Raw genomic sequence first — 115343 nt, 5'->3', positions numbered from 1 at the left:
AGGTTCGCTTCGTTAAAGGCACCTACCGCGAGGATGAAGTCGCCGTCGTCGAACGCCAGCGCATGGCTGCCGAACTCGCGACGGAAATTCCCGGAGCGGTGTTCATGAACCAGTCTGACAATGCCGCGAATGCTGGCGGCTACAGCGACTTCGTCCGCGAAACCGTGGCCCAGGCCGAGGGCCTGATCGGTGCGTATGTCGGTTGTGTCGGCACGGGCGGTTCGATGACCGGCATTGCGCGCGGCCTGAAAGTACATAACCCCGACACCGTGACCGTCGGCGTCGAACCGGCCGGTTCGATTGTGTTCGGCCATCCCGGCTATCCCTACTACCAATCGGGCACCGGCACTCCGGCCGGCGACACCGTGGGCCTGGTCCTCGATTACAGCTGCATCGATCTGGGCGTGCAGGTCACCGACTCGCAAGCCTTCGAAACCGCACGCTATATCGCCCGCAACTTTGCCTTGCTGGTGGGCGGTTCGACCGGTGGGGCAATTTTCAAGGCGCTGGAGCTGATTCACAAAGGTGTGCTGCGCGGCAATGTCGTGGTGCCGATTGCCGATGGCGGTGAGAAATACCTGCACACCGTGTTCGACGATCAATGGCTGCAGGAGCGCGATCTGCTCGACCCGGGTATCGGCGCACAACTGGACATCTGGCTGGGCAAGACCCAATGGCTGGAATCCGTTTCCGCGCCGCTGCAACTGAGCGTCGCATGACCCACCCTTCACACAGGAACGCCTCTCGATGAATCTGTTGAAAGTCGCCATCTGTGGTGGCGGCAGGACCGGCCATCTCAACGCCATTCTGTTCAAGCAACTGGCCGATGTGCAGGTGTCGCTGCTCACCCACAACCCCGAGGTCATCGAACAGCACGCGCGGCAGACGCCGATGCAAGCGCTGTTGCCGGATGGCTCGTCCCTGAGCGCCCGTCTCGACCGGGTCACGGCGGATGCGCGTAGCGCGGTGGAAGATGCCGATCTGGTCATCATCACCGTGCCCGCTCACGTGCGCCAGCAAACCCTGCAAGCCATCGCGCCGCACCTGAGTGCGAGCAAACCGGTATACGTCGGCGCAATTCCGGGCTTCTGCGGTTTCGACTGGCTGGCCGAGGCGACGCTGCCCGAGCGGCCGAATGTAGTGATCTGGGGCATGAAGGATGTGCCGCACACCGCGTTCGAGCTGAGTCCGGGGCGCTCGATCAAAATGGGCGGTGGCAAAAGCCAGCTGTACGTGGCAACCCACGCCCGTGAATCGCAGGCGTCGCGTCATCAGCTTCAGGCCATTCTCACGCGTCTGTATGGCCCCTGCGTAACGCTGCTCGAGCACTATCTGGAAATCACCCTGACGCCGGGCAACCCGATCATGCACAGCTCGGTGATCTACGGTTTGATCGGCCCGTACGGCCAATGGCATCGCAAGATCTTCCCGCAACGCATGTGCTGGTGGACCGAATGCCCGGAGCTGGGCGCGTACTTTCTCGAGCGCATGGACGAGGAAAGCCAGGCGCTCTGCGCGGTGATCAGCCAGCGTCTGGGCATTGACCTGTCGTCGGTGAAATCGCTGAAACAGGAAATCGTCGAGGCCTACGGCGAGCAGATCCGCGACACCAGCAGCATGCTCTCGATCCTGCGCACCAATCAGGCCTACAACGACATTCTCGCGCCGATGGTGCCGGCCGCCGACAACCGCGCCGGCTACGTGATCGAACGCGAAAGCCGTGCCTTCAACGAAGATGTCGCCTACGGCCTGGTGCTGTTGGTGGAGATGGCCCGGCGCTTCGAAATCAAGGTGCCCCACATCGAGGAAGTCCTGCAGTGGAGCGTGGCTTATATGCACGGTCTGCGTGATTCGGCCCTCGACTATTTCCCACGCCAATGGCCACACACGGCCAGCGCTGCGGCATGACCTTTCCACTCATTTTTCGACGAGCAGACCGCTGATATGGATGACTTCAAGACACTGATCGCCTACTCCCGCCGCAACGCCATGCGCCGTCTGGTGCGCTGCCTGTTTGCGGAAAACATTCTCGACCGTGCCGCCCTGAGCTTTTCCGCTGGCGGCAATCAGGCCACTTACCCGCTCAAGGGCGGCCGCGCGCACCTGGCGTTCTCCGACATTGCCAAAGGCCCGGCCGACACCATAGTCAACGACGGTGAGGTGGTGCTGGTCACCGACGAAGGCGTCCGCCAGGCCATCACCAGCCATCAGGACATGCTCGATGTGCTGCGCGACAGCTTCGATTTCGCGCCGACCGACGAAGGCGTGGCCGGGCTCAAGTCCGACATGGAAAACAGCCTGACCAACGACGCTCACGCCCGTCAGCACCGTCAGCAGTGGAACGCGCGGTTGCATCAGGCCGCGAAGGATCACGGGCTCGACAGCCTCACCGATTACCTGCGCCAGCACGCGAGCACCAAAGACGCGGCGATCCTGCTCGACCAGTGGGGCTCGCTGGAAGGCCATCCGTATTACCCGACCTGGAAAGCCCGGCCGGGCCTGAGCGATGAGGAAGTCGCGCAACTGTCGCCCGAGTTCAACGCGCAAGTGCCGCTGCGCATCGCCGCGTTGCGCGCCGAACATGCGCAAAGCGAAAGCATGCCGCATGTGAGCAGCTACCACGACTGGTTCGCCGCCAACTTCCCCGGGCAATGGGAACAATGGAAAGCGGCGCTCAACCGCAAGGGTCTGGATGAACGCGAATGGCTGCCGCTGCCGATTCACGGCTGGCATTTGCAGGCCTACGTGCTGAAGACGTTCGCCGCAGAAATCGAAGCAGGGATTCTGATCACCGACGGCCCGGACCTTGTGACGCTGCCGACCATGTCCTATCGCACGATGATGCCGGTTCTGGACGTTTGCGCGCCGCTGATCAAACTGCCGATCGCCGTGTGGATGACCAGCGAACTGCGCAGCCTGCAAGCCAAATCGATTCACATGGGGCCGCGCATCAGCACGGTGATCAGCCAGATTCTGCAAGCCGAAAACGGCTTCGACCAACGCCTGGAAATCTTCCCGGAAGAGATCGGCGTGCGCTACAAGAACGCCGTCACCCAGGACGATCACCCCGGCCGGCATCTGTCCGTGGTCTATCGCGCCAGTGCCCCCGCGTTCGAACGCTCCGATGCTTGCCTGCCGATTACCGTGGCGTCGCTGTTCACCCGTTTGCCCGGCAACGGTCGCCCGCTGTTCACCGACCTGATCGAACGTGACGGCGTACGCGCCACTGCCACGCAGGTGGAAAACTGGTACCGCGAATATGCGAAAGTGGTCACCCGCCCGGTGGTGGCGATCTATCTGCTGTATGGCATCGGTCTGGAAGCGCATCAGCAAAACACCATGGTGCTGTTCTCTGCCGACGGCAAAGCACGTAGTCTGCTGATCCGCGATTTTGGCGATGGCCGCACCTATGCACCGTTGCTCGAAGGTCGCGGCTACAGCCTGCAACCGCATGTCCAGCCGGGTATCCTGCCAACGGTGTTCAGCGGCGACATCGAGCCGGTGCGCATGTTTGTCCTGGATGCGGCGTTCCTCACGCACCTGCATGAACTGGCCCTGTGGTTGACCAAGGAGTATGGCTTGAACGACACGCGACTCTGGCAAATCCTGCGCGAGGAAACCGACCTCGCCTTCGACGCGGTGCGCGAGCGCGTCGCGCCGCAAATCTGGGAAACCGAACACCGCGCGTTCGTCGAAGAGCCCTGGCCAACGCGTTCGTTGCTGCGCATGCACCTGATGCAGTACAGCAACTATCGTTTGCAACATACCCTGACCAACCCGCTCGCCAGCGTTTAACCGAGGCCGACTCATGTCCCATGCAGGTGCCATCCAGGGTTCACGTGTACGAATCCTGATTTATCTTCTGTTCGCGATCCAGCTGGTGTCGATGGGCGCGATGGAAATGAGCGGGCCGTTCTGGCCTGTCCACCTGCGTGGGCTGACCGACTCCGAAACGGTTTTCAGCTTCGCCAGCATCGCCGTGTATGTCGGGCCGATGCTGGGCATTATTCTGACCAGTGCCTTCTGGGGCCGGATCGGTGACCGCTACGGTCACAAGCTGATGATGATCCGCGCGCTCGCCGGGTTGTCGTTGACCCAGTTGGGGCTGGCCCTGTTCAGTGATATCTGGGCCATTCTGATTCTGCGTTTCCTGCAGGGCGCCTTCGCCGGTTACATCGCCCCGGCGCAGGCGTATGGCGTGAGTATCGAAGCGCCGTCGCGACGGGCGCGGCTGTTCGCGATCCTGCAGATCTCGACCAACGTCGGCTCGCTGCTCGGTGCCGTGGTCGGCGGGCTGATCCTCGATTACGCGACATTCTTCTGGATCAACATCATTGCCTCGGCACTTTGCGCGGTGTGTACGGTGATCGCCGCGATGACGCTGCCGGACGTGCCGCCAGTTAAGAAAGCCGTGGTCAGTGCAACCGCCACCCCCGCACGCCGCGCCAGTCTCTGGCAAGGCTCGCCGTTGCTGTCGCTGCTCGGCGTGATGGGCATTCTGCTGCTGGCGCGCATGCTCCCGCAGACGTCGTTTTCGCTGTACGTCAGCTCGGTGTTCGAGGTGAGCAATTCGGTGGTCGGCCTGTGTTACGGCTTGCTGGCGCTGGGCTTCATCCTGTCGGCGACGGCATGGTCGCGCTATTTCGAGCACCGCGGCCAGCAGGACACCCTGCAGCGCATGACCTACGTGGTGATCGGCTGCATCGCGCTGACCGCCGTCGCAGGCGTCACGCGTAATCCGATGGTCTTCGTCGTGGCTTATTTCATCTGGGGCGTACTGCTCGGCGCGACCACCCCGGTGCTGATGGCCCTGATCTCGAAAACCGCCGACAGCTCCCAGCAGGGTCATGTGCTGGGCATCGCTCAGGGCACCGCGCAGTTCGCCTCGATTGCCGGGATATCGGCTGGCGGCCTGCTCAGTCAGGTCTACGGTTTGCAGTACACCTACCTGTTCGTGTGCCTGGCCTATGGGGTCGCGCTGATCCCGATTGTCGCCCTGCGTTACTGGCCTGCGGCGATGCAACCGAGCGCCGCGCCCCCCGCGGACTGATCAAGGAGTGAGGTCTTGAACACTGAACAACTGCGCGCCGACACTCCCGCCGTCGCGCAACTGATCCATTTCAACAATGCCGGCGCGGCCCTGATGCCGACGCCGGTGATCGAGGCCGTGACCCGGCATATCCAGCTCGAAGCCAGCCTTGGCGGCTATGAAGCCGCCGGGCGCCAAGCGGCCGAAGTCGAGCAGGTCTACGGGTCGATCGGGCGCTTGCTCAACGCCGCACCGGATGAAATCGCGGTGATCGAGAACGCCACCCGTGCCTGGGACATGGCCTTCTATTCATTACCATTGCAACCCGGCGATGTGCTGCTGACGTCGGCCACCGAATACGCCGGCAACTACATACCTTATCTGCAACTGAAACAGCAACGCGGTATCGAGATTCGCATCATTGCCAACGATGAGCACGGTCGGGTCTCGTTGTCGGCATTGCAGCAGATGCTCGAGGATGACCGGGTGGCGCTGATCTCGCTGCCGGTGATCGCCACCAACGGCGGGCCGGTGCAGCCGATCGAACAGATCGGCGCCCTCGCCCGTGCGGCCGGCGTGCTGTATCTGCTCGATGCCTGCCAGGGCGTCGGGCAGATACCGCTGGATGTACAGAAGATCGGTTGTCACATGCTCACCGCCACCAGCCGCAAATACTTGCGCGGCCCTCGGGGCATGGGCTTTTTGTACATCGAAAAAGCGCTGTGCCAGAACCTTGAACCGGTGTTTCTCGATCTGCACGCGGCGTCGCTGCAAAGCGCCGACAGCTACACGGTCCGCGCTGATGCCCGACGGTTCGAAAACTGGGAATGCAACGTCGCGGCAAAACTCGGACTGGGTGCGGCGGTGGAGTACGCACTGGCGCAAGGCATTGAGCCGATGTGGCGGCGGATCCAGCAACTGGCCGATTATCTGCGCCAGTACCTGGGGCAGATCCCCGGTTTCACGCTGCAGGATCCGAGCGTGAACAGGTCCGGTATCGTCACCTTCAGTCACCGCCACCATAGCGCCGCGCAGGTGCAACAGTGGCTGGCCGGGCAGGACAAGCGCATCAACGTCAGCACTTCAACCTTTCGCTCGACCCTGCTGGACATGCAGCACAGGGACTTGCTGGAAGTCAGTCGCGCCTCGCTGCACGCCTACAACACCGAAGCGGAAATCGGCACGATGATTGCCGCGTTACGCGCTCTGCCGCGCCTTTGAAACGGCAGGCCAATCGGCGCTTGCATCGCACAGGCGTTGTAAACTAGCATTGGGAATACTTCTCAATTGCATGAAAATCTGCAGCCATGAGCGAAACCCTTCCCGCGAACAACGACAAGCATCTGCGCGCGATCGAAGCCCTGTACAGCGGCCATCACGGCTGGCTGTACGCGACGCTGAGAAAAAAACTGGGTAACGCCATGGATGCGGCGGATCTGGCGCAGGATACCTTCACCCGCATCCTCGCCTCGCAGGTCACGGTGATCGAGCAGCCGCGCGCCTACCTGAGCTGCGTGGCCAAGGGCATTCTGGTCAACTGGTATCAGCGCAAGGCGCTCGAACGCGCCTATCTGGATGCGCTCGCGCAGTTGCCTGCGCCCGAGGTGCCGTCGCCGGAATTGCGTTTCATGGTGCTGGAAACCCTGCATGAAATCGACGCAATGCTCGACGCCCTGCCACCGCTGGTCAAACGTGCGTTCCTGCTGTCGCAGATCAGCGGCTTGAAGTACGACGACATTGCCGAGCAATTGGGCGTATCGCTGATCACCGTCAAACGCTACATGAAGCAAGCCTTCGTGCAATGCCTGTTGCTGGTGGAGTGAATGCTCGCCCGGCGCAATGAAGCGCAACCCGCTCCTCAGGCATTGGAAGAAGCCGCTGACTGGCTGATGCGCATGAGCGAGCGCGAGCTGAGCGACCGCGAACGCGGCGAATGGGAATTGTGGAAAGCCAGCAGCCCCGAGCGCACGCGCGCCTGGGCCCGTGCGCAATTGTTGCAGGGCAAACTGGGCGGCCTGCCGCCGTCCTTGGCCATGTCGGCCCTCGATCGGCCGAGCAGCCCGGAACGCCGTGCGGCGATTGGCAAACTGGCGCTGCTGCTGGCGTTGGTCCCGGCCGGCTGGGGTGGCTGGAAGCTTTCGCAAACCCAGCAATGGTCGGCAGATTACCGAACGGCCGTCGGCGAACGACGCGAGCTGACCCTCGCCGATGGCTCAAAAATCACCCTCAATACCGACTCCGCCATCGACGTGCTGTTCGACGCCAGTCAGCGCCTGATCCACCTGCGCGAAGGCGAAATACTGGTGCAGACCGCAGCGGATATCTCACCGATGGCGCGGCCCTTCGTGGTCACGACCCGGCAGGGCCGGATGCAGGCGCTGGGCACGCGATTCACCGTGCGCGCGCTGCCTCCGCAAACCCACCTCGCGGTCCTGGAAGGCGCGGTAAAAGTCGAACTCGCGGACAATCGCCAGCACACGCCACTGATCGTCAACGCCGGACAGCGCACCGATTTCTCGTCTTCGACGTTTGGCGCGGTCAGTGCGACCGACCGTTACGCCGGTGCCTGGAGCCAAGGCATGCTGATGGCCGACAAGATGCGCCTTGCCGATTTCGTCGCGGAACTGACGCGCTATCGTCGCGGTTTCATCCGCCTCGATCCGGCGATTGCCGACTTGCGCATTTCTGGCGCCTACCCGATCAGCGACAGCCAGCGCACCTTGAACATGCTGGCGCAAACCTACCCGATTCTGGTCAGCGGCCACTTGAATGGCTACTGGGTCATGCTCTCCCGCGCCTGAGCGAAAAAATATTTGCCGCCGTGCTGATACTTTTTCCAATCTCGACTGGCTATGAGGGAGATGCATTTTTTCGTCCTGTTCATAGGCTCATCCATCCATGCCCGCTGCACGCCTCCTGCGCCCGGATCGTCCGTTCAAACCCGCTATTCGCAGTGCGTTGCTGAGCCTTGTCCTGATCGTTGTCGCCTGCCCGCTGGCCGTCGCCGGCGAGCCTGCGCAACTGGATACGCTCGCCCTGCGTGCCTACGACATTCCGGCCGGGCCGCTCGGTGCGACCCTGTCGAGTTTTGCCGTGGACGCCGGCATTGCCCTGTCGTTCCAGCCGGCGCTGACCGACGGCTTGAGCAGCCCGGCGCTGATCGGCCGCTACTCGACCCAGGAAGCGGTCAATCGCCTGTTGGCCGGCAGTGGTCTGGACATGGTGCGGCGCAGCGACGGCAGTTACACACTGATTGCGCGCCGGGTCACGCTGGATGAAACGGCGGTGCTCGGCATCGACCGGCGTAGCGATGCGCTGCCGGCGGTGTACGCCGGCGGCCAGGTCGCCAGCGGCGGACGTCTGGGCCTGCTCGGCAACACCGATGTGATGGACGCGCCGTTCAGCGTCAGCACCTACACCTCGGCGCTGATCAAGGATCAACAGGCTGTCACCGTCGGTGATGTGCTGGAACGCGATTCGTCGGTGCGCTCTACCGGGCAGACCGGCGGCATCGTCGATTCGTTTTTCATTCGTGGCTTTCCGGTGGGCGAAGGCAACCTCGGTGAACTGGCGTTCGATGGCGTCTACGGCGTCGCGCCGAACTACCGGGTCTTCACCGAGTACGCCGAGCGCATCGAACTGGTCAAAGGGCCCGGCGCCCTGCTCTACGGCATGTCCCCCAACAACGCGGTGGGTGGCGTGATCAACGTGGTGCCGAAACGTTCGCTGGACGAAGACCTGAGCCGTTTCACCGCCAGTTATGCGATGAATGCGCAGCTCGGCGGGCATGTCGATGTCAGTCGGCGTTTCGGTGAAGAACGCCGCTTCGGCGTACGCATCAATGGCAGCACGCAACTGGGCGACACGGCGATCGACAAGCAGTCGCGCCACGTCAACATCGGCGCGATCGCCCTCGATTATCAGGGCGAGCGGCTGCGCACCAGCTTCGACTGGTTGCGGCAGAAAGAACGCTTCGATGCCGCCTCGCGGCCGTTTCTGATTGCCCCGGGCGTGGACATTCCCTCCGCCGCCAACGGCCGAACCAGCGTGAGCCAGGACTGGGGCTGGTCGAAAACCCGTGATACCTCGGCGCTGCTCAGCGGCGAATACGACCTCAGCGATGCGCTGACGGTGTTCGCCCATGCCGGCGGCGGCAAATCGGCGGTGGCGCGCATGTCCGACCAGACACCGACCATCATCAACCCGGCTGGCGACACGTCTTCGACGCCCGGTTATTACAAATTCGAGGTCAAGCGCTACACCGTCGACACGGGGGCGCGGCTGCGCTTCGACACCGGGCCGGTCAGCCACCGCACCGCAGTGCAAGTCAGCCGTTATCGCGATGTGCTGTCACGGGGGATCATTTCCGCCGCGCCGATCCTGTCGAACATTTATCACCCCGTGGATCGCCCGGAACCTTACATTCCTGAGCCGGCGACGCCGAAAGTCTCCGAGAGCGAACTGACCGGCGTGGCACTCGCCGACACCCTGTCGATCCTCGACGACCGCGCGCAGATGACCCTCGGCGTGCGCCAGCAGAACATCAAATCGGGCAATTACAACCCCAGCGGCGTGGTCACTACGTCCTACGACCACAGCCGCACCACGCCGCTGTTCGGCGCGGTCATCAAGCCCTGGGATCACGTCGCGCTCTACTACAACTACATCGAAGGCCTGAGCAAGGGCGACATTGCGCCCTCCACCGCCAGCAATGCGGGGGAGATCTTCGCGCCGTACGTTTCGCGCCAGCATGAACTCGGCGTCAAGGCCGACTACGGCACCTTCACCTCGACCCTGAGCCTGTTCCAGATCACCAAGCCCAGCGGCGAACTGGCCGCCGGGGTGTTCTCGGTGCAAGGCGAGCAGCGCAACCGTGGCCTGGAGCTGAACGTGTTTGGCGAAGTGACGCCGGGCACGCGGTTGCTCGGTGGCGTGACCCTGCTGGACGCCGAACTGACGAAAACCGCCGTGGCCGGCAATCGCGGCAACAAGCCGGTCGGCGTGCCGTCGGTGCAGGCCAACCTCTGGGCCGAATGGGACACCTCGTGGGTCGAAGGGCTGACCCTGACTGGTGGCGCCATCCATACCGGCAGCCAGTACGTGAACCAGGCCAACACGCAAAAACTCGATGACTGGACCCGCTTCGATGTCGGTGCGCGCTACACCACGCGCATCGATGAGCGGCCGACCACGTTCCGCGCCACGGTGCAGAACGTGTTCGATCGAGAGTACTGGTCGGGCGTCGCCTCTTACGGCGCGTTCTCCCAGGGCTCACCGCGCACTTTATTACTGTCGGCGACTGTCGATTTCTGAAACGTTCAGCGTGGCGGCGGCAGGCGCCGTGGGCCGCGCTGACTTTGGCAAAGGTTGGACCATGGCGATTTTCGATCGACGCAGCCAGGCGGTTGCTGCGCTGTTACTGGCAGGCGTGCTGAGCCTGTTTTCCCTCGCGCCGCGCAGTGCTGACGCCGCTGACAGCGACGCTGCGCGCACCGAGGTGACCGACCTGCTGGGGCGCAAGGTCAAGGTGCATCTGCCGGTCAGGCGGGTGATCCTCGGTGAAGGCCGGCAGCTGTATCTGGTCGCCGCGCTCGATACACAGAACCCGATCGAACGCATCGTTGGCTGGCGCAAGGACCTGATCCAGTCCGATCCGGACACCTACACTGCGTACCTGCGCAAATTCCCCGCCATCGCGAAAATCCCCACGTTCGGTGGCTTTGAAGACGGCACCTTCGATATCGAGCAGGCCATCTCGCAACGCCCGGACGTGATCATCCTCAACATCGAGGCGCAGCACGCCACCGAGGATGCGCGTTACATCGAAAAGCTCGACGCCCTCGGCATCCCGGTGGTGTACGTCGACTTTCGCAACAACCCGATGCAGAACACCGAGCCGACCATGCGCCTGTTCGGCCAGTTGTTCGGCAAGGAGCAACGGGCCGCAGCGTTCATCGATTATCGCAACCAGCAGATCCATCGAGTCACCGACGTCATTGAAAAACAGCACCCGCCTCGCCCGAGCGTGTTCATCGAGCGCATCGGCGGCTACACGGATGATTGCTGCCTGAGTTTCGGCAATGAAAACTTCGGCCTGTTCGTCGACATGGCCGGCGGCAACAATGTCGCGCGCGGCATCATTCCGACTACTTTCGGCCAGTTGAATCCCGAGCAAGTCATCGTCGCCAATCCGGCGCATGTGGTGATCACCAGCGCCAACTGGGAAGCGTTTGCTCCCGGCGGTCATTGGGTCGGCGTCGGCCCCGGCGCAGACATGGCGCAGGCGCGGAAAAAACTTGCCTGGTACACCCAGCGCCCGGCCTACGCCGGCGTCAAGGCTCAGGAGCATCAAGCCTTCCACGCAATCTGGCACCAGTTCTACAACAGTCCCTACCAGTTCGTTGCCATCCAGCAATTGGCCAAATGGTTTCACCCGGAACTGTTCGCCGATCTCGACCCGGATGCGGCATTCCGCGAACTGCATGAGCGCTTCCTGCCGGTGCCGTACGAATCGGGCTATTTCGTCAGCCTGAGCGAAACCGAGGTCAAGCCATGAGCTCGATGACCGACACCGTGGTGGTCCAGCGCGAAACCTATCGCCGTCTGGTGCTGCGCAAGCGCCTGATCCTCGCGGGACTGGTGTTTTTACTGCTGTGCAGCGTGCTGCTCGATCTGGCGCTCGGCCCGGCCAGCTACAGCCTCAGCGAAGTGCTCGGCGCCCTGTTTTCACCGGACAGCGCTTCGCCGCAAGTGCGCGTGGTGATGTGGGACATTCGCCTGCCCGTGGCGCTGATGGCGGTGGCCGTCGGCGCGGCGTTGTCGCTGGCCGGCGCGCAGATGCAGACGATCCTCAACAACCCGCTGGCCAGCCCGTTCACCCTGGGCATTTCCGCCGCCGCCAGCTTCGGCGCCGCGCTGGGCCTGGCCTTCGGCGTCGCGTTGTTTCCGCTGGCCGCGCAATTCATGGTGCCGCTCAATGCGTTCATCATGGCCATGCTGTCGGCGCTGCTGATTCACTTTTTGAGCATGCGCCGCGGGGTTACCGCCGAGACCATTGTCCTGCTCGGCATTGCCCTGGTCTTCACCTTCAACGCGCTGCTGGCGCTGGTGCAGTTTTTTGCCACCGAGCAAGCCGTCGCCGCCGTAGTGTTCTGGACCATGGGCAGCCTGACCAAAGCCACCTGGCCAAAACTTGGCATCATCTGTCTGGTGATCCTCGTCACCCTGCCGATTTTCGCCCGCCGTGCCTGGGCCTTGACCGCCCTGCGCCTGGGCGATGACAAGGCGGCGAGTTTCGGCATCAACGTGCGCAGCCTGCGCTTTCAGACGCTGATCATGGTGAGCCTGCTCGCCTCGTTTCCCGTGGCGTTCGTCGGCACCATCGGCTTTATCGGCCTGGTCGGCCCGCATATCGCCCGCATGCTGATCGGCGAAGACCAACGCTTCTTCCTGCCGGCCTCGCTGCTGACAGGGGCGCTGATCCTGTCGGCCAGTTCGGTGGTCAGCAAAACCCTGATTCCCGGCGCGATCTTCCCGATCGGCGTGGTCACCTCGCTGATCGGCGTGCCGTTCTTCATTTCACTGATTCTCGGCGGGAAGAAAAACTCATGGTGAAGCTGCAACTGGACAATCTGGGCGCCCGCTATGGCCAGCGCGAGATCATCCGCGGCGTCTCCACCGCGCCGTTTCTGGGTGGTCAGGTGGTGGCCGTGGTCGGGCCGAATGCGGCCGGCAAATCGACGCTGTTCAAACGCATGGCCGGGCTGATCGACGGCCCCGGCCAAGTGATCCTGCAGGACTCGAAAAAAGGCCCGACGGGGATCAGCTACATGCCTCAGGGCCTGAACGCCAGCGCCCGCCTGACCGTGTACGAATCGGTGCTGCTGGCGCGCAAGCAACTGACCCCGGGCTGGGTCGTGCACGATGACGAGCTGAAACTGGTCGACGACATTCTCGCCGCACTGGGCATCACCGCCCTGTCGTTTCGCAACCTCGGTGAACTCAGTGGCGGGCAGCAGCAATTGGTGTCCATCGCACAGACGCTTGTGCGCGAACCGGAAATCCTGCTGATGGACGAACCGACCAGCGCACTCGATATGCATCGGCAAGTGCAGGTGCTGAACTTCATGCGTAGCCTGGCGCGGCAACGCGAGGTGATCGCGTTCATTGCGATTCATGATCTGAACCAGGCGCTGCGGTTTGCCGATCAGGTGCTGGTCATCGCCGACGGCACCACCCAGGGCAGCGGCCCGAGCAGTGAGGTGATCACCGAGCAGATGCTGCGCAGCGTGTACAAGGTTGAAGCGCGGATCGAACAGTGCAGCCGTGGGCTGCACCATATTCTGATCGACGATATCGTCTGAGGCGCAGCGCTCAGGGATCGACCTGAGCCATCAACTCCGGCACCGATTCCGGCCGGCGCGCATACCGCTGGGCCAGCACCGCGCAGACCATCAACTGGATCTGATGGAACAGCATCAGCGGCAGGATCAACACGCCAATGGTGCTGCCGGCGAACAACACCTGCGCCATCGGCACGCCGGTGGCCAGGCTCTTTTTCGAACCGCAGAACAAAATAGTGATGCGATCCTCCTGATTGAAGCCAAACGCCTTGCCGAGCAGGATCGACGCCATCAGCACCAGCGCCAGCAGGATGCAGCAGACCACGATCAGCCCGAGCAATTCGAACAGCGGAATCTGCTGCCAGATTCCCTCGTTGACTGCCTCGCTGAACGCGCCGTAGACCACCAACAGAATCGAGCCCTGATCGACGAACTTCAGCCAGTTTTTGTTGCGCCCGACCCAGGCGCCGATCCAGCGCCGAGCGATCTGCCCGGCAATGAATGGCAGCAGCAATTGCACACTGATTTTCACGATGGCATCGAGCGTCGAACCGCCGTCACCGTGGACGTTGAGCAACAGCGTGACGAGCAACGGCGTCAGGAAAATCCCGAACAGACTCGACGCCGCGGCGCTGCAGATCGCCGCCGGAATATTGCCGCGCGCCAGTGACGTGAAGGCAATCGCCGATTGCACCGTGGCAGGCAATGCGCACAGGTACAGCATGCCCATGTACAGCTTGTCGCCGATCAACGGTGACAGCACCGGTTTGAGCGCCAGCCCCAATAGCGGGAAAAGCACGAAGGTCAGGCCGAACACCAGCAGATGCAGGCGCCAGTGACCGGCGCCGGCGATGATAGATTCGCGGGACAGTTTGGCGCCGTGCAGGAAAAACAGCAGCGCGATGGCGAAGTTGGTCAGCCAGCCGAAGCCGACCGCGACCTGGCCGCTGGCCGGCAGAAAACTCGCCAACAGGACCACGCCGATCAGTGTCAGGGTGAAGTTGTCGGGCAAAAAACGGGGGCGCTTCATGATATTCATCCGGGGGTTGCCAGTGCTTGCCGACGACTCTAACGTGACTGGCAATTACCGACTAACGCCGAAGAGCCGCAAGATGCCGCCTAAAGGACAAACCAACAGCGTTCGCCGCAGCATTCCCGGGCTGCCCAGCTTGCCGCGCCCGCTGTACGGCAGAACCGAATCGCTGCCCAATCGCGCCCTGACCCGCCGCCATAGTCACCCGTGGGTGCAGTTGTCCTACGCGATCCAGGGCGTACTCGAGGTGCAGACCAGCGCCGGACGTTTCGTCGCCCCGCCCGAGCGCGCCGTGTGGATTCCCGCCGGTGTGCCGCATCGGGTCTTCAGCGCGCCGCACACGGAAATGCGCAGCCTGTACATCGATTGCAGCGTTTCAGCCTGGGCCGCCGGGCATTGTCACGTGTTGGCCGTCAGCGATCTGCTGCGCGAACTGATCCGAGCGTTCAGCCAGGTGCCGGTGGAATACGACGAGAACGGCGCGCACGGTCGCCTGGCGCAAGTCATCCTCGACCAGCTCGCCGAGGCCGCGCAGATCGACCTGATGCTGCCACTGCCGCAAGATCCGCGCTTGAAGCAGATCTACCAGAGCCTCGAACAACACCCTGAACAACAAACCACACTCAGCCACTGGAGCGAGCGGTTCGGCGTCACCGAAAAAACCCTTACCCGTCTGTTCCTGCGCGACACCGGCCTGACCTTCCGCGCCTGGCGCCAACGCCTGCGCCTGCTCGGCGCGCTGACGCCGCTTGAAAAAGGCGAACGGGTGACTGACGTGGCATTGGCGTGCGGGTATGACTCGACGTCGGCGTTCATTGCGGCGTTTCGGCAGCAGTTTGGGCAAACGCCGGGGGAGTTTTTTCGCTAGGAAAATCTCCGACACTTCGTTTTTCTCGAAGCATTGCCCAGAAATAAACGATTTTTCCTGCGCATAAATCCGTCGTTAGCATGGCCCTGTCTACCTCAAGCCCATCGACAGGGAGCGTGACATGCCAGCGACCAACCTCAATATCGGCGAACCGTGGATGTGGGGCGCCTTCATCGTTTTTGTGCTGGCGATGCTGGCCTTGGACCTGTTTGTCTTCGGCGGGCGCAAGGCGCATCGGGTGTCAGTGCGTGAAGCGCTGGCCTGGGTGATTGCCTGGTGTCTGCTCGCGCTGAGCTTCGCCGGTTTGCTCTGGTGGTATCTGCACGGCGAGTTCGGCGGCGAGATCTCCCGGCAGAAAACCCTAGAATTTCTCACCGGTTATTTGATCGAGCAATCGCTGTCGATCGATAACATGTTCGTCTTCGTGATGATTTTCAGCTACTTCGCCGTGCCACCGGAATTGCAGCGACGGGTGCTGTTGTACGGTGTCCTCGGGGCGATCGTGATGCGCGCGGTGATGATCTTTGCCGGGGTGTGGCTGGTGTCGCAGTTCGAGTGGCTGCTGTATGCGTTCGGGGTGTTCCTGATCATCACCGGGATCAAGATGCTGGTGTTTGCCGAGCAGCAACCGGACCTGGAAAAAAACCCGTTGCTGCGCTGGGTCCGCAACCACATGCGCATCACCAGTGGCTTTCACGGCGAGCGGTTTTTCATCGTGCAGAACGGTGTGCGCTGGGCGACGCCGATGTTTCTGGTGCTGGTGCTGATCGAGGCAAGCGACCTGATGTTCGCGGTCGACAGCATCCCGGCAATCTTCGCCGTGACCACCGACCCGTTCATTGTCTTCACCTCGAACATCTTCGCGATCATGGGCTTGCGCGCACTGTACTTTTTGCTTGCGGACATGGCTGACCGCTTTCATTTGCTCAAGTACGGATTGGCGATTGTGCTGGTGTTCATCGGCGGCAAGATGGTGCTGATGCCGTGGTTCCACATGCCGGTGGAATGGTCGTTGGCAGTAGTCGGCGCGGTGATTCTGGGCTCGGTATTGCTGAGCCTGGTGATGACGCGCGAGGGTGAACGCCGCACTGATTGACACAACACAAAAACCTTGTAGGAGTGAGCCTGCTCGCGATAGCGGTGGGTCAGGTGACTTGGATATTGGCTGACACACCGCTATCGCGAGCAGGCTCACTCCTACAGGGGATTCTGGGTTCGGTGTTGTTGCCTGGTCATGACGCGGGAGCGTGAACGCGGGACTGAATGACACAACATAAAACCTGTAGGAGTGAGCCTGCTCGCGATGGCGGTGGGTCAGGTGACTCAAATGTTGGCTGACACACCGCTATCGCGAGCAGGCTCACTCCTACAGGGGAACGCGCTTATTTATCGGACTTGATGCTGGTCCACACGCGGGTCCGTACGCGCTCGAGTTTCTGTGGCAACGGCTGAACCACGTAGAGTTTTTTCAGTGCTTCCGGGGTTGGCGTCAGGTTCGGGTTGTCGGTGATTTCCTTGTTGATCAGCGCCAGCGAATCCTTGTTCGCGTTCGGGTAACCGAGGAAATCACTGATCGGCGCGATGACTTTCGGGTCGAGCAAGTGGTTGAGGAATTCGTGGGCCTCGGTAACGTTTTTCGCGCTTTTCGGAATCGCGAAAGTATCGAACCAGATCGGCGCGCCTTCCTTCGGCAAGCGCCAGTCGACCACAACACCATTGCCCGCTTCTTTGGCGCGGTTGCCGAACTGGTAGAAGCTACCGGAGTAACCGATGGCCACGCAGATGTCGCCGTTGGCGATGTCGGTCATGTACTTGGCCGAGTTGAAATAGGTCACGTACGGGCGAACCTTGAGCATCAACGCTTTGGCTTTTTCATAATCGGCGGGGTTCTGGCTGTTCGGGTCGAGACCGAGATAGTGCAGCGCCAGCGGGAGGATTTCCGTCGGCGAATCGAGCATCGCCACGCCGCAGGATTTGAGCTTTTCCATGTTCTCCGGTTTGAACACCAGATCCCAGCTGTCCACCGGTGCGTTGTCGCCCAGCGCCGCTTTGACCTTGGCCGGGTTGAAACCGATCAACACGGTGCCGACCATGTAAGGCACGCCGTACTGGTTGCCCGGATCGTTCTTGCCCAACAGTTTCAATAGTTCCGGGTCCTGATGGCTCCAGTTCGGCAATTTCGACTTGTCGAGTTTCTGGAACACACCGGCCTTGATCTGCGTTTCGAGGAACTGGTTGGACGGCACCACCAAGTCGTAACCGGAGTTGCCAGTGAGCAACTTGGCTTCCAGCGATTCGTTGGTGTCGAAGGTGTCCCAGGTCACTTTGATGCCGGTTTGCGCGGCGAAATCCTTGGGCACGGCGGGCAGGATGTAATCAGCCCAGTTGTAGACGCGCAGCTCGCGTTGCTCGGCCTGGACGGCGCTGGCCAGCAGCGTCAGCCCACACACAGTGGCACCCAGAATACGTTTCATCGTGACCATGGTTGTTCCCCGAAAGCGGCGTGAGTTCGATGGTTTTTATGTTCTGTACACGGCAGTGGCCGAAATGGCGGCCAAGGGTAATAAGGTCGAGCGTGTCGTTGTGCCTTTGATTCTTGCCGAGAGCGCCAGGGGATCACAGTGGGGCATCGGCCAAAAGGGGATCGATATGGCCAATTTAGATGACCGCCAGGATGCGCAACGACAATGCCCGGCACAGGCCGGGCATTGATTGAACAGCGGAGCGACTCAGTCGGTATCCATCACCTTAGTCGGTATACCCCAACTTCGCCGCCCTGCTCTGTTGCGCCTGGCCACGGGTGGCCAGGCAGTAATACAGCGGCACGGTGACCACCAGGCCGACCAGCCACGACAGGTCGGCGCCTTCAACCAAATTGGCGTACGGTCCGACGTACAGCGAGGTGTTGGCGAACGGCAACTGCACGATGATGCCGATGAAGTAGGCAATGATTGCGTGCAGGTTGAAGCGTCCGTAGATTCCGCCATCGGCGCGGAAGATCGAGCTGATGTCGTAGCAGCCGCGCTTGATCAGATAGAAGTCGATCAGGTTGATCGACGCCCACGGCACCAGCACCAGCAACAACGCCAGAATCAAACCGATGAACTGCGAAATGAAATCCGCCGATGCGCCCAACGCGACCACGCAGCAACCGGCGAGCACTACGCTCGACAACACCACGCGCACCTTGATGCTTGGCGTCCACTGGCTGGCGAAGGTCTGGATCGAGGTGATGATCGACAGCACCGCGCCGTACAGATTCAGCGCGTTATGGCTGATGATGTTGAGCAGAAACAGCACCATCAGAATCGGCCCCAGCCAACCGGTCGACTGCTTGACCGCCGCCATCGCTTCGGTGCCCTCCGGGGTGGCCAGCACCGCAACGGCGCCGAAGGCAAACGACAGAATGGTCCCCAGCGTCGCGCCCAGATAGGTCGCCCAGAACGGCTTGGCGATGCCGATATCGGCCGGCAGGTAACGCGAATAATCGGACACGTACGGCGAGAAGCTGATCTGCCAGATGATCCCCAGCGACACCGTCGCCAGCCAGCCGGACAGATTGAAGCTGCCACGGGTGAAGAAGTCTGCGGGCAAGTCATTGGCGAAGATGTAAATGAAGCCGGCGAGCAACGCGCCGCCCATCACCCAGGTGCCGATGCGGTTCAGCGTGTGGATGAAGTTGTAGCCGATCACCCCGATCGCCGTGGCCGCCAATGCACCGATCAGAATGCTCAGTGGCGCCGGCACCGACGGCGCAATGCCGACGATCGATTTGCCCGCCAGGACAATGTTGGAAATGAAGAAACCGATGTAGATCAGTGCTGCAAAAAACACGATCAGCAGCGCGCCGTACCGGCCGAACTGACCGCGACTCTGGACCATTTGCGGAATGCCCATGCGCGGCCCCTGGGCCGACGCCAGCGCAATCACCACGCCGCCGATCATGTGCCCCAGCGCAATCGCCAGCAGCCCCCAGAACAAATCAAGATGGAACACCTGAACCACCATGGCGCCGGTGACGATGGGCAGTGGCGCAATGTTGGTGCTGAACCAAAGGGTGAACAGGTCGCGGGCCTTCCCGTGGCGTTCCGCGAGTGGGACGTAATCGACCGTGTGATTCTCGATCAACGGATCTTGCCGGGACATCTGGGACATATGCATGAACTCGAGTTTGTCTGTTCTTATCTTTGTATGAAGCCAAACCGGGGGGACGCTTTGGTCGCCCCTCAGATGCAGACCATATTATGGTATTCCAAACTTTTCACAAGACTGATCCGTGATTTACCGCGCCATCTGATACGCCATCCTCGCCCAAAGCGCTGCTGGCAAACCAGCCGAAGGCCCCGTAAATATTGAGTTTCCGACGAACGTGGGACGTTTATCGGTTCAGCTGGAAAGGCCTTGCAAACGCAAAATACTGGTATACCATCAGACCATCAAGCAAACAAAAACGCTGCACACCACCCGAGGAATGACCAATGATCGATGCTGCCATTTACAAACAAGTCATGGGCTCGTTCCCGTCCGGCGTCACCGTGATCACCACGCTCGACGATGACGGCCAGATCGTCGGCCTGACCGCCAGCGCGTTCAGCTCGCTGTCGATGGACCCGGCACTGGTGCTGTTCTGCCCCAACTACAGCGCTGACTCCTACCCCGTGCTGATCAAGAACAAGCGCTTCGCAATTCACGTTTTGTCTGGCGGCCAGCAAAGCGAAGCCTACGCCTTCGCCCGTAAAGGCAAGGACAAGGCGCAAGGCATCGAGTGGACATTGAGTGAACTGGGCAACCCGATCCTCGCCAATGCGACGGCAGTGATCGAGTGCGAACTGTGGCGCGAATACGAAGGTGGCGACCATGCAATCATGGTCGGCGCGGTGAAAAACCTGATCGTGCCCGAGCAAGTGGCCGGGCCGCTGGTGTATTGCCACGGCAAGATGGGGGCGTTGCCGGTGCTGGTTTGATGGCTCACCGCAACCAACTGTAGGAGTGAGCCTGCTCGCGATAGCGGTGTGTCAGTTGACTTATATCTTGGCTGATACACCGCTATCGCGAGCAGGCTCACTCCTACAGGGGTTCGGTGTTGTTTGAGCTACCGGTTACGTACGAAACCGGCTCACCAACTGATTCAACGTCTGCGACAGCGCCGTGAGATTCTGCGCATCCTGACGGGTCGAATCCGCCAGGCTCGCCACCAGCTGCGCATCACCATGAATCTGGCTGATGTGCCGATTGATATCCTCGGCCACCTGATGCTGCTCCTCGGCCGCCGTGGCGATCTGCGTGTTCATGTCGCGGATCACGTCAACCGACTCGCGAATCAATTCAAAACTCGCCCGCGCCTCGTTGATCGACACCACGGTTTCCTGCGACACCTCGAGGCTGGCATGCATCTGCTTGCCCATCTGATGAGTACGCCGGGCCAGATTGCCCAGTAGTGCATCGATCTCGCCGGTTGAATCCGAAGTGCGCTTGGCCAGTGCGCGAACCTCATCGGCAACTACCGCAAACCCACGGCCCTGCTCGCCTGCCCGCGCCGCTTCAATGGCGGCGTTGAGCGCGAGCAGGTTGGTCTGCTCGGCGATCGAGCGAATGGTGCCGAGGATCGACTGGATGTCGTTGCTGTCCTGCTCCAGTTGCTGCATCGATTCGGCGCTGTGACCGATTTCCTCGCTCAGACGGCCGACATTGCTCACCGCCGCATCGATCTGCTGCTGCCCGGTGTGGGCCTGACGCTGGCCGTTGTCAGCCGAGTCCGCAGCCTGGCTGCAAGAGCGCGCAACTTCATTGGAAGTAGCGACCATTTCATGGAACGCGGTCGAGACCATGTCCACCGCCTCACGCTGACGCGACGCGACATCAGCCATCTCTGCCGAAACTTCGGTGGCGCTGCCGGAGCTGCTGTGGATCTGCCCCGCCGCCTGGCCGATGCGCTGAATCAAGGTGCGGATCGCTTCGAGAAACTGGTTGAACCAGCCGGCCAGTTGCGCCGTTTCGTCCTGCCCGCGCACTTCCAGGCGCGCGGTCAGATCGCCTTCGCCCTGGGCAATGCCTTCCAGACCACTGGCGACGCCGCGAATCGGCTTGACCATCAACCCGGCAAACCACGCCCCGGCCATGGCAAACAGCAGCGCACAGACGACAGCGATAACGCCGATGATCCAGGTCAGCCGCGTGGCCCCGGCCATCACTTCACTGGCTTTGACCAGCCCGACAAACCGCCAGCCCAACGCCTCGGACGGCCACACCAGCGCCATGTAGCGCTCGCCGGCCAGCTCCACTTCAACCAGGCCTTTGCTCGCTTCGGCCAGTTGCCGATAGCCATCGCCCAGATCGGTGAGTTTCTTGAAGTTGTGCGCCGGATTGCTCGGATCGACCAACACGGTGTTGTTGGCCTCCATCAGCAGCAGATAACCGCTGTCGCCGAGGCGGATCTGCTTGACCAGATCGGTCAGTTGCTTGAGCGAAACGTCGATATTGACCACGCCGGCATTGCTGCCCAACTGGTTGTTGAAGCTGCGCACGGTGCTGACCAGCACCACATCATCGGCCGCCCAGTAATAGGCTTCGGTGCGCAGGGTTTTGCCTGGATTGGCCATTGCGGTTTTGTACCAGGGCCGCGTGCGTGGGTCGTAATTGGCCAGTTGCGCATCGCCCGGCCAGAACAGGTAACCGCCCTGCTCGGTGCCCAGCGATAGATAGGTGTACGCCGGATGCGCCTTGGCCAGCCCGGCGAACAGCTTGAACAACTGTTGATCCTGCGGCCCCATGGACACTTGCGCGGCACCGCTGCTCAGATAGCGTTTGAGGCTGGCGTCGATGCTCTGCAATTGCGGATGCTCGGCCAGATAAGCGACGTTCTGGCTGATCCCCTCAAAGAACAATTGCATCGCATTTTCGACCTGGCGCACTTCGCGTCCGGTGCTGTCGACGAAATTGTCCCGCGCCCCATCGCGGACATTGAGGATGATCAGTGCCGCCACCAGCAACACCGGCAGACTGGCGATCACGGCGAATGCCATGGTCAGTTTTTGTTTGATGTTCATCTGTTGCGCCTTCCTTGTTCGAAGTGTCGGTCAGAAATATTTTGCGGATATCCCGTATTATGGTATACCAATATTCATTCAACCGACCAGCCGTCCTCGAAGGCGTGCCTGAAGGGTGATAAAACTCGCGAGCGTTCAGCGCTCACGGCAGTTCGACAGGCCAGCACACGACCGGCCAATGACAAAAGACTCGAGGTAGCGTCATGAAATTTTCCTTGTTCATCCACATGGAACGCTGGGACGAAAGCGTCAGCCACCGCCAACTGTTCGAAGACCTCACCGAACTGACCCTGATGGCCGAGGCCGGCGGTTTCAGCACCGTGTGGATCGGCGAACACCACGCCATGGAATACACCATCTCGCCGAGCCCGATGCCGCTGCTGGCCTACCTCGCGGCGAAAACCACCACCATCCACCTCGGCGCCGGCACCATCATCGCGCCGTTCTGGCACCCGCTGCGCGTCGCCGGTGAATGCGCCCTGCTCGACGTGATCAGCAACGGCCGCATGGAAGTCGGCCTCGCCCGTGGCGCCTATCAAGTCGAATTTGACCGCATGGCCGGCGGCATGCCCGCCTCAAGCGGCGGCCAGGCCCTGCGCGAAATGGTCCCGGTGGTCCGTGCCCTCTGGCAAGGCGACTACGCCCACGACGGCGACATCTGGAAATTCCCCACCTCGACCAGCGTGCCGAAACCCATCCAGAAGCCCAACCCGCCGATGTGGATCGCCGCCCGCGACCCGGACTCGCACAACTTCGCCGTGGCCAACGGTTGCAACGTGATGGTCACGCCATTGATGAAGGGCGACGAAGAAGTCGTCGACCTGAAGAACAAATTCCAGACCGCACTCGACAACAACCCGGATGTGCCGCGCCCGCAACTGATGGTGCTGCGCCACACCCACGTGCACACCGCCGACGACCCGGACGGCTGGAAAGTCGGTGCCAAAGCCATCTCGCGTTTCTATCGCACCTTCGACGCGTGGTTCGGCAACAAGCAAACCCCGGTCAACGGCTTCCTCGCGCCGAGCCCGGAAGAAAAGTTTGCCGGTCGCCCGGAATTTGAACTGGAAAGCCTGCACAAGACCGCGATGATCGGCACTCCGGAAGAGATCATTCCTCGGATCAAGCACTATCAGGAACTAGGCATGGATGAGTTCAGTTTCTGGTGTGACAACAGCTTGCCGCATGCGGAGAAAAAGAAGTCGCTGGAGCTGTTTATCAAGCATGTGGTGCCGGCGTTTCGCTGACAGCACGATAGGCTGACACTCAATAAAAAAGGGGCGAATTCATCGATATGAATTCGCCCCTTTTTTGCTTAAGTCATCGTACAGAAACTAGCCCTGAAATGAGCCTTTCCGCGATCTGCGCAACTGCTTCAGGTTGAAACGCAACTTGCGCGTCCCGTGAGCAATGCGCGGAAACAGCAACGTCCAGCGAGGGTGCACGACCACACCGCAATCACGGCTGTCCTGACGTGTCATCGAGGATATTTGCGCTGGCAAAGGCACACTGTATTTGATGCATTTGGTGATCAGTGCATCGACATTGCGCTCCATGAACTTCAACGCAACATCGCGTCCGGCATTGAACGAGCCAATGTGTTTTTTCAACGCGGCCAAGGTGTCGCGATACGCCGCATAACTGCCCAGCACATACTCGACATCCTTATGGCTTTGCGTCAGTGAACCGCTGCGGACCCGTTGAAAGTAAAAGTCCGCCGCCGTCGCGAAAGTGGCCTGGCTGTGCAGATAAATGTTCATGCTGAACACGTGATCTTCATGGGCCCGCCCTTCCAGGCGCACCGCAAATCGCTCGCACACCGAACGCTTGAAAATGTACTGCCACGTCGCGGCGTGATATTTGCCGGACAAGATCAGATCTTCCAGCAAGTCGCGTCCGGCATCGAACCAGCCTTCGCGGCTGGCAGCGGTGTTGCGTCGCAACAGTTGCTTTTTGCCGTCCACTTCGGTGTAGGAACGCTTGGAGAAATAAAACAACTCCAGCGGAGCGTTGGCCTGGACCTGCTCCACCAGCGTCGAAAACAACTCAGGGCTGACCACATCGTCCGGGTCACAAAAGAACACGTAGTCGCCACTCGCCAAGGCCAGACCATTACGCCGGGCAGCGCCGACACCTTGATTGTCCTGGGTGACCACTTTGACTTCCGGGCGATGGCCAAAACCGGCTTCAATCACCGCCAGCGTGCCATCGGTCGAACCATCGTTGATCAAGATGATTTCATGCAGCGGCACGGGTTGATCGAGCAGCGAATCGAGGGTTTCGGCGATGTAGGACTCAACGTTGTACGTGGGGATGACGACGGAAATTTTCGGAACAGACACGGAGCTGAGTACCTGAAATGACGGAGTAAGCGAAGGCGTAGATTTGTGAGGCAGATTGGCGTGCGTAGAGCCTGTGAAGGCACGCGGACTCATGTGGCGAGCCACGAGGGTGATGCCAATATGATGGCCATTCTACTCAGTGTTGCTTGAAGCGTCAAAGCGGTTTGGCCGTGTCGAGATGACGCGAAGCGCCCCACACTTCATCGACTTGTACTGCGTACGGCACTGCGCCAAGGGCCGCAAACACCAACGCATTGCGGGGTCAATTGCCAAGAGTAAGCTCAGTCGACAGTCCGCAAGACGTGAGCGTGAACCGTGGTTGCTGGCCAGCAATTTAGTACAGGGCGAGCGAGAAAACGGGGACAGACCACGCTTTTGGAGTGCTTTCTAAACGTGATCTGTCGCCATTTATCCTTTTGTCGATATTTCTTGGCGCAGCCGCACACTATAAAAATCGAAGCTTCCAATAATCGTCACCGCACTCTACCCAGTACTTTTCGCTCGTAGGAATCAAAAAGCTGAAATCATAAAATTGAAAGACCCAATCAGAATGAACATAATTTTCATGGGATCGCCCATCATCCATATGCATGAAGATTTTACGATCAAAGTTTACATAAAATAAAGGAAGCCGAGACCTAATAACATTTGCACGCCTAAACAACTCAGAGTCCAAGCCATTGCCACTGAGAAAATAATCTTCGACTCGTGCAAAGATAGTCTTGTCTGCCCCCAAAAAGCCCTGCAACTCAGATGATGTTAGAAGCTTCGCACTTCCCCCGTTTAAACATGTGAGAAAATTTCCGGCTGTCAAAGTTAATACACCGCCTCTAAAGCTCAGGCATGACCGCTCATATTGCTCCTGAGTGATAGTGCCATTTTTTAGAGAGGCGCGCAGACTCAGCTCCACATCAATAGTAAAGTTACGCTTCTCATCAACAACCCAAAAACATATTCCAGAATGAACAAAAAAACCGACGCTTTTTTCCCCGCCCCATAAGTCATCAAATAACTCTTGATTCACTGTCATTTTTTGTATTCCTTAAAAAATTCTTCTTGTGTATAGACTCGAGCATTACTCGAATTACTTTCAAGCAGCGACTCCCATATCTTGGGCAACTCAACACGAAAACGGGGACAGACCACGCTTTTGCACGAAAACGGGGACAGACCACGCTTTTGGAGTGCTTTCTAAATGTGGTCCGCCCTCATTTATCCCACTTTTATTTTTTCACAAAATCTTGCAGAATTTTATCGTTCTCAGACAATAAGGCTCTGACAAAATCAGCATCAAACTCCATTATCAAACCAATGGCATCTTTGATTTTCCACCGATGAAGTTCGGGATGTTCAACTATTGCGATCAAATGCTGCTTCAACAGCGGGAGGTACTCTGAATACTTTTCACGATGCACAAAAGAATATATTTCCGATATTTCAAAAGGCCTCTCGTTGGCCAGAGCGATGATTTTTGAAAGCACATCATATACCTGACGCCTCGCTAATTCCTTTCCACTGACCTCAGCGGCATTCGCGAAATACATCGTTACTGCCATCAATATATGTCGATATGTATCATCGTACCCATGGAGTCTATGGGTATAAATACCCTGGATAATCTCTGGGCGCCGCATATATTCTTCCAGCACTATCAAGCCGTCATGGACGCCCCAGCTGGTGAGAAGTTTAGAAGCTTGAAAACGCTCCATTTCATTCTCACTGTTGAGCAGTTGTCTCACTGCGGCCATTCTTTCTTCTGAAATGTCCTCTCGGTCAAGGTCACCCGCCTCCACAGCGTAATCGGCGTGTTCCGGAATACCATTGAGCAGTTCGTATGTTTTGGGATCCATCGCTTTCACCTATTTTTTCACCGGTTTAATGTAGTCAGCCGGAACACAACCTTTGATCAAACATTTCCCATCCCTCACAGCGTTTGCCAAATCTGTTTCTGCTCTGTCTAATGAGGTTTGATTTTTTGGCGTGGGATTGTTTGTAAATTTATCACGTGCCGCATCGACTTTCGTCTGCAACTCCGTTGTTACTTCCTGATTTGTCAAAATTTAGTGTTAGGCAATAGACCGGAATCAATGTCCTGTTGCAATTTTTTTACGTCAATCTCAATTTTGTCCTTGCCGTAATCTTTTGGGTTTGACGTTGGGGGAAAACGGGGGAAAACGGGGACAGACCACGTTTTCCATTAAATGGTCGGTTTTTTCGGCCGTCCCGGGCTCCCTCGCTGCACACGACGACCGATCATTGCCTCGACATTAATAGCAAACTTTGAACTGCCAAAAACATTATTTCCATTGGTCGCTTCACGAATCTGGTCAACCAATTCTGACTCTAAGTCATTTTTGAACAGTTCGCGATAAGCATCTGCCGGTTGCCCGCCCTGCCCTCCAAGCGCCAAATACTGAGCATGAGGAGTAACAATGTGTGATCGCTCTGATTGTGCGTTAACACGGTAACTTGACCAGCGATACTCTGACGGATGATTTACCATTTTAGCTCTGACGGGATTCATTTCGATGTATCGATAACAGCACAATAAATATCGTTCATTCTCAACAAGGCATGAACGATACCGGCCTTCCCACAAACTTCCGCTGCGACTATACGTACGATTTATATATTGGGCATATCTTTGCCCGACACCTTTCATCAGCAGGCTTGCGCTGTTGGAATTATGAGGACTGACTAATAAACGTATGTGATTGGTCATTAAGCACCACGCATGAATATCACAATCATTTTTAGAAGCCTGCTCAACCAAAAGCTCCAGATAAAAAAGGTAATCTTCCTCGGTAAAGAAACAGACAGATCTATTGTTTCCTCGCTGAATCAAGTGGAGCGGTACGCCTGGCATCAACACTCGGGCTCTACGCGGCATCGATGAATCCTTCAATTGGTCGAACTGAAAGCTTAGCGGGCCGAAAGGTAAACATGACGGCAAATTTTTACTTATTGTTGCAGTCAATTACATTAAACGTGGTCTGTCCCCCTTTACATGTCCCCCTTTACACACTCCTTGGCAAGTTTTTGCAAAGAACGGGAACGGGGACATACCACGTTTTTGGAGTGCTTTCTAAACGTGGTCTGTCCCCATTTCTCCCCATTTCTCCACTACGCGGCATCGATGAATCCTTTCAATTGGTCGAACTGAAAGCTTAGCGGGCCGAAAGGTAAACATGACGGCAAATTTCTACGTATTGTTGCAGTCAATTACATTAAACGTGGTCTGTCCCCCGTTGCACATCAATAGTAAAGTTACGCTTTTCATCAACAACCCAAAAACATATTCCAGAATGAACAAAAAAAAAACCGATGCTTTTTTCCCCGCCCCATAAGTCATCGAACAACTCTTGATTCACTGTCATTTTTTGTATTCCTTGAAAAATTCTTCTTGTGTATAGACTCGAGCATTACTCGAATTACTTTCAAGTAGCGACTCCTATATCTTGTGCAACTCAAGGGAATAACGTGGCTGCCCTTCATCGACTCTCTGGGGAGGGTCCCGATTTCGTGGCCCATCCCCATGCTGAGGTATCACTTTATTGGCATCGGTATCAAAGACCACTACAGAGCCATCAAGGCGCTTGTTCGTCATGCAGAACGGGAACGGGAACAGACCACGTTTTTGAAGTGCTTTTTAAACGTGGTATGTCCCCATTTATCGCGTCCCATTTGCCCTCAGATAAAAGGGGACAGACCACGTTTTTGGAGTGTTTTCTAAACATGGTCTGTCCCCATTTTCCTTCTAAGTCATTTTTGAACAGCTCGCGATAAGCATCTGCCGGTTGCCCGCCCTGCCCTCCAGACGCCAAATACTGAGCATGAGGAGTAACAATGTGTGATCTCTCTGATTGTGCGTTAACACGGTAAACTTGACCAGCGATATTCTGACGGATGATTTACCATTTTAGCTCTGACGGGATTCATTTCGATGTATCGATAACAGCACAACAAATATCGTTCATTCTCAACAAGGCATGAACGATACCGGCCCTCCCATAAACTTCCGCTGCGACTATACGTACGATTTATATATTGAGCATATCTTTGCCCGACACCTTTCATCAGCAGGCCTGCGCTGTTGGCATTATGAGGACTGACTAATAAATGTATGTGATTGGTCATTAAGCACCACGCATGAATATCACAATCATTTTTAGAAGCCTGCTCGACCAAAAGCTCCAGATAAAAAAGATAATCTTGCTCGGCAAAGAAACAGACAGATCTATTGTTTCCTCGCTGAATCAAGTGGAGCGGTACACCTGGTATCAAAACTCGGGCTCTACGCGGCATCGATGAATCCTTTCAATTGGTCGAACTGAAAGCTTAGCGGGCCGAAAGCTAAACATGACGGCAAATTTTTACGTATTGTGGCAGTCAATTACATTAAACGTGGCCTGTTCCCCTTTTCACCCCTTTACACCTAATGACAAAAATGACTTTCTAACAGAGCCACCTCATTAGGCCGCAAGCACGAGATCCGAATCGATAACAACTCACCGCTTGAGGAAAACCCGAAGCTTACACATCCATTTTCTACTACCCTATCAATATCCTGGCGCTTACCTAGAAGAATGCAAGCTTCATCAACACCCACGACAAGCTCAAATTCAAGACTAAAATCATCGATATAGTTATCTGAGTAACTACCCCCTGCTCCCCAGCGTTCGAGTTTAAACGCCGGAATTCCAACATCCAATATGAAGCCGTCTACCCTTGCCTTCCAACCCTCCATTTTTACAGAGCCGGCGGCAACAACGGTCACATTTATAATTTGCCCTGTATATCTATTTAATCCAATTTCCAAAAGAGACGTTTTGCCATTCCCCGCACGCCAATATAATGGCAGAGAATCGCGACTCGACTCAAACCGAACTATCAATGGCACATACTCGTCGATTTCGACGATAGTACCTTCACATTCTAATATACTGTTAAGTCTCATTATGATTATTTATAAGGCGCATGTTTTAGAACTGGTAATGGATCTCCGGGACGCCCAGCGCTGATAATCAGTTCCCATCGACCGACTTGCATAATTTCCCCATACTTGATGCCCTGCGTAGCAGCACTATTAAGCGCATTCTGAAAACTGCCAAGCATCGCTTGACTGGCCATGGAAGATGTATGCGACAAACCATTTCGGGTCAAGAACTCTTCGATGTGCTTTGAAGAAAAAAGGGGACAGACCACGAGAAAAAAGGGGACAGACCACGTTTTTGGAGTGTTTTCTAAACGTGGTCTGTCCCCATTTATCCCATTTATCCCCCATTTCTCGCACAACGCGAATCAGCGAAGCTCTCTTTTGCGTACCGCTGATTTTTTATCTCAGAACAGAAAAAAAATAAGCAGGTACAAAAATAACGCCAACCCTGCCAGTACTGACCGGTGACAGGGATCCGCATCGGGTCCCATCCCGCCAGGCCCAATGGTGACCCATCCATCTCGCAAATAATTATAGACCGCTTGTCCAAACCATATTTGCCCCGAGAACATCGCGAAGAAACGTGCCCAGTCTCCGTTGAACCTTATGAAACTAGCGACCGTTGCAATTACCAACAAGCTCAGCCCAATGAAATGCTTGTACTTTTTGATTTCCGTCAGCATTTACTTGTCCTTGAATATCTCTAGAGATTCATCCGCAAGCTTATCCCATACACCAGTCGTACCTAAAGAATTCGAAGCCTTACTGGCTACCTCTTTTGAGAAACCACTAGCTACGACAAATTTCCCGAAACCGGCACTTAGCCCTGCACTAGTCACCGCTTTGGTGAAGTCTTCAGGCCCCTTCAGATAGCCAGCCAATAGCGCCGTCAGCGTCGACCCGTTGGCCAGCAAAGTGCCCGTGAGACCACTAGCCGGAACAGCCGCAGCCCCCATCAACCAACTTGGAGAAAACGGGGACAGACCACGTTTTCCACTAAATGCTAAATGGTCGATTTTTTCGGCCGTCCCGGGCTCCCTCGCTGCACTCGACGACCGATCATTGCCTCGACATCAGCAGCAAACTTTGAACCGCCAAAAACATTATTTCCATTGGTCGCATCACGAAGTTGGTCAACCAGTTCTAACTCTAAGTCATTTTTGAACAGTTCGCGGTAAGCATCTGCCGGTTGCCCGCCCTGCCCTCCAAGCGCCAAATACTGAGCATGAGGAGTAACAATGTGTGATCGCTCTGATTGTGCGTTAACACGGTAACTTGACCAGCGATACTCTGACGGATGATTTACCATTTTAGCTCTTACGGGATTCATTTCGATGTATCGATAACAGCACAATAAATATCGCTCATTCTCAACAAGGCATGAACGATACCGGCCTTCCCACAAACTTCCGCTGCGACTATACGTACGATTTATATATTGGGCATATCTTTGCCCGACACCTTTCATCAGCAGGCTTGCGCTGTTGGCATTGTGAGGACTGACTAACAAATGTATGTGATTGGTCATTAAGCACCACGCATGAATATCACAATCATTTTTAGAAGCCTGCTCGACCAAAAGCTCCAGATAAAAAAGGTAATCTTCCTCGGTAAAAAAATAGACAGATCTATTGTTTCCCCGCTGAATCAAGTGGAGCGGTACGCCTGGCATCAACACTCGGGCTCTACGCGGCATCGATGAATCCTTTCAATTGGTCGAACTGAAAGCTTAGCGGGCCGAAAGGTAAACATGACGGCAAATTTTTACTTATTGTTGCAGTCAATTACATTAAACGTGGTCTGTCCCCCTTTACACATTAAACGTGGTCTGTCCCCCTTTACACATTTCCTTTCTAAACGTGGTCTGTCCCCATTTCTCCACTGCCTATCGGCTGCCATCAAAACTCTCCCTTAGCCAATCTATCCTAAACCTTAAACTGTCCTAGGATAAAAGGGGACAGACCACGTTTTTGGAGTGCCTTCTAAACGTGACCTGTACCCATTTATCTACTTTTATCTATGGCTAGCTTGAGGCAAACCTTTTTGACAGGAATAGTTTGTAACCCGCAGGAGCAACTTCAATCAGAATTTCAGGTTTAACACCATGAGCGACCGAATGATCAACTATAGACTCTACAAAATAATAGCGCTCACTTGGATTGGCGCTGAGTGCCTCTTCATTAGCTACCAAAAACTCTTTAATAACCGTGCCTGAAACTTTCTCGACCAAGGCACACCCTATAATCTCGTACGCTGAGATATATAGCGAATTCGCCACTACTCCATTGGTCCCGCCCAAGGAAGCCAAAAGCTCCTCCACTTCATGGGCAGGAAAATATCCTGAGGACTCAAGCCAAGAAAGAAATCCATGAAAACCATTATTTATAGAGTGCACTTTCGATATCTCCACCAGCTCTTGGAAAACGAGGAGGCGGGAACGGGGATATACCACGTTTTTGGAACGCTTTCTAAACGTGGTCTGTCCCGATTTCTCGCTCCCTTAAGTACATACCCACCGGCAGCGGAAAGCATTAACGAGATAGCCATCTCGCCCCAATACCCTGGATCGGTCAGCATCATCTCGTAGCTTTCCATTGCCTTGCCCCCTTGCCCGTCATTTGCATAAAGGGGAAAACGGGGGGAAAACGGGGGAAAACGGGGACAGACCACGTTTTTGGAGTAGGTGCTATATAAACGTGGCCTGTCCCCATTTACCCATTTACCCCTCCTCATCAAATTACAACTGAGCCAATACAGGAATTTCTTCTGACAAACAGTAACCTTCGGCTACCACATGCAAACTTAGATTTTCCGACAAAAACTGAATAGCATAATGTTTTTGCTGCTCAGATCCGAAACTCCCTTTCCCCAGCATTAATAAGTCAGACGTTTTGAATTCAGTCAATCTCCCCAATTCAAGTCCAGTTGCATCGCCAACAAAATCAAACACAGCAGTTCCGGGGAAAGGGAGCTTTATAAAGCTACTTACGTTCTTGAAGCATAAGGTCCGTTTTGCCGAGGAAAATTCTTCAGCATCAGTTCCAACACGGTCATAAATTATTTCAACAACTATATCCAAGCCGTCAGAACAGAAAGTCACTTTCGACTCACCATAACCAGGTAGCCAGTCGTAAGGATTGAGCACTTGTAGGGGTTCACCAATCTTCATTTTCTCACCGATTTAAGCTCATTTGCGCCAGTAGGAGGAAGGCCATTATTTCTAAGTTGATCCTGCGCAAGATCATTGAATGTCTTACCGGGATATGCTTCAACTCCAGTTTGATTTCGCCCCACCCACTCGCTCCTTGGAATTCCCGCTTGTTCGAGCGCCGTAGATGATCGTGTGTTCAGGATCAGCCGAGTTCCATTCAGATCAACATAATCCAGAGGCAACTGACTCGGCTTGATGACACCGCTCCTCAATGCGCTGGCGAGGTCTTCAACTGTCTTGATCGGTACGCCGGCCATGGAGGAGTAAATCTTTTGTCCATCAAGACTGAATGTACGGTCGGCCCTAATCATATTTTGAGCAAAATTGGCATTCGTCAAAGAGCCTCTTTCAGTTGCGATGACACCTCGAAAAGCTCCTGCTCCACCTGCAGCTGAAAGCAATAGGGCTAGAGACATCTCGCCCCAATACTCTGGCTCGCTCAACATCATACCGTAGCTTTCGAAAGCTTTGTTTACTTCACCGTTGTTCGCATAAAGCAAGGTGGAGGACAAGTCGAGTTGCCACTGTGAAGCATTCTTGTAGGCGTCCTGCATCCCGAGCGGCAATGTCACATAAGCGTTGTACTCCGCGGGTTCCATGATCATCCATGGTTTTCCCGATTCATCAAGCAACGTATAGCTGACAGGTTTTGAGCCCGCATCCGTATTTAGAACTACATTGCCGAGATTCTGAGACTTGACTCCCGCCAGTTTGAGAATAGTTGAGCAACCCACGCCCGACGAATCGTTTTTGCACGCTTCATATTTTTCAAGGTATTCGTCATAGTGCCCTTGAAAGTTGTATTTGGTAGCATTGGCAGTGATCCAAGCTCCGTTCTCCAGTGTTTGCGCGTCAACGTTTCCTTGCGTCGACGCTGCGAGAACACCAACGATTTGAGAAGCCATCGAGAGCAGATCTTTGTTTCCCCCGACCATCTTGTTCAATTCGACTACAAGAGCCTCATTCGCCCCAGCCGCCAACGCGCCCGTGGCGAAATCCCCACCAGTCATTTCGGACAGCAGCCCACCGACCGCAGCGTGAATAATGACTTTCGTCGCAGAGCCATCATCCACAACACCCTTCGTCAGGTCACCGACCAGGTTGAAGCTGAACGCTGCGACGGTGTTGAAAAGTGCGGTTTGCAGCAAATTGCCAAGGTCAGCATCGCCTCCCACTGCCTTGGTGATCAACGCAGACGTACCACCTTGGATGACCTGACTGCCGGCAAACTTACTCACGCCCTCCCACGTGGCCAATGACGGTCCGGCGTATTTGCCATTGGGGTCAAATTTCACCCCAGTCAGCTTATTCAGATACTCCGACATCAAACCGGCCGTCAGCCCAGAAATCACATACCCCTGCAGCGCATCAGATGAAGTGACGTCCGCAAAAACAGCTCCGAGGTCCCCACCGTTATTGATAAAACTGGTCGTCGCATTTGTCGCTGCTCCGGTAGCCACAGCAGCATAAGTTGCCGCCCAGAACGTGCCCATCCCACTCATCGCCGTCAAAGCTGCCGGTCCAACAACCGCAGCCATCACGATCGCAATGATCATTTGGGACGCCGGGCCAAGGCCCGAATTGTTGTACTTGAACGATTCGTGAACTTCCTTCACAAGCCGCCAATCGACATCCCCACGGGCCTCGGCTTCTTTCAACCACGCCAGTTGCGGGTCAGCCTTGACCATGCTGTCGATGGTCTGGCTGACGGACTGCTGATTTACATCCTTGATGTCGATTTTCAAGCCATCGACGGCTTTGATAACGATGTTGCCCTTGGCAATCATCTGGGTCTGGCGAAGGGTTTCGTCAGTGTTGCCCTTGCCTTTGGAGGACACCCAAGCAGCGTTATTGTCGGTCTTGGTATGGCTTTCGTTGTGAAGGTCTTTTACCGCTTCAAAAGTGATCGAGCCACCGCTGTCCAGGGTGATGTTATTGCCACTTTCAAGCTTGGCCACCTGATAAAGCTGATCGCCGCCGCTCTTGAGGGTCAGATCGCCGCCAGACTTGATCTCGGAGCCGACATACTTGTTGTCGGTAACCTCGTCGTGCTGCATTTTCAGCTTGCCGAAGCCACCCTTTTTCTTCATGTCGTACAGCGAGTAATCGGTGTCCTGCAAAGCGAGAATCTGCAGGTTATCGCCCGCCACCAGATACGCCTCATCCCCCGCCGTCACCCGACTGGAAATCACACTCAGGTCCTTGCCCGCATCCAGCTTGACGTCGCCGCCTGCGGTAATACCAGACATCACCTGGGTAACATGGTCCTCCTGGCGCTTTTCGTTTTTGTTTTTCGAGTCCGAATGTTCCTCGTCCGCCGCCGAGGTAATCACCAGATTATCGGTCGCCTTCATCGACACATCACGCTTGGCATCGATCTCGCTGGCGATGACGTTGATGTCGCGTTTGGCGTCTGCCTTGAAATCTCGACCGGCGTCGATCTCGGCACCCAGTTGGGTGGTATCGCTGGCATTTGCCCGCGAGCCCAGTGACACGCTGTCATTGACTTGCACCGACGCCACATTCACATCACGCCCGGCATTCAGCGTCATGTCCTGCCCGCTTTTCAGAACGCCGCCAATGACGTTGATGTCCTTCGCCGCTTTGATGGTCAGGTCATTCACGGCTTCGATGCGTGCTGCGTTGTCGGCAAAATCCTGATGACGAGTGACGGAGCCGTACTGGTCGTCCATCGAAGTGATGGTCCGCTCGTTGATCACATCGCCGGTGCGGGTGGTCAGGCTGACGTCCTTGCCGGTGATGATGCCGCCGGCCTTGTTGATGATGTTGTTGGTTGCCAGCAGATCGAGGCGATTGCCCGCTTCGATCGAACCGCTGTTGATCAGATCCTTGCCGGCTGTCGCGGACAGGTTGTTGGTAGCTTTCAGCGTGCCGACGTTGTCGAGGTTTTCCCCGGCGATCAGCGTCACGTCATTACCGGCAATCAGTGCCCCGGTCGGGCCGAGGCGACCATTGGCTTGCGCCAGATACACCACGGGCACCAGCACTTTTTCGCCGTTCACTTCGTGCTCTTCGAGCCAGACGATATCGTGGGTCAGCGCGGCGACTTGCTGCGACGTCAGGCCAACACCGACCGACAGGTTGAGCGCGTCCTTGCTGGCGATGGCGTTGTTCATCAGGTACTTGAACATGCCCTCGTTGGAGGTCTGGCCGTCGAGGAACGCCTGGCCGGTGCGCGCGGTTACGGCTTGCTGGATCAGGCGTTGTTCATAGAGGCCATCGCCCAGGCGCTTGGCGCTCTGGTCGGGGTCGTAGCCAAGTTTGTCGAGCAGGTAATCGGAGCTCATGAACGACTTGAGGTCGGTGAGTGCCGGGTTGGTTTCGATCAGGTATTTGTGTGGGTTGGACGGTGCCTGGGTGTCCGGTAGGCCAGTCACGCGGGTGACCGGACGGGTGTCGATGGACTCCTTGGCGTCGTTGCCCCGGTCTTTCATGCCGGGGCCCGCCGAACTCTGCGGCAACTTGACGTCAATCTCGCTGGCAACGGCCTTGACCACGGTTGGCGTGCGGTGGAACGTATCGACGGCACGGGTGCTGTCGGAGACCGGAGCCGGGCCGTCGACGAACAGGTTGCGTGGACCGCCAGCAGTGCCGGCCACCAGGTGATCGAGAGCGTTTACTGATTCAGTAGCGACCGTCCATGTCGGCGCGGGCCCGATGTTGGCGGATGCAGTGCCGCTGCTGCCCTGCCCGCTCAAACGGAACAGACCGTTCTCGCCGGTCGGCAAGGAAAACCCAGGCAGACTCAGCGGATTGACCTGCTGTTGAGCCAGGTCCGGTGGCAATTGACTGTTGATGCGCACCACGGTGGTGTTGCCGTTGCCCACGCGGGTATCGGCGACTTTGTTGGTGCCGCCGCTGGCGCTGTAGTCCTGCTGGATAACGCTGTTTTCAATTTCTTTGGTGGCGTTGATCGAGACCTTGCCACCGGCCTGAATCACCGCGTTGCGTCCGGTGGTTGTGCCGGGCGCACCCGCGCCATCGACGCTCACTTCAACCGGATTGCCTTTCTGGAATTGCGTCAGTTCGGTCGGTATCGCCAGCAGATTGTTTGGGTCGTACAACGATGGCGTCGACGTTTCGAAGCCAGCGCTATAACCCGACATGGCCCGGCCATATTTGCTGTTACCGACGTTGGCACCGGTCTCGGCGTCAACGATGACAACGCTGCTGCCCACGGTTTTGGCGATCGCTTTACGGATCAGACCTTCCGGTGCGATCACGTAATACATGAACGGGAAATCAGGGTTGTTGCGCTGGTTGTACGGCATGATCACGTTGGCCATGAATTGCGCCGTGGTGCCCGTGCCCATTTCGAAGTTGTACTGACGGGTGACCTCGATGGTCCCGCTTTGGGTGCCGATGTTCTTCAGGCTGACCGCGGTGATGTCGATGCCGCCGCCCGCCGCGATGGTGCTTTTGCTGTTGAGGAACGTACCGCCATGGAAGACAAAGTCCTTGCCAACGTTGAGGACGGCAGACGCGCTGTTATCGGTGTCGATGAATTGGTACGTCTCGCGAGTCGCAAGGAAGTTGTTGAACGTACTGCCCACGCAGTCACCACAGGTGGCCGCGATAAAGCCTGAAATCAACTTGCGTTCAGCCGACGCCGTTGGCCCTTCGGTGCGGTTCTCGAACACGTCGGCATCCAGCGTGAACCCGCCGCCGCTCTCCATCGAACCGGAAATGTTGTATACCCCCGCCGCTCGCGTGCCGCCGCTATAGCCGGCGATCACCACGTTGCCCAGACCGTAGAAATCACCGCTCTGGTTGGTCAGCGTGCCGACGTTGAGGGTCATGTCGTTGCCGCTGAAAATCAGGCCGCGGTCGTTCAGCAAGACCGGCGCCTTGACGATCAGGTTTTGTGCCGCACCGAGGGTGCCATGGTTGACGAGGCTGCCAGCGTTGACAGTCAGGTCTTCGCCAGACGTGATGCGACCGGCATTGAGCAGTTGCCCGTCAATCTGGATCGTCGACGTCGCACCTGCAGCAAAACTGCCGGCCGCGCCAAGGTTCATCGAAGCCGCAGACAGATAGGTGTCGCGCAGGCTGGTCAAGCGCCCGTTGCCGCCATAGCTGCCGGACAAGCGCATGTCGATCGATCCGTCACTGGCGATCAAGCCATCGTTGGTCCAGTTGCCACCGCGGATCTGCAACGAATCCGAAGCCAGCAATTTGCCGCTGGCGGTCTGGCTGAACTCGCGAACGTTGACGTTCAGGCGACCGGCCTGAATGACGTTGGAGTTGCTCCAGGTATCGGCGTTGAGTTCCAGCAGGCCACCGGTGACGATGCTGCCGCCGGCGCCGATGACATTGGCGGTGGAAATGTCGAACTTGCCACGCCCGACGTGGTTGAGTTGCCCGCCGCCATTGAGGAAGCCGCCGAGTGCGAGGGTCATGTCGACGTTGGCGGTTTCCAGCACGCCGTTGCGGTTGTCGAGCAAACCGCCGATCTGGAACAGGGTCTTGCCGCTATTGCCCAGCGAACGCAGACGGCCGTTCTGGTTGTCGACGCTGGCAGCTTTGACGGACAGTTGAGTGGTGCTTTCGATGACGCCCGCGCCATTGCGCAGTGCGCCGCTGAGGCCGAAATCGATGCGGTTGGCGGCGATCTGGCCGCTGGCGTTTTCCAGGCTGGTGCCGCTGACGCTCAGCAGACCTTTCGAATAGAGCACGCCACTGCTGTTATCCAGCGCCGCCGTGGTCACGCCAAGGTCTGCCGCTTGTGCGGAAATCCGCCCGCCGTTGTTGTTCAGGCCGGCCAGCGCCGAGAGGATCAGGCTCTGCGCCTGAATGATCCCGCCCTGACGATTGTTATTGAGATCAAAACCGTTGCGTAGCACGCCCACCGTACGTGCTTCCAATGCGCCTTTGATACTCGACAGCGTGCCGCCACGGTTATCGATGTTGGCGGCTTTGACCAGGACATTGCCGTTCTGGGCGATGACCTTGCCGCTCTGGTTGTCGAAGTTGCCGCTGACGTCGAGGATCAGTGCGGTTTCACTCTGAATCGAGCCTTTGGCATTGCTCAGGCTGGCCGCGGTCAATTGCACATCGGCGTTCTTGCTGTAGATCAGACCGTCGCCACTGTTGTTGACGGCGCCCGTCGCGATGAGCTGCAACTGATCATTGGCAGCGATCGTGCCCTTGTTGCTGTTGTCCAGCGAACCGGTGCGCGCCTCCAGGCTTTTCTGACTGGCGATCTGGCCGTTCTGGTTGCGCAGATCGGTCACGCCCTTGATCAGCATCGGCCCTGCGGCGGCCAGTTTGCCGGCGGTGTTGTTCAGCTCACCGCTCAGGTTGAGGGTGATCGCCGCATTGCTGGCGATCTGTCCGCCCTGGTTGTCGAGGCGCGAAGCGGTGGCGTTGAACGCCTGCTCGGCATTGATGATTCCGCCGGCGTTGGTGAACGCCGTGCTGACGATATCCAGCGCCGCGCCACTGGAAATCAGGCCGCCGAGGTTATTGTTCAGCGCGCCGCCCAGCGTCAGGGTCTGCCCGGCTGCGCTACTGAGGTTGCCTTTGTCGCTGTTGTCGAGCGAACCGGCCTTGATGTTCAAATCGCCCTGCGCAACCACGGCGCCGGCGTTGCTGTTGAGCAGCGCGTCCTTGAGATCCACCGATACATCGGCGAACTTGCTCGAGAGCGTCCCGCCGTTGCGGTTGTCCAGGCTGTCGCCATTGACGGTGAGGCCTTGCCAGCCCGACAGCAGGCCTTTCTGGTTGATCAGAGTAGTGCCGCGCAACAGCAGTTTTTCGCCGCTGATGATTTTGCCCGACGTGTTGTTCACCGCTTGGGCGATGAGATCGAAACCGAGGTTGCTGGAGATTTCGCCGCTCTGGTTGCTCACGTCACGCAGACGCTTGAGGGTCAGCGGACCTTGGGCGGTGAGCAAGCCGTTCTGGTTATCGAGGTCGCCGTTGGCCAGGTCGAGGGTGACGGCTTTATCGCCGAGCAGGCGGCCGCCGTTCTGGGTCAGCGAGGTCAGGTGCAGATCGATGTCGCCACTGGCGGAGACTTCGCCGCCGTTGCTGGAGTCCAGATCGGTGGCAGTCAGCGTCAGCTGGCCCTGGCTGTTGATCAGCCCGTCGTCGCGGTTGTTCAACTCGCCACTGCTGATCCCAAGTGTTTGCGCGGCACTGATCAGCCCTTTGGCGTCGTTGCGCAGCAGGCCATCGACGCTCAGGTCGAGGTCGCCACGGCTGACCACGCTGCCACCGCTGTTGTTCAGGCTCGCGGCCTGCACATCGATGGCTGCGGCGCCGATCATGCCTTGCACGTTGTTCAGGGCTGCGGCGATACGCAGGGTCAGGCTCTGATTGCTCAGCAGCTTGCCGTTGCTGTCGTCGAGACTTTGCGCGGCAAGCGTAAAGGCTTCAGCGCTGGAGATCGTGCCGCCCTGGTTGTTGACGCCGTTGAGTTGCGTCAGCAGCAGCGTCCCAGGTGCGTTGATCAGACCACCGATGTTGTTCAACTGGCCGTGGTTCAGATCGAGGCTCAGGCTTGAGTTGCTGAACAGTTTGCCGCCGCGTTGATCGAAGCCGGTGACCGAGGCTGTCAGGGCATTCTGGCTGCCAATACTGCCGTCACCGCCGTTGGTGACCTGGCCGGCAGTCAGGTTCAGCGTGTCGGCGCTGCTGAGCCGACCAGTGCTGTTATCGAAGGCGCCCGTGCTGATGCTGACGGCGCCTTTAGCGCTGAGGGTGCCCTGCGAGCGGTTGTCGAGGCTGGCGCTGTCAAGCACCAGCGCGCCGTCGGTGACGATCTGGCCGCCCTGGTTGTCGACGCTACCGTCACTGTTGACGGTCAGATCGCCGGCGCTGGACAGGCTGCCGCCGCTGTTGGTCAGTTGCGCCGTTTTGACCGTCAGCGCCTGTTCGCTGCTGACCTTGCCCTGGCTGTTATCGAACGCGCCGCTGAGGGTCAATTGCAGATCGTGCTGACTGAGCAATGATCCGCCATTGACCAGCGTGCGTCCGCGTAGATCGAGCGATGTACCTGCGTCGATCAGGCCTTTGCTGCGGTTGATCACCTCATCGACGATCAGGGTCAGCGCCTTGCCGGTGAAGACCTTGCCGTCCTCGCTGTTGTTGAGTTTTGTGCCGCTGATGTGCAGATCAGCGTTGGTGCTGATTTCGCCGCCACGGTTGTCCAGATCAGCGACCGTCAGGCTCATGTCCTGGCTTGAACCGAGCAGGCCGTTCTGCCGGTTGTCGAGTTGATCGGCGTCCACTTTGAGTACGCCAGTGGCGATCAACTTACCTTTCTGGTTGTTGACGGTGCGCGCCCCGACATTCACGTCTGCTTTGCCGGCCATGCTGCCTTCGCCGTTGATCAGCTCATCGGCGGTAACCGTAAGTTGCCCGTCAGCGATGACCGTGCCGAGCTGGTTGTTCAAAGCGTTGTCGGCGTTCAAAAGCAAGGCGCCGCGGCTGCTGATCAAGCCCTGCCCGTTGTCGAGGCTGGCGCTGTGGCTGTCCAGCGAGGCGCCGGAAATCACGCCTTTTACGTTGTTCAAGGCCGCCGCAATGCGCAGGGTCAGGCCCTGTTGGCTGAGCAGTTTGCCGTTGCTGTTATCGAGGCTTTGTGCGGCGAGCGCAAAGGCTTGCTGGCTGGAGATTTCGCCGTTCTGGTTGTTCACGCCGTTGAGGTTTTTCAGCAGCAGCGTGCCCGGCGCGTTGATCAAGCCGTTCTGGTTATTCAGCAGGCCGTTGTGCAGATCCAGAGTCAGGTCGGACTTGCTGAACAGTTCGCCGCCCTGCTGATCCAGCCCGGTCAGCGAAACGTCCAGCGCCTGTTGGCTGGCGATGCGCCCGCTGGCGTTGTTGACCTGCCCGGCCTTGAGCGTCAGTGCCGCACCGCTGGTGAGCTTGCCGCCAGCGCTGTTGTCGAATGCGCCGGTTTCGACGCGGCTGATGCCCTGGCCGAAGATCACGCCTTTGTGGCTGTTATCCAGGCTGGCGCTGTTGAGGGTCAGCGCGGAGTCCGTGCTGATCGAACCGCCCGAATTGAGCAACGCGCCGGTGCTGGTCAGGCGCAGATGACCGGCGCTGCCGAGGCTGCCGTTGCGGTTGTCGATACGCGCGGCGTTGACGCTCAGCGCGCCTTCAGTGCTGATGATTCCGGCGTTGATCAGTGCATCGTCCAGGGTGATCACCAGGCCGTTGAGGCTGCCGAGCGTGCCGCCGCTGTTGTCCAGCGTCGTGCCAGTGACGGTCGCCGCGCCTTTGACGGCGGAGATCAAACCCTTGTTCTGGTTGATCAGTCTGGCGACGCTCAGACCGAGGTCGGTACCGGCGAGGATCTTGCCGCCATCGCTATTGTCCAGGCGCAGGCCTTTGACGTTCAGCAACAGGCTGCTGGAGATCTCGCCGCCGCGGTTATCGATGTCGTCAACGCTGAGTGTCAGCGCTTTGGTAGTGCCGACCAGACCACCGTTCCGGTTGTCGAGGGTTTTACCGCTGAGGTTCAGATTGCCCTGGGCGACCAGTTCGCCGCCCTGCTGTTGCAGCAGACCGATGGTCGCCAGCAGGTCGCCCTGACTGGAAATCCGCCCGGCGGCGTTTTGAATCTCGGCGGCCGTGAGATTGAAAGGCCCCGCTGCGCTGACCAGACCGCCGCTGTTGTCCAGACGGTTACCGACGTAAGTCAGGCCGGCCTTGGCGCTGATCACGCCTTTGTCGCGGTTATCCACTTGCGCGACATTCACGCTCAACTGCTGATCAGCCTGAATCACCCCGGCCCGGTTATCGGCCACATCGCCGCGCAACGCCAGGGTGCTTTTGCCGATGATTTTACCGTCGCGGTTATCCAGCGTACCGGCCTGCACATCGATGGCGCCTTTGGCCGAGATATCGCCTTTGTTGCGGTTGTCGAGCGTGCCGCTGATGCGTGTCGTCAGGCTGCCATCGCTGACCAGCGCACCACCCTGGCGGTTATCCAGACTCGCGGCTTTGACGAACACCGCAGCGCCCGAACCGAGCACACCGTCACGATTGTCCAGCGCACCGCGCAGATCGATCGACAGGCCCAGATCACCAAGCACCTGGCCGCTGAGATTGTTCAGCGCCCCGCCTGTGACGGTGATGTTTTTCGCGCTGAGCATGCCGCTCTGGTTGTTCAGGATTTGCGTGGCGTTGACGCTCAGGTTGCGGCTGGCGGCAACGCTTTTGCCGGCGTTATCAACGATCCCTGCGCTCAGGCTCAGATCGCCGCTGGCATTGCGGCTGCCGTCAGCATTGATGCCGGCCTCGATGGCGCCAGCGTTGGTCAACTGCCCGCCGACGCTGAGGGTGATGCTGTCGCGTGCGGCGAGGGTCTGGCGGTTGGTCAGGTTGCCCTGGGTTTGCACGTTCAGCGCAGTGCCGGCGTAGATCGGACTTTTTGCATCAAGGCTGGCGGCTTTGACGTTGACCGCGCCGGCCGCCGAGGTGTCGGCCAGGCTCAGTTGGCCGTTGGCGTCGAGCTGGATATCACCGCCGCTGGCAATCAGTTTGCCGTCGAGTTTCACCCCGACCCCGGCTTCGGTGCCGACCAGTTTGATCGCCCCGGCGTACATGCCGCCGAGCGCCGAGGAATCGATCGCCAGTTGCGGTTTGGCGCTGCCGTCATCGGCGCGGGCGGTGGCATTCAGGCTGTCGGCATTGACGTCGTTGCGACCGGCAACAATCGCCAGGTTCTGCGCCTGAATCTGTGCGTTGATTTTCGCGCTGCGGGTGATGATCTCGAAACGATCGACGTTGCTCGCGTTAATGCCCGCGCCTTCAATCGCTACCGTGCCTTGGTCGACCTGGAACCGGTCCAGTCGGCCGTTTTCGATCACCGGTTTACCGGTGGTGAGAGTGACGCGCGGCGAGTTGATGAAACCGCAACCGTTACAAGTGATGCCGTACGGGTTGGCGACGATCACCCGCGCCGACTGCCCCGCCACTTCGGTATAACCACGCAACTGGCTCGGGTTACCGCTGATGACTTCGTTGAGAATCGCTTGCGCTGAACCGCTGTTCCTCAGGTTCGGGTTGCCGATGACATGGCCGCCCAACTGCGTGTTCGATGTTTGCGTTGCGCCGTTGTTAAGGATGACACCCTGCGCACCGACGTTGTAATCGTGGAACTGATTGTGCGACAGACCGCTGGCATTGGGCGTGGCGATGTTGATGATCGGCACACCGTTGCCGGCCCGATCCAGCGTGGTGTTCGGGTTGGCGACGACGATGCCGTCAGCCTGCGCCCACAGCGGTTGCCAGAACATGACGTTCGCCAGCACAAAGGCCAGGCCGCGCTTGGGCATGCCAAGGAAAGTCTCCTGGTTGTTTGCGGCTGCGCGGGGCTGATCGGCGAGCGAGACGGGGTGACGAACGTCCATGTGGGCGGTTCTCTAGAAAGTCGTTATCAGATGAAAAAGTCGAGGCGGAAATAGATCGGTGCTTCGCGCTCGGGCAGCGCATCCGGTGGTTCCAGGGAATGGGCAAAGGTCACGCTGGCGGCGACGTGCTGGCCGCGGGCGAACAGCTCCAGCGAGTTGCTCGACATGCGCCCGTGCTGATCGCCGTTGTAGCGATCGTTGGCGATCACACCCTGGTCGTAACCGAGGCTGGCGCCGTACTCGGCGAACACCGGTTGCAGCCAGTCGGCGCTCACCGGCCGGCTCCAGCGCAGATCGTTGCGCCAGTAGCCACCGCTGTCGCCGGACAGCGACTGGTCCTTGTAGCCACGGATCGATGACGATCCGCCGAGGCTGGTGCGCTGCGAACTGAACAGCACGTCTTCGCTGCGCTGACCGGTCATCAGGCTGCTGAAGCTGAACGACTCGCCCCACAGCTTGAACGGCTGCAAGTAGCTCAGGGTTGCGCTGTATTTGCGGTAGCGCGCTTCGGGTTCACCGGGGCCCGGATCGTGGCTGCCCTGCGCATCGAAGGCGCCGATGCCTTCCTGCACGCCGGCGTCAAAGTTGACGAACGCACTGCCGATACGGCGGCCGTGGTTGAGGCCGAACTGCGCTTCGCTGATGCGGTTGCTGCTCAGCTTGAGCTTACTGTCTTCGATAAAGTTGTTGGTGCGCAGGTACGACACGCCGGCGCTGAGGGAAGTCTTGCTGACCGAGTCGCGATGAATCACCCGCTCGGCGCGCAGCTGATGGTTTTCGCTGTCGCCGGTCTGCTTGAAGTTGTAGCCATTGGCGGCGATCTGCGAACGGTATCCGCTCTGGCTGTAGGTGTAGCTGAACGTCCACCAGCCCCACGGCAGGTTGTAATTAAGCATGGCGTTGTTGGAGGTGTGCTGATGGTCGGTCATCGCATCGTGGCCGCCGCGCAAGCTCAACTGATCGGCCAGGCCGAGCGGGCTGTCCCAGTCGAACGAAGTGCCCCACTGCTGTTCGCCGGTGCTGCGCTGGCCGTCGTTGCTGCGCGACAGCCCGGCGCGCCATGGCTTCTGCGGCGTGTTGGTCACACGCACCTCACTGCCGCCGACATTCTGCCCGGGGGCCAGCTCCATTTTTGCCTGATTGGACGGCAGGCGATTGAGCTGATCGACCATCTGCTCGATCTCGCGCAGGTCGACCAGCTCTCCGGTTTTACCGGGAAAGGCCATGGCCAGCTCACGATCCGAGAGCCGACTGTTGTCGGTGCCCTTCATGCCTTCGAGCCGGCCTTCGACCACCAGCACTTGCAGATGCCCGCTGGACAGGTCCTGTTGCGGCAGATAGGCGCGACTGGTGACCAGCCCCTTCTCGATGTAGTGATCGGTGATGACTTTGAGCAGCTCATTGAGCTGGGGCACGCCGAGGCATGCGCCGATGTAAGGCTTGAGCAGGCGTGTCTTTTCGCCCTCGCTCAGGCTGTCTGCGCCTTTGAGTTCGATGTGCTCGATCGGGAAACAGCGGCTATCGGTGGGAGTTGCCGGTTGCGCTGGCTTGAGATCTTTGCCGGGCAAATCCTTGAGTTCTTCGAGACGGCGCTGCTGCTCTTCGAGCAGGCGATTCTGGCGGTCGCGGATAAGGTCGGTTTCACCGGGAGTGGGTGCAGCAACGGCGAAATGAAGCGGAGAAAGGCACAGCAACGCTACGCACAACCGCGCCACGAGGGCGGGTGAGGACATGTTCGATCCCTCGAGACGAAAGTGACATCAAAATAGTGGCGCGATATTAGATGGCCATCATTTTGACGTCAAACTTATGTTCTACCATTGGTCGGGCTCGAGGCGATGTTGCGCGGGTAAACCAGCACCTGCGTACAAGTGCAAAACCGTTGTTGCGCAGATAGTGAACGCTGCCCATTCGGCATTCAGTCATACTTACACACGATCACAAGGAGTTTTCATGAGCACCTTCAAGACCCAAGACGGCACCGAGATCTATTACAAGGACTGGGGCAGCGGCAAACCCGTGCTGTTCAGCCATGGCTGGCCACTGGATGCCGACATGTGGGAATACCAGATGGAATACCTGAGCAGCCGCGGCTACCGCACCATCGCCTTTGACCGTCGCGGGTTTGGCCGCTCTGATCAGCCGTGGACCGGTTATGACTACGACACTTTCGCCGATGACATCGCCGGTCTGATCAACCATCTGGACCTGCGCGACGTGACCCTGGTCGGTTTCTCCATGGGTGGCGGTGACGTCAGCCGCTACATTGCCCGGCACGGCAGCGAGCGTGTGGCTGGCCTGGTGTTGTTGGGTGCAGTAACGCCGCTGTTCGGCAAGAAGCCCGACTTCGCCCAAGGCGTCGACAAGTCGGTGTTCGACGGGATCAAGGCTGGCCTGCTGAAGGACCGCGCGCAGTTCATCGCCGATTTTGCCGCGCCGTTCTACGGCACCAATCAAGGCCAGACGGTTTCCGACGGCGTGCTCACGCAGACCCTGAACATCGCCCTGATGGCGTCCTTGAAAGGTACGGTGGATTGCGTCACCGCGTTTTCGGAAACCGACTTCCGCCCGGACATGACCAAGGTTGATGTGCCGACGCTGGTAATCCACGGTGACGGTGACCAGATCGTGCCGTTCGAAACCACCGGCAAACAGGCCGCTGCGCAGATCAAGGGCGCCGAGCTGAAAGTCTATGCGGGTGCGCCGCACGGTTTTGCCGTGACTCATGCACAGGCGTTGAATGAAGATTTGCTGGCGTTCCTGCAACGCTGATAAATCGACATGAACGAGAAGAGCCCGCCCGTGTGCGGGCCTTCTTTTTTCTGCTGTGCTATTTATTGGCTTGTATCGACTCTCGGGAAGGACAATCCATGTTGCGGATACTTGGAAGGGCTTCATCGATCAACGTGCGCAAGGTGCTGTGGACGTGTGCCGAATTGGGCATTCCGTTCGAGCGCGAAGACTGGGGATCGGGGCTTCAGTCGACGCATACAGCGGAGTTTCTCGCGCTCAATCCGTGCGCAATGGTGCCGGTGATTCAGGACGATGATTTCACCCTGTGGGAATCGAATACGATCATTCGTTATCTGGTGGCGCGTTATGGCGGCGCGGCGCTCTATCCCGTAGAAGCGCGGGCGCGGGCGCAAGTTGATCAGTGGATCGATTGGCAGGCTTCGGAGCTGAATCGGTCGTGGTCGTATCCGCTGATGGCGCTGGTGCGAAAGTCCCCGGATTATCAGGACAGCGCTGCGCTGGCCGCCGGTTGTCGGGACTGGGCGCGGAACATGGAGATTCTTGATCGCCAGTTGCAGAAGACCGGGGCTTACGTCAGCGGGGAGGCGTTTTCTCTGGCGGACATTCCGATCGGGCTGTCGGTGAATCGCTGGTTCAAAACGCCGCTGGCGCATCCTGATTTCCCTGCGGTCAGCGCTTATTACGAGCGGTTGAGTTTGCGTGAGGGGTATCGGTTGTATGGGCGTAATGGTACGCCGTGAGCCTTTGAATCTGGCCGCGATGCTCTTGAATCTGTGGGAGCCAGCCTGCTGGCGATGGCTTTCTTCCGGGCGGTGAGTTTTTTTGGTTTGGGGACATATCCGTTGCTGCGGGTGCTGTGGCTGGCGGTTTCGCCCTTACGGCGAGTCCCTTTTTCAAACGCCGGAGTGCCGGCCCAGCAAAAAGGAACCAAAAGGCTTTGCTCCTACGTACGGCCCTCGCAGGCTCGGGTCCCTTCGCTCCGGGATCGATCCGGGCGCAGCGGCTACGGTTTGCTTCGCTGCACCTCCTTCCGCTGTGTACGACTGCGTCGTACGGTCGCTGCGCTCCCACGCCCGGATCGATCCCTCCACTCAGCCTTCCGATGTCGCCGGTTAGGCAAGATCAAGATCAAGGGCACTCGAGCTTGCGCTCATTGTTGAGTGGTGAGAAGCGGGTGGTTGGCTTGGAATTGGTGGTGGGGCTGCCCCTCATCGGAACGCCGCCCGCCCAGCCCTCTCCCCCTGGAGAGGGAGCCGATTTTGATTGGATTTGAAATTTGTATTCGACTCGGTTTTTCATGTCGACGTAGCCCCCACATCCACCGCGATCAGTCCCCTCTCCCTACGGGCGGTCCGACGTTTCGGGAGGGATAGGGTGAGGGGCTTTTGATTCTGCCCTCAAGCGATGGCAGCGCGTCAGCCAAGCATTCTCTTTGCTGGTCCAACCAATCCAAACTGTGGGAGCCAGCCTGCTGGCGATAGTAACGGGTCGGATATCCCAACGGTGACTGACCCTCCGCCTTACCGAGCTGTCTCGCTCCTGCAAGGGTCGTTGTTTGCATGGCTATCTGTTTTTGAACGCCTCGCGCCGTGCCTGGCGTTCGGCGACGTAAGCCGCTTGCGGCTGGCTGATCAGATCTTCACGGCGCAATGGTTCGCCGCAATGCGCGCACACCGGCCCGAGGCCTGCGGGGTGGTTGCAGGGTTTGTGGGTGAAGACCACCGCCAGTTCTTCCTCGGGGGCTTTACACCAGGTTTCGCCCCAGGCGCGCAAGGCCAGGATCACTGGGTAGAAGGCTTCGCCTTTCGCGGTGAGGTGATATTCGTAGCGTTTCGGCCGTTCGTTGTACAAACGCCGCTCGACCAGTCCGTCCGCCTCCAGGCACTTGAGACGCGTGGCGACCATCTGTGGGGTGCCACCGGTCTGCGCCTGGATCTCGTCGTAGCGATGGTTGGCCATGAACAACTCGCGCAGAACCAGCACGGTCCAGCGATCACCGACGATGTTTTCGGCCAGTGAAATCGGGCACAGCGTGGCGGGTGCGCTATCGTCTTCAGCCATCGGAGCTTGCCTCTTTTGCGGTTACTATGATTATCATATCAACACGATGCCGGGACAAGCCCTGCGCACCGCTCTTTCCTTTTGCCGGAGCAAGCCGCCATGTCAAACCCTCTCTACCCGCTGGACCGCACTGCCTATCTGCTGGTCGATCCGTACAACGATTTCCTTTCCGAGGGTGGCAAGGTTTTCCCGCTGATCAAACCCATGGCCGAGCAGAACGGCCTGCTCGACAACCTGCGCAAACTCGACCGCGCGGTGCGTAGCCTGCGCATTCCGGTGGTGATCGTACCGCATCATCGTTGGGAAAAAGGCGATTACGAAAGCTGGGATCACCCCACGCCTACGCAGTGCAAGGTCATGCACATGCATCATTTCGCCCGCGGCGAATGGGGTGGCGAATGGCATCCGGATTTCACCCCGCAGGACGGCGACATTGTCGTTCAGGAACATTGGGGCTCAAGCGGTTTTGCCAACACCGACCTGGATTTTCGCCTGAAGCAGAAAGGTATCACCCACGTCATCATCGTCGGTCTGCTGGCCAATACCTGCATCGAAGCCACCGCCCGCTATGCAGCTGAACTCGGCTACCACGTCACGCTGGTCCGCGATGCGACCGCCGCGTTCAAAGAAGAGATGATGCACGCGGCCCACGAGCTCAACGGTCCGACCTTCGCCCATGTCATTACCGACACCGATGCGTTGATCGCCAGCCTCGAGTCGCAATAAGCCCATGCCTGACCGCGGCTGAGTTGCAGCCGCGGTCAGGCATCCGCCGGCACCACCCCACGCTCTTCGAGCAAGCGCACGAACATGCTCAAGCTGCGCGACACCGTGCCGCGACGCCAGACCAGCCACGTGGTCAGGTAACGAAAATCCGCAGTCAATGGCCAGACGCTGACGGTTGCGCTGCCGGGCATGCTTTGCAGCATTTTGCGCGGCATCAGCGCCAACCCGGCGCCGGCACTGACGCAGGCGAGCATGCCGTGGTAGGACTCCATTTCGAAGATCTTGCCCGGCACGGCGGCGTCGGTGCTGAACCATTTTTCGAAGTGATGGCGATAAGAGCAGTTGGAACGAAAGGCGTAGATGTTTTCGCCGTTCACATCTGCCGCACGCTGGACGGGCGCATGGTTGAGCGGCGCGATGATGACCATTTCTTCCTCGAAGGCCGGCACGCCTTCCAGGGCTGGATGCAGCACCGGGCCATCGACGAACGCCGCCGCGAGGCGCCCGGCCAGCACGCCGTCGATCATGGTCCCCGATGGACCGGTCGACAGGTCCAGATCGACTTTTGGATGCAGTTGGTTATACGCCGCCAGCAGTTCGGGTATGCGCACCGCCGCCGTGCTTTCCAGCGATCCCAAGGGAAACGCACCCTGCGGTTCTTCACCCGCCACCGTTGCCCGCGCCTCCTGCACCAGATCGAGAATTCGCCGCGCGTACTCGAGAAAACTCCACCCGGCCGGTGACAGGCGCAAACGGCTTTTCTCACGAATGAACAGATCGACGCCCAGGTCTTGCTCCAGTTGCTTGATCCGCGTGGTCAGGTTCGACGGCACGCGATGGATTTGCGCGGCCGCGGCGCTGATGCTGCCGTGCTCGGCCACGGCTTTGAAGATTTCCAGTTGCACCAGGTCCACAGACATTCTCCAATCGTGAAAGAAACGATCTTTATTATTCAGTTTCCAGAAAACAAACACCACCCTACTCTAGGCCAATCCACTGAACACGCAGGACGACGCCATGAGCCAGATTTCCAGCCAGACCCACGCCATTTCGATCAACCCAGCCACCGGTGAGCAGATCGGCCACTACGCCTTCGAATCCGCTGCCGCCCTTGATGATGCGCTGACTCGCACCGCTTACGGCTTCGGTAAGTGGAAGCGCAAGCCGTTGCAGGATCGCTCTCGCTTGCTGACTGCCCTCGCCGGCTCGCTGCGCGACACCGCCGACGCCATGGCGACCATGATCACCCTGGAAATGGGCAAGCCGATCGCCCAGGCTCGTGGCGAAATCGAAAAGTGCGCCAAGCTCTGCGAGTGGTACGCCGAACACGGCCCGGCCATGCTCGACGCCGAACCGACTCAGGTCGAGGGCGGCAAGGCGCGCATTGAATACCGCCCGCTCGGGCCGATTCTGGCGGTGATGCCGTGGAACTTCCCGATCTGGCAAGTGCTGCGCGGCGCCGTGCCGGCGCTGATCGCTGGCAACACTTATGTGCTCAAACATGCGCCGAACGTGATGGGCAGCGCTTACCTGCTGCGCGACGCGTTCACCCGCGCCGGTTTCGCCGATGGTGTGTTTGAAGTAATCAACGTCACGCCAGAAGGCGTATCGACCGCCATCGCCGACCCGCGCATTGCTGCGGTCACGCTGACCGGTAGCGTCCGCGCTGGTATGGCCATCGGTGCTCAGGCCGGTGCTGCCCTGAAAAAATGCGTGCTGGAGCTGGGCGGCTCCGACCCGTTCATCGTGCTCAACGATGCTGACATTGATGAAGCCGTGCAGGCTGCTGTCATCGGTCGCTATCAGAACTCCGGTCAGGTCTGTGCGGCGGCCAAGCGTCTGATCATCGAGGAAGGCGTGGTCGAGGAGTTCACGCGTAAATTCGTGGAAGCCACACGTCAGTTGAAGGTCGGCGATCCATTGGCTGCCGACACTTACGTCGGCCCGATGGCGCGTTTCGACCTGCGCGATGAACTCGACCAGCAAGTACGCGACACCCTGGAAGAAGGCGCGACGCTGCTGCTCGGCGGCGGCAAAGCGGCTGGCCCGGGCAACTACTACGAGCCTACCGTGCTGGCGGACGTCACCGACCGCATGACCTCGTTCAAACAGGAACTGTTCGGCCCGGTCGCCTCGATCATCACCGCCCGCGACTGCGCCCACGCCGTAGCGCTGGCCAACGACAGCGAATTCGGCCTGACCGCGACGATCTACACCGCCAACGTGCCACTGGCTCAGCAACTGACCAGCGAACTGGACACCGGCGGCGTGTTCATCAACGGCTACTCCGCCAGTGACCCGCGCGTGACCTTCGGTGGCGTAAAGAAAAGCGGTTTCGGCCGCGAGCTTTCACACTTCGGCGTCCGCGAATTCTGCAACGCGCAGACTGTGTGGCTGGATCGTAAATGACCCTGTAGTCAGCCTGCTGGCGGTTGCATCTGATCAGTTGAATCTTTTTTGGCTGACAGACCGCTATCGCGAGCAGGCTCACTCCTACAGGTCTGGGTTGCAGCTCCGTTGCGGGCACAACACAAAACACTGTGGGAGCCAGTCTGCTGGCGATGGCGGCGGTCAGTGCTTACAAATACTTCAACCAGGTCAGATCCCGACGGCGCGCTTTCAAGTCCGAAAACCAGCGCACGGCCGGGAACAGTGCAATCGCCAGAATGATTGCGGCCAGCCAGATTGCCGCCACCGACGAAAAGCCAAAATAGCTGCCCTGATTCAGCCCGAACAGCACTACGCCGATCAGGTACAGCACTTTCAAGGCATACAAGTGCAGCAGATAGAAAAACATCGGTGCCGAACCGAACACGGTCAGCCAGCGAATCCAGCGCCGCTCCTGCACGCGTTCGAACGCCAATAGCAGCAACAAGCCGATACTCACTGTCAATGCAATAAACAGCAGCGACGGCGGGTACTTGGTGATGTTGAAAAAGCTCATCAAAGTTTGCACCAGCGTGTCGCCTGCGGCCCATGGCTTTTCCCCGTAACCGTTGAGCAGCCGCAGCGCGACAAAGCCAAGCAGCCCTGCGCCACCGGCGATCAGCAGGCGCCGTTGCCGCACAACGGCGTCGACGCCGCGGGCAAACCACGGCCCCAAGGCGTAGCCCAGACCGATCACACCGATCCACGGCAACAACGGATAGGAGGTGCGCAGACGCAAGCTGTCGCTGACGTCGATCCAGCCGCGATCATGCAGGATCGCCCAAGGCACATGCAGCGCCGATTCCAACGGAAAATGCACACCGTCGAGCAGGTTGTGACCGGCGATGATCAGCACACTCAACGTCAGCAATAGCGGGCGCGGCAGCCAGACCAGTGCCGACAAGGCGATCATGCTCAAGCCGATCGCCCAGATCACTTGCAGATAAATCACGCTTGGCGGCAGCTGGAACGTCCAGGCAAAGTTGACCAAGGTGAATTCCAGCACCACCAGAAACAACCCACGCTTGAACAGAAACGCGCTGACATCCGCCTTGCCGGCATATTTCTCCCCGAACAGCCACGCCGACAACCCGGTCAGCAGCACGAACACCGGGGCGCACAGGTGCGCCAGGGTGCGACTGAGGAACAGCGCCGGCTCAGTGCTGGCAATGTCCATCGGATCGCTGACCTGACGGTGCAGCAGGAAGGTTTCACGCACATGGTCGAGCAACATGAACAGGATCACCAGCCCCCTGAGCGCATCGATGGACAACAGTCGGCCGGACGTAACCGGAGCAGATCGGGACAGCGCAATCGTCATGGATATTTCACACTCGAAGAAAAGACACCAGGCGGGAGCGACTGGCCGCCTGAAAAACTGCGTTACCTTATAACATCAAAAACGCAACATCCAAACCCGATCGAGAGTGATTCTCAGAAATTATCCATCGTATGCCCCGCTGCATTTGCCCAATCGCCTCAGACTTCTATAGTGATCAAGTCTCCCCTGCCCTTGCGGCTGATTGCCGAGCGTGGTCCATGGTCAACACCGAACACCTGATCATCTGCGAGCACTGCGACTGCGTTTATCAAAAAGTCGTCCTCGCCAAACACCAGAAAACTCTCTGCGTACGCTGCGGCGGCGTCTTGCAGCGCTACAACGGCCTGACCATCGAACAGCGCCTGGCACTGACCTTCACGGCTGCGATGCTGTGGCTGTTCGCCAATTTCTACCCGGTGATGAGCATCAGCCTCAAAGGCCTGAAGAACAGCGCCACGCTGTGGGATTCGGTGCTGGCGCTGAGTCAGGGGCCGATCACCTTCATCGCCATGGTCGCGGCAATCGCGATCATCATCGCCCCGGCCTTTCAATTGGTGTTGCTGATCTGGGTGCTGGGTTTTGCCCTGACGTCGCGACGGGCACCGGGCTTCAAGCTGTCGATGCGCTGGCTGGAGACCCTGCGTCCGTGGAGCATGCTTGAGGTGTGCCTGCTGGGTGCGATGGTCGCGGTGTTCAAGCTCGCCGGGCTGCTCGACGTGCTGCCGGGCATCGGCCTGTTCGCTCTGGCGGCGCTGAGCCTGATGATGATCCGCATTGCCGGGCGCGACATCCGTGAACTGTGGGATATTTTATGAAACGTCCACCGACCGCCGCCGAGCTCAACCTGTGCCTGTGTCACAGCTGCGGCCTGGCCTGCGATATGCGCGACGAACCGCATTATTGCCCGCGCTGCGATGCGCCACTGCACCGACGCAAGACCAATTCGCTGACGCGCACCTGGGCGTACATGCTTGCCGCGCTGGCGTTTTACGTGCCGGCCAATCTGCTGCCGGTGATGAATACGCTGATGCTCGGCAGCGGCGCCGACAGCACGATCATGAGCGGCGTGCTGGAATTCTGGGAAGCGGGTGCGTGGGACATTGCCCTGATCATTTTCATCGCCAGTATCGCCGTGCCGGGGATCAAGTTCGTCGCCCTGACCTTGCTGCTGATCACCGTGCAGCGCGACACCGCCTGGGCGCGCAAGGAGCGCTCGAAGCTGTACCGTTTCGTCGAGCTGATCGGTTATTGGTCGATGCTCGATGTGCTGGTGGTGGCGTTGGTCGCCGCGCTGGTGAAATTCCAGACGCTGGGCGACATCGAGCCACGACCGGGCATTCTGTTTTTCGGCCTGGTCGTGGTGTTCACCATGCTCGCGGCAATGAGCTTCGATCCGCGGCTGATCTGGGACAAGGACACCGACGACAGCGTCAGCGACGCTGAGCCGCCAGCAGCACCTGTAACGGATGACGCAACGCCTGATCCGACTGGCGCTTGACCTGGCTGCGGCACGAATAGCCGGTCGCCAGCGCTTCGCCCTGCTCCGCCGATGCGTCGACCTGGCGCGCCCAGGACTGCTCGTAAATCAGCGCCGAGGTCTGACGATTGCGCGCCTCGTGGCCGTAAGTGCCGGACATGCCGCAGCAGCCGGTGGCCTGGGTTGTCAGTTTCAATCCGGCACGCTCGAACACCTGCTCCCATTGGCGGGTCGCAGCGGGCGCATTGGTTTTCTCGGTGCAATGGGCGAGCAGACGGAATTTTGCTTCGCTGTGCGGCGGCACCTGCTCGGGCATCACCTTGAGCAACCACTCCTGTACCAGCTGAACTTCCGGGCAATCCTGCAGGCCGGGAACCTTGAGATATTCCTGGCGATACACCAGCGTCATGGCCGGGTCGAGGCCCAGCAACGGCACGCCGACATCCGCCAATTCACGCAACTGCCGCGCATTGCGCAGCGCCGCACGGTTGAACGCCGAAAGGAAGCCCTGCACATGCAACGGTTTGCCGTTGGCGCTGAACGGCGCCAGGTAAACCTGATAGCCCAGGCGCGAAATCAACTCGACCAGATCCGCCAGCAGCGGCGCTTCGAAATAGCGGGTGAACGCGTCCTGCACGATCACCACGCTGCGTTCACGCTGCGCCGGTTTCAGCGCCGACAGCGTCGCAACGGTTGCCGGCTGCACCTGCCAGCGGCGCATCGCGGCGTGAAAATCGAAACGGCTGAGCAACGGCACATCGACCATGCCACCGACTCGCTCGAGCACTCCGCGCACCCACGTCGCACCCATCAAGCCGTTGTACAGCGCCGGAATTCGCGCCATGTACGGAATGCTGTACTCCAGCGAAGCGATCAGATAATCCCGCGCCGGACGCAGATACCGTGTGTGATACAGCTCAAGAAAACGCGAACGAAAATCCGGCACGTTGACCTTGACCGGGCATTGCCCCGCGCAGGATTTACACGCCAGACAACCGGCCATGGCGTCATAGACCTCATGGGAAAAATCCGCCGACCGGGCCCGCGTGTTGCGCCAGCGCTGCCATAACGTTGCAAAAAACGCCGGTCGGCGAATCGCCCCGGACAACACGTCGACACCCGCCTCGCCCTGCAAGCGCAGCCACTCGCGGATCAACGAGGCGCGGCCCTTGGGCGATTGTGCGCGCTCGCGGGTGGCTTTCCACGACGGGCACATGGCGTCATCGGGATCGAAGTTGTAGCAGGCGCCGTTGCCGTTGCAATGCATCGCCGCGCCGTAGTCCTGCCAGACCTTCTCATCGATCTGTCGATCAAGTTCGCCGCGCAGGGTCACTTCATCGATTTTCAGCAATGCCGCATCGGTGTTGGCCGGCGTGGCGATCTTGCCGGGGTTGAACTGATTGAACGGGTCGAACGCGGCCTTCAGCGCTTGCAGCGCCGGGTACAACTCGCCGAAAAACGCCGGCGCGTATTCCGAGCGCAGGCCTTTGCCGTGCTCGCCCCAGAGCAGCCCGCCGTAACGTTGAGTCAGCGCGGCGACGCCATCGGACACCGGGCGCACCAGTGCCGCTTGCTGCGGGTCTTTCATGTCGAGAATCGGCCGCACGTGCAGCACGCCGGCATCGACGTGGCCGAACATGCCGTACTGCAAGCCGTGGCTGTCAAGCAGATCGCGCAGCTCGGCGATGTACTCGGCCAAGTGCTGCGGCGGTACCGCGGTGTCCTCAACAAACGGTTGCGGCCGCGCTTCGCCGGCGACGTTGCCGAGCAGGCCGACCGCGCGCTTGCGCATGCCGTAGACCTTGTTCACCGCCGCGTGACCGACTGCCAGAGTATGGCCCAAGCGTTCAACGGTTTGATCACTGCTCAAATGCTCGACAAACGCAGCGACGCGAGCTTGCAATTCATCCGGATCGTCACCGCAGAATTCGACCAGATTGATACCCAAAGTCGGCCGCTCGGCGCTGGCGGGGAAATACTCGGCGACGCCATGCCAGACAATGTCCTGCATCGCCAGCAGCAACACTTTCGAATCCACGGTTTCGATCGACAGCGGCTTGAGCGCCATCAACGCGCGCGCATCGCGCAGCGCGTCCATGAAACCGGCGTAGCGGATGTTCACCAGCATCGTCTGCCTGGGAATCGGCAGCACATTCAGCCGCGCCTCGACGACAAACCCTAGCGAACCTTCAGCGCCGCACAAAACGCTGTTCAGATTGAAGCGGTTATCTGCTTCACGCAGATGCGCGAGGTCATAACCGGTCAGGCAGCGGTTGAGATCTGGGAAGCGCTGTTTGATCAGTTCGCCCTGCTCATCGATGATCTGCCGCGCGCAGCGATAGACTTCACCGACCCGATCATCACGCACGCACTGCGCTTGCAGCTCGCTTTCGTCCAGCGCCTGAGCGCGCAAACGCTCGCCGCCACGCAAAATCATGTCGAGTTCCAGCACATGGTCGCGGGTCTTGCCGTAGGTGCAACTGCCCTGGCCGCTGGCATCGGTGTTGATCATGCCGCCGACGGTGGCGCGGTTGGACGTCGACAGTTCCGGGGCGAAAAACAGCCCGGCGGATTTCAGTGCGGCATTGAGCTGGTCCTTGACCACCCCGGCCTGCACCCGCACCCAGCGTTGCTCGACGTTGATTTCGAGAATGCGGTTCATGTGTCGCGACAGGTCGACGACGATGCCGTCAGTCAGCGACTGGCCATTGGTGCCGGTGCCGCCGCCGCGTGGCGTGATCACCACGTGCTGATGTGCCGGCTCGGCGATCAGCCTCGCCACCCTAGCGACGTCGTCGGCATCCATCGGGAACACCGCCGCCTGGGGCAGACGCTGATAGATTGAGTTATCGGTGGCCAGTACCACGCGACTGGCGTAATCGGCGCTGATTTCACCGCGAAAGCCGCTGGCCCTGAGGGCTTTGAGAAACGCCTGATAATCGGCAGTGAGGGTGCTTGCGGGCGACAGCTGGGCAATCATCGGTCAGGGTATCTCGGTCAAAATCGGGCCGTGTGGCGGTGAACAGTTGTACGCAACGAATGATTGCGTCAGGCTCCGCCATCTCAGGGTGCCCATGTTCATTGCTGAACGACTCAGGGACAACCGTAAATTCGACCCGTTATTGATGACTTTTGCGAATGAATCCGCGCACGCTCACGCCGTCCATGTCGTTATTGCTGGCTTTCGAGGCTGCCGCCCGTCACGAAAGCTACACCCGCGCCGCCCACGAACTGTCGCTGACGCAAAGTGCGGTCAGCCGTCAGGTGCAGATTCTGGAAAAAATGCTCGGCATGCGCCTGTTCACTCGCGAAGGCCGGCAAGTGGTGCTGACCGACGTCGGGCGCCTGTATCAGCGGGAGCTGGCCGAAGCGCTCGGTCAGATACGCAGCGCGACGCTGCAGGCGATGGCATTCGGGTCGGGCATTCACAGCCTGCGCCTGGCGACGCTGCCAACCTTCGGCTCGAAATGGTTGCTGCCGCGCCTCAAGGACTTCTACACCGCGCATCCTGGCATGACCGTGCATCTGCATTCACGCATCGAAGCGATCGATTTTGATACCAGCGAAATCGACGCGGCGATCTGCGTCGGTGGCGGCGACTGGCCGGGGCTGACCGCCCTGCCTTTGCACACCGAAGAACTGGTGGTGATCGCCAGCGCGCAATTGTCCGCTGTCGAGCGCGACGACGCCGAACGGCACATCGCCGGGCAACTGCTGCTCAACGTCAGCAGCAACGCTCAGGCATGGACGGAATGGTTCAGCCAGCGCGGCTTGCCCCATCGCAGCATGCGCATCGGGCCGAGCTTTGAAATGACCTCGCACCTGATCCAAGCGGTACGAGCCAATATTGGTGTGGGGCTGGTGCCGCGGATTCTGGTCGAGGATGAGTTGGTCAATGGCGAGCTGCTGCAACTGGGAGAGCCGATCACCAGTCGGCGCAGCTACTATCTGGTGTATCCGCCGCGTAATGAAAAGTTGCCGTCGCTGACGGCGTTTCGGGACTGGCTGATAAAAACGCTTTGACCGACAGGCCGCCATCGCGGGCAAGCCCGCTCCCACAGTATTCGGTATCGCTCACCAATCTTGCGTCTCATAACATACCTGTGGGAGCGGGCTTGCCCGCGATGGCGGCAGCATTGACTGCCTCAAAACCGCGGCTTGACCGCCCTCCAATCCGGTTTATACCGCTGCATCTGCCGCACATCGTCGCGCTGGCGAATCCCGCACGTCAGGTATTGATCATGCAGCTTGCCCAACTGCTCATGATCCAGCTCGAGCCCGAGCCCCGGCGCGCGGCTGATCTTCACGCAACCATCGACAATCGGCAGCTTGCCGCCCTTGATCACCTCCTCGTCCGGCTCCTGCCACGGGTAATGAGTGTCGCAGGCGTAATCCAGATTCGGCACGGCCGCCGCGACATGCGCCATGGCCATCAGGCTGATACCCAGATGCGAGTTGGAATGCATCGACACACCGAGGCCGAACACCTCGCACATTTTCGCCAGGGTCTGGGTGTCACGCAGGCCGCCCCAATAGTGGTGGTCGGCGAGCACGATCTGCACGCTGTTCTGCGCCACGCTGCGGCGAAACTCGTCGAAATCGGTGACCACCATATTGGTCGCCAGCGGCAGGCCAGTGCGTTTGTGCAGTTCCGCCATACCGTCGAGACCCGGCGTCGGGTCTTCGTAATATTGCAGATCATCACCGAGCAATTCAGCCATGCGAATCGAGGTTTTCAGTGACCAGTTGCCATTTGGATCGATGCGCAGCGGATAGCCGGGGAAGGCCTTTTTCAGCGCCTTGATGCAGGCCACTTCGTGCTCCGGCGGCAGCGTACCGGCCTTGAGCTTGATGCTCTTGAAACCGTACGCCTCGATCATCCGCGCCGCCTGCGCGACGATTTGTTGTTCGCTGAGCGCTTCGCCCCAGTCATCCGGTTTGTAAGGCGAATCGACGTGCTGCGCGTATTTGAAAAACAGGTAAGCGCTGAAAGGCACTTCTTCGCGGATTGCGCCGCCGAGCAAGTCCACCAGCGGTACGTTCAGGTAGTGCGCCTGAAGATCGAGAAACGCCACTTCGAATGCCGAGTACGCGTTGCTCACCGCTTTGCTGGCGTGGGAACCCGGCGCCAGCTCGGCTCCGGCCAGACTGACAGGCTTATGCGCCGCCACCGTCGCTTGCACGATCGCACGTAACTGGTTGAGGTTGAACGGGTCGAGGCCGATCAGTTGCGCCTGCACTTGTTGCTGGATCGCCAGCGCCGGGGCGTCGCCATAACTTTCGCCGAGGCCGATGTAGCCGTTGTCGCTTTCGATCTCGATGATCGAGCGCAGGGCATAAGGCTCGTGGATGCCACTGGCGTTGAGCAGCGGCGGATCACGAAAGGCAATCGGGGTGACCGTGACACGGGTGATTTTCAAGATGATGCTCCTGACAGATCAACAATCGATTCAGTGGCTCGCGGCCGGGCTGGCCGTCGCGACGACGGCGGTTTCGTCAGCGGGCTTTGCCGGGGTTTTGTCTTTGGCGCCCGGCGCCGTACGGGCGAAGAAAATCACCACCGCAGCGATCAGCGAAGTCGCCGCCAGGCCATACAGACCGCCCTCGATCGAGCCGGTGGTTTGCTCGAGAATGCCGAACGCCGTCGGCGCAACGAAGCCGCCGAGATTGCCGATGGAATTGATCAGCGCGATCACCGCCGCCGCGATGCGCGCATCGAGATAGCTCTGCGGGATCGGCCAAAAGAGCGCCGATGCGGCTTTGAAGCCAATCGCCGCAAAGCAGATGGCAACGAAGGCGAAGACCGGGCCGCCGATGGTCGACATGAACATGCCGATGGCGGCGATCACCAGGGTCAGAGCGACCCACGCCTGCTGGAATTTCCATTTGCCGGCCATCGCAGCAAAACCGTATATGGCGACAATCGAAATGATCCACGGAATCGAATTGAGCAGACCGACCTGGAAGTCGCCGAGATTGCCCATCTTCTTGATCATGCTCGGCAGCCAGAACGTCGCGCCGTAAATGGTCAGGGCAATCGAGAAGTAAATGAAGCAGAACAGCGCGATCTGCCGATCCGCCAGCAGCTTGAACATTGACGGCTTGCTCACCTGCACCGCTTCGCGGGCACGCTGCTCTTCGGCAATCGCTGCGACCAGCGCTTCACGCTCGTCTTCGCTCAGCCACCTGGCCTGACGCGGATGCGATTGCAGCCAGAACCAGACGAACGCGCACAGCACCACCGACGCGGCGCCCTCAATCAGAAACATCCACTGCCAGCCGTGCAAGCCCAGGCCACTGATGTGCAGCAACGCACCGGACACCGGGCCGGAGATCACCGAGGCAATCGCCGAGCCGCTGAGAAATACCGCCATGGTCTTGCCACGTTCGGAGGCTGGCAGCCATTGCGTGAAGTAATAAATGATCCCCGGAAAGAACCCCGCCTCGGCCGCGCCAAGAATGAAGCGCAGCACATAGAAGCTGGTTTCACCGCGCACGAACGCCATGGCCATGGCGGCCGCGCCCCAGGTGAACATGATCCGCGTCAGCCATACCCGTGCGCCGTATCGCTGCAGCAGCATGTTGGAAGGTACTTCGAACAATGCGTAGCCGATGAAGAACAGCCCGGCACCCAGGCCATAGGCCGCAGCCCCGATACCCAGATCGGTTTCCAGATGACTGCGAACAAAGCCGATGTTGACCCGATCGATGTAGTTGACGATGAACATCACCACGAACAGCGGCAGCACGTGGCGCTTTACCTTGGCGGCGGCGCGGGCGAGCACCGTGACGTCCGCTGGACTCTGCAGGGTTTTCAAGGGGCGACTCCCGATCTTGTTGTTTTTAGGAATGGCGTGAAGCGATGATCGATCATGGACGCCGCGTATTGATCCCGTCTAATCTAACTTGGCATTCGATTGATACCCGGATTAGATCAATGTTCGAACTGACTCAACTACGCTGCTTCACCACTGTCGCTACCGAACTGAATTTTCGCCGCGCCGCCGAACGGCTGAACATGACCCAACCGCCACTGAGCCGGCAGATCCAGCTGCTTGAGCATCATCTTGGCGTGGAGTTGTTTACCCGCAGCACCCGCAGCGTTGCGCTGACTGCCGCCGGGCGCGCATTTTTCATCGAAGCGCAGAATTTGCTCGAGCGCGCCCAGCAGGCAGCAATTACCGCACGGCGTTTTGCCGAGGGTGATATTGGTTCGGTAAACATCAGTTTCGTCGGCAGCGCGGTGTATGAGTTTTTGCCCAAGGTGATCGCCGAGGCACGGCTGAAACAGCCGCAGGTGAAAATCGATCTGAGCGAGATGAACACCTATCAGCAACACGAAGCCCTGCGCGCGCGGCGCATCGACCTGGGCATCGCCCGCGCGCCGCTACTGGAGCCGGGCTACGCCACCGAATGCCTGGTCCGCGAGCCGTTTGTGCTGGCCGTGCCGAGTGCGCATCCGTTGGCAACCGCCGCCGAAGTGCTGGTGAGCGATCTGGACCAACAACCGTTTCTGATGTACTCCCACGCGGCCTATCCACCGTTCAACGAACTGCTGACCGGCATGCTGCGCTCGGCGCGGGTCGCACCGGACTATGTGCAGTGGCTGGGTTCATCGCTGACGATTCTGGCGTTGGTCAACGCCGGCATGGGCCTGGCGCTGGTACCGCGTTGCGCGACCAGCGTGGTGTTCAAGAACGTGGTGTTTCGCGATATTGATCTGGGCGAAGGGGTGCAGAGCGAACTGCACCTGATCTGGCGGGAGAACAATGACAACCCGGCGTTTGCGATGCTGCTGGAAGCGATTCGCCGGGCTGTGGTGCAAGGTTGGGGTGGGTAAAAAAGCTTACTGGTTTTTAAGCGGTGGCGGACCACTGGGTGCCTTGGGCTGCGCATTCGCCACAGGCTTGCCATCTGGCGTGTAACGACGTGCCACCCACTCTGGCATTGGTTGCGGTGCTCTGGCTGTCATGACGACACCTCCGATTTCGGGCCGAATTCGACCCATTTGACTTTCCCGGAATCTATCAGCAAAAACTCGGCGCCAAAAGGCACCTCTTTCCCGTCGGCATCCAGCCAACACGGATTTTGCATCACGAACTGGCCATTGCTCGCCTCTGGTGGCCACTCTACAGGCCAGCCAAAAACGCGCCTTTCATCGTTCAAATGCAGTGTGATGAGCCGATGGTGCTGGGCAAAAATGCTGAACCATTCACTGGGGTAGGAAGATTGTTTCGTCACGTTTCGACTGCGTAACCAGCCATGCAATTTGTCATTGGTGGCCAGATAACAGGACAGCAGTCCAAGCGTCACCGACACAACGAATGCCCACATGGTTTCGGCTTTGGCATCCCAGCGCCCGATGAAAAAACCTTTCGAACCTACCCACAAACACAGAGAGCCAATCGCCCAGACCGCTCCCTGAACCACAAACGTAAAGATCAACGCCTGCACAATCTGCCCAAATGTATCAGGCCGCTTGAACGCCGTGAGCGAATAGAAAATCCACGCTGACAAAAAACCCGGAATCAGATACTGCAGCAACGGTATGACTTCTTTGACCAGATCATCCATGATCCGAGGCTCCCTTCGAGGTCTTGCCGACCGACATTCGAAAGCCTAGCGCACGCTGGCAAACCGTTCGCGTACAACTGTCACCGGGCGTTTCACGCCGTCGATGGCTACAGGCAATCACGCACCGATTGGCGCAAAGCTCCGGACTTGGCCCATGGCGGCCCCTGGTACAACGAGACGCGGCTGCCGTCCTTGTATTTGACGATGTCGAGGATCTCGTCCGCGGTGATGACGCTCGGCGCGGTGATGCGGTAGCCGTTGGAAATCGAGGTTTGCGAGGTCTTCGCCACATCCCGCTGCCACAACGGTAATACACACGCGGCATAGTCTTTGGGGGCCTTGCCGCTGGTCTTGCTGACATTCGGTTCACCCGGCACGAGTGACCTCGGCAACGAGCAACCCGCCAACAGGGCCAACGCCAACCCCCCGATCCATATCCGCATGGTGTTTTCCTGATCTGAAAAAAAGCGAATGTAACGCGTAACCGGGTGTACATCCATCCTGGCACGCCGCCCGTGGCGCAATCTGCACAACTTTTCACAAGCTGCACAGACAGACGAACGTGCTTTGCCCATCGGCGAATAATGCGACTACTCTTTTCTACCGAGAATGTTCTGGAGATGATCATGCGGCTCAATGAATATGAACACGAACTTCAGCGCGACCTGCAAAGCGTCGCATCGGACTTGAGATGGTCGGCCGTCGACTTGAAACGTATCGCCGACCAGCTGCGCAAATCCGGCAACGAAGCGGACGCGCAAGCGGTAATGAGGTCTTGTGAGGTACTGCAAAGCGACGAGGAGCGTTTGCAACTCTATGCCAAAGAGGTGAAAGCGCGTGCCATCAGCCGGATCAAGGTGCACTGAGGGCACCCTGCCCTGACCACTCAATAAAAAGCCCCGGCAAACATGTCGGGGCTGTTGTTATGGCCAATCAATGGGTTGTGTGACTTTTCGCCCGCGCCGAGCGTTTTTTGTAGCCAGGCAGTGCTGCGGCGTAAGCCAGCGCCTCCTCTTTGCTGGCAAACGATGCCAGCCGGTCACCCTGGGTACAGACCCGCCAGGGGCCATTGTTCACGCTAAGCACGTCATAGCCGTTCATGTGCATCTTGTTCAACATCGGCATACTCATGGACACCTCCATAGTTGCTTACGGTCAGTTCCAGCTTCACCGGTTTACCTTACACCCTGACTCGCTGAATTTGCCGACCGGATGTCGCAAGGTCCGGCCCGCAGAAATCTTGCACTTTTCGCCCCCACGCCCGCTCAAAATCTTATTGAAACCTTTACTCGAGGCCGCGGCTCAAATATTGCAGTTTGATGACAATTACGTGACAAGCCGTAAACAGGTAACAGATGAAAGTACGTGCAACCGTTATATGCGAACAGGATCGCCACATCCTCCTGGTCCGCAAACCGCGCAGCCACTGGACATTGCCCGGTGGCAAGGTCGAGCCCGGGGAAACCCGCGCGCAGGCGGCCGTGCGTGAATTGCAGGAAGAAACCGGGCTGAATGCCGACGATGTGTTGTATCTGATGGAAATGCAGAGCGGCAGCACCCGCCATCACGTTTACGAAGCGTCCGTGGCAGACCTGGAGCAAGTGCGACCGCAGAACGAAATCATCGATTGCATCTGGCATCCACTCGATGCGGTGCGCCATTTGAATACCAATGAAGCGACGCTGCGCATTGTTGAAGCGTTTCAACGGCGTTTATAAGGCTCAACCGGCAAACGCGCGGCGCCCGGCGCTCATCTCCGTGCGCAGTTCACCGATGAAATTTGATACGTCGCGGATCGTGACGAAATGTTCCGGCGATACGCCAGTAAGCAGCAGCACGACCTGGCCGTTTCCCGGCCGATAGACCTTGATCTGCAACAGCCCATGCGATGCGGGTGTGCATTCGCATTCAAACCCGGGAAAGCCTGATTCAACGATGCGGCAGATGTCGTCAAGAGCAAGCATGGTGGCACGCCTCGCAGGCGATGGGGCCGTTCAATCGGTAGAGCATAGATCAGCATGTTGCTCTGCGTTGTCGCGCAAATGTCTACTGGCTCACAAATCAATGCGAGTCATGGTCCCAGATCCAGTTCCACATTCCCGGCAGACTCACCGGCTCAGAACTTTTTTCAACGGTGCGCGCCAGCGCCGCTTTTTGCAGCGCTTCGTGATCATCATAAAAAGGCTTGCGGTCCAGCTTCACGCCCGTAGCGGCGGCGCTGTCGAGCAGAACCTGCAGATATTCGCGGGTATGCCGCGCGGTGTAGCGATTGAGGTCATGAAAGGTCACCACCACAGGTATCACTCCGTCCACCGTCGGCAACGCCCCCGCCGCTACGCGTTCACGCACTTCGGATAACTGCCGCAGCAGATTGGCGCGTCGGCGTGGGCTGGCATTGAAGCCCCAGATCTTGCCATCGTTGGCGCTGAGATCCGTCAGCAACACCCGCAAACCGTGCTGCTGATACACCGCGAAGGTGCGTTTGTCGAAATTCCAGAATGGCGGACGCAGCAATTTCGGCGGCGCCCCGGTGATGGCAGCGATATCGGCCGTGCCGTTACTTAGCGACGCTTCCAGTAGTTGTGGGTCGAGTGAACGATGGTTGGTGTGCCAATGGGTCGCCGTGTGAAATCCGAGGATGTGCCCCTCGTCGTGTTCTCTTCGCATGAGGCTGCGGCCGATCTCGCTGTTGCCCGCTCGCGGCGCCCGGGTCTGCACGAAGAACACCGCTTTGATATTCGCTTGCAGCGGATTGTCCTTGAGGCCGTCGAGGACCATCGCCGTCGGGTTCCACAAGCTCGAAGCACTGGGGCCGTCATCAAAGGTCAGTAGAAACCGCACCGGCGCCTGGCCCCGCAGCCGCGTTTCGGTTTGCGTGGTCATTTCTATCGGCGCGGCGATACAACCGGCCAGACCGAGCACCATGAGCGCAGCAGTAAAAAGCTTGAATCCGGATGTCATGTTTGCCTTGAGCGCGACCGCTGCCGTCATGTTGTCGTTTGGCAACTTCCCTCGCCCTTTCCATCCGTGCATCGCCCTTCGCGAGCGGAGGTTGGATAGGGTACACAGGCTTTGGTTCCGGCGCTCAATACCTCGGTTGTTTAATGAGCGATTCGACGCGGTGACCTCCACTCGGGACGTCAGCGACTAAGCTGAAATCTTCAACCGGAGATTCAGCCAATGTGCGGAAGACTCTCGCAATACCGCGGCATTCACGATTTCGTCGCCGCACTGAGCATTCCCGACGCCTTGATCAACCACGTCGGCGATGCAGCGCTGGCTCGCTACAACGCGGCGCCGACCACCGCGTTGGCAGTGCTTCATCAACACGGCCCACATCTTCAAGCCGACAATCTGCGCTGGGGCTGGCGGCCGCATTGGGCCAGGGATCGCCCCGCGCCAATCAATGCGCGCGTGGAAAAAGTCGCCCATGGTGCGTTTTTCCGCGCGATCTGGCGCCATCGCTTGATTGTCCCGGTCGACAACTGGTTCGAATGGGTCGATACGGGGGAAAAGACCCGACAGCCGTGGCTGATTCGTCGTGCAGACCAGAGCCCGGTTTTCTGTGCCGCCATCGGACAATTTCCCACAGCCGAAAGCGCGGTTCGAGACGACGATGGTTTTGTGATCATTACTGCCGAAGCGGTGGGCGGCTTACTGGACGTTCACGATCGTCGGCCGGTGGTTTTGTGCCCGAAACTGGCACGCGAGTGGCTCGATCCGGCGACCTCCATTGAGCGCGCCGAGCAGATGTTGCTGTTCGAAGGTGAAGGCAGCGAGTCGTTCGAGTGGCACAAAGTCGCAAGAGCCGTCGGAAACGTCCGTAACCAGAATGCTGAATTGATTCAGTCGGTTGAATGAGGGGCCAACGCCCTTTGAGCGAACCATTGACTCGGCGTCGTTACAACGGCTGTTTCACACGTGAAACACTGCGAATGTAACCGATACGCAAATAGACCAACCGCTTGTCAGACAACCCGACCATCGTACATACATTTCGCTGCACTACAGCTAGCATGCGCGCCGCATTTCCATTTGGTATACCAGTTGACCAAAGAGTCAACAAACCAGGATCCCAACAACATCTACAAGCCTTGCAGAGAACTAAGTTGCGCGACGATTTTGCAATCAAACAGGTCGGTGGCCTGGAGTGTATTCATCTGTCCACGACAGAGCGCTTTGAACTCGACTGTTTTATCGGCCACTACATCAAGACCCGAAACCTGAGTGCCGTTCCCGACATCGAACGCACCCTGCGCAGTACCCTCGAAAACTATCCCGGCCATGCGCCAGTGATGGTCAACGAGCTGAATGCCTGGATCGACAGGACACTGGGCTATCGGGCCTCACACCCGGACTTCACCCAGCTGGACGATCTTTGAGTCTGTAAAAAAGCCCCGCACTTGCGGGGCTCTTCGTATCGACTGCTTAGAACTTGCGGTCAGGTTCGGAAAGCTCCTGGCTATCGTCATGCTTCCAGGTTTTTTCCTTGCGCTTCTCGCGTTCTATTTCTTCTTCACTCGGTTCATCCGTTTCCATATCGTTTTCAGGCTGCTTTTGCTCATTCACCCTGCGCACCTCCTGCTATCGTCAACAGTCTTTCTTCAAGCGTAGATCAGGTTTCAGCCAAGGGCTCCATGCGTGGCGTCCGCCCTGAGCTTTAATCCCCGCACCGGCGTAACATGGCGACATTCACGATCGCGTCAGGGAGACGACATGCTGTACCGAATCGCAGCCGACGGGCTGGTGCTGTTTCATCTTTTGTTCATTCTGTTCGTGCTGTTTGGCGGGCTGCTGGTGCTCAAATGGCCACGGTTGCTGTGGCTGCATTTGCCAGCCGCCGCCTGGGGCGTGGCGGTCGAATTGCTGCACCTGACCTGCCCGCTGACCTACTGGGAAAACCTCATGCGCCACGCCGCCGGGCAGACCGAGTACGCCGGTGGCTTCATTGAGCATTACATCTGGCCGATCATCTACCCAGCCGGGCTGACCCCGCAGATTCAACTGACGCTTGGCAGCGTGGTACTGGCGGTCAACTTGTTGGTGTACGGGCGCTTGATCCGCTCGTGGCGTTTGAGCCGCGCCGCCGCTCAGCCCTGATCGACCTCGCACACGGTCTTGAAGCGCGCATCGAAATCCGCCGCCAGATCCGCCAACGTGATACTGCCCAGTCGAGACAGCAACAGCGCCTGCGCCTCATCGAAGCTGCGGGTCAGCGCCGCATTCACGGCCTGCTCGACCAGGCACTGCGGGTGGTCCGTCGACAAACCGATGGAAAAAATCGACTGCGTGCCCAATGCCTGGTGAATATCCAGCAACGTTATCTGCTTCAGCGGTTTGGCCAGCGCCCAACCGCCCTGATGGCCCTTCTCCGACGTCACGAAACCCTGCTCCTTGAGCAAACCCATGGTGCGCCGCACTACTACGGGATTGGTGCCAAGCATCCCGGCGATGGTTTCCGAAGTGGCGCGTTTTTCATGACGATCCATATGAATCAACACATGCAGCATGCGCGACAGGCGCGTGTCGTTTCTCACTTGAGCATTTCCAGACTGAACAAAGAATGCTCCGAGTATCGCTTGCAAGGTCTTAAGTTACGAGACTATTGACAGTCTTTTTTCACGTAACTTACGCTGTACGCTGAAAACCTCACAGCGGAGATCGGAATCATGTACGACGTCATCATTGTCGGGGGCAGCTATGCGGGGCTGTCCGCCGGCCTGCAATTGGCCCGGGCCCGGCGCAATGTGCTAGTGCTCGATTCAGGCCTGCGGCGCAATCGCTTCGCCGACACTTCCCACGGCTTTCTCGGACAGGACGGACGCGCGCCGGGCGACATTGCTGCCGAGGCGCGAGCGCAATTGATGGCCTACCCTACCGTGCAATGGCTGGCAGCTACGGCGGTAGAGGCGATGCAATTTGACGCTGGATTTGATTTGCGCACCCTTGCCGGCAAACAGCTCAGCGCCAGGCGCCTGATCCTCGCGTCGGGCGTGATCGACGAATTGCCGGACATCGAGGGACTCAAACCGCGCTGGGGCCGAAGCGTTTTTCATTGCCCTTACTGTCACGGCTATGAACTGAATCAGGGCGCAATCGGCGTACTGGCGACTTCGCCCTTGTCGATTCATCACGCCCTGATGCTGCCTGACTGGGGCCCGACGACATTCTTCATCAATGATGTTTTCGAACCAGATGCCGAGCAACGGGCGCAATTGGCTGCACGCGGTGTGAGGCTGGAAACCCGGCGCGTCAGGCGCATCGATGGCGCGCGTGCGGACGTAGTCCTCAGCGATGGCGAGATCATCGCGCTAGCCGGCCTGTTTGCCATGCCGCGAACAAGCATGGCAAGCCCGTTGGCTGAACAGTTGGGTTGTGCATTCGAAGAAGGGCCTATGGGGCCGTTTATTCAGACCGACGCGACACAGCAGACCAGCGTGCCTGGCGTCTTCGCGTGCGGTGATGCAGCATTGGCTGCCGGCTCCGTCGCGTTGGCGGTCGGCGATGGCGCCCGCGCCGGAGCAGGCACCCACCGCTCGCTGATTTTCGGCTGAATACGCTGACGCCTTAGCGCGGCGTCTGCTTCAACGCGTCCAGCCATGTCGGATCCAGGCGCGTCTGCTCGGTATCGAGCCCTTGCGCCTGCATGCGCTGTTTATGTTCTTCGACTTCCCGCCACAGCTGCCCCTGATCGCTGGAGTTGCCGTCCAGCTCGTGCATCTGCATCAGCCCCAGATGATAGAACCGCAGCACTTTCAACGCGGTCGGATCGTTTTGCGCGACGGCGGCGGTGAGGTGATGCATCACGTTGGTGATACTCATCAGGCTGCGCTTGAGCCGCCAGCTGTACACCGCCGGCGCCATCCAGCTCTGATGCCAGAAGCGCCCGCGCAGCAATGCGCCGGTCAGTAAAAAGGCCAGGAACACCCCGCCGACATTGAAGCGCAGGTTGTCGCCGTCAGGCTCGCCGAACAGCGCCACGGCCACGCTGGAAAACAGCATCGCCAATACCAGAAACAGCACGGCGATGATGATCGTGCTGCGCCGGGTCTGCTGGCGGAAAGTGGCGGCGTCCATCGGCTGAATCTCGAACATCACAAATGACTTCCTTGAGCGACAAGAGGGGTAACGGAAAAAACCAGCCGGCGCATTATCGCCTCTGGTGCGGATTTAGCTATGCTGGGGCTCCTTTTGATCTTTTCAGCGTCCAACGGGACATGGCGGTATAGCGCAGATCGTGCCATCTTCATTCATGGATACACATTATTCGGATGCCGTTCGCCTGAGCAGGGAATGACATCGTTTTAAGGATCATTGCATGACCCAACGACACGTAATCAACGCCTCGGTCAGCCCGAAAGGCAGCCTCGAAACCCTTTCTCAACGTGAAGTGCAACAACTGAGCGAAGCCGGCTCCGGCAGCACCTACACCCTCTTCCGCCAGTGCGCCCTGGCCATCCTCAACACCGGCGCCCACGTCGATAACGCCAAGACCATTCTCGAGGCCTACAAGGATTTCGAAATCCGCATTCACCAACAGGATCGCGGCGTGCGCCTGGAGCTGCTGAACGCGCCGGCCGACGCGTTCGTCGACGGCGAAATGATCGCCAGCACCCGTGAAATGCTGTTCAGCGCCCTGCGCGACATCGTCTACACCGAAAACGAACTGGACAGCCAGCGCATCGACCTGAGCAATTCGCAAGGCATCAGCGACTACGTGTTCCACCTGCTGCGCAACGCGCGCACCTTGCGTCCGGGTGTCGAACCGAAGATTGTCGTGTGCTGGGGCGGTCATTCGATCAATACCGAAGAATACAAATACACCAAGAAGGTCGGTCATGAGCTGGGCCTGCGCAGTCTCGACATCTGCACCGGTTGCGGTCCGGGCGTGATGAAAGGCCCGATGAAAGGCGCAACCATTGCCCACGCCAAACAGCGCATTCATGGCGGTCGCTACCTCGGCCTGACCGAGCCGGGCATCATCGCCGCCGAAGCGCCAAACCCGATCGTTAACGAACTGGTGATCCTGCCGGACATCGAAAAACGTCTGGAAGCGTTCGTGCGGGTCGGCCACGGCATCATCATCTTCCCGGGCGGCGCCGGTACGGCAGAAGAATTTCTCTACCTGCTCGGCATCCTGATGCACCCGGACAACAAGGGCCTGCCCTTCCCGGTGATCCTCACCGGGCCGAAAAATGCCGCGCCGTATCTCGAACAGCTCGATGCGTTCGTCACTGCAACTCTCGGCGAAGCGGCCCGTCAGCATTACGAAATCATCATCGATGACCCGGCCGAAGTGGCGCGGCAAATGACGCAAGGCTTGAAAGCCGTGAAGCAGTTCCGCCGCGAACGCAACGACGCTTTCCATTTCAACTGGCTATTGAAGATCGACGAAGGCTTCCAGCGCCCGTTCGATCCGACCCACGAAAACATGGCCAACCTGAAATTGCATCTTGACCAGCCCGCGCATGAACTGGCGGCGAATCTGCGTCGCGCGTTCTCGGGGATCGTCGCCGGCAACGTCAAGGACAAGGGCATTCGCCTGATCGAAGAACACGGGCCGTACCAGATCCGCGGTGACGCGGCGATAATGCAACCGCTCGATGCGCTGCTCAAAGCCTTCGTCGCCCAGCACCGGATGAAATTGCCGGGTGGCGCGGCGTATGTGCCGTGCTACCGCGTGGTGGCGTAACTTTAAAGCCATCTCAGCAATCGCGCGTGTGAGCTGGCAGGCCAGCGATAGCGGCAGATCAGACAGTTAAATGCTGACTGATCCTCCGCCATCGCCAGCAGGCTGGCTCCCCCAAGGGATCGAGTTGTGAGCAGATTTTTCGCCACACCGCTAAACCTGTGAGCCAGCCTGCTGGCGATGAGGCCCTGAAGAACAACCTCAGCTCACCAACCGCGCAGCCAGTGCCTTGGCCTGCAGCGCCACATCCGTCACCGCCGTACTCTCCCACCACATCCCGCGCAACGGCGGCCCCATGGCAAACAAACGCCTGGAAGCGTGCCCTTCGGCATCCAGCACTGCGCCGTCCGCCGCTGCGGCAATGCCCAGCGCCAACGGCCCCGGTTGCACCAGACCTCGCGCCAGCAACTGCTGCGGCAACGGCCGTGCCACGCGGCGCCAGTCGTACTCGATGCCGCTGGAGTTGATCAGCGCGTTGCCCGTTACCACGCGCGTTTCGGATTTTCCACGACGCCGAATGCGAATCCCGACTCCGTCCTCCGTACTCGGCTCGAGCCCCTTGAACGAGGCCGCATCAATCGTCAGCCGCCCTGCCCCGTGCAGTCTCTCAAGCAACTGAGCGCTCAACGGCGGCGAACGGTGATGATGACTTTCCCACCATGGCCGCACATGGCGTACGAATTGTCGCCGCTGTACGTCGCTCGCCTGACTCCACAAACGCGCGATGTGCACGCGAACCGTGTCCAGCGGTGCCTGCCAGTCGATACCTTTTGCCATGGCTTCCCGGCACTGCCGACGCAGTTCGCGCAACAACTGCCGTGGCGTGCGCAGGCTCTGATCGGCACCCAGAAAATCCACCCAGACCGGTGGTTGCCGGCGTACATGAGGCAGCAGGCCATGCCGGGAAAACACTCTGATCGGCCCGCGATGCCCGGCCTGCTCCAGCGACACCACCGCATCGACCATGGTCAGGCCGGAGCCGATGATCAGCACGGTCGATTGCGTATCGAGCAGGCGCATGGCGCCGACATCCCAGGGATCCAGCGCGGCGGTGTTGAGACCGCTGGAGGTTTTCTGCGGGGTTCGCGCGGCGGGGAACATGCCGGTCGCCAGTACCGCATAGGTCCCGCTCAGGGTTTGCCCGTCGCTCAAGCTCAGCTGTACCGAATCGGTAGCGGATACCAAGTCTGTGACTTCGGCGCAGATGTGTTCGACGCTCGAGCCGTGTTGCGCGCCGATTGCGCGGGCTTCAGCCAGACGCTGCTGGACATAGAGACCGAACAATCCGCGCGGCGGGAACAGTTCGCTGACTGGCACGCCCTGTTCGGCAGACTCCGGCCAGCCTCCGCCAGCGATGTGCTCGGTGAGCCATTGAGTCAGGTCATCAGCGTTATCCGGGTCGACGCTCATGCGCGCGGCGTTGCCATTGAGCGTATGGCCCGGTTCCACGGCGCTGTAGGCCTCGCCCCGGCCGAGTTCGGCGCGCGGTTCGATAATCACAATCTTGCGCTGCCCGGGCAGACGCAGCAATTGCACCGCCAGCATCGTGCCGCTGAGGCCGCCGCCGATGATCAGGACGTCTGCACAGCGCAAAGAAACGGGTGACTCCGTGTGGATTTGCTCACGCATCGCTTTTTTCTAGGAGGATTTATTTGGCTAACAATATGCTAAATCGCTTCTCTTATCGGCGGGTTTTTTGAGACTCGTTGGAGACCAAGCCAAAACAACCAATTGACAAAATTTTGAACATCGAAAAAACGGCAAAAAGCCCCCCTGGTAACCAAGGGGACTGCTCTACCTGAACTGAGCTATTTCTTACGATCAGGCCTTACGCGGGAACGATATCGTAAAAAGCTTTCTCCGAAGGGTAGCTATTTCCTCCCCCACCTGGAAAGAGTTCGTAGTGAAACGCAACTGCGTTGTTCCCTGAGTATTTTAACAAGACGCTTTTAGCGATCTTTAATTCGCCTTCATATCCCGGAGAGATCTTTACAGTCCCCAATTTATCCGGAGGTCCTTCCTTTCCGATGTATACGTCAGCTTCGTCACCGAGTTGAGGATTTTCTTGCACAGCAGGAATAATCGCTGTCGCGAATTCAACTATGTTTTGAAGGTTGATGACATCATTTACTGCCTCTTTAATACTGAGCGGCTTAAGCATTCTGTAACTCCTTTTTCAGATATCCAATGGCATTCACTGCTATCACATTGGAGTCGAAGTGCGTTTCACCGTCTACTGTCAGAAATTACAGGGTAAAGCCGCTAGCCGACGAATGGTCGCCATCAGTCAAATCACCACATTACGGATGAATCGCGCCGCCACATCGCCGTCATTGCGGTAGGAATGCGGCTGGTGGCTGACAAACATGTAGAACTCCCCGGCATTGATGTGCTGCGGCTGATCGCCGAGCATCAGCGTCAGACATCCTGCAAATACAAATATCTGCTCGCTCCAGCCCTCGGCATCGACTTGCGAGGGATAGACTTCACCGGGTTGCAGACACCATTCCCACTGCTCGACTTCACGCGTAGCGATCGCCTTCGACAGCAATACCGCTTTGCTGCCGGGTATGCTGCCGGCCCATGCCACTTCATTGATGCGGCTGGGATCGCGCGCATCCGGAGCCTGGATCAGATCACTGAATGCCACGTCGAGCGCTTCGGCGACGCGATCAAGCGTCGTCAGGCTGACATTCTTCTCGCCCGCCTCGATCGCCACCAGCATGCGCCGACTGACCCCGGATTTTTCTGCCAGTGCTGTCTGGCTCAGGTCGGCGGCATGTCGCAAACGCCGGACATTCTGACTGACGTGTTGGAGGACGGAGGCGCGTTGCGTGGAATCTTTGCGCACTATATTGCTCACTCGGTGGGGTTGGGCAGTATACTGCGCAACGTTGCGCCGCATTGTGCGGCCTCCTTTTTATAGTGCGCAAGGCCATCATGTCATCGAACGGTTCTCCTACTCCTGTGCGTCTTTCCCGTTTCAGCAAAGCCGAGTGCGTGCTGGTGCTGATCACCATGATCTGGGGCGGCACGTTCCTGCTGGTTCAGCATGCGATGACCGTCAGCGGCCCGATGTTTTTTGTCGGCCTGCGTTTTGCGGCTGCTGCGCTGATTGTTGCACTGTTCTCCTGGCGTCACCTGCGCGAACTGACCCTGTTCGAACTCAAGGCCGGCGCGTTCATCGGCGTGGCGATCATGCTGGGTTACGGTTTGCAGACGGTGGGTCTGCAAACCATTCCAAGCAGTCAGTCAGCGTTTATCACGGCTTTATATGTACCGTTCGTGCCGTTGCTGCAATGGCTGATTTTGGGACGGCGGCCGGGATTGATGCCAAGCATCGGCATCATGCTGGCGTTTACCGGGTTGATGCTGTTGTCCGGCCCGTCCGGCGCTGCGCTGAATTTCAGCCCCGGTGAGATCGCGACGCTCATCAGCGCCATCGCCATTGCTGCCGAAATCATTCTGATCAGCACTTACGCCGGCCAGGTCGATGTGCGCCGGGTGACGGTGGTGCAACTGGCGACCACGTCGGTGCTGTCGTTCCTGCTGGTCGTGCCGACCGGTGAGCTGATTCCGGATTTTTCCTGGACATTGCTGGTCACCGCGCTAGGGCTGGGCGCTGCAAGCGCGGCGATTCAAGTGGCGATGAACTGGGCGCAGAAAAGCGTTTCGCCGACTCGGGCGACGCTCATTTATGCCGGTGAGCCGGTGTGGGCCGGAATTGTCGGACGGATCGCTGGCGAGCGGTTGCCGGCGATTGCACTGGTGGGTGCGGGGTTGATTGTCGCGGCGGTGATTGTCAGTGAGTTAAAGACCAAGAGGAAGGTTGTCGAGGCAGAAACGGAATTGGAGCGGGAAATACAGGGCTGATCCGAAATAGCCAGTGCCTTTCCGATAGCTATCGCGAGCAGGCTCACTCCTACAGCGGAATGTATTTCAATTGTGGGAACGAGCCTGCTCGCGATGGTGCCAATATGGGCAATGTCTGCGCTAATGAAACAAGGCCAAACACAAAAATCCGGACTACTTTGTAGGATTCTGAGACATCCTGGCGTTTGGTGATCGGGGAGCTGGCACGTATGATGCTTCACAAACCTCCGCAGATTAGAAGCCTATGTCCCTGATAGTTCTACTGCTTCTGCCTTTCATAGGCAGCTGTCTGGCAGCAGTGCTGCCACACAATGCGCGTAATGCCGAATCCCTGCTGGCAGGTCTGGTCGCTTTGATCGGTACCGTCCAGGTGGCGATGCTGTACCCGCAGATCGCCCATGGCGGCGTGATCCGCGAAGAATTCATGTGGCTGCCCAGCCTCGGCCTGAATTTCATTCTGCGCATGGACGGCTTCGCCTGGCTGTTCTCGATGCTGGTGCTCGGCATCGGCACCCTCGTTTCCTTATATGCCCGTTACTACATGTCGCCGGACGATCCGGTGCCACGTTTCTTCGCGTTTTTTCTGGCGTTCATGGGCGCCATGCTCGGTCTGGTGATTTCCGGCAACCTGATTCAGATGGTGTTTTTCTGGGAGCTGACCAGCCTGTTCTCGTTCCTGCTGATCGGCTACTGGCATCACCGTGCCGACGCCCGCCGCGGTGCCTACATGGCCTTGATGGTCACCGGTGCCGGCGGATTGTGCCTGCTGGCGGGGGTCATGATCCTCGGCCATGTGGTCGGCAGCTATGACCTCGACAAGGTCCTGGCCGCCGGCGACATGATTCGTGCGCACGCCCTTTACCCCATCCTCTTGCCTCTTGTTCTCATTGGGGCCCTCAGCAAAAGTGCGCAGTTCCCCTTTCATTTCTGGCTGCCCCACGCAATGGCAGCCCCCACCCCGGTATCTGCCTATCTGCACTCGGCGACCATGGTCAAGGCCGGGGTTTTCCTGCTTGCACGTTTGTGGCCCTCGCTGGCGGGCAGCGAAGAATGGTTCTACATCGTCAGCGGGGCCGGCGCCTGTACGCTGTTGCTCGGCGCGTATTGCGCGATGTTTCAGAACGACCTGAAAGGCCTGCTGGCCTATTCGACCATCAGCCATCTCGGCCTGATCACCCTGCTTTTGGGTCTGAACAGTCCGCTGGCAGCCGTGGCGGCGGTATTCCACATTCTCAACCATGCCACCTTCAAAGCCTCGCTGTTCATGGCCGCCGGCATCATCGACCATGAAAGCGGCACTCGCGATATCCGCAAACTCAGCGGCCTGTTCAAGCTGATCCCCTTCACCGCAACACTGGCCATGGTCGCCAGCGCCTCGATGGCCGGCGTGCCGTTGCTCAACGGTTTCCTGTCCAAGGAAATGTTTTTCGCCGAAACCGTGTTCATCAATGCCACGGCCTGGGTCGAAATCAGTCTGCCGATCGTCGCCACCATCGCCGGCATGTTCAGCGTCGCCTACTCGCTGCGGTTCACGGTCGATGTGTTCTTCGGCCCGACTGCCACCGACCTGCCGCACACCCCGCATGAACCGCCGCGCTGGATGCGGGCACCGGTCGAATTGCTGGTGTTCACCTGCCTGCTGGTGGGGATTTTTCCCGCGCAGATCGTCGGCCCGCTGCTCGCCGCTGCGGCGCTGCCGGTGGTCGGCGGCGAGTTGCCTGAATACAGCCTGGCGATCTGGCACGGCCTGAACGCGCCGATGATCATGAGCCTGATCGCCATGTCCGGCGGCATCGTCCTCTACTGGCTGCTGCGCAGGCAATTTCGACTGGGCCGCTTCAAATACCCGCCGTTGGTGGGTCGCTTCAATGGCAAGCGCCTGTTCGAGCGCAGTCTGGTGCTGATGATGCGTCTGGCCCGGCGTGTTGAACGCCGCCTCGGCACCAAGCGCCTGCAGATGCAGTTGTTTCTGGTGGTATTGGCGGCAGTGCTTGCCGGCCTGATCCCGATGTTGAACAGCAGCCTGAGCTGGGGCGACCGGCCGAAGATTCCTGGTTCGATCGTCTTCGTCACCCTGTGGCTGCTGGCGATCGCCTGCGCCCTCGGTGCCGCCTGGCAGGCCAAATATCACCGTCTCGCGGCACTGACCATGGTCAGCGTCTGCGGCTTGATGACCTGCGTGACCTTCGTCTGGTTCTCCGCGCCGGATCTGGCGCTGACCCAGCTCGCCGTCGAAGTGGTCACCACGGTGCTCATTCTGCTCGGTCTGCGCTGGCTGCCGCGTCGCATCGAAGAAGTCTCGCCATTGCCGAGCAGCCTGCGCAAGGCGCGGATTCGTCGTCTGCGCGACTTGCTGCTGTCGATTGCCGTCGGCGGCGGCATGGCGTTGTTGTCCTACGCCATGCTGACGCGGCAGACGCCCAACGACATTTCCTCCTTCTATCTCAGTCGCGCCCTGCCCGAAGGGGGCGGCAGCAATGTGGTCAACGTGATGCTGGTGGATTTCCGAGGCTTCGATACCCTCGGCGAAATCACTGTGCTGGTCGCCGTGGCATTGACGGTGTTCGCCCTGCTGCGCCGTTTCCGCCCACCGAAAGAAAGCCTGCAACTACCAGCGCAGCAACGCCTGCTGGCGCCCGACGTGGTCACTGATCTGGTCAACCCGCGCTCGGCCAGCGACACCGCGCTCGGCTTCATGATGGTGCCAGCGGTCCTGGTGCGTCTGCTGCTTCCGGTTGCGCTGGTAGTGTCGTTCTACCTGTTCATGCGCGGGCACAATCAGCCGGGCGGCGGTTTTGTCGCCGGTCTGGTGATGTCGGTGGCGTTCATCCTGCAATACATGGTGGCGGGAACGCAGTGGGTCGAAGCGCAAATGAGCCTGCGACCGCTGCGCTGGATGGGCACCGGGTTGCTGTTCGCTACCGCTACGGGTCTTGGGGCGATGCTGGTCGGTTATCCGTTCCTGACCACGCACACCTGGCACTTCGAACTGCCGGTGCTGGGCGATATCCACATCGCCAGCGCGCTGTTCTTCGACGTCGGTGTGTATGGCGTGGTGGTCGGTTCGACGTTGTTGATCCTGACCGCCCTCGCCCACCAATCGGTGCGCGGCCACAAGACCGCGTCGCTACCCAGGTCCGTCGCCAGCAAAGGAGCCGTCTGATGGAAGAAGTCATCGCAATCGCCATCGGCGTTCTTGCCGCGTCCGGGGTCTGGCTGATATTGCGGCCACGGACGTTCCAGGTGGTCATGGGCCTGTGCCTGCTGTCGTACGGGGTCAACCTGTTCATTTTCAGTATGGGCAGCCTGTTCATCGGCAAGGAGCCGGTGATCAAGGACGGCGTCACCCAGGACTTGCTTCACTACACCGATCCGCTGCCGCAAGCGCTGGTCCTCACGGCGATTGTCATCAGCTTCGCCATGACTGCGCTGTTCCTCGTCGTGCTGCTCGCTTCGCGCGGCCTGACCGGTACCGACCATGTAGACGGCCGGGAGCCTAAGGAATGATGGCGATGACGCACCTGATCGCCGCACCGATTCTGCTGCCGCTGCTCACCGCCGCGCTCATGTTGATGCTCGGCGAACGGCACCGGCCGCTGAAGGCAAAAATCAATCTGTTCTCCGGCCTGCTCGGGCTGTTCATTTCGGTGATGCTGCTGCAATGGACCCAGACCACCGGGGTGCCGGGCTCGATCGGCGTGTACCTGCCGGGCAACTGGCAGGCGCCGTTCGGTATTGTGCTGGTGATCGATCGACTGTCGGCGCTGATGCTGGTGCTGACCGGGATCATCGGCGTCAGCGCCCTGCTGTTCGCCATGGCACGCTGGGATGGCGCAGGGTCGAGCTTCCACGCACTCTTTCAGATTCAACTGATGGGGCTGTACGGCGCGTTCCTGACCGCGGACCTGTTCAACCTCTTCGTATTTTTTGAAGTCCTGCTCGCCGCGTCCTACGGCTTGCTGTTGCATGGTTCGGGCCGGGCGCGGGTGTCATCGGGGTTGCACTACATCTCGATCAACCTGCTCGCCTCGTCGCTGTTTCTGATTGGCGCGGCGCTGATCTACGGCGTTACCGGCACGCTGAACATGGCTGATCTGGCGTTGAAGATTCCGCTGGTGTCGGAAGCCGACCGTGGCTTGCTGCACGCGGGCGCCGGGATTCTTGCGGTGGCGTTCCTGGCCAAGGCTGGCATGTGGCCGCTGAATTTCTGGTTGGTGCCGGCGTATTCCTCGGCCAGTGCGCCGGTGGCGGCGATGTTCGCGATCATGACCAAAGTCGGCGTCTACACCTTGTTGCGCCTGTGGACGCTGCTGTTCTCCGGGCAGGCCGGGGCTTCAGCATTTTTTGGCGGCGACTGGCTGATCTATGGCGGCATGGCGACCATGGGCATCGCAGCGCTGGCGATTCTCGCGGCGCAACGGCTCGAGCGCATGGCCAGCCTGAGCATTCTGGTGTCGGCAGGGATTCTGCTGTCGGCGGTGGGTTTCGCTCAGCCGAACCTGATCGGCGGCGCGCTGTTCTATCTGGTCAGCTCGACCCTGGCACTGAGTGCGCTGTTTCTGCTGGCGGAACTGATCGAGCGTTCGCGCTCGGCCAACGAAATCCCGCTGGAAGACGAAAGCGAATTGCTGCCACGACCGCAGGAATCCCTGCAACCGCCCAAAGGCATCAACCTCGACGATGAGCAAAAAGCCGTGGTCGGTCAGGTGATTCCATGGACCATGGCCTTTCTCGGCCTGAGCTTTATTGCCTGCGCACTGCTGATCATCGGCATGCCGCCGCTGTCGGGGTTCATCGGCAAACTCAGCCTGATCGGTGCGCTGCTCAATCCGCTGGAATTGAGCAACGGCGGGCCAATCTCCAATGCCGCATGGGCGCTGTTAGCCTTACTGATTCTGACCGGGCTGGCGTCGTTGATGGCGTTTTCGCGTCTGGGCATCCAGCGTTTCTGGACGCCCGAAGAGCGCCCTTCGCCGCTGTTGCGCAAACTGGAATGCGCGCCGATCTTCCTGCTGCTGGGGCTGAGCATCGTGCTGACGTTCAAGGCTGAGCCGCTGTTGCGCTATACCCAAGCCACCGCCGACGCGCTGCACAATCCTCAGCAATACGTGATGGCGGTGCTCGGCACCCGTGCCGTGCCCAGTCCGGAAGGCAAAGCCGCGCTGCTGGAGGTGCAACCATGAAACGACTGTTTCCGGCACCGTGGTTGTCTCTGGCACTTTGGGTTTTGTGGCTGACGCTGAACCTGTCGATCAGCCCGGGCAACTTGCTGCTCGGCGCGGCACTGGGTTTTGCGGCCCCCCTGATGATGCGCAAACTGCGCCCCAAACGCGCACGCATTCGCCGCCCTGGTAGCATCGTGCGCCTGTTCTTTCTGGTCGGCCGCGACGTGGTGATGTCGAACCTGATTGTCGCCTGGGGTGTGCTCAACGCCGGCCGGCGTGCGCCGCACTCTTGCTTCATCAAGGTGCCGCTTGATCTGCGCGACGCTCACGGTCTGGCGACGCTGGCGATGATCTGCACGGTGGTGCCCGGCACGGTGTGGTCGGAGCTGGCACTGGATCGCAGCGTTTTGTTGCTGCACGTCTGGGATCTGCACGACGAAGCGCAATTCATCGAGCACTTCAAAAGCACCTACGAGCGACCGTTGATGGAGATTTTCGAATGAGCCCATTGCTGTCGAATGCGATTCTGCTGACGCTGTTCCTGTTCTCACTGGCCATGGTGCTGACGCTGATTCGCCTGTTCAAAGGCCCCTCCGCGCAGGATCGCGTCCTGGCGCTGGATTACCTGTACATCGTCGCGATGTTGATGATGCTCACCCTGGGCATCCGTTATGCCAGTGACACTTACTTCGAAGCAGCGTTGCTGATCGCGCTGTTCGGCTTCGTCGGCTCGTTTGCCCTGGCGAAATTCCTGCTGCGCGGCGAGGTGATCGAATGACCGACGAACTGTCTCTCTGGGTCGAAATCCCGGTGGCGATTCTGCTGGTGCTCAGCGGCGTGTTCGCACTGATTGGCGCCTTGGGTATGTTACGCATGAAGGATTATTTCCAACGCATGCATCCGCCGGCACTGGCGTCGACACTGGGCGCCTGGTGTGTGGCGCTGGCCTCGATCATTTGTTTTTCGGCGCTGAAATCCACGGCGGTAGTGCACGCTTGGCTGATCCCGATCCTGCTGGCGATTACCGTACCGGTGACGACACTGCTGCTGGCGCGGGCGGCACTGTTTCGCAAGCGCATGGCCGGGGATGATGTTCCGGCTGAGGTCAGTAGCCGGCGGACTGAAAGCGGTAGCTGAAGTCTTATATCGCCTGAAATGGTGCTATCGCGAGCAGGCACACTCCTACATGGGAACGCATTTCAAATGTAGGAGCCTGCTCGCGATAGCGATCTCTCATTCACCTCATATCCAAGCTACCGCCAACAACCCCGCCCCCAGCACCGCACACAACGGCGAATACACCCATGTATCCAGCCGGGCAAACCGCGAATCCTTCACTTCCTTGAAAAACCCCACCAGATTCGAATCGCCGATCGCCCGGGCAAACAGCAACAAGGCAATCGCGCTGATTACCCACTGCAACGCCTTGTGCTGCACCGCCGGCATGCCCCAGCCGACACGCATGCAGACCAGCACGGCGATCAACAACAGAGCGGCTGCCACCAGCAAGGTGATCCAGCCAGACGGTTTGAACGCCGGTCGCAGCGTTTCGACAAAACCGGCCACCGGCACCTGCGGCACCACCACGGCCGCCGCCCATTGCCCACCCAGCGCCCAATACACATGCATCAGGCTGATCAACGCAAAAACTGTCACCAGCCATTGAGCCAACACAAAGGTCATGGTTGAAATCCTTGGAAAGGGATTTGAACAAACCATCGTAGTCGGATTTTTTTCGTGTGCACGACCGGTCGGCGGTATGCAAGGGCATGAGCGGGATTTCAAAAGCATCGCCAGCAGGCTTGCTCCCAGATCGGGTGTGCGATCACCTGTGGGAGCCAGCCTGCTGGCGATGAACTCAGTCGCCGAGACGACTATTCCAGATCAGCAGAAACCTTCTCGGCCACATCCTTCGGTAACCACGCCTGCCACACATCAGGATGCGCCTTCATGAACGCCACCGCCGCCTCCCGTGGCGCGGTGTGCTTCTCGCTCATTTGCGCCAGCGCCTTGTTCAGCGGTTCGATCGGGAAGTCCACCTTGCTGAAGAACTCAGCGATCTGCGGGTATTGCTTCTGGAACGGCGTAGACACGCCGATCGACAGCTTCGAGGCCAGCGAGCGGGTCGGTTTTGGATTGGGGTTGTCGGCGTCAGTCAGGGTCTTCCAGGCTTCGGCATCGAACGGGGGTTCTTCCAGCTGCACCAGTTTGTACTTGCCGAGCAGCGGGGTTGGCGACCAGTAATAAAACAGTACGGGCTTGCCGCGACGGATCGACGAGCTGATCTCGGCATCCAGTGCGGCCCCCGAACCGCTGCGGAAATTGGTGAAATCGTTCTGCAGCCCGTATGCCGTCAACTTCTGCTTGTTGACTACTTCCGACGTCCAGCCGATCGGGCTGTTCAGAAAGCGCCCCTTGCTGGGGTTTTCCGGGTCTTTGAACACGTCCTTGTACTTTTTCAGGTCACTGACGCTGCGCAAATCCGGAGCCATCGGTTTGATGCCCTTGGCCGGGTCGCCCTTGATCACGTATTCCGGCACCCACCAGCCTTCGGTGGCGCCTTTGACCGTATCGCCCAGACTGACCACTTTGCCCTCGGCCTCGGCCTTGACCCACACCGGACTGCGCCCGGCCCACTCCTCGCCAATCACCTGAATATCATTGTTGGCGAGTGCGGTTTCCAGCGTAATGGTGGTCCCCGGCAACGTGTCGGTCGGCAGTCCATAGCCCTTCTCGACGATGACCCGCAGGACATCGGTGATCAGGCTGCCACTTTCCCAGTTGAGATCGGCGAAATGGATCGGCGCCTGTGCCGCCGAGACCGATTGCGCTGACGCCAGCAACCCGAAGGTGGCCACGCTGGCGGCCAGTAACCGTCGAAATCCGTTCATGCATTGCACCTCGTGCTGTTCACAGCCATGGCCGTTGGCCTGAGAGAAGACCGCAAGCCGCTGAATACTCAGTCAACTCACTGTAGCCGAGGTTCCTGCTTTTTCCGGGACTACGCCGCGACGAGGTCAGGTTTCAGACTTTTCCTGCAAGCTTTGCAGCTCGCGTCTGACCATCCCGGCGTATTCTGCGGGGCGCAAGGTATAGAGCTGCGCCGCCACCCAGTTGAGCCATGCGCCTTGCAGCTTGGTCTTTGCGGCGAACAACCGTCGGGCCTCTTGCCGTGCGGCATCGAGATGTTCCAAATGAAAATCCGCGCGACTCACTCGCTGGCCTTGAAGGTCACGAGTTCACCCTTGCGCCACTTGGCCGCTTTGGCGGTGACGGCTTTGAGCGTCTTGGTCAGGCCTTCCTGCAACTGTTGATGAGCGGCGAACACGGTCACCACGCTGTGACCTTCCTTGAACAGGATCGCATGGCCGTCTGCGGTCTCGACGAAGGCGTAATCGCCCAGGCCATACACCGTCAGTTTGATTTCACGGAAGCGGATATCCATCTTGCCGCCTTCACGGCTGGGCAAGACCGATGCACTGAAATGATCGCCGACCTTGAGCTTGAGGCCGGGTTTGTCGTCGACGACCAAAGCACTTTCGGTGTCGATTTCGGCAACGTAAATGCCTTCAGCATTTTGTTCGGTGATGTAAACAAAACGCGATTGGAAAAGTTTGACCAGCTTTGCGCGCAAATCACCCAACACGAACAAAGCATGCATATCGAGATTACTGACTGCCAAGGAAACATCCCCACATCTGAAAAAACCGCACACGGAAAACGCGCACGGCAAAAAACGTCCAGGCCGATGAAGCTGCCAAAACTCAACTGAAATCCGATTCGAGCAGAGCGCTCGTTCAACGCGAGGTTGGTAAGACTACTGGATTGTCACCCGCGAAACTCGTCCCAAAGTCGCCACAGCTCGAAGGAAAAATCCTTACTGATGGCGCAAGCAGACTGACTACAAACTTTAGGGAAAATTCTCACGAAAAAAAGCACTTTTCCGACATATCGCTGGCGAAAAATTGCTTTAGATAAGCCCTGTCGTCAACAGGCACTGGCGATTCTAGAGCAGCGATGCTCATTCCGACTACCCGAAACGGCCGCTAATTCCCGGCCGACTGATGAAAAGGACTTCATATGTGCACTCTGACTCATTTCGCCGTATCGACTGACGCCAGAATCACCGCACCGCTGATCATGCAGGTCAATCACCTGAACGATCTGTCGACAGCTCCCAACACCCACCAGCACCCGCGATATCGGGTCGTCCCCGCCGGTAACGCGTTCTTTCATATAAAGGAAACATCCACCGGCCTTGTAAGAGGTTTCCGCGGCGATCACAACGAAGCTTGCGCCCTCGCCCGCGCCCTTGAAACACAAATCGAACTCCGCGCCAGCTGCCGCCTCTGATAAGGGGAATAAACGAACACGCCGCACCGGCACCGAACCAGGAGTAGACGATGGAACTGCCAACCGAGCTTAACCTGACCACCCTTTTTGAACAGCTGGGCTTGCCGTCGGACGAGGCGTCAATCAACGATTTCGTCGAAGCACACCCGCTGGACCCGGACACCAAGCTTATTGATGCTGATTTCTGGACGCCGCAACAAGCGCAATTACTCAAGGAATGGCTACGTGCAGACGGCGAGGAAGCGCCGATTGTCGATGAGCTGAACGTGCGCCTGCATCGCGGTAAATAAATGCAATCAGTGCAGACGGTCGCCCGGCTCGAAGTTGAGTTGATCGAGCCAGGCAGCCTTGCACGCCTCAGCCTCGTCGCGGCTGGGAAACGCCGTTCCACGCCGCTCGCCGTTGAGCAAAACCACCCAGCACACACTGCGCCCCATCGCGCGCAAACCGGCCGGCACGCCACTGCCGATCATCACCGCCACATCGATTCTGCATTGCATGCAGCCCTCCCAAAATCATTAGCAACCTAACAAGTTTGCAGATTAAGGGTTTCGGTCGAGCGGAAACAGCAACGCCCGTGCACAGATTCATTGCGCCAGCCGTAACAATCGCTTAGCGCGGCTTCTCCGGCTTATACCCCAGACGCAACCCGCCCCAGTGTCGTCCCTTGACCATGATCGGCACCGACAGGTCGTGCATTAGCTCACCTGTGTCGCGCGTATACGTTTGCAATAGCACCGGTTGTTGATGACTGCCACAACGAATCCCGGTGCGGTCGGCGAATTTGCGTTTGGTGCGGTTATTGATGGCGTCGACCTGCGCATCGCCCGTCAGTGGCTGACTGAACTGCTGATTGTGCGTCGGCACATAACCCTGCGGCGTGCAGGCGATGGCGAACACCAGCCCTTCGTGACGTGGCAACAACGGCTCCTGAATCGCCGGCAGCACCTGATCGGTATAACGGTCGAAACGGCTGTGAAATTTTGCCGGTTGGGTATTCGGGATCGGCTGGTACTGGCGATCGAAGAGATCTTCCAGGCTGATCTTGCCCTGCTCGACATCCGCCTCGAAACGCGCGGCAATCTGGCTCGCGCCTTCACGGGCCAGATCGTAGACGCGCTGGTGATAGTCATCCAGCCCGACTTCGGCCAGACGCTCGCTGATGGTTTCCGCCTGCCCTTCCATCTGTACCGCTGCTTCAGCCAGGCGCCGCGTCTGTTGATCGCTGATCGCCAGGTCGCTGCGCATCTGCTCGATCGCTATGAACAAGCTGTCGAGCTGCTCGCGATTGGTCTGTGCACCGTGGGCGATTTCGCCAACCTGGCTTTCAACCCCGGCTGCCAGTCGGGCAATGTTTTCCAGATGCTCGCCAGTGTGCTCGACCTGCTCGACGCCGGTTTGCAGGTCGCTGGAGAGCTGGCGAATCTGCTCAACCACCTGAGCCGTGCGCTGCTGAATATCGGCAACCATTTCGCCAACTTCGCCGGTCGCCGACGCCGTGCGCGCCGCCAGACCACGCACTTCGTCGGCCACCACGGCAAACCCGCGACCATGCTCACCGGCCCGCGCCGCCTCAATCGCCGCGTTCAACGCGAGCAGATTGGTCTGGCTGGCAATCGACTGGATCACCAGCGTGACGCGCTGAATGTCATCGCTGCGCAGGCTCAGAGCCTCAATCAGTTCCCGGCTGGCATTGGCGCGTTCACTGAGTTGATGCATACGCGAGATTGAATCCACCAGCTCCGTGCGCCCCGCCGCGCTGCTGTGATGCGCCTGACTGGCGGCTTCCAGCGCTGCGCGGCTGAGCTGCGACGTGGCCTGTTCGGTGGCGATCATCACCTCGGCGTTGCTGACGATCTGCGCCGCCGCGTCGAGTTGCGATTCGAGTTTGCTCGCCAGCTCTTTGACCGAAAACGCCACGCCGGCTGCTGACAGCGCGTTATGGCTGGTGGTGTAGGAAAGATCGCGGGTCAGTTCGGAAATTGCGCTGCGGTTGTCGCTTGGCAGCGAATCGGCGACTGCGCGGGTGCGCAGGCGCGGCAGCCAGACGATCAGCACTGCCAGCGGCAAGCCGATGTACAGCGACCATTCGGCCAGAGTCGTGCCAGCCAATAACAGCATCAGGGCGATGCTTTGCAGGGTCGGTGCGATCCAGCGGTTTTTTGCTAATTGCACTGGTGCAGGCAGCGCCGCAACCAGAGATCCGTCTCTCGTCATATCATCACCCCACGCCTGTTCTCATTGTTGTGACTGCATTAAACGCCACTACAACGCCATTATCCATGGTCCGTTAGTCGTGAGGTCTGTGGCAGGTCAATGTAAACGCGGAGCAAATGTTGCAGACGATAAACAGCTTCGCGGGCAAGCCCGGCGCCCACCGGTTCGATTCGAACCTGATGGGGCGGACTTGCCCGCGATCACAGCGCCGGAAAAATCAGGCCTGACGCTGGTGCTTGTCGATCTGCTCGTGACGTTCCTGAGCTTCGATGCAGTACTTGGTGGTCGGACTGATCAGCAGGCGTTTCAGGCCAATAGGCTCGCCGCTGTCGTCGCACCAGCCGAAGCTGTCTTCCTTGATGCGCTCAAGGGCTTGTTCCAGTTGTGGCAGCATGCGCTGGTCGCGATCGATCGCGTTGACCAGCCAGGTGCGCTCTTCTTCAACCGAAGCCGCGTCCGCCGGGTCAGCCGGAGTGTCCAGGCTTTCGATGGCGATACGGTTTTGCTCAATGCGCTCGTGGGTTTCGACTTTCATGTTCTGCAACAGCTCAGTGAAGAAAGCGTGTTGCTCTGCATTCATGTAGTCATCTGCCGGCATCGCCAGCAACTTGTCCTTTGTCATTGATATCTCTATAAAAAAACGTGCATTAAGGCGAATTAGGGAGCGTTTCGGCGAGCCGTGTCCGGTCGTCGAAAAGGCATCGTTTATTGCAAACGCCACCCGGCACTCAATTTACGAAGGGGCGGCAGTCTAAGGCCCGATCGAGGCCTCAGCAACTGTAAATACTGGGAATTTGTCCGACAACGCCCGGAAACTGCTCTGACACAGGCTTCACACGGCCATCGGAGTGCGTTTATAGCAAGAAATTCAGTCGAGCGGCTGTATATAGAAGACAAACGGCTAACTACGCCGCGCTTGCTCGATGAATTTTCCGCGCGCAGTGCATCGTTTCAGCACAGCAGAGCGCGCCAAGCCTCACTACTATCAGGCGCAACCTGCGCTCAAACAGCCTGAAGGATGACGTATGCCCCGCCCCGATCTGCCGGCCACCGCCGAGGTTGCCCTCGCCAGCCCCCCGATCAACGCCGAGCGTTTGCTGCAACTGATCACCGAGCAATACGACAGCCTGCCGCGCCAGCTCAGACGCATTGCCAGCTACATCAGCCAGCAGAGCGAGCGGATCATGGTCGACCGCATCAGTGACATCGCCCGCGAATGCGAAGTGCAACCCTCCGCCATCGTGCGCTTCTCGCAACGCTTCGGTTTCAGCGGCTTCAGCGAAATGCAGGCGTTGTTCCGCAGCGCCTACACGGACAAGGCCTCGCCCGCGCAAAACTACCAGCAACGCATCCGCAGCCTGATCGCCAGCCCTTCACGCAACGCCAGCGACGGCGACCTCGCCCGCGAATGCATCGACGCGACGCGCTCAGGCATCGAACGCCTCGGCCGCGAACTCGACGACGCGGCGTTCACAACCGCCGTCGACCTCATCGTCAACGCTGACAACATTTATGTCGTCGGTGTACGCCGCTCCTTCGCGGTCGCCGATTACCTCGTTTACAACCTGCAACACACGCAGAAACGCATTCATCTGGTGTCAGGGCTTGGCGGCAGCTATCGCGAGCAGATGCGCAGCGTGCGCGCCGGTGATCTGGTCATTGCGATCAGCTTCGTCCCTTATGCCAAGGAAACCCAACACTGCCTGCGTTTCGCCCGCGAGCAGCAGGCGAACACCCTGATCCTCACCGACAGCCACCTCTCGCCGCTGGTCAAACGGGCCAACAGCGTGCTGCTGGTCAACGAAGGCAGCGCTTTGGCCTTTCGCTCGCTGAGTGCGACGCTGTGTTTGTGCCAGGCGCTGTTTGTCGCGGTGGCGTATCGGTTGGGGCTGAATGTCGATGAGATTCACGAACAGGCCGGATTCGACGACTGACAATTGCCGCAACCTCGGCTAGGTTATGCCTACCCCACCGGTTCGACTTAAAGGAACGCGTCATGAAACTGATCGGCATGCTCGACTCCCCTTACGTGCGCCGCGTGGCGATCTCCGCCAAATGCCTGGGCATCGACCTGGAACACGAGTCCGTCTCGGTGTTCCGCCACTTCGAACAATTCCAGCAGATCAACCCGGTGGTCAAAGCGCCGACGCTGATCCTCGACGACGGCGTCGTGCTGATGGACTCAACGCTGATCCTCGACTACCTCGAAGCCCGCTCCGGCAAAACCCTGCTGCCGACCGAACTGAGCCAGCGCGCCCACGCCCTGCGCCTGATCGGTCTCAGCCTCGCCGCCTGCGAAAAAGCCGTGCAACTGTATTACGAACGCAACCTGCGCCCAGCCGACATCCAATACCAGCCGTGGGTCGAACGCGTCGAAAGCCAACTCGCCGCCGCCTTCACCGCCCTCGAACAGGAACTGCAAAAGCACGCCTTGCCCACCGACGGCCCCCTCACCCAAGCCGGCATCAGCCTCGCCGTGGCCTGGAGTTTCACCGAACTGGTCGTCCCCGATCAAATCGATACCAGCCGCTACCCGCACATCGCCCAATACACCGCGTACGCCGAAACCCTCGAAGCGTTCGTCAGCACGCCGATGACCTGAGCATGAATGCGCCCGACACCGCCGCTCCGGCGCTAAAGGAAATCTTCAACGCCGAACGCCTGCAACACATCGCCAGCGAGATGAGCGCCGTTTACCCGGCATTCAAGGCCAAGGCATTTCTTGAACATGCCCAGCACGGCCTCGCAGAATTATCGGTGATGCAACGCATGGCGCGTGTCAGCGAAAGCCTGCACGCCGTGCTGCCGCTGGATTACGCAGATTCCCTCAAAGCGCTGTTCGAACTCGCCCCGCGATTGAACAGCGGCTTCGTCAGCATGTGCCTGCCGCATTACGTCGCCAGCTACGGCGCACACGCGTTCGATACATCGATGAACGCGCTGAAATACTTCACCACCTTCGGCTCTTCCGAATTCGCCATCCGCCACTTCCTGCGCAGCGACCTCGAACGCACCCTGGAACACATGCACGACTGGGCCCACGACGAAAACCACCACATCCGCCGCCTCGCCAGCGAAGGCAGCCGCCCTCGCCTGCGGTGGTCGTTTCGACTGGAACCGATTCAAGCCAATCCGCAATTGACCGCCGGGATACTGGATCGGCTGAAGGCCGATGAGAGTTTGTACGTGCGCAAGTCCGTAGCCAATCATCTGAATGATGTGACGAAAGTGCACCCGGAGTGGGTGCTGGACACGATTGAAGATTGGTCGCTGGACAACAAGCACACGAGATGGATTGCGAAGCATGCGTTGCGCAGTTTGATTAAGCAGGGGGATCTAAGGGCGCTGACGGTGATTGGTGCCGGGGCGAAGGCTGAGGTGGAGTTGCTGGAAGTGCGGGTTGAGCCGGCGGTGGTGCGGCTGGGGGATGCGATTACGTTGTCGTTTTTGGTGAAGTCGACGGTGCCGGTTGGGCAGCGGTTGGTGATTGATTATGCGATTGACTATGTGAAGGCGAATGGCGGGGTTTCGCGGAAGGTTTTCAAGTTGAAGATGGTGGAGTTGGCGGGGTTTGGGAGCGAGGTGGTGAAGCGGAGGCAGGTGATCAGGGACTTTACGACGCGCAAGCATTTTGCGGGGCGGCATGGGGTTTGGGTGATGGTGAATGGGGAGGTTTTGGGGAGTGGTGGTTTTGATTTGGTTGGTTGAGGGTGCTGTGGATAGGGAGAAAACTGGCAGCCATTCGATTGAGAGTTAATCCCAGACAAGGCTGCTTCGGCCAATAGCTTCGAGTCACGGAAGGCAGCTTTCGGCCAAAAGCTGTCATTCCGCGTGTCTACCAAAACTAAGGGTGATTCAGCGTGATGGGCGTACTGGCGTACATCGCTGCAGCGGCGAGGGACCAGGTGTTGGAGGGCAAGGAATGCCTTATAGGTCCCGAAAAACTAAAGGAGTATTGACTAGGGCATCATTAAGCCAGTACAAGAATTAGTGTAGTCAGATTGCTTAATGATTTTTATCCGTGAAAAGGAAATCAAATGGCCGACGCTCAAGTAACGTGTATTACTAAACCGAATGTAAACAGTTCCCATGAACACATCACTCATCTTGGAAATCCAACTAATCAATGGCGTTGGACTCGCGAGCAAGTGATTGCCAGCATTGATGCTGGAACGAATACTTTTTTTGTGATCGATCCGGCAAATGGTGTTCGTGCGAATATTGGAGTTGTACGCGAATCTGGTCATACGCCTTATTTGCGTACATATGCAGATGGGCAATGGAATAATAACTTGTTGTCGCTCAGTCAGTGTCCTATCTGATTAAGCACTGAATGTCCACTAATGTTATAGACATATCTGCGTGACAGCTTTTGGCCGATCAGCCGCGATCACAGACGGGAATCGGCCAGAAGCAGCCATTCACGAACTGTGCAAGAACTGTGGAAAGGGGAAAGATCTATTTCCGTTGAAAGTAGATCTGCCCCCTTTTTTCCGATTTTTATGGTGTTCAGAAGGGTATATCTGAATCTCCCTCTGGACTGTCCCTGCCTGCCAACGGAACAATCGATGCCAGTGCCGGATTGTCGGCCGGGATAGCAGATAGGCCAGGGACGAGTATGGACAGGTCCTGAGCATCAACGGCGCTAGCGACTAAGTTACCATCTACATTAGCGCTGATGCCGTCCTGAGTATCGTCCGAAAGCTCATCCGGATCGAGATCGACATAATCATCGCCCATCATCATTTTGTAGTGTGCGTCATGCTTAGCGGCTTTGAAGATCTTGAAGAAAATCTTCAAATAGCTGGCTGCCATGTTTTCACCAATAGCCACGTACAGCTCATCAGGAGCGTAATGCGAGCCATCATTGACCCAGCTGATTAGGGACTGACACTGTACCTTTTCAAGACCTTCAAATTTTCCGACCAGAACGTACGTGTCGACCCCCCCCAAGATTTTGAAATAATTCTCCAAAATCCTTCGCATGGTGTTTTGCAGCGTAAGCGCTGGCACAGGAGTTTTCTTCAACTCGGCCCAAAGTAACTGGTAGGAGGTTCTGATGGGGTTGTTCGGATGAAACTCGACTACGGAGTAATCGCTAGGCTTTCGGACGATCCAGAAGGTCTCATCACTGAGGGAAGTTTCGGACTTCCGCCGTTGGTCGTAGGTAATCTCTTTGTGAAAATGGACGTTGTGGGTCAGCACCAAAATCTGTTTGAGATGGCTATCCTTCTTTCTCACCTCCGCAAATAGTTCTTTGATCAAGCTACTCACGATAAAGAGCACATCACTATCGAGACTTGAAACTGGGTCATCAATGACGACGACCCGGTCACTTGTGATGCCTGAGGTCGTAATGCTGCCTTTGAGCAGGTGGTAGAAGTACAGGAAGGTGACGAAGGATTTTTCGCCCTCGCTAAGCGTTTGCTTGGCGTCTTTGCCATCACTTCGGATAAGCCTATATGAGTTTCCTACACAGGCAGGATCGAGCGAAAAACTACGAAATCCAAAGTTTTTGAGGATCTTGTTGATGGCGATGACCGTCGGTTTCACGCTTGTCAGCGCTGTTTCAATCTTGTCAATTTCGATCTCAACAGTGTTGATATTATCCGCGGCCTTGTCCCGACTCGATGTGATGCCAACGATGGATTTCTGCAACTTGTCCTTTTCAGACGTGTAGTCGGTTAACGTATTTTTTAGCTCGGTATCGATGACATACTTCCATACCTCTCCGGTGAGCTTGTTCTGTTCAGCGGTGAAGCTAGCTACAAGGCGATTGTGCTCAGAGACTTTCACATTGGCAGCGTCGACAATCCCTAAGATGCCATCCTGAATATCCTTCAACCCCTCAAGCTCAATTTCAGAGCTTGGGCTAGAAACCTTTTTATCCACTCGATCCTTGTTTACAATAACTACAGCTTCCAAGGCTTGGATCTCAAGACTAATCTTATCTTTATCCAGATGAATACAATCCGAGAACAATAAAGCACGTGCCTGAGTCAATACCTCATCTGCAACCTGAAAATAGGTAGAACGCAGAGTAGAAACTGCCTTGGAATCAGCTTCAAACGTTTCGTCAAAGTATTCAGCCAGATTTTTCTCGAAATCATGTGGAATATTCTGTTGGCAAAACGGGCATTGCTCGTCTGTATGTTCCAGAAATCTCATACCCTGCCGAACCCAGTCGCTGTTAGCTAGCCGCTGGATAATCGCTGAGATGCTGACGTCGTCCTTACCAATTACCTTCTTGGCTAGAACTAGGCTTGTTTCGAATGCAATCAGCCGCGACAAGTTCAAGTTTGGAACAGAAGACATCTTGAAAGGTTGCTCACCATATAACACCAAGGCTCTTGCCTGGAGGTCAGCCAGGTCGACCAGAGATGAAGTATTGCTCGCATGCTCTTGCAAAACCCTAGCCTTAAAGGCCTCTTTATTATTTCTCAAGCCGGTGAAAGCACCCTTGAAGTGTTCGTCATGTTTTGTCTTTTGTTCCCAGCACCGAGCGACCAGTTTTGCTTCTAAAGAAACGAGTTCGGCGTTCTTTCCTGTCCTACCATCCTCGCCATCAAGAAGAATGACTGACTTCGTCTTCATTTGTTCGTGGCGCTTTCTTTCATCCTTTAGTAACGCTAGGCGATCAAGCTCGGCTTGCTCGGCCTTCCCCAGCGTGAAAACACCCGGCAGTTCTTTCGAGTCGGTGAAGTTAGAGGTAATGAAATCATTGTTGTAGATCATTGCCGGGATCTGGCTGTTCCTCAGCCACTTGATCCGAGAGTGCGTCGAAATGGCAGGATTTTCGATCAGCCGACTGATCGTGGTCTTGCCCGCGCCATTTGCACCGTAGAAGAAATTGATCGGTTTTAGGTTAACGATTTCTTCGGACTTGTCGGGGCTATAGGTGGCGATATTAGAAAGGCTAATCGACTCGATCATTCTTTGCGCCTATGCAGGGAGCGGAGCCAAGCTGGCGGTGCTCACTAAAATTCGAGGGTCGTGACCGCGCGGATGGCGGCCTAGCCCAAGCCTCAATTGCGTGGTGGCGATTGGCCTATCCAGCTTAGGCGCTCCGGCCAATCCTGCAAGTGAACCGCTGCTCGTTTTCGTAGACGCTGAACGACCGCATTTGGCCGTAAGCAGCCACTCAACAAACGGAGAAGCCACGGGCGTCGAAAGTGATGGCTCAAGGTACAGGCAATGCAAGCGCAGCAAGCCTGCAGATTGCTGACGCCTACCAACTCCCGTACGGAATGCCAAATTTCTCGATATATCGCTTGGACTTCTCGCTGACGGGATACGCGTAACGCCCATGGGTTTTACCCTGACTCGGCCCCATTGGCTCGATTTCTGCCTGAGCTTTGGCCACTTTGATTGGATGATGCCAGGAGTCTCTAACCCACACTTGTACGACACCTCCGGGAGCCAATCCCAAGTAGACCGAAGATATATAAGTAGCCGTCTGATCTGGAGTTTTATCGCATCGTTGGTTGACCGACGTCAGCATCAGTTGTCTTGCTTCCTCAGGTATGTCTATCCAAGCGCGGTAAGTCTGAGGTTCTACGATGGATTGCCAGCGAACAAAAATCCGTTTCGGGAGATCAGCCCCCACCACTGCTTTCGCTGAGCTGCCCACACCGTGCCAACCTCGCGCCGACTCTGTTCCATCTTCTGGTTGCCCGCCCGACGCGGATCCGCCGCCCGTGCGCAGAAACGTCTTGCCCTTGATATCTTCTACGGCAGTATCTTCAACCCAAACCTTCATGTAGTTGGGCTCGGTAAATCCGAGTTCCCACCAGGGGGATTTGGGGTCGTGTTTGGCCGAGAGCGGCTGGGCATGACAACCAACTATCAACAGTGCGCACAGCGAGACTGAAAATAGCTTGGTTAAAAGGGCGTGCAGTTCGGCGCCTGACACCACTACCAACTCCCGTATGGGATCCCGTATTTTTCGATATACCGCTTTGCCTTGTCACTCTCTGGATAGGCATAACGACCGCCGTTCTTGCCCCGTTCCGGACCCAACGGATCGATTTCGCCTTGCCCTCTCGCGACCTTGACTGGATGGTGGCAGGAATCTCTAACCCAAACTTGCACCACGCCGCCTGGAGCAAGACCTAGATAAACTGAAGCAATGTAGCTTGCGGTCCTGTCGGGCTTCTCCGCGCAACGTTGATTTGTGGACGCCACCATTATTCGCCTGGCTTCTTCCGGAATATCCACCCACGCTTGCCAGGTTTTCTGTTCAACGATCGATTGCCAGCGAACGTAAATACGCATGGGCAGATCGGCCCCGATGACTTTTCTGCCGCTACCACCTACGCCAGTCCAGCCACGCGCAGACTCTGATCCATCGTCAGGCTCTCCCCCGGCGGCCGTACCTGCTCCGGTTTTGAAAAAAACCTTACCTGTGATGTCGTGTACGGAGCTGTCTTCCACCCACACCTTCATATAGTCAGGCTCTGTAAAAGCCAGCTCCCACCATTCGGATTTAGGATCATTTTTGGCTGAAAGCGGATCAGTGGACTGGCAACCGCAGACGAAAAGCGCGCACAAAGCGATAACAAGCTTCTTCATCGTTTTGGCTTACCAACTTCCATAAGGAATGCCGTATTTTTCGATGTAGCGCTTTGCCTTTTCACTTATAGGGTAAGCGTACTGACCTCCATTCTTTCCCAAGTCTGGTCCCAGCGGTTCCAATTCGGCTTGGGCGCGCGCTACCTTTACTGGGCGCCGACATAGGTCTCTGACCCACACTTGAACCACGCCCCCCGGCGCGAGCCCCAAATAGACAGACGCCATGAACCGTGCTGTCTTCTCTGGTGTTTCCGGGCACCGTTGGTGAGTAGACCTCACCATCACTTGTCTGGCCTCCTCGGGAATATCCACCCAAGCCCGATAGGTTTTTTGTTCAGGTATCGATTGCCAGCGGACAAAAATCCGCTTGGGCAAACCCGCCCCGATAACGGGTTTGCCTGTACCTCCAACACCTATCCAACCGCGGGCAGATTCTTCTTCATCATTTGGTTCTGCTCCGCTGGCGTTCCCACCTCCCGCTCGCTGGAAGGTTTTACCTTCTATATCTTCCACAGAGCTGTCCTCAACCCACACATTCATGAAATTGGGTTTGACGAAGGCGAGCTCCCACCAAGGGTACTTAGGATCGGCTTCACCTGAGTTAGAACTCGTTGCGTGACAGCCGGTGAAAGCCAAAACGCCCAATATCGCTACTAGTACTCTCATTACCAAAGCTTCCAATCAGGTACGTGAGGGTGATGCACACGAATGCCGTCGTCGGTTGGAGCGTTAATGTAAACAACTTTCAAGCCGCTACCGTCCCGTCGTCCTTGTGGATGGTTCCAGTTGGCAGAAGTATGGATGTACTTAAGCTTCAGCAATAGCTCTTCTTCTGCGGTAGTGCTGTTGTCACCCGCAATGAACCTGTCGCAGATCGATTGCAACTCTTGTGGAATGGCATATTCGGCTCGCCCGGGAATATCGGTGAAGGGAACACCTCTTTCTTTGGCCATTTGATACATCAATCTCAAATAAATATTTGAGAGCTTGCCACTGACTGGACGCCTGAGTAGTAGGCCAGCGTACACGCGTTTCTGTTTGGGACCGAACCGATCTTGTGGATCGGGCGGCAAAGCAAGCGCGGTGGGAGTTACGATTTCCAGCAGGTCCGCAGGCCATCCTTTGGCTATCCACTGACTTTTTACCAGTGCAGCATCCTTATAGATCGAGGTAGTTCTTACATCAGTGTTGCTCCAGACATCAAGTTTTTGCATGGGACTCACCACAACGCACTCCTCGATTTCATCGAGATAGCTCCCACCGATATCTGAGTGGACACCAGGAAATTCGTATTCCGGAAAGTCAGGTTTCACACTACTGAGGGCAAAATTAGCCCGGCGTTCATCGCGAGCAACTAAATGGACGACATCCTTGAAAAAACGAGGGTCAAGATAGAGTTTTATGCCTGGCGCGATTGGGCTTTTCACCATACCGAAGTTAGTTAGGCCAGCAATTGACGGCACTGTATCGAACAGCCCGATAAAACCCATGTTGATACTGCCACCGTACTGATCAACAAATGTACGGCTGAAATTACTAGAGTAAATGGTTAACAGCTCTCGTAACGGACCTTGCTTACCTCTCACTATTTCATTTGAAAAATGACGAGCCGCCGCTGCGCCGCGGCTGAAGCCAAAGGTATCAAAGGTTATAGATGTAATTTCCGCATCTGGATTTTCTTGAAGGGTATCTTCAATGACTTGTTTGATAAAAGTGAAGGACGTCTGTACTCGCCCCGCTACACCGGTTTCCCCTCGCCCCGTACCTTGACCGAACAAACTATCTTGCTCGTTGGATTGAGTGCCAATTCCTTCGATATACAAAGGTCGAGAGACTTTTTTTAACGAGCCCTCGCCCTCAGCAACCGGAGCTTCGTGATACAGGTCTGCGAGTTTTTTTATGTTCGTCGCACCAGCACCATAACTGCTATCCGGATCCTTCATGTAGGGCTGACAGCTCGCCGAAATATCCTCCGGCGCAATCGGATGCTGCGCCCCACACAGCAAACCAGCCGCTGTGTTATTCGCATTATTCCCCGTCCCATCAAAAAAAACTCCAATCCGCAGCGCTATCCCAACCTTCTCAGGCTCGGGCGCTGGTTCTTTGCCGTGTTTTTCGTATTCCGCCCAGTGCTGGGCGTGGAGGTCGACGGGTTTGGCTTGTTCGTAGCGGTAGTTTTTCGGGGGGTTGGGTACGTAGCCACTCATCCTTGTTTCCTTGGTCCTGATCCTTGAGAACGGCGCGAAGCGTGACAGTCGGGGCTTGGCGGCGCAAGGCATGGCGGTGTGCCAGCGCGGTTTGATTCGATGTTTCGACGAGGGTTTCCCCTCGTCGTTGTTGCGGTCAAGTGGTGACTTCGACGTTGTCGAGTGCCTGATTGACCGCGAGCTCGCCGAGCATCACGACCTGGGCGATGCCCAGTGCGGTTTTGCGGTGTTGGGGGTCGAGCATGGCGGCGAAGTTGACCAGCATTTCGCTGGCCGAGCCGAGGGTTTCGCTGGCGTTGGCGAGCAGGGATTCGCTGTCGAATTTCGGGTTGGCGAGGTACATGCGTTCGGGTTCGTTGACGCTGGCCATGATCTGACTGGCGGGTTTGAGGTAATGGTCGAGGGCGCGTTCGGCGGCTTGGTGGAAGCGCTTGGAATCGGGGGACTCGTAAGGGGATGCGGGGTCGGTTTCGGGTGGGTTGGGCGTGACTTTGAACATGGTGAAACTCCTAGTTGAGAAAAAGGAGCCTTCACATTCGCTACCAAACGAAGGTGGCGGCCATACGCGGGTTGGTAGACCGGTAACTAGGACCCGGCACACCCGAAGGTGTCCTGCGCATGGCCACCATTGAGCAGAGACCTGATGAGGTCTGCGAACGGTTCGCGATGCGACTAGTTATGACGGGCTACCAAACCCGATCACTGCTTTTTCAGTGACCGCCAAACGATAGAACCCGCGCCCTAGACGCACAAGCCGGCGGATTCTGGCGTAGTCGTAGGTAACGGCGCAAGGCGTTGTAGGGTTTGGGTGGTGTGGGTTTTTCGCTTTTAAACGAATGCTGGATTTTGCGTTTAGCACTTTGCTCGATGGTTTGCCCTCGCCTGTTTGTGGTCGGGTATTGTCGATGAGGGCACATCGGGACGGTGGCGATTCGGAAGTTGTGGCGGGTGCTGAAATGGCTGCCCTCACCCTAGCCCTCTCCCGGAGGGAGAGGGCTAGGGTGAGGGGGAGATTCGGGAGGGTCGCCGACCTGATTGATCTGCTTTGAATCCATGAATGTTGCGATCGCCAGATCTATTTACGGCGACCCCTCGCCCTTCATAAACACACTTTGCCACCCCATGACCAACCAGTTCTCACTTCAAACAATCCCCCACCCCAATGTCGATAACAGACACAACCGTGGCGTGATCAGGCATCTGGTTTCGCGTACAAGCCGGGTAAGGTGACGCAGCTTTTGCGCAAAACTCCCGTCCATCGAGGCGGATTCGATAAGCACTGCGACGTTCGAGAGGGGCCATTTAGAGCTGTTCAGCCAACATCAGCGGTAATCGCTCGGCCCTTTTCATTCGCTTGAACGTCGATCAGCAGAGAACAAGAAAACAATGATCAGCCCCACCTCCAAGGATTCGACTGGCCACTTGGCGCAGGGCTTCAAGCCTCGTCATGTGACGATGCTGTCCATCGCCGGGATCATCGGCGCCGGTTTGTTTGTTGGTTCCGGGCATGCCATTGCGGCGGCCGGGCCGGCGGTGTTGCTGGCTTATCTGTTTTCCGGACTGCTGGTGGTGCTGGTCATGCGCATGCTCGGCGAGATGGCGGTGGCCAATCCGGACACCGGTTCGTTTTCCACCTATGCCGATCAGGCCATCGGGCGCTGGGCCGGGTTTACGATTGGCTGGCTGTACTGGTGGTTCTGGGTGCTGGTGATTCCGATCGAAGCGTTGGCGGCCGGGCATGTGTTGCATCAGTGGTTTCCGCAGGTCGATGCCTGGTTGTTCGCTTTGGGCTCGATCATTGCGCTGGTGGTGACCAATCTGTTCAGCGTGTCGAAATACGGCGAGTTCGAGTTCTGGTTTGCCATGGCCAAGGTGGTGGCGATCATCGGCTTTATCGGCGTTGGTTTTGCGGTGTTGATGGGCTGGATTCCCGACCGTGAAGTCAGCGGTTTGAGTGGCCTGATGGCGGCGCACGGCGGGTTTGCGCCGAACGGTTTGTCGGCCGTGGTCGGTGCGTTCATTACCATCATGTTCAGTTTCATCGGCACCGAAGCGGTGACCATCGCCGCAGCCGAATCGAATAACCCGGCGCAGAACATTGCCAAGGCCACACGCTCGGTGATCTGGCGCATCGGCGTGTTTTATCTGCTGTCGATCTTCGTGGTGATTTCGGTAGTGCCGTGGAATGACCCGCTGCTGGCCTCGGTCGGGTCCTATCAGCGGGCGCTGGAAATCATGAACATTCCGCATGCCAAATTCATGGTCGATGTGGTTGTGCTGATCGCGGTGGCGAGCTGCATGAACTCGTCGATCTACATCGCCTCGCGCATGCTCTATTCGCTGGGTCGGCGTGGCGATGCGCCGAAGGCGTTGAAGGTGACCTCGTCCGAAGGTGTGCCGCGTGCGGCGGTCATCGCCAGCACCGTGCTCGGCGCGGCGATCACCGTGTGGAGCTACGTGATGCCGGCCGGGCTGTTTGAATTTCTGCTGGCCAGCTCCGGCGCGATTGCCTTGCTGGTGTACCTGGCAATCGCCGTGTCGCAACTGCGCATGCGGCGGATGTTGCGTCGGCAGAACGTCGAGTTGACGTTCCGCATGTGGCTGTTTCCGTGGCTGACCTGGCTGGTGATTGTGTTCATCTGCGCCGCGCTGGCGGTGATGATGATTACCCCGGAACACCGCACCGAAGTGAGCACGACGATTGGTCTGGCGCTGGCAATATCGTTTATCGGTTTGCTGACATCACGACATCCTGCGCAGACGGTCAGTGTCACGCCTGCCGGATGAACATGTGCCGCAGTAAATCCGGCACCGCCGCAAAACCTTGCTGATAGGAACAGGCAATACACAGATCCGATTCGGCATCGTCCCCCGCCCTCCTTCGCCCTAGCATGATCGCACCTTGTCTATTCTGGAGTGTGCGACATGAAGACTGCAAAAACCCTGTTCATCACCGGTGTCAGCAGCGGCTTCGGCCAGGCGCTGGCGAGGGAGGCACTCGCCGCAGGCCACCGGGTGATTGGCACCGTACGCAGAGAATCCGCCGTAGCGACGTTCGAAGCGCTGGCGCCGGAACGGGCCTATGGCGTGGTGTTGGACGTGACCGATTTCGAAGCGATTGATACGGTGGTCGCCGCCGTTGAAAAACGTTACGGGCCGGTGGATGTGCTGGTGAACAACGCCGGTTACGGTCACGAAGGGGTTTTCGAGGAATCGCCGCTGGCGGAAATGCGCCGGCAGTTCGATGTGAATGTGTTTGGCGCAGTGGCGGTAACCAAGGCTTTTGTGCCGTATTTCCGCCAGCGCCGCGCCGGGCACATCGTCAACATCACTTCCATGGGCGGCTACATCACCATGCCCGGCATCGCCTATTACTGCGGCAGCAAATTTGCTCTGGAAGGCATTTCCGACACCTTGAGCAAAGAGCTCGCCCCCTTCAATATTTTTGTCACGGCAGTGGCGCCGGGGTCTTTTCGCACCGACTGGGCCGGCCGCTCGATGCAGCGCACGCCGCGCAGCATCAGCGACTACGATGCCAGCTTCGACCCGGTGCGCAAGGCCCGCGAAGAGAAAAGCGGCCATCAGCTCGGCGATCCGCACAAAGCCGCACGGGCCATGCTGACGCTGATCACCAGCCCTGCTCCGCCCGCACATCTGCTGTTGGGCAGCGACGCCCTCGCGCTGGTTCGTGACAAGTTGCAGCGCACGGCGGAGAGTATTGAGCAATGGCAGGCGCTCAGTTGCTCTACCGATGGCTGAGCAGTCGCGTGAAAAAAGGTGCGGTGAATGGCGAAATCCGAAGACCTGACGACGGCGCGCATGGTGCAACTGATGAGCGAACTGGCGCCGCTCGAGGGCTACAACCTGAGCGTGCTCGACGACGTGCGGTTTCTGCGTTCCAACCGTCCGTTGAGGCGCACGCCGGTGTTGTACGAGCCGGGTATCGTGATCCTCTGTCAGGGGCGCAAACGCGGCTATCTGGGTGACGAGATCTACGTCTACGACGCGCAGCATTATCTGGTGGTTTCAGTGCCGGTGCCGTTCACCATGGAGACCGATGCCAGCGAGGATCAGCCGATGCTCGCGGTGTATCTACGTCTGGATTTCGCCCTCGCCGGCGAGCTGATTCAACAAGTCGATGAGGTCCGCGGCTTCGACGCTACGGTGCCTCGCGGCATGTACGCCTCGCCCATGGATGATGCGCTGCGCGAGTCGACCTTGCGCTTTCTGCAAATAATGAACGACCGCAACGACGCGCAAATCCTCGGCCCGGCGATGTTGCGCGAGCTCTACTACCGCATCCTCACCGGCGCCCAGGGCGGCACGCTGCGCGCGGCCATTGCCCAGCAGGGACAGTTCGGCAAGGTGACCCGTGCAATTCATAAAATCCACAGTTGTTATCACGAGCATCTCGACGTCGAAGCGCTCGCCGAAGAAGCGCAGATGAGCGTGCCGAATTTTCATCTGCACTTTCGCAAGGTCACCGACACCTCACCGATGCAGTACCTCAAATCGACGCGCTTGCATCAGGCGCGGTTATTAATGCTGCGTAACGACTTCACCGCCGCCCGCTCAGCGTTCCTGGTCGGCTACGAAAGCGCCTCGCAATTCAGCCGCGACTTCAAACGCTTTTTCGGCCGCACCCCGCTGGCGGAAGTGGCATGGATGAAACGCACCTATGCGTTGCCGGCACCGAGTACGCCTTCGCTGTTTGTGTCGTCGCATTGAGAAGACAAGGTATCCGCCTTAGTGGGGCTGAGGGAGCCGGCCCTTTCGGAAACAGGCCACCTGTTTTTTTACACTTGTAACGACGCGCGAATCTCAGACCCGTCCTACATCCTTTGAACGCCCTTTGATATAGCGTCCGCCTCGTTTTGTAAAACGAACAAGGACGCTCATGGTGCGCAGAAAAGACATACCCAAAGTACAAAATCCACCTGCGGGTGATGGGCACCAAGTGAGTCTGATTTATCAAGATCCATCTATGAGTCACGCGGACGCCAAAAGACTTCTTGGCAGCGACACGGATGCGGACGTGATCGCTGCACTCGTATCAATTGGCCTGAATGAAAGTGACGGAAACTGGGCTCAGAATATTTGCCTTGAATATCTGACCCATAATTCCGAGGCGATTATCGCCGCTGCGGTCACCTCCATTGGCCACATCGCTCGCCGTCATGGGGTAATGCAGACTGAGAGAGTTTTCCTTGCACTCGAATCAGTCAGGCACGAACATCCTTCTCTGGAAGGAATAGTCGATGACACGCTCGATGATATCGACGCGCTCACCTGACCGACTCAAGCCATATCTCACCTGGATGAAGTACCCGCTTCATCCAGCGTAATTTTTCTGAAACTCAATCCTCCCGCGTCAAAACCTCCAGCAACTCGATCTCGAACACCAGATCCGAGTTCGGCGGAATCTTGCCCATCGTCCGTTCGCCGTAGCCCAGATGCGCCGGCACCAGCAATTTGCGTTTGCCACCGACCTGCATGCCCATCAGGCCCTGATCCCAGCCTTTGATCACCCGCCCCGTGCCGATCACGCATTGAAAAGGTTTGCCGCGGCTCCAGGAGGAGTCGAACTCGGTGCCGTCTGGCAGCCAGCCGGTGTACTGGGTGGTGATCAGCGCGCCCTTGACGGCGGCTTTGCCGTCGCCCGGTTGCAGGTCGATGATTTGCAGTTCTTCTGACATGTGGTTGACTCGTTAAGAATGGCCCTGATGGCGCGGACGGTTTTTTCGCAGAATTGCGCGTCGATGGCAATCGATGGAACCGAAATTCGCGCCGCGGCTCACATGGATATCGACATCGTATGACGACAAGGATGCTTTGATGACCGACTCTCGTTTGCTGCGCAGTTTTATCCCGCCTTACATCCTCAACCGAATCATTGCCCATGGTTCGGAGCCGCAACGCAACGCGGCGATGCAGACGCTCAACCATGTACGCAGCCTTTTGCCCAACCCCGGCCGACCTTCGCAGCCCCCGGCGCGGGCGGTGTTGCCGCAGGCGACCAAACCGGGCCTGGCCCGGCGCAGCGTGCACGATGCGCAGAACAAGATGCTCCTGCCGGGCATGGCGGTACGCCTCGAAGGCCAGCCACCGTCGGGAGATCCGGCGGTCGACGAAGCTTACGACGCGCTGGGCGCCAGCTATGATTTCTTCTGGAAAGTGCTCGGGCGCGACTCGATCGACAATCAGGGTTTTGCGCTGATCGGCAGCGTGCATTACGGCCAGGGTTACGAAAACGCGTTCTGGAATGGCGCGCAAATGGTCTTCGGTGACGGCGACGGCGAAATCTTCCAGCGCTTCACCCGCTCCCTCGACGTAATCGCCCACGAACTGGCGCACGGCGTCACCGAGAGTGAGGCTGGTTTGATTTACGCCAATCAATCAGGGGCACTGAACGAATCGCTGTCGGACGTGTTCGGCGTGCTCACCAAGCAATACATCCTCGGTCACACGGTCGAACAGGCCGACTGGTTGATCGGCGCCGACCTGCTGATGCCGAAAATCCAGGGCAAGGGCTTGCGCTCGATGTCGCACCCCGGCACCGCGTACGACGACCCCTTGCTGGGCAAGGACCCGCAACCGGAGCACATGCGCAAATTCGTCATCACCAGCGAAGACAATGGCGGCGTGCACATCAACTCCGGCATCCCCAACCGCGCGTTTTATCTGGCGGCTCGGGCACTGGGCGGCTTCGCCTGGGAAAAGGCCGGACGGATCTGGTATGACACGCTGTGCGACGATCGCTTGAGCCAGGACGCCACGTTCGACGCGTTCGCAAAACTGACCATCGACCACGCCGGCCAGCGCTTCGGCGCCAAGGAAGTTGAAGCGGTGCAGCAGGCCTGGGCACAGGTCGGTGTCGAATAAACTGAGGAGGCTGTATGAAAACGCTACCCGATTTAGGTGACGATTCCGTTTTGCGTGTCTCTCGCCAGGGTGGCGTCGCCGCGATTCACAGCCTGAGCCGCCCGCGCGAAATCGAATTCGCGCAATGCGACATCAGCCAACGTTCACGCATCTGCTCGGTCCTCGAAGGCTGCCTGCCTTTGGACAGCAGCGACTCCGGACGCGGGGACCAGCGCTTCTATCAGATTGAAGTGCGTTACAAGTCAGGGGAAATGTTGCTGAAAGTGCCCGAGGACCGGGCACCGGGGGAACTGGTGCATCTGTGGGACAAGGGAGAGCTTCTGTAAACGCTCTCCCGGCATTCCGTGTTTAACGCTCGACCGGCTGCATCTCGACAATCGTGCCGTTGGTGATCATCACCATCACGTATTTATCGTTGATCTGCACCCACTGCGCCTGTTCGATTGGCGCCTTCAGACCTTTGGCCTTCCAGTTCTGCAACGCCTTGTCCTTGCGCTGATACATCTCCGGCGCGCGGTCGTTGACCTTCAACTGACGATCGCTGGTCGGCGATTGAACGGAAGGATCGCTTGAGGTTTGCGCCGCTTGAACAAGGGGGCTGATCCCGGCAATGCCGGCAACCAGCGCCAGACTGGCGATAAGGGTCTTGCTGTTCATCGGTGAACCTCCTGAATTGGGTAGTACCTGAACTCCGACTGCGTGGGGCGGGAATCATTCCTTTTTTTGCCCGGGGGCGGCGGTAAGGGGAGCGTGCATCTGCAAGATGTTTGGTTGGCTGCAAGGCCGTCATCGCTTGCAGGCAAGCTCCCACATGGATCAGGTGCAACCACAAATCCGAGTGTCAGCTTGCCTGCTGGTGCTCTTGATGCACTGCCGACGGCTCAAGATCAAAAGCAAAATCAAGAGCCCCTCACCCTAGCCCTCTCCCGACGGGAGAGGGGACTGACCGTGGCGGATGCGAGAGATACGCCAACGTGAGATACCGAGTCGAACACAAGTTTGAACGGCCCACAAATCGGCTCCCTCTCCCTCGGGAGAGGGCTGGGGTGAGGGGCGAATCCACCACAAATCCAAAGCCAACCACCCGCTTCTAACCACTCAACAATGAGCGTTAGCTCGCGTGCTCTTGATCTTGATCTTGCCTAACCGGCGACGTCGGAAGGCTGAGCGAAGGGACCTTGACACGTACCGCGTTTGAAAAAGGTGACCCGCCGTAAGGGCGGAACCCTAAGCGGCCGTTACCGCCGCAATGGATATGTACCCGAAAAAAACCCATTGATCTGCCCTGAACATCAATCCATGCCAACAATGCAATTAACAGATTGTTACATCTGCGCCACCATCCACCTCAATAAAAACCGTGCGCCGCCCTCCCGTAGCGCACGTCATAAAAGCGGTGGAGTCCTTTACTATGACAGCCTCAATCCCACACGGCGGCTCGCGCGCCGGTGCCATTTTCCGAGTCACCTCGGGCAACTTCCTCGAACAGTTCGACTTCTTCCTGTTCGGCTTCTACGCCACACAGATCGCCGCGGTATTCTTCCCGGCAAGCAGTGAATTCGCCTCCCTGATGATGACCTTCGCCGTGTTCGGCGCAGGCTTCCTCATGCGCCCGCTCGGTGCCATCGTGCTCGGTGCCTACATCGACGACGTCGGCCGGCGCAAAGGCCTGATCGTCACCCTGTCGATCATGGCCAGCGGCACGATATTGATCGTGCTGGTGCCCGGATACGAAACCATCGGCCTGTTCGCCCCGGCGCTGGTATTGATCGGCCGGCTCCTGCAAGGCTTCTCGGCCGGTGCGGAACTGGGCGGTGTGTCGGTTTACCTGTCGGAAATCGCCACGCCCGGTCGCAAGGGTTTCTTCACCGCATGGCAATCGGCAAGTCAGCAAGTGGCGATCATCGTCGCTGCCGCACTTGGCTATGGCCTGAACCAGTGGATGGCGCCGCAGGCGATCGCCGATTGGGGCTGGCGCATTCCGTTTTTCGTCGGTTGCATGATCGTCCCGTTCATCTTTTTCCTGCGCCGCAACCTGGCGGAAACCGAAGAGTTCGCGGCGCGCAAACACCGTCCGAGCATGGGCGAAGTGTTCCGCACCCTCGGCCAGAACTGGGGCGTGGTGCTGGGCGGCATGTTGATGGTCGCGCTGACCACCACGGCGTTTTACCTGATCACCGTGTACGCGCCGACTTTCGGTAAAACCGTGCTGCACCTGAGCACTTCCGACGCGCTGCTGGTGACGCTGCTGGTCGGCGTTTCGAACTTCTTCTGGCTGCCGATTGGCGGCGCGCTGTCCGATCGCATCGGCCGTCGCCCGGTGCTGATCGCGATGGCGTTGCTGGCGCTGGCCACGACCTATCCGGCGCTGTCGTTTCTGGTGCAGTCGCCAAGCTTCACCAACATGCTGCTGTCGCTGCTGTGGCTGTCGTTCATCTATGGCCTGTACAACGGCGCAATGATTCCGGCCCTCACCGAGATCATGCCGGTGGAAGTGCGCGTCGCCGGTTTCTCCTTGGCCTACAGCCTGGCCACGGCGATCTTCGGCGGGTTCACCCCGGCGATGTCGACCTTCCTGATCCAGTACACCGGCGACAAAGCCGCGCCGGGTTACTGGATGAGCATCGGTGCGCTGTGTGCGTTGTGCGCCACCCTTTATCTGTACCGCCGTGCCGGTGGTCGTCTGCAACCTGTCGCGGCCTGAGGAAAACCTGCCATGAAAAAAATCTTTACTGTCACCGCCCTGCTCGCCGGTCTGGCGTTCAACCTGAGCGCCCACGCCGCAGAACTGAGCGTGATGACGTCCGGTGGTTTCACCGCCGCCTACAAAATCCTCGGGCCGAAATTCGCCGCCGCCAGCGGTAACACGCTGACCACCAGCCTCGGCCCGTCGATGGGCAAGGCGCCGGAGGCGATCCCAAATCGTCTGGCGCGCGGCGAGCACGCCGACGTGGTGATCATGGTCGGCTACGCCCTCGACGAGTTGATCAAACAAGGCAAGGTCGACCCGGCTTCGCGCGTCGAACTGGCGGACTCGCGGATCGGCATGGTGGTGCGCGAAGGCGCGGCGAAACCGGACATCAGCAGCGTCGACGGTTTGAAGAAAACCCTGCTTGATGCGCAGTCGGTGGCGTACTCCGACAGCGCCAGCGGCGTATACATCGAGCAACAGCTGTTCAAGAAACTTGGCATCGAAGACCAGTTGAAGCCGAAGTCCAAAATGATCGCCAGCATTCCGGTGGGCTCGGTGGTTGCCACCGGTGACTATCAATTGGGCTTCCAGCAGGTCAGCGAATTGCTGCCGGTGCCAGGCGTGAGCTTCGTCGCGAAGATCCCGGAATCGGTGCAGTCGGTAACCCGTTTCGCTGCCGGCATTCCGGTCAAGGCCGAGCATCCTGAAGAAGCCAAAGCCCTGCTCGCCTACCTCGCCGCGCCTGCCGCCCAGGCTGACGTGCAGGCCACCGGGCTGGATTCGGTCAAGCGCTGATCGTTGGCGGCTGGACCTTCATTTCCACCACCAGCCGCTCCAGCTCCAGTGCCGCCGGGGTCAGCGTACGACCCCGGCGCTTGAGGATGCCGACGCTGCGCATCACCTGCGGATCGGTCAGCGGCACCCGTGTCAGGATCGGATGATCCGGCCCCGGCAGCGCCATCAATGGCACCGCCGCCACACCCAACCCCGCCTCGACCAGGCCGATCATCGTCGTCACGTGCCGTGTCTCGCAGATGCTCTGACGCTGCGGCACTACCCCACCCAACGCCTGATCCAGCAGAAAACGATTGCCGGAGGTCTTGTCCAGGCCGATGTAGTCCTGCTGATAGAACTCGTCCCACGTCACGCTGCTGCGCTGCGCCAACGGATGATCGCGGCGACAGGCGACAACGTAGCACTCCTGCACAAGCGGTTCGAAGTCGACTTTGGCATCCTGCGTGCCGAGAAAACTCAAACCGAAATCCGCCTCGCCATTGACCACTGCACTCAACACATCGTGCGCGCTGGAGTCGAGCACCTTGACCTTGATCCGCGGGAACTGCTGGTGATAGCGCGCGATGACCCGTGGCATGAAGTAGTACGCCGCCGACGGCACACAAGCGACGGTGACATGGCCCAGCCGCGTCGACGCCACTTCGCTGATGCCCAGCAATGCCACGTCAAGATCATCGAGCAAGCGTTCGACACTGGGCATGAAACCGCGCCCGGCCTGGGTCAGGCTGACCTTGCGCGTGGTGCGCTCGAAGAGTTTGACACCCAGCGCGTCTTCGAGCTTTTCGATGCGCCGGCTCAGCGCCGGTTGCGACAGGCGCACGGTGTCGGCGGCCTTGCGAAAACTGCCTTGCTCGACCACCGCGCGAAAGGCTTGCAGGTCGTTGAGGTCGAAGTTGATGGCCATAGCGGTTCCGGAAATTGATGCGCAGGGGTTATAAATGTAACCATTTGATGCAAAACAATACAGCCACGAAGCAAACCCCCTGTAGGAGTGAGCCTGCTCGCGATAGCGGTGAATCAGTCACCGATGATGTCGAATGACCCACAGCTATCGCGAGCAGGCTCACTCCTGCAAGGGATCTTTGGTGGATGAAAAGTTGCTGCAACCCTTATCCTTGTCGCCCTCCGCCGTACCGTTGTCAGGAGTTGACCCATGCCCCATGAAGGCAATCTGTTGCAAGCCGCTGTCGTGTTTTTGTTCGCGGCGGTGCTCACCGTGCCTTTGGCCAAGCGTCTGCAACTGGGCGCGGTGCTCGGTTATCTGTTCGCCGGGGTGATCATCGGCCCATCGGTGCTCGGCCTGATCGGCAACCCGCAGAGCGTGGCGCATATTTCCGAACTGGGCGTGGTGTTGCTGCTGTTCATCATTGGTCTGGAGCTGTCGCCGCGACGCTTGTGGGTGATGCGCAAATCGGTGTTTGGCGTCGGCCTGGCGCAGGTGTTGCTGACCGCGTCGGTAATTGGCGTGCTGGCGTTGTCGGTGTTTGGCCAACCGCTGAACAGCGCGATTGTGCTGGGTCTCGGCCTGGCACTCTCCTCTACCGCGTTCGGCCTGCAGAGCCTGGCCGAGCGCAAGGAACTGACCAGCCCCCACGGGCGGCTGGCGTTTGCGATTCTGTTGTTCCAGGACATCGCCGCGATCCCATTGATTGCCTTGGTGCCGATGCTCGCCGGCGTCGATCACCACACCAGTACCGCCGACGATATCCGTCACAGTCTGCAGGTGCTCGGCGGCATCGCGGTGGTAGTGATCGGTGGACGTTATCTGTTGCGGCCGGTGTTTCGCGTGGTGGCGAAAACCGGTCTGCCGGAAGTGTCGACGGCCACGGCGTTGCTGGTGGTGATCGGCACCGCGTGGTTGATGGATCTGGTCGGTGTGTCGATGGCATTGGGCGCGTTTCTCGCCGGCCTGCTGCTGGCGGATTCGGAGTATCGGCATGAGCTGGAAGCGCAGATCGAACCGTTCAAAGGCCTGCTGCTCGGGTTATTTTTCATCAGCGTCGGCATGGGCGCCAACCTGAGTCTGTTGCTCAGTGCGCCGGTTACGGTGCTGGGGCTGACGCTGCTGTTGATCGGTCTGAAATTGCCGCTGCTGTTTGTGGTTGGACGGCTGGCTGGCGGCTTGAACAAGATCAGTGCGATTCGCCTCGGCATCGTTTTGGCGGCCGGCGGTGAGTTCGCTTTCGTGGTGTTCAAGATCGGTCGCGATCAGGGCCTGTTCGAGCCGCGTCTCTACGATCTGCTGGTGCTGACCATCACCCTGTCGATGGCGGTGACGCCGTTGCTGCTGTTGCTTTGCGCGCGGCTGGTCAGCCCGAAAGTGCAGCCGGTGGAAGTGCCGGAGAAATTCCGCGAAATCGATACCGAAGCACCGCGCGTGGTGATCGCCGGCATGGGTCGGATGGGCCAGATCGTCGCGCGGATTCTGCGCGCGCAAAATATCAATTTCGTCGCCCTGGATACGTCGGTGGAAACCATCGAACTGTCGCGCAGTTTCGGCGGTGTGCCGGTGTTTTATGGCGACCCGATGCGCCCGGAAATCCTTCATGCAGCAAAGGTCGGCGAGGCGGAATATTTTGTGATTGCCACCGACGATCCGGACACCAACATCAAGACCGCCGAAGTGGTGCGCAAGCTTTATCCGCACATGAAAATCATCGCCCGCGCACGCAACCGCCAGCACGTACATCGCTTGATCGATGTCGGCGCCGAAGCGATTCGGGAAACCTATTATTCGAGCCTGGAAATGAGCCGGCGCACCTTGGTCGGGCTCGGTCTGACCCAAGCCCAGGCCGATGCGCGAATCAAGCGCTTCAAGCACCACGACGAACAGGTGCTGGAGGCGCAGCACGCGGTCTACGACGACGAGGCCAAAGTCCTGCAAACCGCTCAGGAAGCCCGGGCAGAACTGGCCAAACTGTTCGAGTCGGATCAGCTGGAAGAGCAAGCGCGCAACACCTGACTGCTTTGCACAGAACCAAATGTGGGAGCCAGCCTGCTGGCGATGACGGTGTTTCAGACAACACATCTGAAACAGACAGACCGCTATCGCGAGCAGGCTCGCTCCTTGGGAATCGGTGTCAGGCCAGTTCCAGCGCCGGCGCTTTTTCGACCGCTGTCACTGCAAACCGATCCGCCAGAAACGGTGCGATATCCAGTGGCAACGGCTCGTCATTCACCAATTTGTCGAGCAATACGCCGGTGATCGCCGAGGTGAGGATGCCGGTGCGGAAGTGTCCGCAAGCATTCAGGTAACCCTCCACGCCGCGCATCGGCCCGAGGATCGGCAGTTCGTCCGGCGAACCCGGACGCAGCCCGGCCCAGGTGCGCTTGAGGTTTACATCGGCCAGTTCCGGCAGGCAGCGCACCGCGCCCTGCACCAGCCCGGCGATTTCCGGGTAGGTGGTGGTGACGTCGAAACCCTTGTCTTCGGTGGTGCTGCCGATGAGGATTTCGCCGTTGTCCTTTTGCGCCACGTAGCAGTCGCTGGTGGTCAGGCAGCCGTTGAGGATCTTCGGCATGCGTTCGGTCAGCAGTATTTGGCCTTTGACCGGTTTCACCGGGATGCGAATCCCGGTGGCCCATTCACTCAGATCCGCCGCCCAGGCACCCGCTGCGTTGATCAGCGTCTTGCAGTGAAACACACCCTCCTCGCTCGTTTGCACCCCGGTCACCCGCGTGCCGTGATGCAACACACCGGTGACATTGGTGTTGACGAAGATATCCACGCCGTTCTGCCGCGCGCCTTCCATGTAGGCATCGGCAAGGCGGAACGGGCTGACCTGATGGTCGCAGAGGAACTCCAGCGCCCCGCGCGCCTCATGGCTGACGCTCGGTTCGGCGGCGCGTAATGCAGCCTGATCGAGCCAGCGCACCTGATCGGCCAGATGCGGAATGCAACCGACGATGTGCTCGGCGTAGAGCCGGTCCTCGTCGTCATAAATGACGAATTTCAGCCCGGTCCTTTCGAACTTGAAATCCATCCCGTGATTATCTTTCAGCTCGCGGTGCAACGCCGGGTACAGCGCGTTGGACTGCAAGGCAAAATCGAAGAACGATTCCGGCAGGATGTGCGGCGTACTCGCATCCACCGCCACCGCCGCGCCCTGGGTTTCGCGCTTGCGATTGGCCGACATCATGCGAAAGAAAATCACCCCGCAACCGAGGCCGACCGACTCCCCGATCGCCCACAATCCGCCGGCCGACGCGCGGGTGGCGTTGCCGGGGCGCTTGGCGTCGATCAGCGCAATCTTCAGGTTTTTGCGTTTGGACAATTGATAGGCGCAGGACGCCCCGATCACGCCGCCACCGGCAATGACCACGTCGTAGAACTTACTCATGGGCAGCGGCCTCCGTGCCGACAGACTGAAATGCGGAAAAAGGAATCGGATCAATCGGGAAGCGCGGACGCAGCCAGCCGACATCCTTGCGACCGGTGGCCTGGCGCAGACGATCGCTGCAGTAGCCGACGCACATACGCCCCTGGCAATCGCCCATGCTCACACGAGTGCGCATTTTCAGGCTGGCGATGTCTTGCACGCCCTGCTCGAGCGCCCGATCGATGTCGGCACGGGTGGCGTTCTCGCAACGGCAGATGACCGTGTCGGCGGCAGGCAACGTGGTCTGGCCGACGCCGCGAGCGGTGTAGCGATCCACCGCCGCACGAAAGCGCACGATGGCCTTGAGTTTGCCCAAGTAGCGGTCGCGGCGCACCCGCGCCAGTTCTTCTTCGAGCACGCCGCGTTGCAGCAGGATCGATGTGGCGGCGATCCGACCGGCGAGCATCGCCGCTTCACCGCCACGAATGCCGCCCATGTCGCCGGCCAGATGCACGTGCGGTTCGTTGCTTTGCTGCCAGATATCGGCGTTGGCACGCAGGTAACCGTCGTCACTGAAACCGTGATCAAGGCCCATCTGCTGGCTTAATTGCGTGCGCGGGATAAAGCCGTAACCGACCGCAAGGGTCTGCGCTTCGAAGCGCTCGACGCGGCTCAGGTCCGGTTCCCAGGTCGCCGAATACGGCGCAACGCTGACGCTTTTCAGTTCGCCCTCGCCATGCGCCTCGACCACGCCCCAGCCGTATTGCATGGGGATGCCGTGCAGTTTCAGGTACGCGAGCATGCTCAAGCCATCGAGGAACAGCTGCGGCTTGTTCAGCAGCGCCAGACTTTCCCGGGCGATCTTGCCGAATGCGCAGGCCTCATACACGCCCGCGACGCGCACGCCAGACGCATGCAGTTGCGTCGCCACCAGCGGCAACAGCGGCCCCGTGCCGGCAATGATGACCGGCCCCTGCGGCTTGACCACGCCACTTTTGATCTGCAACTGCAGGCCGCCCAGCATGATCACTCCCGGCAACGTCCAGCCGGGAAACGGCACGCTGCGCTCGTGACAACCGGCCGATAACAGCAACTGTGGGTATTCGATCTCGTGCAGTTGCTCGTCGCCATCGAGCACTACTAACGCGCGAGTGCCTTCGGCGCCGACCACGCGATGGTTGAGACGCACGTCGATCAGTCCGACCTGTTCCTGAAACTCGCCGTGCAGCTTGCCCAGCGCCTCAGCGTAACGTGGGCCCAGATAGTCCAGTTGCACGCCGTCACGCAGCGGCCCGCGATACACCACGCCGCCGAGGCGCGACGCTTCTTCGAGCAAGGTGCAGCGCACGCCGTGACGGGCCAGTTCGATGGCGGCGGCCATCCCGGCGGGGCCACCGCCGACAATCACCGGTTGCAGGCTCATACGACCTCCTGCGCGGTGATGCGGTTGACCTGGGTTTGAATCTGCATGCCGTCGCGCACCACGGTCTGGCAGGCGCGACGTTTATGCCGACCATCGATCTGTACCAGGCAGCACTGACACACGCCCATGCCGCAGTAGGCGCCGCTGATCTGGTTGTGATCGTTGCGGGCAATCTGGCGCAAGCCGAGGGATTGAATGACGCTGAGGACGGTTTCGCCGATGGCAGCGGTGACAGGCTGGCCGTTGATGTGCACAGTCATGTCCGCCTGCACCAAAGGCTGGATATCGAAGGATCTTTCTAGGCAGTTCATTGCAGTGTTCGTCCGTGAAAAATTCAGAAGAGTGTTGCGCCAGCTCCTTGCTGCACTACACCGTGCCGTCCCGTTTTTAATACGTTCAGGGGACGTGCGGTACTCCGTCAGCGCAACAAAGTGCGCGCGGAAACAATGTAGTCGATACCGCGGCAAAAAGATTGGATCCATTCAAGGTAAGGGGTATCGCGAAGGGAAATATTGATCCAGAGCAGGCCAGGCAGCAGAAAGTAAAAAGCCGCTTTCACCCGAAGATGAAAGCGGCCGAGGCATCCTGCCTCAGAGGGATCAGTGCACGAACAGGGCGATCAG

105 protein-coding genes and 2 pseudogenes (1 of these 107 only partly in view) are annotated in these 115343 nt (G+C 58.6%); 53 read left to right on the top strand and 54 right to left on the bottom strand.

The annotated features are described in order from the left end of the window. The 11 genes from BLU24_RS13205 to BLU24_RS13155 form a co-directional block, all read left to right on the top strand. Nucleotides 1-719, top strand: partial view of a PLP-dependent cysteine synthase family protein gene (locus BLU24_RS13205; RefSeq protein ID WP_090284111.1) — the 3' portion only. It extends 325 nt beyond the left edge of the window; 719 of the gene's 1044 nt are visible here — the last part of the coding sequence; the start codon falls outside the window, past its left edge; its stop codon occupies nt 717-719. A 28-nt stretch (nt 720-747) separates the two neighbouring features. Further along, nucleotides 748-1908: an NAD/NADP-dependent octopine/nopaline dehydrogenase family protein gene (locus BLU24_RS13200; protein WP_093100872.1), complete on the top strand. Its 1161-nt coding sequence runs from the start codon at nt 748-750 to the stop codon at nt 1906-1908. Nucleotides 1909-1944: 36 nt separating this feature from the next. Then, nucleotides 1945-3795, top strand: coding sequence for an IucA/IucC family protein (locus tag BLU24_RS13195; RefSeq protein ID WP_093100870.1), 1851 nt, complete (start codon nt 1945-1947; stop codon nt 3793-3795). 13 nt (nt 3796-3808) lie between these two features. Continuing rightward, nucleotides 3809-5050 carry an MFS transporter gene (locus tag BLU24_RS13190; RefSeq protein ID WP_093100868.1) on the top strand — a complete coding sequence of 414 codons (1242 nt, stop codon included), beginning with the start codon at nt 3809-3811 and terminating at the stop codon, nt 5048-5050. 15 nt (nt 5051-5065) lie between these two features. After that, nucleotides 5066-6250, top strand: coding sequence for an aminotransferase class V-fold PLP-dependent enzyme (locus BLU24_RS13185; RefSeq protein WP_093100866.1), 1185 nt, complete (start codon nt 5066-5068; stop codon nt 6248-6250). Between the two features lie 86 nt (nt 6251-6336). After that, nucleotides 6337-6852 carry a sigma-70 family RNA polymerase sigma factor gene (locus BLU24_RS13180; protein WP_090284116.1) on the top strand — a complete coding sequence of 172 codons (516 nt, stop codon included), beginning with the start codon at nt 6337-6339 and terminating at the stop codon, nt 6850-6852. Beyond that, nucleotides 6853-7830, top strand: a complete 978-nt coding sequence (locus BLU24_RS13175; protein ID WP_093100864.1) for a FecR domain-containing protein — start codon at nt 6853-6855, stop codon at nt 7828-7830. A gap of 97 nt (nt 7831-7927) precedes the next feature. Further along, entirely contained in the window at nt 7928-10342 is a 2415-nt protein-coding gene (locus tag BLU24_RS13170) for a TonB-dependent receptor (protein WP_093100862.1), read from the top strand. A 61-nt stretch (nt 10343-10403) separates the two neighbouring features. After that, a complete protein-coding gene (locus BLU24_RS13165; RefSeq protein WP_093106650.1) occupies nt 10404-11585 on the top strand; it encodes an ABC transporter substrate-binding protein in 1182 nt (393 codons plus the stop codon). Then, the gene (locus tag BLU24_RS13160; RefSeq protein WP_093100860.1) at nt 11582-12643 is read left to right on the top strand and encodes a FecCD family ABC transporter permease; all 1062 of its coding nucleotides are present in this window, start codon (nt 11582-11584) and stop codon (nt 12641-12643) included. The genes BLU24_RS13165 and BLU24_RS13160 overlap by 4 nt, the downstream gene beginning before the upstream one ends. Then, entirely contained in the window at nt 12637-13392 is a 756-nt protein-coding gene (locus BLU24_RS13155) for an ABC transporter ATP-binding protein (protein ID WP_093100858.1), read from the top strand. The genes BLU24_RS13160 and BLU24_RS13155 overlap by 7 nt, the downstream gene beginning before the upstream one ends. A 10-nt stretch (nt 13393-13402) precedes the next feature. On the opposite strand, the gene BLU24_RS13150 is transcribed toward BLU24_RS13155, so the two are convergent. Further along, nucleotides 13403-14401, bottom strand: coding sequence for a bile acid:sodium symporter family protein (locus BLU24_RS13150; protein ID WP_093100856.1), 999 nt, complete (start codon nt 14399-14401; stop codon nt 13403-13405). An 82-nt stretch (nt 14402-14483) separates the two neighbouring features. On the opposite strand from BLU24_RS13150, the gene BLU24_RS13145 reads away from it, so the two are divergent. Next, nucleotides 14484-15272 (top strand): AraC family transcriptional regulator, encoded by a 789-nt coding sequence (locus BLU24_RS13145; RefSeq protein ID WP_093100854.1) that lies wholly within the window; start codon nt 14484-14486, stop codon nt 15270-15272. Nucleotides 15273-15393: 121 nt separating this feature from the next. Next, nucleotides 15394-16368 carry a TerC family protein gene (locus BLU24_RS13140; protein ID WP_093100852.1) on the top strand — a complete coding sequence of 325 codons (975 nt, stop codon included), beginning with the start codon at nt 15394-15396 and terminating at the stop codon, nt 16366-16368. Between the two features lie 286 nt (nt 16369-16654). Here BLU24_RS13140 and BLU24_RS13135 read toward each other — a convergent pair whose 3' ends face one another. Next, nucleotides 16655-17755: a polyamine ABC transporter substrate-binding protein gene (locus BLU24_RS13135; RefSeq protein ID WP_090284131.1), complete on the bottom strand. Its 1101-nt coding sequence runs from the start codon at nt 17753-17755 to the stop codon at nt 16655-16657. Here BLU24_RS13135 and BLU24_RS13130 point away from each other — a divergent pair. After that, nucleotides 17748-17984, top strand: a complete 237-nt coding sequence (locus BLU24_RS13130) for a hypothetical protein (RefSeq protein WP_157720844.1) — start codon at nt 17748-17750, stop codon at nt 17982-17984. The genes BLU24_RS13135 and BLU24_RS13130 overlap by 8 nt on opposite strands. Nucleotides 17985-18020: 36 nt before the next feature. Here the strand turns inward: BLU24_RS13130 and BLU24_RS13125 are convergent, their stop codons facing one another. Continuing rightward, nucleotides 18021-19427 (bottom strand): purine-cytosine permease family protein, encoded by a 1407-nt coding sequence (locus BLU24_RS13125; RefSeq protein ID WP_093100848.1) that lies wholly within the window; start codon nt 19425-19427, stop codon nt 18021-18023. Between the two features lie 323 nt (nt 19428-19750). On the opposite strand from BLU24_RS13125, the gene BLU24_RS13120 reads away from it, so the two are divergent. Beyond that, nucleotides 19751-20236 (top strand): flavin reductase family protein, encoded by a 486-nt coding sequence (locus BLU24_RS13120; RefSeq protein WP_093100846.1) that lies wholly within the window; start codon nt 19751-19753, stop codon nt 20234-20236. Between the two features lie 135 nt (nt 20237-20371). Here the strand turns inward: BLU24_RS13120 and BLU24_RS28235 are convergent. Both BLU24_RS28235 and BLU24_RS28230 read right to left on the bottom strand, forming a co-directional pair. Then, nucleotides 20372-20971 (bottom strand): annotated as a pseudogene (locus BLU24_RS28235) (methyl-accepting chemotaxis protein); the annotation flags it as partial. A gap of 306 nt (nt 20972-21277) precedes the next feature. Next, nucleotides 21278-22162 (bottom strand): annotated as a pseudogene (locus tag BLU24_RS28230) (cache domain-containing protein); the annotation flags it as partial. A 359-nt stretch (nt 22163-22521) separates the two neighbouring features. Here BLU24_RS28230 and BLU24_RS13110 point away from each other — a divergent pair. Continuing rightward, nucleotides 22522-23565: an LLM class flavin-dependent oxidoreductase gene (locus BLU24_RS13110; RefSeq protein ID WP_093100842.1), complete on the top strand. Its 1044-nt coding sequence runs from the start codon at nt 22522-22524 to the stop codon at nt 23563-23565. Nucleotides 23566-23652: 87 nt separating this feature from the next. On the opposite strand, the gene BLU24_RS13105 is transcribed toward BLU24_RS13110, so the two are convergent. The 13 genes from BLU24_RS13105 to BLU24_RS13045 all read right to left on the bottom strand — a co-directional run bounded on the left by BLU24_RS13105 (nt 23653) and on the right by BLU24_RS13045 (nt 45927). Further along, on the bottom strand, nt 23653-24660 hold the full coding sequence (locus BLU24_RS13105; RefSeq protein WP_157720843.1) for a glycosyltransferase family 2 protein: 1008 nt from the start codon (nt 24658-24660) through the stop codon (nt 23653-23655). A 445-nt stretch (nt 24661-25105) separates the two neighbouring features. Continuing rightward, entirely contained in the window at nt 25106-25690 is a 585-nt protein-coding gene (locus BLU24_RS13095; protein ID WP_093100836.1) for a hypothetical protein, read from the bottom strand. A gap of 193 nt (nt 25691-25883) precedes the next feature. After that, nucleotides 25884-26510, bottom strand: coding sequence for a hypothetical protein (locus BLU24_RS13090; RefSeq protein ID WP_093100834.1), 627 nt, complete (start codon nt 26508-26510; stop codon nt 25884-25886). Nucleotides 26511-26857: 347 nt separating this feature from the next. Next, nucleotides 26858-27550: a transposase gene (locus BLU24_RS13080; protein ID WP_093100832.1), complete on the bottom strand. Its 693-nt coding sequence runs from the start codon at nt 27548-27550 to the stop codon at nt 26858-26860. Between the two features lie 337 nt (nt 27551-27887). Continuing rightward, a complete protein-coding gene (locus BLU24_RS27600) occupies nt 27888-28037 on the bottom strand; it encodes a hypothetical protein (RefSeq protein WP_157720842.1) in 150 nt (49 codons plus the stop codon). Between the two features lie 493 nt (nt 28038-28530). Further along, entirely contained in the window at nt 28531-28965 is a 435-nt protein-coding gene (locus BLU24_RS13075; protein ID WP_231990211.1) for a transposase, read from the bottom strand. A 130-nt stretch (nt 28966-29095) separates the two neighbouring features. Beyond that, the gene (locus BLU24_RS27595) at nt 29096-29617 is read right to left on the bottom strand and encodes a hypothetical protein (RefSeq protein ID WP_157720841.1); all 522 of its coding nucleotides are present in this window, start codon (nt 29615-29617) and stop codon (nt 29096-29098) included. Nucleotides 29618-30000: 383 nt separating this feature from the next. After that, nucleotides 30001-30279 carry a hypothetical protein gene (locus BLU24_RS13070; protein WP_093100830.1) on the bottom strand — a complete coding sequence of 93 codons (279 nt, stop codon included), beginning with the start codon at nt 30277-30279 and terminating at the stop codon, nt 30001-30003. Nucleotides 30280-30599: 320 nt separating this feature from the next. Further along, nucleotides 30600-31268, bottom strand: a complete 669-nt coding sequence (locus tag BLU24_RS13060; RefSeq protein WP_231990210.1) for a transposase — start codon at nt 31266-31268, stop codon at nt 30600-30602. 351 nt (nt 31269-31619) lie between these two features. After that, nucleotides 31620-31991: a hypothetical protein gene (locus tag BLU24_RS27590; protein WP_157720840.1), complete on the bottom strand. Its 372-nt coding sequence runs from the start codon at nt 31989-31991 to the stop codon at nt 31620-31622. A gap of 342 nt (nt 31992-32333) precedes the next feature. Beyond that, nucleotides 32334-32765: a hypothetical protein gene (locus BLU24_RS13055; RefSeq protein WP_093100824.1), complete on the bottom strand. Its 432-nt coding sequence runs from the start codon at nt 32763-32765 to the stop codon at nt 32334-32336. Beyond that, a complete protein-coding gene (locus BLU24_RS13050; protein WP_093100822.1) occupies nt 32762-44194 on the bottom strand; it encodes a two-partner secretion domain-containing protein in 11433 nt (3810 codons plus the stop codon). The genes BLU24_RS13055 and BLU24_RS13050 overlap by 4 nt, the downstream gene beginning before the upstream one ends. Nucleotides 44195-44220: 26 nt before the next feature. Further along, nucleotides 44221-45927 (bottom strand): ShlB/FhaC/HecB family hemolysin secretion/activation protein, encoded by a 1707-nt coding sequence (locus BLU24_RS13045; protein ID WP_093100820.1) that lies wholly within the window; start codon nt 45925-45927, stop codon nt 44221-44223. Between the two features lie 220 nt (nt 45928-46147). Here BLU24_RS13045 and BLU24_RS13040 point away from each other — a divergent pair, with 220 nt between their 5' ends. Continuing rightward, nucleotides 46148-46966 carry an alpha/beta fold hydrolase gene (locus BLU24_RS13040; protein WP_093100818.1) on the top strand — a complete coding sequence of 273 codons (819 nt, stop codon included), beginning with the start codon at nt 46148-46150 and terminating at the stop codon, nt 46964-46966. A 98-nt stretch (nt 46967-47064) separates the two neighbouring features. Beyond that, nucleotides 47065-47688: a glutathione S-transferase family protein gene (locus BLU24_RS13035; RefSeq protein WP_093100816.1), complete on the top strand. Its 624-nt coding sequence runs from the start codon at nt 47065-47067 to the stop codon at nt 47686-47688. Between the two features lie 823 nt (nt 47689-48511). Here the strand turns inward: BLU24_RS13035 and BLU24_RS13030 are convergent. Beyond that, nucleotides 48512-49009, bottom strand: coding sequence for a winged helix-turn-helix transcriptional regulator (locus tag BLU24_RS13030; protein WP_093100814.1), 498 nt, complete (start codon nt 49007-49009; stop codon nt 48512-48514). A gap of 99 nt (nt 49010-49108) precedes the next feature. On the opposite strand from BLU24_RS13030, the gene BLU24_RS13025 reads away from it, so the two are divergent. Then, nucleotides 49109-49735 carry an isochorismatase family cysteine hydrolase gene (locus BLU24_RS13025; protein WP_093100811.1) on the top strand — a complete coding sequence of 209 codons (627 nt, stop codon included), beginning with the start codon at nt 49109-49111 and terminating at the stop codon, nt 49733-49735. 35 nt (nt 49736-49770) lie between these two features. Here BLU24_RS13025 and ptrR read toward each other — a convergent pair whose 3' ends face one another. Then, nucleotides 49771-50649: a putrescine utilization regulator PtrR gene (ptrR, locus tag BLU24_RS13020; RefSeq protein WP_093106648.1), complete on the bottom strand. Its 879-nt coding sequence runs from the start codon at nt 50647-50649 to the stop codon at nt 49771-49773. 103 nt (nt 50650-50752) lie between these two features. Here ptrR and BLU24_RS13015 point away from each other — a divergent pair, with 103 nt between their 5' ends. After that, the gene (locus BLU24_RS13015; protein WP_093100808.1) at nt 50753-52144 is read left to right on the top strand and encodes an aldehyde dehydrogenase family protein; all 1392 of its coding nucleotides are present in this window, start codon (nt 50753-50755) and stop codon (nt 52142-52144) included. 169 nt (nt 52145-52313) lie between these two features. Here the strand turns inward: BLU24_RS13015 and BLU24_RS13010 are convergent, their stop codons facing one another. Next, nucleotides 52314-53483: a DUF1624 domain-containing protein gene (locus BLU24_RS13010; protein ID WP_093100805.1), complete on the bottom strand. Its 1170-nt coding sequence runs from the start codon at nt 53481-53483 to the stop codon at nt 52314-52316. Nucleotides 53484-53701: 218 nt separating this feature from the next. Between BLU24_RS13010 and BLU24_RS13005 the strand changes: the two genes are divergently transcribed. Further along, nucleotides 53702-54298, top strand: coding sequence for a paraquat-inducible protein A (locus tag BLU24_RS13005; RefSeq protein ID WP_093100803.1), 597 nt, complete (start codon nt 53702-53704; stop codon nt 54296-54298). After that, nucleotides 54295-54981, top strand: coding sequence for a paraquat-inducible protein A (locus BLU24_RS13000; protein WP_093100800.1), 687 nt, complete (start codon nt 54295-54297; stop codon nt 54979-54981). The genes BLU24_RS13005 and BLU24_RS13000 overlap by 4 nt, the downstream gene beginning before the upstream one ends. Here BLU24_RS13000 and ydiJ read toward each other — a convergent pair. Further along, on the bottom strand, nt 54914-57940 hold the full coding sequence (gene ydiJ, locus BLU24_RS12995; protein WP_093100796.1) for a D-2-hydroxyglutarate dehydrogenase YdiJ: 3027 nt from the start codon (nt 57938-57940) through the stop codon (nt 54914-54916). The genes BLU24_RS13000 and ydiJ overlap by 68 nt on opposite strands. A 158-nt stretch (nt 57941-58098) precedes the next feature. Between ydiJ and BLU24_RS12990 the strand changes: the two genes are divergently transcribed. Then, on the top strand, nt 58099-58983 hold the full coding sequence (locus BLU24_RS12990; RefSeq protein ID WP_093100793.1) for a LysR substrate-binding domain-containing protein: 885 nt from the start codon (nt 58099-58101) through the stop codon (nt 58981-58983). A 122-nt stretch (nt 58984-59105) separates the two neighbouring features. Here the strand turns inward: BLU24_RS12990 and BLU24_RS12985 are convergent, their stop codons facing one another. Further along, the gene (locus tag BLU24_RS12985; RefSeq protein ID WP_093100790.1) at nt 59106-60380 is read right to left on the bottom strand and encodes a glucarate dehydratase family protein; all 1275 of its coding nucleotides are present in this window, start codon (nt 60378-60380) and stop codon (nt 59106-59108) included. A 30-nt stretch (nt 60381-60410) separates the two neighbouring features. Then, nucleotides 60411-61778 (bottom strand): MFS transporter, encoded by a 1368-nt coding sequence (locus tag BLU24_RS12980; protein WP_093100787.1) that lies wholly within the window; start codon nt 61776-61778, stop codon nt 60411-60413. 119 nt (nt 61779-61897) lie between these two features. Here BLU24_RS12980 and BLU24_RS12975 point away from each other — a divergent pair, with 119 nt between their 5' ends. Further along, nucleotides 61898-62800: a LysR substrate-binding domain-containing protein gene (locus tag BLU24_RS12975; protein ID WP_093100785.1), complete on the top strand. Its 903-nt coding sequence runs from the start codon at nt 61898-61900 to the stop codon at nt 62798-62800. 128 nt (nt 62801-62928) lie between these two features. On the opposite strand, the gene BLU24_RS12970 is transcribed toward BLU24_RS12975, so the two are convergent. Continuing rightward, nucleotides 62929-63534: a DUF6338 family protein gene (locus BLU24_RS12970; protein ID WP_093100782.1), complete on the bottom strand. Its 606-nt coding sequence runs from the start codon at nt 63532-63534 to the stop codon at nt 62929-62931. Between the two features lie 107 nt (nt 63535-63641). Beyond that, the gene (locus BLU24_RS12965; RefSeq protein WP_093100779.1) at nt 63642-63977 is read right to left on the bottom strand and encodes a hypothetical protein; all 336 of its coding nucleotides are present in this window, start codon (nt 63975-63977) and stop codon (nt 63642-63644) included. Nucleotides 63978-64160: 183 nt separating this feature from the next. Here BLU24_RS12965 and BLU24_RS12960 point away from each other — a divergent pair, with 183 nt between their 5' ends. Then, a complete protein-coding gene (locus BLU24_RS12960; protein WP_093100776.1) occupies nt 64161-64400 on the top strand; it encodes a hypothetical protein in 240 nt (79 codons plus the stop codon). 67 nt (nt 64401-64467) lie between these two features. On the opposite strand, the gene BLU24_RS12955 is transcribed toward BLU24_RS12960, so the two are convergent. Then, nucleotides 64468-64665 carry a DUF2188 domain-containing protein gene (locus BLU24_RS12955; protein WP_093100773.1) on the bottom strand — a complete coding sequence of 66 codons (198 nt, stop codon included), beginning with the start codon at nt 64663-64665 and terminating at the stop codon, nt 64468-64470. A gap of 224 nt (nt 64666-64889) precedes the next feature. Here BLU24_RS12955 and BLU24_RS12950 point away from each other — a divergent pair, with 224 nt between their 5' ends. Continuing rightward, the gene (locus BLU24_RS12950) at nt 64890-65252 is read left to right on the top strand and encodes an NUDIX hydrolase (RefSeq protein ID WP_090284179.1); all 363 of its coding nucleotides are present in this window, start codon (nt 64890-64892) and stop codon (nt 65250-65252) included. A gap of 3 nt (nt 65253-65255) precedes the next feature. Here the strand turns inward: BLU24_RS12950 and BLU24_RS12945 are convergent, their stop codons facing one another. Together BLU24_RS12945 and BLU24_RS12940 are read right to left on the bottom strand one after the other, a co-directional pair. Further along, nucleotides 65256-65498, bottom strand: coding sequence for a DUF1652 domain-containing protein (locus BLU24_RS12945; protein ID WP_093100771.1), 243 nt, complete (start codon nt 65496-65498; stop codon nt 65256-65258). Between the two features lie 97 nt (nt 65499-65595). Further along, nucleotides 65596-66495, bottom strand: coding sequence for a polysaccharide deacetylase family protein (locus BLU24_RS12940; RefSeq protein ID WP_093106645.1), 900 nt, complete (start codon nt 66493-66495; stop codon nt 65596-65598). Nucleotides 66496-66714: 219 nt separating this feature from the next. Here BLU24_RS12940 and BLU24_RS12935 point away from each other — a divergent pair, with 219 nt between their 5' ends. Next, nucleotides 66715-67395: an SOS response-associated peptidase family protein gene (locus BLU24_RS12935; RefSeq protein WP_093100769.1), complete on the top strand. Its 681-nt coding sequence runs from the start codon at nt 66715-66717 to the stop codon at nt 67393-67395. A 248-nt stretch (nt 67396-67643) separates the two neighbouring features. Continuing rightward, on the top strand, nt 67644-67916 hold the full coding sequence (locus tag BLU24_RS12930) for a hypothetical protein (protein ID WP_090284184.1): 273 nt from the start codon (nt 67644-67646) through the stop codon (nt 67914-67916). 46 nt (nt 67917-67962) lie between these two features. Here BLU24_RS12930 and BLU24_RS27585 read toward each other — a convergent pair whose 3' ends face one another. Then, the gene (locus BLU24_RS27585; RefSeq protein ID WP_157720839.1) at nt 67963-68103 is read right to left on the bottom strand and encodes a hypothetical protein; all 141 of its coding nucleotides are present in this window, start codon (nt 68101-68103) and stop codon (nt 67963-67965) included. Nucleotides 68104-68250: 147 nt separating this feature from the next. Between BLU24_RS27585 and BLU24_RS12925 the strand changes: the two genes are divergently transcribed. Then, on the top strand, nt 68251-68634 hold the full coding sequence (locus BLU24_RS12925) for a DUF2784 domain-containing protein (RefSeq protein ID WP_093100766.1): 384 nt from the start codon (nt 68251-68253) through the stop codon (nt 68632-68634). On the opposite strand, the gene BLU24_RS12920 is transcribed toward BLU24_RS12925, so the two are convergent. Next, complete coding sequence (locus tag BLU24_RS12920; RefSeq protein WP_093100761.1) at nt 68625-69071, bottom strand: Rrf2 family transcriptional regulator; 447 nt, start codon at nt 69069-69071, stop codon at nt 68625-68627. The two genes, BLU24_RS12925 and BLU24_RS12920, sit on opposite strands and share 10 nt — an antisense overlap. A 129-nt stretch (nt 69072-69200) precedes the next feature. Between BLU24_RS12920 and BLU24_RS12915 the strand changes: the two genes are divergently transcribed. Then, nucleotides 69201-70088 (top strand): NAD(P)/FAD-dependent oxidoreductase, encoded by an 888-nt coding sequence (locus BLU24_RS12915; protein ID WP_093100758.1) that lies wholly within the window; start codon nt 69201-69203, stop codon nt 70086-70088. Nucleotides 70089-70101: 13 nt separating this feature from the next. Here the strand turns inward: BLU24_RS12915 and BLU24_RS12910 are convergent, their stop codons facing one another. Continuing rightward, on the bottom strand, nt 70102-70629 hold the full coding sequence (locus tag BLU24_RS12910; protein ID WP_093100756.1) for a DUF3087 domain-containing protein: 528 nt from the start codon (nt 70627-70629) through the stop codon (nt 70102-70104). Between the two features lie 223 nt (nt 70630-70852). Here BLU24_RS12910 and ppnN point away from each other — a divergent pair, with 223 nt between their 5' ends. Beyond that, a complete protein-coding gene (ppnN, locus tag BLU24_RS12905; protein ID WP_090284194.1) occupies nt 70853-72226 on the top strand; it encodes a nucleotide 5'-monophosphate nucleosidase PpnN in 1374 nt (457 codons plus the stop codon). A gap of 198 nt (nt 72227-72424) precedes the next feature. On the opposite strand, the gene BLU24_RS12900 is transcribed toward ppnN, so the two are convergent. From BLU24_RS12900 to BLU24_RS12890, 3 genes are all read right to left on the bottom strand, one after another. Then, nucleotides 72425-73852 carry an FAD/NAD(P)-binding protein gene (locus BLU24_RS12900; RefSeq protein ID WP_093100753.1) on the bottom strand — a complete coding sequence of 476 codons (1428 nt, stop codon included), beginning with the start codon at nt 73850-73852 and terminating at the stop codon, nt 72425-72427. Between the two features lie 199 nt (nt 73853-74051). Further along, nucleotides 74052-74384, bottom strand: coding sequence for a hypothetical protein (locus BLU24_RS12895; RefSeq protein WP_093100750.1), 333 nt, complete (start codon nt 74382-74384; stop codon nt 74052-74054). Nucleotides 74385-74510: 126 nt separating this feature from the next. Next, entirely contained in the window at nt 74511-75074 is a 564-nt protein-coding gene (locus tag BLU24_RS12890; RefSeq protein WP_093106639.1) for a helix-turn-helix domain-containing protein, read from the bottom strand. 86 nt (nt 75075-75160) lie between these two features. On the opposite strand from BLU24_RS12890, the gene BLU24_RS12885 reads away from it, so the two are divergent. The 7 genes from BLU24_RS12885 (at nt 75161) to BLU24_RS12855 (ending at nt 82398) form a co-directional block, all read left to right on the top strand. Continuing rightward, nucleotides 75161-76096 (top strand): DMT family transporter, encoded by a 936-nt coding sequence (locus BLU24_RS12885; RefSeq protein WP_093106642.1) that lies wholly within the window; start codon nt 75161-75163, stop codon nt 76094-76096. A 244-nt stretch (nt 76097-76340) separates the two neighbouring features. Further along, nucleotides 76341-79259: a monovalent cation/H+ antiporter subunit A gene (locus tag BLU24_RS12880; protein ID WP_093100748.1), complete on the top strand. Its 2919-nt coding sequence runs from the start codon at nt 76341-76343 to the stop codon at nt 79257-79259. Then, entirely contained in the window at nt 79259-79603 is a 345-nt protein-coding gene (locus tag BLU24_RS12875) for a Na+/H+ antiporter subunit C (RefSeq protein ID WP_007910763.1), read from the top strand. The genes BLU24_RS12880 and BLU24_RS12875 overlap by 1 nt, the downstream gene beginning before the upstream one ends. Continuing rightward, nucleotides 79600-81279: a monovalent cation/H+ antiporter subunit D gene (locus BLU24_RS12870; protein WP_093100745.1), complete on the top strand. Its 1680-nt coding sequence runs from the start codon at nt 79600-79602 to the stop codon at nt 81277-81279. Before BLU24_RS12875 ends, BLU24_RS12870 begins: the two co-directional genes overlap by 4 nt. After that, a complete protein-coding gene (locus BLU24_RS12865; protein ID WP_093100742.1) occupies nt 81276-81764 on the top strand; it encodes a Na+/H+ antiporter subunit E in 489 nt (162 codons plus the stop codon). Before BLU24_RS12870 ends, BLU24_RS12865 begins: the two co-directional genes overlap by 4 nt. Further along, nucleotides 81761-82039: a K+/H+ antiporter subunit F gene (locus BLU24_RS12860; protein WP_090284207.1), complete on the top strand. Its 279-nt coding sequence runs from the start codon at nt 81761-81763 to the stop codon at nt 82037-82039. Before BLU24_RS12865 ends, BLU24_RS12860 begins: the two co-directional genes overlap by 4 nt. After that, nucleotides 82036-82398: a Na+/H+ antiporter subunit G gene (locus tag BLU24_RS12855; RefSeq protein ID WP_093100740.1), complete on the top strand. Its 363-nt coding sequence runs from the start codon at nt 82036-82038 to the stop codon at nt 82396-82398. The genes BLU24_RS12860 and BLU24_RS12855 overlap by 4 nt, the downstream gene beginning before the upstream one ends. Nucleotides 82399-82503: 105 nt before the next feature. Here BLU24_RS12855 and BLU24_RS12850 read toward each other — a convergent pair whose 3' ends face one another. The 4 genes from BLU24_RS12850 to BLU24_RS12835 all read right to left on the bottom strand — a co-directional run bounded on the left by BLU24_RS12850 (nt 82504) and on the right by BLU24_RS12835 (nt 84922). After that, nucleotides 82504-82944: a DUF3995 domain-containing protein gene (locus BLU24_RS12850; protein WP_093100737.1), complete on the bottom strand. Its 441-nt coding sequence runs from the start codon at nt 82942-82944 to the stop codon at nt 82504-82506. A gap of 191 nt (nt 82945-83135) precedes the next feature. After that, the gene (locus BLU24_RS12845) at nt 83136-84152 is read right to left on the bottom strand and encodes an ABC transporter substrate-binding protein (protein WP_093100735.1); all 1017 of its coding nucleotides are present in this window, start codon (nt 84150-84152) and stop codon (nt 83136-83138) included. A gap of 126 nt (nt 84153-84278) precedes the next feature. Continuing rightward, complete coding sequence (locus tag BLU24_RS12840; protein WP_090284214.1) at nt 84279-84476, bottom strand: hypothetical protein; 198 nt, start codon at nt 84474-84476, stop codon at nt 84279-84281. Beyond that, nucleotides 84473-84922 (bottom strand): hypothetical protein, encoded by a 450-nt coding sequence (locus tag BLU24_RS12835; RefSeq protein WP_052178306.1) that lies wholly within the window; start codon nt 84920-84922, stop codon nt 84473-84475. The genes BLU24_RS12840 and BLU24_RS12835 overlap by 4 nt, the downstream gene beginning before the upstream one ends. A 479-nt stretch (nt 84923-85401) precedes the next feature. Here BLU24_RS12835 and BLU24_RS28015 point away from each other — a divergent pair, with 479 nt between their 5' ends. Beyond that, on the top strand, nt 85402-85614 hold the full coding sequence (locus BLU24_RS28015; RefSeq protein ID WP_418951631.1) for a hypothetical protein: 213 nt from the start codon (nt 85402-85404) through the stop codon (nt 85612-85614). Between the two features lie 50 nt (nt 85615-85664). Then, a complete protein-coding gene (locus BLU24_RS12825) occupies nt 85665-85904 on the top strand; it encodes a DUF2789 family protein (protein ID WP_090284218.1) in 240 nt (79 codons plus the stop codon). 6 nt (nt 85905-85910) lie between these two features. Here the strand turns inward: BLU24_RS12825 and BLU24_RS12820 are convergent, their stop codons facing one another. The 3 genes from BLU24_RS12820 to BLU24_RS12810 all read right to left on the bottom strand — a co-directional run bounded on the left by BLU24_RS12820 (nt 85911) and on the right by BLU24_RS12810 (nt 88453). Beyond that, nucleotides 85911-86114, bottom strand: a complete 204-nt coding sequence (locus BLU24_RS12820; protein ID WP_093100729.1) for a hypothetical protein — start codon at nt 86112-86114, stop codon at nt 85911-85913. Between the two features lie 112 nt (nt 86115-86226). After that, nucleotides 86227-87450: a methyl-accepting chemotaxis protein gene (locus BLU24_RS12815; RefSeq protein ID WP_430523266.1), complete on the bottom strand. Its 1224-nt coding sequence runs from the start codon at nt 87448-87450 to the stop codon at nt 86227-86229. A gap of 598 nt (nt 87451-88048) precedes the next feature. Beyond that, a complete protein-coding gene (locus BLU24_RS12810; protein WP_065260998.1) occupies nt 88049-88453 on the bottom strand; it encodes a TraR/DksA family transcriptional regulator in 405 nt (134 codons plus the stop codon). 403 nt (nt 88454-88856) lie between these two features. On the opposite strand from BLU24_RS12810, the gene BLU24_RS12805 reads away from it, so the two are divergent. The 4 genes from BLU24_RS12805 to BLU24_RS12790 all read left to right on the top strand — a co-directional run bounded on the left by BLU24_RS12805 (nt 88857) and on the right by BLU24_RS12790 (nt 92153). Continuing rightward, nucleotides 88857-89765 carry a MurR/RpiR family transcriptional regulator gene (locus tag BLU24_RS12805; protein WP_093100723.1) on the top strand — a complete coding sequence of 303 codons (909 nt, stop codon included), beginning with the start codon at nt 88857-88859 and terminating at the stop codon, nt 89763-89765. 62 nt (nt 89766-89827) lie between these two features. After that, nucleotides 89828-90433, top strand: coding sequence for a glutathione S-transferase (locus BLU24_RS12800; protein ID WP_093100720.1), 606 nt, complete (start codon nt 89828-89830; stop codon nt 90431-90433). Between the two features lie 2 nt (nt 90434-90435). Further along, nucleotides 90436-91539 (top strand): DNA alkylation repair protein, encoded by a 1104-nt coding sequence (locus tag BLU24_RS12795; RefSeq protein WP_093100717.1) that lies wholly within the window; start codon nt 90436-90438, stop codon nt 91537-91539. A 329-nt stretch (nt 91540-91868) separates the two neighbouring features. Next, a complete protein-coding gene (locus BLU24_RS12790; protein ID WP_090284230.1) occupies nt 91869-92153 on the top strand; it encodes a DUF3892 domain-containing protein in 285 nt (94 codons plus the stop codon). A gap of 187 nt (nt 92154-92340) precedes the next feature. Here BLU24_RS12790 and BLU24_RS12785 read toward each other — a convergent pair whose 3' ends face one another. The 6 genes from BLU24_RS12785 to BLU24_RS12760 form a co-directional block, all read right to left on the bottom strand. Then, a complete protein-coding gene (locus BLU24_RS12785; protein ID WP_090284232.1) occupies nt 92341-94764 on the bottom strand; it encodes an AAA family ATPase in 2424 nt (807 codons plus the stop codon). A 295-nt stretch (nt 94765-95059) separates the two neighbouring features. Next, nucleotides 95060-95728, bottom strand: a complete 669-nt coding sequence (locus tag BLU24_RS12780; protein ID WP_093106636.1) for a DUF2931 family protein — start codon at nt 95726-95728, stop codon at nt 95060-95062. A 17-nt stretch (nt 95729-95745) separates the two neighbouring features. Then, the gene (locus tag BLU24_RS12775; protein ID WP_090284234.1) at nt 95746-96402 is read right to left on the bottom strand and encodes a DUF2931 family protein; all 657 of its coding nucleotides are present in this window, start codon (nt 96400-96402) and stop codon (nt 95746-95748) included. 9 nt (nt 96403-96411) lie between these two features. After that, nucleotides 96412-97068, bottom strand: a complete 657-nt coding sequence (locus tag BLU24_RS12770; RefSeq protein WP_090284236.1) for a DUF2931 family protein — start codon at nt 97066-97068, stop codon at nt 96412-96414. Beyond that, on the bottom strand, nt 97068-98609 hold the full coding sequence (locus tag BLU24_RS12765; RefSeq protein WP_093100714.1) for a phospholipase effector Tle1 domain-containing protein: 1542 nt from the start codon (nt 98607-98609) through the stop codon (nt 97068-97070). The genes BLU24_RS12770 and BLU24_RS12765 overlap by 1 nt, the downstream gene beginning before the upstream one ends. A 136-nt stretch (nt 98610-98745) precedes the next feature. Beyond that, nucleotides 98746-99108, bottom strand: a complete 363-nt coding sequence (locus BLU24_RS12760; RefSeq protein ID WP_093100711.1) for a DUF6124 family protein — start codon at nt 99106-99108, stop codon at nt 98746-98748. Between the two features lie 887 nt (nt 99109-99995). Between BLU24_RS12760 and BLU24_RS12755 the strand changes: the two genes are divergently transcribed. The 4 genes from BLU24_RS12755 to BLU24_RS12740 all read left to right on the top strand — a co-directional run bounded on the left by BLU24_RS12755 (nt 99996) and on the right by BLU24_RS12740 (nt 103902). Then, entirely contained in the window at nt 99996-101396 is a 1401-nt protein-coding gene (locus BLU24_RS12755) for an amino acid permease (protein WP_093100708.1), read from the top strand. A gap of 138 nt (nt 101397-101534) precedes the next feature. Continuing rightward, on the top strand, nt 101535-102368 hold the full coding sequence (locus tag BLU24_RS12750) for an oxidoreductase (protein WP_093100706.1): 834 nt from the start codon (nt 101535-101537) through the stop codon (nt 102366-102368). Nucleotides 102369-102395: 27 nt separating this feature from the next. After that, nucleotides 102396-103337 (top strand): AraC family transcriptional regulator, encoded by a 942-nt coding sequence (locus BLU24_RS12745; RefSeq protein ID WP_093100703.1) that lies wholly within the window; start codon nt 102396-102398, stop codon nt 103335-103337. Nucleotides 103338-103506: 169 nt separating this feature from the next. Beyond that, on the top strand, nt 103507-103902 hold the full coding sequence (locus BLU24_RS12740; protein WP_231990207.1) for a hypothetical protein: 396 nt from the start codon (nt 103507-103509) through the stop codon (nt 103900-103902). A 64-nt stretch (nt 103903-103966) separates the two neighbouring features. On the opposite strand, the gene BLU24_RS12735 is transcribed toward BLU24_RS12740, so the two are convergent. Then, nucleotides 103967-104305 (bottom strand): FKBP-type peptidyl-prolyl cis-trans isomerase, encoded by a 339-nt coding sequence (locus BLU24_RS12735; protein ID WP_093100701.1) that lies wholly within the window; start codon nt 104303-104305, stop codon nt 103967-103969. Nucleotides 104306-104444: 139 nt separating this feature from the next. On the opposite strand from BLU24_RS12735, the gene BLU24_RS12730 reads away from it, so the two are divergent. Then, a complete protein-coding gene (locus BLU24_RS12730; protein ID WP_093100698.1) occupies nt 104445-105491 on the top strand; it encodes a M4 family metallopeptidase in 1047 nt (348 codons plus the stop codon). A 14-nt stretch (nt 105492-105505) separates the two neighbouring features. Further along, entirely contained in the window at nt 105506-105817 is a 312-nt protein-coding gene (locus BLU24_RS12725; RefSeq protein ID WP_093100696.1) for a protealysin inhibitor emfourin, read from the top strand. Nucleotides 105818-105839: 22 nt separating this feature from the next. Here the strand turns inward: BLU24_RS12725 and BLU24_RS12720 are convergent, their stop codons facing one another. After that, nucleotides 105840-106148 carry an RcnB family protein gene (locus tag BLU24_RS12720; protein WP_090284252.1) on the bottom strand — a complete coding sequence of 103 codons (309 nt, stop codon included), beginning with the start codon at nt 106146-106148 and terminating at the stop codon, nt 105840-105842. A gap of 754 nt (nt 106149-106902) precedes the next feature. Here BLU24_RS12720 and BLU24_RS12715 point away from each other — a divergent pair. Both BLU24_RS12715 and BLU24_RS12710 read left to right on the top strand, forming a co-directional pair. Next, a complete protein-coding gene (locus tag BLU24_RS12715) occupies nt 106903-108195 on the top strand; it encodes an MFS transporter (protein WP_093100693.1) in 1293 nt (430 codons plus the stop codon). 12 nt (nt 108196-108207) lie between these two features. Then, complete coding sequence (locus BLU24_RS12710) at nt 108208-108978, top strand: substrate-binding domain-containing protein (RefSeq protein WP_093100689.1); 771 nt, start codon at nt 108208-108210, stop codon at nt 108976-108978. Here BLU24_RS12710 and BLU24_RS12705 read toward each other — a convergent pair. After that, nucleotides 108968-109882, bottom strand: coding sequence for a LysR family transcriptional regulator (locus tag BLU24_RS12705; protein ID WP_090284255.1), 915 nt, complete (start codon nt 109880-109882; stop codon nt 108968-108970). The genes BLU24_RS12710 and BLU24_RS12705 overlap by 11 nt on opposite strands. 249 nt (nt 109883-110131) lie before the next feature. Between BLU24_RS12705 and BLU24_RS12700 the strand changes: the two genes are divergently transcribed. Next, nucleotides 110132-111940, top strand: coding sequence for a monovalent cation:proton antiporter-2 (CPA2) family protein (locus BLU24_RS12700; protein ID WP_093100686.1), 1809 nt, complete (start codon nt 110132-110134; stop codon nt 111938-111940). 118 nt (nt 111941-112058) lie between these two features. Here BLU24_RS12700 and hcnC read toward each other — a convergent pair whose 3' ends face one another. Genes hcnC through hcnA form a run of 3 tightly spaced genes read right to left on the bottom strand, consistent with a single transcriptional unit; the run spans nt 112059 to nt 115031 of the window. Continuing rightward, complete coding sequence (gene hcnC, locus BLU24_RS12695) at nt 112059-113318, bottom strand: cyanide-forming glycine dehydrogenase subunit HcnC (RefSeq protein ID WP_090284260.1); 1260 nt, start codon at nt 113316-113318, stop codon at nt 112059-112061. After that, nucleotides 113311-114720 (bottom strand): cyanide-forming glycine dehydrogenase subunit HcnB, encoded by a 1410-nt coding sequence (hcnB, locus tag BLU24_RS12690; protein ID WP_093100684.1) that lies wholly within the window; start codon nt 114718-114720, stop codon nt 113311-113313. Before hcnB ends, hcnC begins: the two co-directional genes overlap by 8 nt. Further along, nucleotides 114717-115031 (bottom strand): cyanide-forming glycine dehydrogenase subunit HcnA, encoded by a 315-nt coding sequence (gene hcnA / locus BLU24_RS12685; RefSeq protein WP_093100681.1) that lies wholly within the window; start codon nt 115029-115031, stop codon nt 114717-114719. Before hcnA ends, hcnB begins: the two co-directional genes overlap by 4 nt. Between the last annotated feature and the right edge of the window lie 312 nt (nt 115032-115343).

Source organism: Pseudomonas sp. Z003-0.4C(8344-21) (assembly GCF_900104975.1).
In the GTDB taxonomy this organism is placed as follows: domain Bacteria; phylum Pseudomonadota; class Gammaproteobacteria; order Pseudomonadales; family Pseudomonadaceae; genus Aquipseudomonas; species Aquipseudomonas granadensis.
Note: the sequence above shows the minus strand (reverse complement) of the source record. Positions and strands in the feature narration are given on the sequence as shown.

Coding starts and splice junctions, on each gene's coding strand:
- BLU24_RS12715 (WP_093100693.1), top strand. CDS start 106,903: ATGACAGCCTCAATCCCACACGGCGGCTCGCGCGCCGGTGCCATTTTC.
- BLU24_RS12870 (WP_093100745.1), top strand. CDS start 79,600: ATGATGGCGATGACGCACCTGATCGCCGCACCGATTCTGCTGCCGCTG.
- BLU24_RS13195 (WP_093100870.1), top strand. CDS start 1,945: ATGGATGACTTCAAGACACTGATCGCCTACTCCCGCCGCAACGCCATG.
- BLU24_RS12880 (WP_093100748.1), top strand. CDS start 76,341: ATGTCCCTGATAGTTCTACTGCTTCTGCCTTTCATAGGCAGCTGTCTG.
- BLU24_RS13180 (WP_090284116.1), top strand. CDS start 6,337: ATGAGCGAAACCCTTCCCGCGAACAACGACAAGCATCTGCGCGCGATC.
- BLU24_RS13155 (WP_093100858.1), top strand. CDS start 12,637: ATGGTGAAGCTGCAACTGGACAATCTGGGCGCCCGCTATGGCCAGCGC.
- BLU24_RS12990 (WP_093100793.1), top strand. CDS start 58,099: ATGAATCCGCGCACGCTCACGCCGTCCATGTCGTTATTGCTGGCTTTC.
- BLU24_RS12825 (WP_090284218.1), top strand. CDS start 85,665: ATGGAACTGCCAACCGAGCTTAACCTGACCACCCTTTTTGAACAGCTG.
- BLU24_RS12720 (WP_090284252.1), bottom strand. CDS start 106,148: ATGAACAGCAAGACCCTTATCGCCAGTCTGGCGCTGGTTGCCGGCATT.
- BLU24_RS13025 (WP_093100811.1), top strand. CDS start 49,109: ATGTCAAACCCTCTCTACCCGCTGGACCGCACTGCCTATCTGCTGGTC.
- BLU24_RS12900 (WP_093100753.1), bottom strand. CDS start 73,852: ATGCGTGAGCAAATCCACACGGAGTCACCCGTTTCTTTGCGCTGTGCA.
- BLU24_RS12970 (WP_093100782.1), bottom strand. CDS start 63,534: ATGGATGATCTGGTCAAAGAAGTCATACCGTTGCTGCAGTATCTGATT.
- BLU24_RS12875 (WP_007910763.1), top strand. CDS start 79,259: ATGGAAGAAGTCATCGCAATCGCCATCGGCGTTCTTGCCGCGTCCGGG.
- BLU24_RS13120 (WP_093100846.1), top strand. CDS start 19,751: ATGATCGATGCTGCCATTTACAAACAAGTCATGGGCTCGTTCCCGTCC.
- BLU24_RS12950 (WP_090284179.1), top strand. CDS start 64,890: ATGAAAGTACGTGCAACCGTTATATGCGAACAGGATCGCCACATCCTC.
- BLU24_RS12810 (WP_065260998.1), bottom strand. CDS start 88,453: ATGACAAAGGACAAGTTGCTGGCGATGCCGGCAGATGACTACATGAAT.
- BLU24_RS13055 (WP_093100824.1), bottom strand. CDS start 32,765: ATGAAGATTGGTGAACCCCTACAAGTGCTCAATCCTTACGACTGGCTA.
- BLU24_RS12735 (WP_093100701.1), bottom strand. CDS start 104,305: ATGTCAGAAGAACTGCAAATCATCGACCTGCAACCGGGCGACGGCAAA.
- BLU24_RS13090 (WP_093100834.1), bottom strand. CDS start 26,510: ATGGATCCCAAAACATACGAACTGCTCAATGGTATTCCGGAACACGCC.
- BLU24_RS12865 (WP_093100742.1), top strand. CDS start 81,276: ATGAAACGACTGTTTCCGGCACCGTGGTTGTCTCTGGCACTTTGGGTT.
- BLU24_RS12845 (WP_093100735.1), bottom strand. CDS start 84,152: ATGAACGGATTTCGACGGTTACTGGCCGCCAGCGTGGCCACCTTCGGG.
- BLU24_RS13060 (WP_231990210.1), bottom strand. CDS start 31,268: ATGCCAGGCGTACCGCTCCACTTGATTCAGCGGGGAAACAATAGATCT.
- BLU24_RS12805 (WP_093100723.1), top strand. CDS start 88,857: ATGCCCCGCCCCGATCTGCCGGCCACCGCCGAGGTTGCCCTCGCCAGC.
- BLU24_RS12925 (WP_093100766.1), top strand. CDS start 68,251: ATGCTGTACCGAATCGCAGCCGACGGGCTGGTGCTGTTTCATCTTTTG.
- BLU24_RS13015 (WP_093100808.1), top strand. CDS start 50,753: ATGAGCCAGATTTCCAGCCAGACCCACGCCATTTCGATCAACCCAGCC.
- BLU24_RS13030 (WP_093100814.1), bottom strand. CDS start 49,009: ATGGCTGAAGACGATAGCGCACCCGCCACGCTGTGCCCGATTTCACTG.
- hcnA (WP_093100681.1), bottom strand. CDS start 115,031: ATGAACTGCCTAGAAAGATCCTTCGATATCCAGCCTTTGGTGCAGGCG.
- BLU24_RS12955 (WP_093100773.1), bottom strand. CDS start 64,665: ATGAGTATGCCGATGTTGAACAAGATGCACATGAACGGCTATGACGTG.
- BLU24_RS12745 (WP_093100703.1), top strand. CDS start 102,396: ATGGCGAAATCCGAAGACCTGACGACGGCGCGCATGGTGCAACTGATG.
- BLU24_RS12965 (WP_093100779.1), bottom strand. CDS start 63,977: ATGCGGATATGGATCGGGGGGTTGGCGTTGGCCCTGTTGGCGGGTTGC.
- BLU24_RS27595 (WP_157720841.1), bottom strand. CDS start 29,617: ATGAGACTTAACAGTATATTAGAATGTGAAGGTACTATCGTCGAAATC.
- BLU24_RS12725 (WP_093100696.1), top strand. CDS start 105,506: ATGAAAACGCTACCCGATTTAGGTGACGATTCCGTTTTGCGTGTCTCT.
- BLU24_RS12945 (WP_093100771.1), bottom strand. CDS start 65,498: ATGCTTGCTCTTGACGACATCTGCCGCATCGTTGAATCAGGCTTTCCC.
- BLU24_RS27600 (WP_157720842.1), bottom strand. CDS start 28,037: ATGACAGTGAATCAAGAGTTGTTCGATGACTTATGGGGCGGGGAAAAA.
- BLU24_RS12730 (WP_093100698.1), top strand. CDS start 104,445: ATGACCGACTCTCGTTTGCTGCGCAGTTTTATCCCGCCTTACATCCTC.
- ppnN (WP_090284194.1), top strand. CDS start 70,853: ATGACCCAACGACACGTAATCAACGCCTCGGTCAGCCCGAAAGGCAGC.
- BLU24_RS13150 (WP_093100856.1), bottom strand. CDS start 14,401: ATGAAGCGCCCCCGTTTTTTGCCCGACAACTTCACCCTGACACTGATC.
- BLU24_RS13140 (WP_093100852.1), top strand. CDS start 15,394: ATGCCAGCGACCAACCTCAATATCGGCGAACCGTGGATGTGGGGCGCC.
- BLU24_RS13135 (WP_090284131.1), bottom strand. CDS start 17,755: ATGGTCACGATGAAACGTATTCTGGGTGCCACTGTGTGTGGGCTGACG.
- BLU24_RS12765 (WP_093100714.1), bottom strand. CDS start 98,609: ATGAGTGGCTACGTACCCAACCCCCCGAAAAACTACCGCTACGAACAA.
- BLU24_RS13045 (WP_093100820.1), bottom strand. CDS start 45,927: ATGTCCTCACCCGCCCTCGTGGCGCGGTTGTGCGTAGCGTTGCTGTGC.
- BLU24_RS12770 (WP_090284236.1), bottom strand. CDS start 97,068: ATGAGAGTACTAGTAGCGATATTGGGCGTTTTGGCTTTCACCGGCTGT.
- BLU24_RS12935 (WP_093100769.1), top strand. CDS start 66,715: ATGTGCGGAAGACTCTCGCAATACCGCGGCATTCACGATTTCGTCGCC.
- BLU24_RS13200 (WP_093100872.1), top strand. CDS start 748: ATGAATCTGTTGAAAGTCGCCATCTGTGGTGGCGGCAGGACCGGCCAT.
- BLU24_RS12940 (WP_093106645.1), bottom strand. CDS start 66,495: ATGACATCCGGATTCAAGCTTTTTACTGCTGCGCTCATGGTGCTCGGT.
- BLU24_RS12800 (WP_093100720.1), top strand. CDS start 89,828: ATGAAACTGATCGGCATGCTCGACTCCCCTTACGTGCGCCGCGTGGCG.
- BLU24_RS13095 (WP_093100836.1), bottom strand. CDS start 25,690: ATGACAGTGAATCAAGAGTTATTTGATGACTTATGGGGCGGGGAAAAA.
- BLU24_RS13010 (WP_093100805.1), bottom strand. CDS start 53,483: ATGACGATTGCGCTGTCCCGATCTGCTCCGGTTACGTCCGGCCGACTG.
- BLU24_RS12740 (WP_231990207.1), top strand. CDS start 103,507: ATGGTGCGCAGAAAAGACATACCCAAAGTACAAAATCCACCTGCGGGT.
- BLU24_RS12815 (WP_430523266.1), bottom strand. CDS start 87,450: ATGATCGCCACCGAACAGGCCACGTCGCAGCTCAGCCGCGCAGCGCTG.
- BLU24_RS12850 (WP_093100737.1), bottom strand. CDS start 82,944: ATGACCTTTGTGTTGGCTCAATGGCTGGTGACAGTTTTTGCGTTGATC.
- BLU24_RS13050 (WP_093100822.1), bottom strand. CDS start 44,194: ATGGACGTTCGTCACCCCGTCTCGCTCGCCGATCAGCCCCGCGCAGCC.
- BLU24_RS13165 (WP_093106650.1), top strand. CDS start 10,404: ATGGCGATTTTCGATCGACGCAGCCAGGCGGTTGCTGCGCTGTTACTG.
- BLU24_RS13125 (WP_093100848.1), bottom strand. CDS start 19,427: ATGTCCCAGATGTCCCGGCAAGATCCGTTGATCGAGAATCACACGGTC.
- BLU24_RS13190 (WP_093100868.1), top strand. CDS start 3,809: ATGTCCCATGCAGGTGCCATCCAGGGTTCACGTGTACGAATCCTGATT.
- BLU24_RS12835 (WP_052178306.1), bottom strand. CDS start 84,922: ATGCATGCTTTGTTCGTGTTGGGTGATTTGCGCGCAAAGCTGGTCAAA.
- BLU24_RS13160 (WP_093100860.1), top strand. CDS start 11,582: ATGAGCTCGATGACCGACACCGTGGTGGTCCAGCGCGAAACCTATCGC.
- BLU24_RS12960 (WP_093100776.1), top strand. CDS start 64,161: ATGCGGCTCAATGAATATGAACACGAACTTCAGCGCGACCTGCAAAGC.
- BLU24_RS12760 (WP_093100711.1), bottom strand. CDS start 99,108: ATGTTCAAAGTCACGCCCAACCCACCCGAAACCGACCCCGCATCCCCT.
- BLU24_RS12785 (WP_090284232.1), bottom strand. CDS start 94,764: ATGATCGAGTCGATTAGCCTTTCTAATATCGCCACCTATAGCCCCGAC.
- BLU24_RS12705 (WP_090284255.1), bottom strand. CDS start 109,882: ATGGCCATCAACTTCGACCTCAACGACCTGCAAGCCTTTCGCGCGGTG.
- BLU24_RS13110 (WP_093100842.1), top strand. CDS start 22,522: ATGAAATTTTCCTTGTTCATCCACATGGAACGCTGGGACGAAAGCGTC.
- hcnB (WP_093100684.1), bottom strand. CDS start 114,720: ATGAGCCTGCAACCGGTGATTGTCGGCGGTGGCCCCGCCGGGATGGCC.
- BLU24_RS12895 (WP_093100750.1), bottom strand. CDS start 74,384: ATGCTTAAGCCGCTCAGTATTAAAGAGGCAGTAAATGATGTCATCAAC.
- BLU24_RS12975 (WP_093100785.1), top strand. CDS start 61,898: ATGTTCGAACTGACTCAACTACGCTGCTTCACCACTGTCGCTACCGAA.
- BLU24_RS12790 (WP_090284230.1), top strand. CDS start 91,869: ATGGCCGACGCTCAAGTAACGTGTATTACTAAACCGAATGTAAACAGT.
- BLU24_RS12755 (WP_093100708.1), top strand. CDS start 99,996: ATGATCAGCCCCACCTCCAAGGATTCGACTGGCCACTTGGCGCAGGGC.
- BLU24_RS12750 (WP_093100706.1), top strand. CDS start 101,535: ATGAAGACTGCAAAAACCCTGTTCATCACCGGTGTCAGCAGCGGCTTC.
- BLU24_RS12910 (WP_093100756.1), bottom strand. CDS start 70,629: ATGTTCGAGATTCAGCCGATGGACGCCGCCACTTTCCGCCAGCAGACC.
- BLU24_RS12700 (WP_093100686.1), top strand. CDS start 110,132: ATGCCCCATGAAGGCAATCTGTTGCAAGCCGCTGTCGTGTTTTTGTTC.
- BLU24_RS13170 (WP_093100862.1), top strand. CDS start 7,928: ATGCCCGCTGCACGCCTCCTGCGCCCGGATCGTCCGTTCAAACCCGCT.
- BLU24_RS12860 (WP_090284207.1), top strand. CDS start 81,761: ATGAGCCCATTGCTGTCGAATGCGATTCTGCTGACGCTGTTCCTGTTC.
- BLU24_RS13145 (WP_093100854.1), top strand. CDS start 14,484: ATGCCGCCTAAAGGACAAACCAACAGCGTTCGCCGCAGCATTCCCGGG.
- BLU24_RS12855 (WP_093100740.1), top strand. CDS start 82,036: ATGACCGACGAACTGTCTCTCTGGGTCGAAATCCCGGTGGCGATTCTG.
- BLU24_RS13175 (WP_093100864.1), top strand. CDS start 6,853: ATGCTCGCCCGGCGCAATGAAGCGCAACCCGCTCCTCAGGCATTGGAA.
- BLU24_RS13075 (WP_231990211.1), bottom strand. CDS start 28,965: ATGCCGCGTAGAGCCCGAGTTTTGATACCAGGTGTACCGCTCCACTTG.
- BLU24_RS13040 (WP_093100818.1), top strand. CDS start 46,148: ATGAGCACCTTCAAGACCCAAGACGGCACCGAGATCTATTACAAGGAC.
- BLU24_RS28015 (WP_418951631.1), top strand. CDS start 85,402: ATGCAGGTCAATCACCTGAACGATCTGTCGACAGCTCCCAACACCCAC.
- BLU24_RS12775 (WP_090284234.1), bottom strand. CDS start 96,402: ATGAAGAAGCTTGTTATCGCTTTGTGCGCGCTTTTCGTCTGCGGTTGC.
- BLU24_RS12820 (WP_093100729.1), bottom strand. CDS start 86,114: ATGCAATGCAGAATCGATGTGGCGGTGATGATCGGCAGTGGCGTGCCG.
- BLU24_RS13035 (WP_093100816.1), top strand. CDS start 47,065: ATGTTGCGGATACTTGGAAGGGCTTCATCGATCAACGTGCGCAAGGTG.
- hcnC (WP_090284260.1), bottom strand. CDS start 113,318: ATGAGTAAGTTCTACGACGTGGTCATTGCCGGTGGCGGCGTGATCGGG.
- BLU24_RS13070 (WP_093100830.1), bottom strand. CDS start 30,279: ATGCTGACGGAAATCAAAAAGTACAAGCATTTCATTGGGCTGAGCTTG.
- BLU24_RS13000 (WP_093100800.1), top strand. CDS start 54,295: ATGAAACGTCCACCGACCGCCGCCGAGCTCAACCTGTGCCTGTGTCAC.
- ydiJ (WP_093100796.1), bottom strand. CDS start 57,940: ATGATTGCCCAGCTGTCGCCCGCAAGCACCCTCACTGCCGATTATCAG.
- BLU24_RS12710 (WP_093100689.1), top strand. CDS start 108,208: ATGAAAAAAATCTTTACTGTCACCGCCCTGCTCGCCGGTCTGGCGTTC.
- BLU24_RS12795 (WP_093100717.1), top strand. CDS start 90,436: ATGAATGCGCCCGACACCGCCGCTCCGGCGCTAAAGGAAATCTTCAAC.
- BLU24_RS13080 (WP_093100832.1), bottom strand. CDS start 27,550: ATGCCGCGTAGAGCCCGAGTGTTGATGCCAGGCGTACCGCTCCACTTG.
- BLU24_RS13005 (WP_093100803.1), top strand. CDS start 53,702: ATGGTCAACACCGAACACCTGATCATCTGCGAGCACTGCGACTGCGTT.